Annotated in this window: 98 protein-coding genes (1 of these 98 running past the window's edge); 53 read left to right on the forward strand and 45 right to left on the reverse strand. The window is 60.0% G+C overall.

Annotated elements, in window-relative coordinates; genetic code table 11:
- Positions 1 to 80 precede the first annotated feature (80 nt).
- Genes AC1ROI_RS05450 through AC1ROI_RS05485 form a run of 8 tightly spaced genes read right to left on the reverse strand, consistent with a single transcriptional unit; the run spans position 81 to position 9,066 of the window.
- Complete coding sequence (locus tag AC1ROI_RS05450; RefSeq protein ID WP_102594452.1) at positions 81 to 1,211, reverse strand: glycosyltransferase family 4 protein; 1,131 nt, start codon at positions 1,209 to 1,211, stop codon at positions 81 to 83.
- Positions 1,212 to 2,342, reverse strand: coding sequence for a glycosyltransferase family 4 protein (locus tag AC1ROI_RS05455; RefSeq protein ID WP_102594451.1), 1,131 nt, complete (start codon positions 2,340 to 2,342; stop codon positions 1,212 to 1,214).
- Positions 2,326 to 3,693, reverse strand: coding sequence for a glycosyltransferase family 4 protein (locus AC1ROI_RS05460; protein WP_102594450.1), 1,368 nt, complete (start codon positions 3,691 to 3,693; stop codon positions 2,326 to 2,328). Before AC1ROI_RS05460 ends, AC1ROI_RS05455 begins: the two co-directional genes overlap by 17 nt.
- Positions 3,690 to 4,940, reverse strand: a complete 1,251-nt coding sequence (locus AC1ROI_RS05465) for an ABC transporter ATP-binding protein (RefSeq protein ID WP_010465439.1) — start codon at positions 4,938 to 4,940, stop codon at positions 3,690 to 3,692. The genes AC1ROI_RS05460 and AC1ROI_RS05465 overlap by 4 nt, the downstream gene beginning before the upstream one ends.
- Positions 4,940 to 5,737, reverse strand: a complete 798-nt coding sequence (locus tag AC1ROI_RS05470) for an ABC transporter permease (protein WP_083375406.1) — start codon at positions 5,735 to 5,737, stop codon at positions 4,940 to 4,942. Before AC1ROI_RS05470 ends, AC1ROI_RS05465 begins: the two co-directional genes overlap by 1 nt.
- Complete coding sequence (locus AC1ROI_RS05475; RefSeq protein WP_102594449.1) at positions 5,738 to 7,180, reverse strand: mannose-1-phosphate guanylyltransferase/mannose-6-phosphate isomerase; 1,443 nt, start codon at positions 7,178 to 7,180, stop codon at positions 5,738 to 5,740.
- A 3-nt stretch (positions 7,181 to 7,183) separates the two neighbouring features.
- A complete protein-coding gene (gene gmd, locus AC1ROI_RS05480) occupies positions 7,184 to 8,155 on the reverse strand; it encodes a GDP-mannose 4,6-dehydratase (protein ID WP_010465433.1) in 972 nt (323 codons plus the stop codon).
- Positions 8,152 to 9,066 carry a GDP-mannose 4,6-dehydratase gene (locus AC1ROI_RS05485; RefSeq protein ID WP_102594447.1) on the reverse strand — a complete coding sequence of 305 codons (915 nt, stop codon included), beginning with the start codon at positions 9,064 to 9,066 and terminating at the stop codon, positions 8,152 to 8,154. The genes gmd and AC1ROI_RS05485 overlap by 4 nt, the downstream gene beginning before the upstream one ends.
- A gap of 428 nt (positions 9,067 to 9,494) precedes the next feature.
- On the opposite strand from AC1ROI_RS05485, the gene AC1ROI_RS05490 reads away from it, so the two are divergent.
- The 6 genes from AC1ROI_RS05490 to AC1ROI_RS05515 all read left to right on the forward strand — a co-directional run bounded on the left by AC1ROI_RS05490 (position 9,495) and on the right by AC1ROI_RS05515 (position 17,795).
- On the forward strand, positions 9,495 to 11,060 hold the full coding sequence (locus tag AC1ROI_RS05490; RefSeq protein WP_256580169.1) for a glycosyltransferase: 1,566 nt from the start codon (positions 9,495 to 9,497) through the stop codon (positions 11,058 to 11,060).
- Positions 11,054 to 12,352 (forward strand): glycosyltransferase, encoded by a 1,299-nt coding sequence (locus AC1ROI_RS05495; RefSeq protein WP_102594445.1) that lies wholly within the window; start codon positions 11,054 to 11,056, stop codon positions 12,350 to 12,352. Before AC1ROI_RS05490 ends, AC1ROI_RS05495 begins: the two co-directional genes overlap by 7 nt.
- Positions 12,353 to 12,404: 52 nt before the next feature.
- Positions 12,405 to 13,562 (forward strand): acyltransferase family protein, encoded by a 1,158-nt coding sequence (locus tag AC1ROI_RS05500; protein ID WP_102594444.1) that lies wholly within the window; start codon positions 12,405 to 12,407, stop codon positions 13,560 to 13,562.
- Positions 13,556 to 14,383, forward strand: a complete 828-nt coding sequence (locus AC1ROI_RS05505) for a class I SAM-dependent methyltransferase (RefSeq protein ID WP_010465420.1) — start codon at positions 13,556 to 13,558, stop codon at positions 14,381 to 14,383. Before AC1ROI_RS05500 ends, AC1ROI_RS05505 begins: the two co-directional genes overlap by 7 nt.
- Positions 14,384 to 14,497: 114 nt before the next feature.
- Positions 14,498 to 15,691 carry a DUF3142 domain-containing protein gene (locus AC1ROI_RS05510; protein WP_102594443.1) on the forward strand — a complete coding sequence of 398 codons (1,194 nt, stop codon included), beginning with the start codon at positions 14,498 to 14,500 and terminating at the stop codon, positions 15,689 to 15,691.
- Complete coding sequence (locus AC1ROI_RS05515; RefSeq protein ID WP_102594442.1) at positions 15,678 to 17,795, forward strand: hypothetical protein; 2,118 nt, start codon at positions 15,678 to 15,680, stop codon at positions 17,793 to 17,795. The genes AC1ROI_RS05510 and AC1ROI_RS05515 overlap by 14 nt, the downstream gene beginning before the upstream one ends.
- Positions 17,796 to 17,798: 3 nt before the next feature.
- On the opposite strand, the gene AC1ROI_RS05520 is transcribed toward AC1ROI_RS05515, so the two are convergent.
- Positions 17,799 to 18,428 (reverse strand): LysE family translocator, encoded by a 630-nt coding sequence (locus AC1ROI_RS05520; RefSeq protein ID WP_102594454.1) that lies wholly within the window; start codon positions 18,426 to 18,428, stop codon positions 17,799 to 17,801.
- Positions 18,429 to 18,573: 145 nt separating this feature from the next.
- Between AC1ROI_RS05520 and AC1ROI_RS05525 the strand changes: the two genes are divergently transcribed.
- Complete coding sequence (locus tag AC1ROI_RS05525; protein WP_010465412.1) at positions 18,574 to 19,047, forward strand: Lrp/AsnC family transcriptional regulator; 474 nt, start codon at positions 18,574 to 18,576, stop codon at positions 19,045 to 19,047.
- 70 nt (positions 19,048 to 19,117) lie between these two features.
- Here the strand turns inward: AC1ROI_RS05525 and lpdA are convergent, their stop codons facing one another.
- Positions 19,118 to 20,518, reverse strand: a complete 1,401-nt coding sequence (gene lpdA / locus AC1ROI_RS05530) for a dihydrolipoyl dehydrogenase (RefSeq protein WP_102594441.1) — start codon at positions 20,516 to 20,518, stop codon at positions 19,118 to 19,120.
- A gap of 217 nt (positions 20,519 to 20,735) precedes the next feature.
- Here lpdA and hflK (AC1ROI_RS05535) point away from each other — a divergent pair, with 217 nt between their 5' ends.
- The 5 genes from hflK (AC1ROI_RS05535) to cfaB all read left to right on the forward strand — a co-directional run bounded on the left by hflK (AC1ROI_RS05535) (position 20,736) and on the right by cfaB (position 28,091).
- Entirely contained in the window at positions 20,736 to 22,694 is a 1,959-nt protein-coding gene (gene hflK, locus AC1ROI_RS05535) for a protease modulator HflK (protein ID WP_102594453.1), read from the forward strand.
- On the forward strand, positions 22,691 to 23,728 hold the full coding sequence (gene hflC / locus AC1ROI_RS05540) for a protease modulator HflC (protein WP_102594440.1): 1,038 nt from the start codon (positions 22,691 to 22,693) through the stop codon (positions 23,726 to 23,728). The genes hflK (AC1ROI_RS05535) and hflC overlap by 4 nt, the downstream gene beginning before the upstream one ends.
- Positions 23,725 to 24,783, forward strand: coding sequence for a protease modulator HflK (hflK, locus tag AC1ROI_RS05545; protein WP_102594439.1), 1,059 nt, complete (start codon positions 23,725 to 23,727; stop codon positions 24,781 to 24,783). Before hflC ends, hflK (AC1ROI_RS05545) begins: the two co-directional genes overlap by 4 nt.
- Positions 24,780 to 26,690, forward strand: a complete 1,911-nt coding sequence (locus AC1ROI_RS05550; protein ID WP_102594438.1) for a heavy metal translocating P-type ATPase — start codon at positions 24,780 to 24,782, stop codon at positions 26,688 to 26,690. The genes hflK (AC1ROI_RS05545) and AC1ROI_RS05550 overlap by 4 nt, the downstream gene beginning before the upstream one ends.
- A 216-nt stretch (positions 26,691 to 26,906) precedes the next feature.
- Complete coding sequence (gene cfaB, locus AC1ROI_RS05555; RefSeq protein ID WP_077748522.1) at positions 26,907 to 28,091, forward strand: C17 cyclopropane fatty acid synthase CfaB; 1,185 nt, start codon at positions 26,907 to 26,909, stop codon at positions 28,089 to 28,091.
- On the opposite strand, the gene cls is transcribed toward cfaB, so the two are convergent.
- Positions 28,088 to 29,527, reverse strand: coding sequence for a cardiolipin synthase (gene cls / locus AC1ROI_RS05560; RefSeq protein ID WP_102594437.1), 1,440 nt, complete (start codon positions 29,525 to 29,527; stop codon positions 28,088 to 28,090). The genes cfaB and cls overlap by 4 nt on opposite strands.
- 131 nt (positions 29,528 to 29,658) lie before the next feature.
- Between cls and AC1ROI_RS05565 the strand changes: the two genes are divergently transcribed.
- The gene (locus tag AC1ROI_RS05565) at positions 29,659 to 30,180 is read left to right on the forward strand and encodes a DUF3617 domain-containing protein (RefSeq protein WP_010465397.1); all 522 of its coding nucleotides are present in this window, start codon (positions 29,659 to 29,661) and stop codon (positions 30,178 to 30,180) included.
- Positions 30,181 to 30,259: 79 nt separating this feature from the next.
- On the opposite strand, the gene AC1ROI_RS05570 is transcribed toward AC1ROI_RS05565, so the two are convergent.
- Genes AC1ROI_RS05570 through folE2 form a run of 7 tightly spaced genes read right to left on the reverse strand, consistent with a single transcriptional unit; the run spans position 30,260 to position 36,407 of the window.
- On the reverse strand, positions 30,260 to 31,165 hold the full coding sequence (locus AC1ROI_RS05570) for a His/Gly/Thr/Pro-type tRNA ligase C-terminal domain-containing protein (RefSeq protein WP_102594436.1): 906 nt from the start codon (positions 31,163 to 31,165) through the stop codon (positions 30,260 to 30,262).
- Between the two features lie 30 nt (positions 31,166 to 31,195).
- A complete protein-coding gene (locus AC1ROI_RS05575) occupies positions 31,196 to 32,533 on the reverse strand; it encodes a dihydroorotase (RefSeq protein WP_102594435.1) in 1,338 nt (445 codons plus the stop codon).
- A 2-nt stretch (positions 32,534 to 32,535) separates the two neighbouring features.
- Complete coding sequence (locus AC1ROI_RS05580) at positions 32,536 to 33,096, reverse strand: gamma carbonic anhydrase family protein (RefSeq protein ID WP_102594434.1); 561 nt, start codon at positions 33,094 to 33,096, stop codon at positions 32,536 to 32,538.
- Positions 33,093 to 33,968 (reverse strand): metal ABC transporter substrate-binding protein, encoded by an 876-nt coding sequence (locus AC1ROI_RS05585; RefSeq protein ID WP_010465393.1) that lies wholly within the window; start codon positions 33,966 to 33,968, stop codon positions 33,093 to 33,095. The genes AC1ROI_RS05580 and AC1ROI_RS05585 overlap by 4 nt, the downstream gene beginning before the upstream one ends.
- Positions 33,969 to 33,979: 11 nt before the next feature.
- Positions 33,980 to 34,846, reverse strand: coding sequence for a metal ABC transporter permease (locus AC1ROI_RS05590; RefSeq protein WP_102594433.1), 867 nt, complete (start codon positions 34,844 to 34,846; stop codon positions 33,980 to 33,982).
- Entirely contained in the window at positions 34,846 to 35,514 is a 669-nt protein-coding gene (locus AC1ROI_RS05595) for a metal ABC transporter ATP-binding protein (protein WP_102594432.1), read from the reverse strand. Before AC1ROI_RS05595 ends, AC1ROI_RS05590 begins: the two co-directional genes overlap by 1 nt.
- Positions 35,511 to 36,407, reverse strand: a complete 897-nt coding sequence (gene folE2, locus AC1ROI_RS05600) for a GTP cyclohydrolase FolE2 (protein ID WP_010465390.1) — start codon at positions 36,405 to 36,407, stop codon at positions 35,511 to 35,513. The genes AC1ROI_RS05595 and folE2 overlap by 4 nt, the downstream gene beginning before the upstream one ends.
- An 86-nt stretch (positions 36,408 to 36,493) precedes the next feature.
- Here folE2 and AC1ROI_RS05605 point away from each other — a divergent pair, with 86 nt between their 5' ends.
- Positions 36,494 to 37,690 carry an N-acetylmuramoyl-L-alanine amidase gene (locus AC1ROI_RS05605; protein WP_083375423.1) on the forward strand — a complete coding sequence of 399 codons (1,197 nt, stop codon included), beginning with the start codon at positions 36,494 to 36,496 and terminating at the stop codon, positions 37,688 to 37,690.
- On the opposite strand, the gene AC1ROI_RS05610 is transcribed toward AC1ROI_RS05605, so the two are convergent.
- The gene (locus AC1ROI_RS05610; protein WP_083375424.1) at positions 37,687 to 38,064 is read right to left on the reverse strand and encodes a glutamine synthetase; all 378 of its coding nucleotides are present in this window, start codon (positions 38,062 to 38,064) and stop codon (positions 37,687 to 37,689) included. The two genes, AC1ROI_RS05605 and AC1ROI_RS05610, sit on opposite strands and share 4 nt — an antisense overlap.
- A gap of 143 nt (positions 38,065 to 38,207) precedes the next feature.
- On the opposite strand from AC1ROI_RS05610, the gene zigA reads away from it, so the two are divergent.
- Positions 38,208 to 39,416 carry a zinc metallochaperone GTPase ZigA gene (zigA, locus tag AC1ROI_RS05615; protein ID WP_102594431.1) on the forward strand — a complete coding sequence of 403 codons (1,209 nt, stop codon included), beginning with the start codon at positions 38,208 to 38,210 and terminating at the stop codon, positions 39,414 to 39,416.
- A complete protein-coding gene (locus AC1ROI_RS05620; protein ID WP_102594430.1) occupies positions 39,416 to 40,066 on the forward strand; it encodes a DUF1826 domain-containing protein in 651 nt (216 codons plus the stop codon). Before zigA ends, AC1ROI_RS05620 begins: the two co-directional genes overlap by 1 nt.
- Here the strand turns inward: AC1ROI_RS05620 and AC1ROI_RS05625 are convergent.
- A complete protein-coding gene (locus AC1ROI_RS05625) occupies positions 40,063 to 40,419 on the reverse strand; it encodes a hypothetical protein (protein WP_010465385.1) in 357 nt (118 codons plus the stop codon). The genes AC1ROI_RS05620 and AC1ROI_RS05625 overlap by 4 nt on opposite strands.
- 27 nt (positions 40,420 to 40,446) lie before the next feature.
- On the opposite strand from AC1ROI_RS05625, the gene AC1ROI_RS05630 reads away from it, so the two are divergent.
- Positions 40,447 to 41,412, forward strand: a complete 966-nt coding sequence (locus AC1ROI_RS05630; protein ID WP_102594429.1) for a CobW family GTP-binding protein — start codon at positions 40,447 to 40,449, stop codon at positions 41,410 to 41,412.
- On the opposite strand, the gene AC1ROI_RS05635 is transcribed toward AC1ROI_RS05630, so the two are convergent.
- The gene (locus tag AC1ROI_RS05635; protein ID WP_010465383.1) at positions 41,409 to 41,822 is read right to left on the reverse strand and encodes a DUF3301 domain-containing protein; all 414 of its coding nucleotides are present in this window, start codon (positions 41,820 to 41,822) and stop codon (positions 41,409 to 41,411) included. The two genes, AC1ROI_RS05630 and AC1ROI_RS05635, sit on opposite strands and share 4 nt — an antisense overlap.
- A 118-nt stretch (positions 41,823 to 41,940) precedes the next feature.
- On the opposite strand from AC1ROI_RS05635, the gene pdxY reads away from it, so the two are divergent.
- A complete protein-coding gene (pdxY, locus tag AC1ROI_RS05640; protein ID WP_010465382.1) occupies positions 41,941 to 42,813 on the forward strand; it encodes a pyridoxal kinase PdxY in 873 nt (290 codons plus the stop codon).
- 51 nt (positions 42,814 to 42,864) lie between these two features.
- Here the strand turns inward: pdxY and AC1ROI_RS05645 are convergent, their stop codons facing one another.
- On the reverse strand, positions 42,865 to 43,347 hold the full coding sequence (locus AC1ROI_RS05645; RefSeq protein ID WP_010465381.1) for an acyl-CoA thioesterase: 483 nt from the start codon (positions 43,345 to 43,347) through the stop codon (positions 42,865 to 42,867).
- A 204-nt stretch (positions 43,348 to 43,551) separates the two neighbouring features.
- Here AC1ROI_RS05645 and AC1ROI_RS05650 point away from each other — a divergent pair, with 204 nt between their 5' ends.
- Positions 43,552 to 45,315 carry a cation:proton antiporter gene (locus AC1ROI_RS05650; RefSeq protein WP_010465380.1) on the forward strand — a complete coding sequence of 588 codons (1,764 nt, stop codon included), beginning with the start codon at positions 43,552 to 43,554 and terminating at the stop codon, positions 45,313 to 45,315.
- 21 nt (positions 45,316 to 45,336) lie between these two features.
- Here the strand turns inward: AC1ROI_RS05650 and AC1ROI_RS05655 are convergent, their stop codons facing one another.
- The 3 genes from AC1ROI_RS05655 to uvrD all read right to left on the reverse strand — a co-directional run bounded on the left by AC1ROI_RS05655 (position 45,337) and on the right by uvrD (position 49,248).
- Positions 45,337 to 45,744, reverse strand: a complete 408-nt coding sequence (locus AC1ROI_RS05655; protein WP_010465379.1) for an SMI1/KNR4 family protein — start codon at positions 45,742 to 45,744, stop codon at positions 45,337 to 45,339.
- A gap of 136 nt (positions 45,745 to 45,880) precedes the next feature.
- The gene (locus AC1ROI_RS05660; protein ID WP_010465378.1) at positions 45,881 to 46,753 is read right to left on the reverse strand and encodes a Tim44 domain-containing protein; all 873 of its coding nucleotides are present in this window, start codon (positions 46,751 to 46,753) and stop codon (positions 45,881 to 45,883) included.
- Between the two features lie 311 nt (positions 46,754 to 47,064).
- Positions 47,065 to 49,248: a DNA helicase II gene (gene uvrD / locus AC1ROI_RS05665; protein ID WP_010465377.1), complete on the reverse strand. Its 2,184-nt coding sequence runs from the start codon at positions 49,246 to 49,248 to the stop codon at positions 47,065 to 47,067.
- Positions 49,249 to 49,506: 258 nt separating this feature from the next.
- Here uvrD and AC1ROI_RS05670 point away from each other — a divergent pair, with 258 nt between their 5' ends.
- The 3 genes from AC1ROI_RS05670 (at position 49,507) to AC1ROI_RS05680 (ending at position 53,843) form a co-directional block, all read left to right on the forward strand.
- Positions 49,507 to 52,380: an EAL domain-containing protein gene (locus AC1ROI_RS05670; RefSeq protein ID WP_010465376.1), complete on the forward strand. Its 2,874-nt coding sequence runs from the start codon at positions 49,507 to 49,509 to the stop codon at positions 52,378 to 52,380.
- Positions 52,381 to 52,515: 135 nt separating this feature from the next.
- Positions 52,516 to 53,382, forward strand: a complete 867-nt coding sequence (gene hexR / locus AC1ROI_RS05675) for a transcriptional regulator HexR (RefSeq protein ID WP_008027445.1) — start codon at positions 52,516 to 52,518, stop codon at positions 53,380 to 53,382.
- Positions 53,383 to 53,633: 251 nt separating this feature from the next.
- The gene (locus AC1ROI_RS05680) at positions 53,634 to 53,843 is read left to right on the forward strand and encodes a PA3496 family putative envelope integrity protein (protein WP_010465375.1); all 210 of its coding nucleotides are present in this window, start codon (positions 53,634 to 53,636) and stop codon (positions 53,841 to 53,843) included.
- Here AC1ROI_RS05680 and AC1ROI_RS05685 read toward each other — a convergent pair.
- On the reverse strand, positions 53,785 to 54,747 hold the full coding sequence (locus AC1ROI_RS05685) for a LysR family transcriptional regulator (protein WP_010465374.1): 963 nt from the start codon (positions 54,745 to 54,747) through the stop codon (positions 53,785 to 53,787). The two genes, AC1ROI_RS05680 and AC1ROI_RS05685, sit on opposite strands and share 59 nt — an antisense overlap.
- 190 nt (positions 54,748 to 54,937) lie before the next feature.
- Between AC1ROI_RS05685 and AC1ROI_RS05690 the strand changes: the two genes are divergently transcribed.
- Together AC1ROI_RS05690 and oadA are read left to right on the forward strand one after the other, a co-directional pair.
- Positions 54,938 to 56,353 carry an acetyl-CoA carboxylase biotin carboxylase subunit gene (locus AC1ROI_RS05690; RefSeq protein WP_010465373.1) on the forward strand — a complete coding sequence of 472 codons (1,416 nt, stop codon included), beginning with the start codon at positions 54,938 to 54,940 and terminating at the stop codon, positions 56,351 to 56,353.
- An 11-nt stretch (positions 56,354 to 56,364) separates the two neighbouring features.
- Entirely contained in the window at positions 56,365 to 58,173 is a 1,809-nt protein-coding gene (gene oadA / locus AC1ROI_RS05695) for a sodium-extruding oxaloacetate decarboxylase subunit alpha (protein ID WP_010465372.1), read from the forward strand.
- A gap of 134 nt (positions 58,174 to 58,307) precedes the next feature.
- Here the strand turns inward: oadA and AC1ROI_RS05700 are convergent, their stop codons facing one another.
- Both AC1ROI_RS05700 and AC1ROI_RS05705 read right to left on the reverse strand, forming a co-directional pair.
- On the reverse strand, positions 58,308 to 60,167 hold the full coding sequence (locus tag AC1ROI_RS05700) for an autotransporter outer membrane beta-barrel domain-containing protein (protein WP_102594428.1): 1,860 nt from the start codon (positions 60,165 to 60,167) through the stop codon (positions 58,308 to 58,310).
- 707 nt (positions 60,168 to 60,874) lie between these two features.
- A complete protein-coding gene (locus AC1ROI_RS05705; RefSeq protein WP_102594427.1) occupies positions 60,875 to 63,838 on the reverse strand; it encodes an autotransporter outer membrane beta-barrel domain-containing protein in 2,964 nt (987 codons plus the stop codon).
- Between the two features lie 231 nt (positions 63,839 to 64,069).
- Between AC1ROI_RS05705 and AC1ROI_RS05710 the strand changes: the two genes are divergently transcribed.
- Complete coding sequence (locus AC1ROI_RS05710) at positions 64,070 to 65,422, forward strand: HipA domain-containing protein (RefSeq protein WP_102594426.1); 1,353 nt, start codon at positions 64,070 to 64,072, stop codon at positions 65,420 to 65,422.
- A complete protein-coding gene (locus AC1ROI_RS05715; RefSeq protein WP_083375432.1) occupies positions 65,419 to 65,697 on the forward strand; it encodes a helix-turn-helix domain-containing protein in 279 nt (92 codons plus the stop codon). Before AC1ROI_RS05710 ends, AC1ROI_RS05715 begins: the two co-directional genes overlap by 4 nt.
- Before the next feature lie 225 nt (positions 65,698 to 65,922).
- Here the strand turns inward: AC1ROI_RS05715 and AC1ROI_RS05720 are convergent, their stop codons facing one another.
- The 3 genes from AC1ROI_RS05720 to AC1ROI_RS05730 are packed head-to-tail and all read right to left on the reverse strand — an operon-like array spanning position 65,923 to position 67,691.
- Complete coding sequence (locus AC1ROI_RS05720; RefSeq protein WP_077748540.1) at positions 65,923 to 66,594, reverse strand: GNAT family N-acetyltransferase; 672 nt, start codon at positions 66,592 to 66,594, stop codon at positions 65,923 to 65,925.
- Positions 66,595 to 66,611: 17 nt separating this feature from the next.
- Entirely contained in the window at positions 66,612 to 67,058 is a 447-nt protein-coding gene (locus AC1ROI_RS05725) for a GNAT family N-acetyltransferase (RefSeq protein WP_102594425.1), read from the reverse strand.
- A gap of 9 nt (positions 67,059 to 67,067) precedes the next feature.
- Positions 67,068 to 67,691: an FMN-binding negative transcriptional regulator gene (locus tag AC1ROI_RS05730; protein ID WP_102594424.1), complete on the reverse strand. Its 624-nt coding sequence runs from the start codon at positions 67,689 to 67,691 to the stop codon at positions 67,068 to 67,070.
- A gap of 90 nt (positions 67,692 to 67,781) precedes the next feature.
- Between AC1ROI_RS05730 and pdxR the strand changes: the two genes are divergently transcribed.
- Positions 67,782 to 69,332 (forward strand): MocR-like pyridoxine biosynthesis transcription factor PdxR, encoded by a 1,551-nt coding sequence (gene pdxR, locus AC1ROI_RS05735; RefSeq protein ID WP_102643302.1) that lies wholly within the window; start codon positions 67,782 to 67,784, stop codon positions 69,330 to 69,332.
- A 132-nt stretch (positions 69,333 to 69,464) separates the two neighbouring features.
- Here pdxR and AC1ROI_RS05740 read toward each other — a convergent pair whose 3' ends face one another.
- From AC1ROI_RS05740 to aspA, 7 genes are all read right to left on the reverse strand, one after another.
- Entirely contained in the window at positions 69,465 to 74,048 is a 4,584-nt protein-coding gene (locus AC1ROI_RS05740) for a dermonecrotic toxin domain-containing protein (RefSeq protein WP_102595848.1), read from the reverse strand.
- A 151-nt stretch (positions 74,049 to 74,199) separates the two neighbouring features.
- Complete coding sequence (locus AC1ROI_RS05745) at positions 74,200 to 75,300, reverse strand: polyamine ABC transporter substrate-binding protein (RefSeq protein ID WP_010465352.1); 1,101 nt, start codon at positions 75,298 to 75,300, stop codon at positions 74,200 to 74,202.
- A 12-nt stretch (positions 75,301 to 75,312) separates the two neighbouring features.
- On the reverse strand, positions 75,313 to 76,344 hold the full coding sequence (locus AC1ROI_RS05750; protein WP_083375438.1) for a histone deacetylase family protein: 1,032 nt from the start codon (positions 76,342 to 76,344) through the stop codon (positions 75,313 to 75,315).
- Between the two features lie 246 nt (positions 76,345 to 76,590).
- Positions 76,591 to 77,583, reverse strand: a complete 993-nt coding sequence (locus AC1ROI_RS05755) for an AraC family transcriptional regulator (protein ID WP_083375439.1) — start codon at positions 77,581 to 77,583, stop codon at positions 76,591 to 76,593.
- A gap of 147 nt (positions 77,584 to 77,730) precedes the next feature.
- A complete protein-coding gene (locus AC1ROI_RS05760; RefSeq protein WP_010465345.1) occupies positions 77,731 to 78,735 on the reverse strand; it encodes an asparaginase in 1,005 nt (334 codons plus the stop codon).
- Between the two features lie 104 nt (positions 78,736 to 78,839).
- A complete protein-coding gene (locus AC1ROI_RS05765) occupies positions 78,840 to 80,291 on the reverse strand; it encodes an alanine/glycine:cation symporter family protein (RefSeq protein ID WP_010465343.1) in 1,452 nt (483 codons plus the stop codon).
- A 521-nt stretch (positions 80,292 to 80,812) separates the two neighbouring features.
- Positions 80,813 to 82,237, reverse strand: coding sequence for an aspartate ammonia-lyase (aspA, locus tag AC1ROI_RS05770; protein WP_010465341.1), 1,425 nt, complete (start codon positions 82,235 to 82,237; stop codon positions 80,813 to 80,815).
- A gap of 180 nt (positions 82,238 to 82,417) precedes the next feature.
- Here aspA and AC1ROI_RS05775 point away from each other — a divergent pair, with 180 nt between their 5' ends.
- The 5 genes from AC1ROI_RS05775 to AC1ROI_RS05795 all read left to right on the forward strand — a co-directional run bounded on the left by AC1ROI_RS05775 (position 82,418) and on the right by AC1ROI_RS05795 (position 86,235).
- Positions 82,418 to 83,335: a LysR substrate-binding domain-containing protein gene (locus AC1ROI_RS05775; protein ID WP_010465339.1), complete on the forward strand. Its 918-nt coding sequence runs from the start codon at positions 82,418 to 82,420 to the stop codon at positions 83,333 to 83,335.
- Between the two features lie 332 nt (positions 83,336 to 83,667).
- On the forward strand, positions 83,668 to 84,159 hold the full coding sequence (purE, locus tag AC1ROI_RS05780; protein ID WP_008150032.1) for a 5-(carboxyamino)imidazole ribonucleotide mutase: 492 nt from the start codon (positions 83,668 to 83,670) through the stop codon (positions 84,157 to 84,159).
- 11 nt (positions 84,160 to 84,170) lie between these two features.
- Positions 84,171 to 85,253 carry a 5-(carboxyamino)imidazole ribonucleotide synthase gene (locus tag AC1ROI_RS05785; protein WP_077748549.1) on the forward strand — a complete coding sequence of 361 codons (1,083 nt, stop codon included), beginning with the start codon at positions 84,171 to 84,173 and terminating at the stop codon, positions 85,251 to 85,253.
- Positions 85,254 to 85,363: 110 nt separating this feature from the next.
- Positions 85,364 to 85,609 (forward strand): GlsB/YeaQ/YmgE family stress response membrane protein, encoded by a 246-nt coding sequence (locus AC1ROI_RS05790; protein ID WP_010465333.1) that lies wholly within the window; start codon positions 85,364 to 85,366, stop codon positions 85,607 to 85,609.
- An 89-nt stretch (positions 85,610 to 85,698) separates the two neighbouring features.
- Positions 85,699 to 86,235 (forward strand): DUF3299 domain-containing protein, encoded by a 537-nt coding sequence (locus tag AC1ROI_RS05795; protein WP_102594569.1) that lies wholly within the window; start codon positions 85,699 to 85,701, stop codon positions 86,233 to 86,235.
- Between the two features lie 135 nt (positions 86,236 to 86,370).
- Here AC1ROI_RS05795 and AC1ROI_RS05800 read toward each other — a convergent pair whose 3' ends face one another.
- The gene (locus tag AC1ROI_RS05800) at positions 86,371 to 87,270 is read right to left on the reverse strand and encodes a D-hexose-6-phosphate mutarotase (RefSeq protein WP_102594565.1); all 900 of its coding nucleotides are present in this window, start codon (positions 87,268 to 87,270) and stop codon (positions 86,371 to 86,373) included.
- A 57-nt stretch (positions 87,271 to 87,327) separates the two neighbouring features.
- Complete coding sequence (locus tag AC1ROI_RS05805; RefSeq protein ID WP_007896491.1) at positions 87,328 to 87,732, reverse strand: acyl-CoA thioesterase; 405 nt, start codon at positions 87,730 to 87,732, stop codon at positions 87,328 to 87,330.
- Positions 87,733 to 88,115: 383 nt separating this feature from the next.
- On the opposite strand from AC1ROI_RS05805, the gene AC1ROI_RS05810 reads away from it, so the two are divergent.
- The 8 genes from AC1ROI_RS05810 (at position 88,116) to AC1ROI_RS05845 (ending at position 98,881) form a co-directional block, all read left to right on the forward strand.
- Complete coding sequence (locus tag AC1ROI_RS05810; protein ID WP_010465323.1) at positions 88,116 to 89,414, forward strand: MFS transporter; 1,299 nt, start codon at positions 88,116 to 88,118, stop codon at positions 89,412 to 89,414.
- Between the two features lie 232 nt (positions 89,415 to 89,646).
- Complete coding sequence (locus AC1ROI_RS05815) at positions 89,647 to 90,645, forward strand: phosphate ABC transporter substrate-binding protein PstS family protein (RefSeq protein WP_010465320.1); 999 nt, start codon at positions 89,647 to 89,649, stop codon at positions 90,643 to 90,645.
- 485 nt (positions 90,646 to 91,130) lie between these two features.
- Positions 91,131 to 93,164 (forward strand): ABC transporter permease subunit, encoded by a 2,034-nt coding sequence (locus tag AC1ROI_RS05820; RefSeq protein ID WP_169857242.1) that lies wholly within the window; start codon positions 91,131 to 91,133, stop codon positions 93,162 to 93,164.
- 15 nt (positions 93,165 to 93,179) lie between these two features.
- A complete protein-coding gene (gene pstA, locus AC1ROI_RS05825) occupies positions 93,180 to 94,850 on the forward strand; it encodes a phosphate ABC transporter permease PstA (protein WP_010465316.1) in 1,671 nt (556 codons plus the stop codon).
- Positions 94,851 to 94,945: 95 nt separating this feature from the next.
- Positions 94,946 to 95,779 (forward strand): phosphate ABC transporter ATP-binding protein PstB, encoded by an 834-nt coding sequence (gene pstB / locus AC1ROI_RS05830; RefSeq protein ID WP_010465315.1) that lies wholly within the window; start codon positions 94,946 to 94,948, stop codon positions 95,777 to 95,779.
- A gap of 120 nt (positions 95,780 to 95,899) precedes the next feature.
- Positions 95,900 to 96,661, forward strand: a complete 762-nt coding sequence (gene phoU / locus AC1ROI_RS05835; protein WP_008150055.1) for a phosphate signaling complex protein PhoU — start codon at positions 95,900 to 95,902, stop codon at positions 96,659 to 96,661.
- A gap of 167 nt (positions 96,662 to 96,828) precedes the next feature.
- Positions 96,829 to 97,779, forward strand: coding sequence for a response regulator (locus tag AC1ROI_RS05840; RefSeq protein ID WP_083375443.1), 951 nt, complete (start codon positions 96,829 to 96,831; stop codon positions 97,777 to 97,779).
- Positions 97,780 to 97,984: 205 nt separating this feature from the next.
- A complete protein-coding gene (locus tag AC1ROI_RS05845) occupies positions 97,985 to 98,881 on the forward strand; it encodes a peptidoglycan DD-metalloendopeptidase family protein (RefSeq protein ID WP_077748554.1) in 897 nt (298 codons plus the stop codon).
- A gap of 177 nt (positions 98,882 to 99,058) precedes the next feature.
- Here AC1ROI_RS05845 and AC1ROI_RS05850 read toward each other — a convergent pair whose 3' ends face one another.
- The 3 genes from AC1ROI_RS05850 to phoB all read right to left on the reverse strand — a co-directional run bounded on the left by AC1ROI_RS05850 (position 99,059) and on the right by phoB (position 102,580).
- Positions 99,059 to 100,399, reverse strand: coding sequence for a hemolysin family protein (locus tag AC1ROI_RS05850; protein ID WP_010465310.1), 1,341 nt, complete (start codon positions 100,397 to 100,399; stop codon positions 99,059 to 99,061).
- 123 nt (positions 100,400 to 100,522) lie between these two features.
- Positions 100,523 to 101,809 (reverse strand): phosphate regulon sensor histidine kinase PhoR, encoded by a 1,287-nt coding sequence (phoR, locus tag AC1ROI_RS05855; protein ID WP_229801814.1) that lies wholly within the window; start codon positions 101,807 to 101,809, stop codon positions 100,523 to 100,525.
- Between the two features lie 81 nt (positions 101,810 to 101,890).
- Entirely contained in the window at positions 101,891 to 102,580 is a 690-nt protein-coding gene (gene phoB / locus AC1ROI_RS05860) for a phosphate regulon transcriptional regulator PhoB (RefSeq protein ID WP_008150066.1), read from the reverse strand.
- A gap of 152 nt (positions 102,581 to 102,732) precedes the next feature.
- On the opposite strand from phoB, the gene AC1ROI_RS05865 reads away from it, so the two are divergent.
- On the forward strand, positions 102,733 to 103,119 hold the full coding sequence (locus tag AC1ROI_RS05865) for a COG4315 family predicted lipoprotein (protein ID WP_010465305.1): 387 nt from the start codon (positions 102,733 to 102,735) through the stop codon (positions 103,117 to 103,119).
- 56 nt (positions 103,120 to 103,175) lie between these two features.
- On the opposite strand, the gene ubiA is transcribed toward AC1ROI_RS05865, so the two are convergent.
- Both ubiA and AC1ROI_RS05875 read right to left on the reverse strand, forming a co-directional pair.
- A complete protein-coding gene (gene ubiA / locus AC1ROI_RS05870; RefSeq protein ID WP_010465303.1) occupies positions 103,176 to 104,066 on the reverse strand; it encodes a 4-hydroxybenzoate octaprenyltransferase in 891 nt (296 codons plus the stop codon).
- Positions 104,066 to 104,629, reverse strand: a complete 564-nt coding sequence (locus tag AC1ROI_RS05875) for a chorismate--pyruvate lyase family protein (RefSeq protein WP_083375446.1) — start codon at positions 104,627 to 104,629, stop codon at positions 104,066 to 104,068. The genes ubiA and AC1ROI_RS05875 overlap by 1 nt, the downstream gene beginning before the upstream one ends.
- A gap of 202 nt (positions 104,630 to 104,831) precedes the next feature.
- Between AC1ROI_RS05875 and AC1ROI_RS05880 the strand changes: the two genes are divergently transcribed.
- The 12 genes from AC1ROI_RS05880 to tssF all read left to right on the forward strand — a co-directional run.
- Positions 104,832 to 104,999: a rubredoxin gene (locus AC1ROI_RS05880; protein WP_010465298.1), complete on the forward strand. Its 168-nt coding sequence runs from the start codon at positions 104,832 to 104,834 to the stop codon at positions 104,997 to 104,999.
- A gap of 22 nt (positions 105,000 to 105,021) precedes the next feature.
- Positions 105,022 to 106,170 (forward strand): NAD(P)/FAD-dependent oxidoreductase, encoded by a 1,149-nt coding sequence (locus AC1ROI_RS05885; RefSeq protein WP_102594562.1) that lies wholly within the window; start codon positions 105,022 to 105,024, stop codon positions 106,168 to 106,170.
- 192 nt (positions 106,171 to 106,362) lie between these two features.
- Positions 106,363 to 106,638, forward strand: coding sequence for an HU family DNA-binding protein (locus AC1ROI_RS05890; RefSeq protein WP_003213368.1), 276 nt, complete (start codon positions 106,363 to 106,365; stop codon positions 106,636 to 106,638).
- Positions 106,639 to 107,287: 649 nt separating this feature from the next.
- Positions 107,288 to 108,844 (forward strand): type VI secretion system protein TssA, encoded by a 1,557-nt coding sequence (tssA, locus tag AC1ROI_RS05895; RefSeq protein WP_102594561.1) that lies wholly within the window; start codon positions 107,288 to 107,290, stop codon positions 108,842 to 108,844.
- Between the two features lie 32 nt (positions 108,845 to 108,876).
- Complete coding sequence (gene tssB, locus AC1ROI_RS05900) at positions 108,877 to 109,380, forward strand: type VI secretion system contractile sheath small subunit (RefSeq protein WP_010465292.1); 504 nt, start codon at positions 108,877 to 108,879, stop codon at positions 109,378 to 109,380.
- A 29-nt stretch (positions 109,381 to 109,409) separates the two neighbouring features.
- Positions 109,410 to 110,885 carry a type VI secretion system contractile sheath large subunit gene (tssC, locus tag AC1ROI_RS05905; protein WP_102594560.1) on the forward strand — a complete coding sequence of 492 codons (1,476 nt, stop codon included), beginning with the start codon at positions 109,410 to 109,412 and terminating at the stop codon, positions 110,883 to 110,885.
- Between the two features lie 14 nt (positions 110,886 to 110,899).
- Positions 110,900 to 111,307 carry a type VI secretion system baseplate subunit TssE gene (tssE, locus tag AC1ROI_RS05910; protein ID WP_008150080.1) on the forward strand — a complete coding sequence of 136 codons (408 nt, stop codon included), beginning with the start codon at positions 110,900 to 110,902 and terminating at the stop codon, positions 111,305 to 111,307.
- A 10-nt stretch (positions 111,308 to 111,317) separates the two neighbouring features.
- A complete protein-coding gene (locus AC1ROI_RS05915; RefSeq protein WP_077748559.1) occupies positions 111,318 to 111,824 on the forward strand; it encodes a PAAR domain-containing protein in 507 nt (168 codons plus the stop codon).
- A gap of 5 nt (positions 111,825 to 111,829) precedes the next feature.
- Entirely contained in the window at positions 111,830 to 112,582 is a 753-nt protein-coding gene (locus AC1ROI_RS05920; protein WP_102642675.1) for a hypothetical protein, read from the forward strand.
- A gap of 26 nt (positions 112,583 to 112,608) precedes the next feature.
- Positions 112,609 to 112,887 (forward strand): hypothetical protein, encoded by a 279-nt coding sequence (locus AC1ROI_RS05925; protein WP_224795533.1) that lies wholly within the window; start codon positions 112,609 to 112,611, stop codon positions 112,885 to 112,887.
- Positions 112,888 to 113,250: 363 nt separating this feature from the next.
- A complete protein-coding gene (locus AC1ROI_RS05930; RefSeq protein ID WP_042932470.1) occupies positions 113,251 to 113,718 on the forward strand; it encodes a hypothetical protein in 468 nt (155 codons plus the stop codon).
- A gap of 24 nt (positions 113,719 to 113,742) precedes the next feature.
- Positions 113,743 to 113,912 carry the 5' end (the start) of a type VI secretion system baseplate subunit TssF gene (gene tssF / locus AC1ROI_RS05935; protein ID WP_010465276.1) on the forward strand. Its footprint extends 1,618 nt past the window's final position, so only the first 170 of its 1,788 coding nucleotides appear in the window; it begins with the start codon at positions 113,743 to 113,745; its stop codon lies off the right edge, out of view.

A 113,912-nucleotide genomic window follows, 5' to 3' on the forward strand; every position in this document is an offset into this window, starting at 1 on the left:
CCCCCCCCCCCCCCCCCCCCCCCCCCCCCCCCCCCCCCCCCCCCCCCCCCCCCCCCCCCCCCCCCCCGCTCCTACAGATTTCAGGCGTAGGACAGGGATTTCTCTTCCAGCAGTTCTTCGTACAACGCCGTCCACTTGCGGCCCATTTCATCGGCGGTGAATAACTGCCGATAACGCGCCTCAGCCTTCACGCCCATTGCTGCCGCCCGCACCGGGTCTTCCCACAACGTGCGCATTGCTTCTCGGAACGCCTGTGGATTACTCGGTGGCACCACCAGCCCGGTTTCGTTGTGGATGTTGATGTAGCTTGTGCCGGTACCGATTTCGCTGGAGATCATCGGCTTGCCGTACATCGCGCCTTCGAGCAGCGAGATGCCGAACGCTTCCGAGCGTAGGTGCGACGGAAAGACGATGGCGTAGCTCAGTTGCAGTAACGCTGCTTTGTCTTCTTCCCCCAAACGCCCGAGGAAGTGAATGTTGCGCAAGCCCAAAGCCGCAGCCTGGGCGTGAAGCTCGGTTTCCAGAGGGCCGGCGCCGACAATCACCATCGGATAATCCAGGTCTTTCAAGGCGTCGAGCAGGATGTGCAAACCCTTGTAATAGCGCATCACGCCAACGAACAGGAAAAACTTATCCCCAAGTGTTTGCCGCCACTGGGCCATGCGATCGCTGTCGGGCTGTGGATAACCTGCCTTGTTCAAACCATACGGGATCACTCGGGTCTTGTGCTGAAACTGTTGCAGGACCTCGCTGGTGTGGAAGTAGTTGGGCGACGCGGCGACGATCCGGTCGGCATTGGCCAGGAAGCGGTTCATCAATGGCCGGTAAAACTTGAGCAGGTGCTTCTGGCGAATGATGTCCGAGTGGTACGTCACCACGCTCGGCTTGTTCAGGCTGCTGGTGAAGTGCACCAGGTCCATGAATGGCCATGGGAAGTGGTAATTGACCACGTCAGCCTCGGCCGCCAACTCGCGAAACTGTTTGAAGACGCTCCAGGAAAACCCCGTGGAAGCAAACTGAATGTCGAGTTTGGCCCGGTGGACTTCGTGTTGTCCGAGTTGCATCACGGGTGGGGTCGGATCGGCACTGAGTGTCAGCACCTGGCTTTCAACGCCGTGCTGGGCACCGCTTTCGCACAATTGAAAGATGACTTGCTCGATACCGCCGACCGAGTCAGGCAGGTACGTCTTGAAAAAGTGGAGTACTCGCATTCAACCTCCCATTGCCTGGCGGTAGGCGCTGGCCGTAATGCTGGCGCAGCGCTCCCAGGTAAACAGCCGTGCCTGTTGCAATCCGGCTTCCCGACAAGCCTGCCAATACGCTTGATCGTCGATCAGACGGGTCATTGCATCACGCAGGCCTTCCGGTTCGTCAGGTTCAATGTAATTGCCCGCAGCCCCCGCAACCTCTGGCATGGCCGAACGTCGAGCGAGGATCACCGGCGTGCCGCTGGCCATGGCTTCAAGAACCGGTAGACCAAAACCTTCGTAGAGCGACGGAAAAACAAGTGCCCGGGCACCGGCCAACAATTGCGCGATCTGTTCGTCAGGCAGATACCCGAGCAGGCACACATCCCCGGTGGCCAGGGCTGCGCGCAATTCATCACTGAATTGTTCGCCTTGCCAACCGGCCATGCCGGCGATCAGCAGTGGAAAACCCTGGCGCACGGCTTCCGGTAACAGGGCATGGGCGCGCAGGGCCAGCGTCAGGTTCTTGCGCGGCTCGAGGGTGCCAACACACAGGAAGTATTCCCGCGCCTCGACGCCGTGAGTCTTGAGCACCGCGTTAATGGCTTCAGGCTCCCGTGGGTGGAAACGTGCGGCCACGCCCAGCGGTGCGATGACAAAACGCTCGGCCGGCAGTGCGAAATACGCCTGGGCTTCGTCGGCAATGTACTGCGAGTCGGTAAGAATCAGACTCGCTCGCTGCACGCCGTCGGCCAGGCGCCGCTCGATTTCCCGCAGGCGCGAGGGGGGTTGCGTGTCGGGGTAGTGCAGGTGCGTCAGGTCATGCAGGGTGATGACCGTCGGGCCGTCGAACGACAGCGGCCACAGGCTCGGTTCGTGATAGAGGTCGATGGTTTTCGAGCGCCCTTGATCGAAGCGTTTCTGCTCCAGCCAGCGCCGGGCTTGATAAGCCCCCGGAATTTGTCGCAGCAACGGCGTCAGTCGCGAATAGCCGGGCATGGCGGCTTCTGGCAAGTCCGAGCTCCAGCCCCAACCGTGGAACAGTGCGAGTTCGACATCGGGCTCATCAGCAAGCGCGTTCGCCAGTTCGGCGACGTAATGGCCGATGCCGGTGCGCGGGGCTTGAAGGATCCGGGCGTTAAGGGCAATTCGCATGTTGCCTCTCTTGCACGACCGGCGCGTCTACCAGATTGCGCAGGGTGCGTTCAGCCAGTTGCGCACTGGCTTCACGCCAGCCGATCCACTGCCAGTCCGCCACGCTGCGAGCGGCCGGGAATTTCCCGGAGCGTTCGAAACCGGTGACCAGGTCCGCCAGGCTTTGCGGTTCGGCGAGGTCAAAGTACGCCATGAACTCGCCACCGATTTCGCGAAAGATCGGAATGTCGCTGCCCATGGCCGGCAAACCGCGCTGCATGGCTTCCACCAGTGGCAAGCCGAAGCCTTCAACCCACGACGGAAACACCAGCGCGCTAGCATGGGAATAGGCGTGTTCGAGGCTGGTGTCGCTCAGGTCGTTGAACATGAACAGGCGTTGGTTCAACTGTGGGTGGTTGCGCACGCGGGCGAGCAGGGCGTCGCACTTCCAGCCGATGCGCCCGGCGATGCACAGCCGGGCTTGCGAACCTGAGGCCCAGGCACGTTCGAACGCGTCGAGCAGGTAATCGTGGTTTTTACGCGGCTCGATGGTGCTGACCATCAAAAACACCGGCTCCGGTGTTTTGAACACGTGCGTCAGTCTCGGCTCGACGGCGGCGCAGGCTTCGCTCAGGTCCAGTTCGGAGCCGAGGTGAAAATAATCGAACCACAACGTATCGGCTTTGGCCGGACCCAGCCGACGCTGCAATTCCTCGCGCACCTGATCGCGCACCGTGGCGGAGATCGCCAGGTAGCCGTCGGCGGTCTGGGTGATCCAGTTGAACCACTCGTTGAAAATCTGCACCAGCCGCGTGTCGTAGAACTGCGGGTGAGTCAGCGGGATGAGGTCGTAGATCACCGAAACGATGCCCACGCCTTCACGCTTGAGCTGTTCGGCAAACGGGAAGAAATCGCTGTGCCAGGAAGAATCCAGCAACACCAGTTGATCACCCGGCTGATGCTGCAATGGCGAGCACCGTTTGGGCAGTTGATATTGGTTGATGGCGTCGATCAGGCGCAAAGGAATGCTGAAGCAGGTGATCGCCGTGAGGCGGTAGGCCACGTGCAGCAGGCGCTTGACCACTCGCGAGTGACTGCGATTGTGCAAGCGTTGATGCAGCTGCCAGAAACGATGAGCCAGCCGCTCCAGTCGCCCACCGAATGTCATCAGCCCATCAAAAAACGGGATGTTCAACGCACCGAGTTTGAGCACCCGATAGAGTTTGCCCTTGAGCATCACCACTGGAATGCACTCAACACCGTCGACGCTAGCCGGCAATTGATTGATGACGTTACGCACCACCCGCTGAATGCCCGAATTGACTTTGGGGTGCAGGAACACGTGGGTGCATTCCACCAGAAGGCGCGTCATGGCGTGCGTTCCGAAACAATCGAGTCGGAGCGGGTAATGGTGGTTTGCGCCGCCAGCCACGAGCAGCCGACGAAGTCTTCATGCCGGTTGTTGATCACATGGAACACCAGCCCGTAATCGCGCCATTCGTAGTTGCGATCCAGATGCGAGTCCAGCCGCGACAAGCTCAGGGACACGGAATAGTTGCCCTTGCCCAGGCCCATGACAAAGGAAAAACGGTACGTGTAACGCTCCCCGGCGTGCAGATCGGTCAGGGCCTTGTCCTGGCGATGGGTGTTGATGCCATACATCATCTGACCCAGGCGGTCCTTGAGTATGAAGCCGAGCACCAATCGCTCGATGTCCTGGCGGACTTCGACCTGGACTTCCAGCACCACGCTCTGACCGACCTCGGCGGCGTCGATGGAACGTTCATTCTCGTCCAGCATCCGCACACTGAGGATGGCCGCTTCACCGGTGCCGGACACGGTCTGGACTTCGCCGCCGGCGAGCATTTCCTGACGGACCACCTGGCCTTCACGCTCGGCCATCAGGGCGTTGTAGTAATCCAGGACCGCTTCGGGTTTGCCGTACATGGCCATGCGGCCGTCTTTGAGCAGGATCGCCGAATCGCAAATCGACTGGATGGCCGAGCGATCATGGGAAACGATCAGCAGGGTGGTGCCGGCCTTGCGGAAGCTGCGGATGCGTTCGAAGCTCTTGTGCTGGAAGTAGGCGTCGCCCACGGAGAGGGCTTCGTCGACGATCAGGATGTCCGGACGCTGTGCGGTGGCCACGCTGAACGCCAGGCGCATCTGCATGCCGCTGGAATAGGTTCGCACCGGATGGTCAATGGCTTCGCCGATTTCCGCGAAACTTTCGATCTGTGGCATCAGCGCTTCGATGTCATCGACCTGCATGCCCAGCAATTGCCCGGCCATGATTGCATTCTGTCGGCCGGTAAAGTCCGGGTGGAAGCCCATGCCCAGTTCCAGCAGGGCCGCCACCCGGCCTTCGAGCTCGATCTTGCCGCACGTCGGTTGGGTGGTGCCGGTGATCATCTTCAGCAAGGTGCTTTTGCCTGCGCCGTTGACCCCGACGATGCCCACCGCTTCACCGGGGGCAATCTCGAATTCGACGTCTTGCAGCACCCAGTGCTGGTGGTGGCGCAGGGGCGAAAACGGAATCAGCCACTCGGCCAGTCGGCTCCAGCGGGTCGGGTATTGCTTGTAGGCCTTGCCCAGGCCGGTGACGCGAATATGCCCCATCAGAGTTCATCCACCATTTCACCGACGCGCTGGCGAAACAGACGCAGCCCGATCAGACAGAACACTAAGCCCGTGACAAAAATCGGCAGCAGCGAACTCCAGACCGGCCATTGCCCATAAAGAAACATGTTTTGATAGCTGACGATCAGGTTGGTCAGGGGGTTGAGTTGCAGCAGGCGCTGCACCCAGTCCGGCAGGATGCTCATCGGGTAGACAATGGGCGTCAGCCAGAACCAGAATTGCAGGCAGATGCCGAAGAGTTGCCCGACATCCCGGAAGAAGACATTCAACACGCCGAGTATCATTCCCAGCCCGGCACAGAACATCATTTGCAACGCCATCAGCGGTATCAAGGCGAACAACGCCATTCCCGGCCAACGTCCGGTGATCAGCAGAAAGCCCAGGAACAGGGCCATGATGATTGCGAAGTTGATGCCCGCGTTAAACAGCACAATCACCGGCAGGCAGATCCGTGGGAAGCTGATTTTCTTCAGCAGGTTGGCGTTTTCCAGAAACATGTTCTGGCTGCGCAGGGTGATTTCCGCAAAGAGTCCCCAGGCGAGCAGGCCGGCACAGAGGTAAACGCTGTAGGCCATGCTGTCATCCACGCCCGGCAGACGCGCGCGCATGATGTGGGAAAAAATCACGGTGTAGACGATGATCATCGACAGGGGGTTAAGCACCGGCCATAGAGCACCAAACAGCGAATTGCGATAACGCGCCTGAAACTCACGCTGGACGCTACCGAAGATAAACCCTCGATAACTACGCAGCGTGCGGTATAGGGAAAGCAGCATTCAAACCGTCCTGCCGTATTGGTCTTCGAAGCGAACGATATCGTCCTCTCCCAGGTATTCGCCGCTTTGCACTTCGATGATCACCAGGTCGATCACGCCCGGGTTTTCCAGGCGATGCTTGTGACCGGCGGCAATGAAGGTTGATTCGTTCTTGGCCACCAGATGGGTGCCGGCGCCGTTGTTGGTGACCTTGGCCATGCCTTCGACGACCACCCAGTGTTCGTTGCGGTGGTGGTGCATTTGCAGCGACAGCTTGGCGCCTGGTTTGACCACGATGCGCTTGATCTTGAAGCGCGGGCCTTCCTCGAGCACGGTGTAGGTGCCCCAGGGCCGGCTGACCGTGCGGTGCAGGCGATAGGCCTCGTGCTTTTTGTCCTTGAGCTGCTTGGCCACCCGGCGCACATCCTGTGCGCGATCGGCGTGGGCCACCAGCACCGCGTCGGCGGTGTCGATGATGATCAAGTTATCCACACCCACCGCGGCTACCAGCCGGTCTTCGCTCTGGACGAAGTTGTTGTGGCTGTCGACGAACACCGCGTCACCGCTGGCGCGGTTGTTTTGCGCATCCGCCGGCACCAGCGCGGCCACCGCGCCCCAGGAGCCGATGTCGCTCCAGTCAAAACCGGCGGGCACCACCACCACTTTGTCGGAGCGTTCCATCAAGGCGTAGTCGATGGAAATGTCAGTGATCTCGGCAAACAACGCCGGGGATAATTCCTGCTGCAGGCACCCGGCCGTTTCCACGGGGGCGCTTTGCGCCATGCAGGTTTGCGTCTGCTCCAGCAGCTCGGGGGCATGGATCTGCAATTCGGCCAGCACGGTCGTCACGGAGAAACAGAACATCCCCGAGTTCCACAGGAACTTGCCGCTTTCCAGGTAATGGGTGGCGGTTTGCAGATCCGGTTTCTCGACGAAACGCTGCACTTTGGCGGCGCCTTTTTCGTCCAGTGCCGCGCCGGTCTCGATGTAGCCGAAACCGGTCTCCGGGGCCGTCGGCACCACGCCGAACGTCACCAGGAAACCATCCTTGGCCAATGCCACGGCGTGTTTGACCGCAGACTTCAAGGCGTCTTCGTTGAGGATCAAATGGTCGGCGGGCATCACCACCATGATCGCGTCATCGCCGTGCAGGGCTTGCAGTGACAGGGCGGCGGCGGCGATGGCCGGGGCCGTGTTGCGGCCTGTCGGCTCCAGCAGAAAGTGCCCGCGATGGCGACTGAGCTGCGCCTCCTGATAGTGATCCTTGCTCTGGAAGTAGTAGTCGCGGTTGGTCACCGTGACGATATCGCCCCAGCCATCAAGCAGACCGGCCGCTCGCCGATAGGTTTTGCCCAGCAGCGACTGACCGTCGGGCAGGGTCATGAACGGCTTGGGATGGCCCTCGCGGGACACCGGCCACAAGCGAGTACCGGCACCGCCGGAGAGAATCACAGGAATCAGCATGGCCTACTCCTTGGCGACGCGTTTCATGTCCGCATCCATCATCATGCGGATCAAGGTATCCAGGTCTGTTTTTGGCTTCCAGCCCAATACGCGCTGAGCTTTGGCCGGGTTGCCGAGCAGCACTTCGACCTCGGCCGGGCGGAAGAACGCCGGGTCGATCTTCACGAAGTCGCGGTAGTTCAGGCCCACGTGATCGAAGGCGATGCGGCACATCTCGCGCACGGTGGTGGTCACGCCGGTAGCGACCACAAAATCGTCAGGCTTGTCCTGTTGCAGCATCAGCCACATGGCTTCGACGTAATCACCGGCAAACCCCCAGTCGCGTTTGGCGTCGATGTTGCCCAGCAGCAATTCCTGCTGTTTGCCCTGTTTGATGCGGGCGGCGGCGTCGGTCACTTTGCGGGTCACGAACTCGATGCCGCGCAGGGGCGATTCATGGTTGAACAGGATCCCGCTGCTGGCGTGCAGGTTGAAACTTTCGCGATAGTTCACGGTGATCCAGTGACCATACAGCTTGGCCACGCCGTAAGGGCTGCGCGGGTAGAACGGCGTGTTCTCGTCCTGCTGCTCGGCCTGGATCAGGCCAAACATTTCGCTGGTAGACGCCTGGTAAAAACGCGTGTGCGGACTGAACTGGCGGATCGCTTCGAGCAGGTGAGTCACGCCCAGCCCGTCAACGATGCCGGTGGTGACCGGTTGATCCCAGGAGGCCGCGACAAAGCTTTGCGCCGCCAGGTTGTAGATTTCGTCCGGAGCGGATTTGATCACCGCGCGCTGCACCGAGCAGGCATCGGCCATGTCACCGTCCAGGTAAACGATGTCCCCCTCGACTCCCATTTCACGCAAACGCCAGCGTGCATCGCTGCTGCGACGCGCCACCAGGCCGTGGACCTTGTAGCCCTTGTCGAGCAGCAATTTGGCCAGATACGCGCCGTCCTGACCGGTGATCCCCGTGATCAATGCACTTTTTGTCATTCTTCTTTTACTCGTTTCTCCCAGTCGGACAGGATCGCCCGCAGGGATTGTTGTGTTGTGATTTCAGGCGTCCATCCTGTGGTCTGGGCAAGCTTGGCAGAGCTGCCACAAACGCGACGCTGATCCGCGCGGCGAAAACGCGCAGGATCCTGAATCAATTGCAGGTCGACCTGGGCGAGGTCCCCCAGTTGTTCGATCAGGCTGCGGATGCTCTGCTCGCGCCCCGAGCAAATGTTGTAGACCTGTCCCGGCGTACCCTTTTCCAGCAGCGCCAGATAGGCGGACACCACATCGCCCACGTCCAGGAAGTCGCGTGTGACGTCAATGTCCCCGACTTCCAGTTGCGGGGCTTGCAGGCCTTGTTTGATACGGTTGATCTGGCGGGCGGCGCTGGCGATGACGAAGCTGTCTTTCTGGCCGGTGCCGATGTGGTTGAACGGGCGTGCGACCACGACCGGCCAGCCTTCGCTCAGGCCCCATTGCAGGCTGAGGAACTCGGCCGACAGTTTGCTGACGGCATAGGGATTGCGCGGGCAGGGTGGCTGGTGTTCGGTAATGGGCAGGTCTGACTCGGTCACTTGCCCGTAGACGTCGCCGGAGCTGACGTACAGGAAGGTCCCGTTGAAGCCACGGGCCTTGAGTGCCTGAAGCAGGTTCAAGGTGCCGAGCAGGTTGATCGTCAGCGTGCGTGCCGGATCGCGGAAGGCTTCGGGAACGAAGGTCTGGCCGGCCAGGTGAATGACCGCGTCGGGCATGTCCGGCCAGAGGCCGTCGAGGGAGCCTGGCTCGCCGAGATCGTAGCGGGCGGCGACAGGCAGAAGCTCCCATTCCGAGGCATCAGCCTTCAGGCGGGTTTGGATGTGTTGTCCTACGAATCCACTGAGACCCGTAACGAACAGACGCTTTTTCAAACAGCGGCCCCTTGGTCGTGCATTTCGTCCATTCCCCACAGGCTTTATGGAGATGTCTGACAGACCGGGTGGATTCCTTGGTCGAAAGACAGGCGAAACGTTTGTTGTAGTTGTTTGGTAGCCAATCTGTGCCAATTGCGCGGCAATTTCAACAGGTCCCACCGTGACTGGTCAGTTCTCGTCAGCGTAGCCCGATTTATTCTCGCCGGGCGGTTCACGAATCCTCAGCGGATGTGTTTAGAATGCCCCTCGTCACGATTACCCAGGGTTCGGCCGGGTGGTATTCACACCCCGCGAAGCTGACCATTAAAACAAGAACGTAGACGGGCAAGAAGGCGCTGGACGACGACTGGCAAACGCCGGGTCGATCCGTGGCTTTGCCGTCATAGAGTGGGGCTGCCGGGATGGCGGTTTCATCGTGGGATGCCATGAACTTCATTCTTTACTCGGACGTCAACGACAGCTCCATCAGTCAGAGCCTCGGTCGTCCCGAATACAGTTATTACTTCGTGCTCAAGGCTTATCGCCCGGTGCTCGAAAGCCTCGGGCGGGTGCATGTGGTGTCCTCCACCGCCGAGGTCGATCCTCTCTATCGACAATTGCTGGCCACCGGCGAAGACAGCCTGTTCCTGTCGTTCACCCCGCCGCAGAAAACCCCGAACGATCTTGAATGCCCGACGATCTGCGTAGTGGCCTGGGAGTTCGACTCCATTCCCGATGAGCAATGGGATAACGACCCACGTCAGGACTGGACGCAGATGCTGGCACGCCAGGGCCGGGTCATCACGCTTTCCAGCCACACGGCCCGGGCGATTCGGCGGGCCATGGGCGAAGATTTCCCCGTGCTGGTGTTGCCCACGCCCTTGTGGGAGAACTTCGCGGCCATTCGCAGCCACCACGCCAGCGCGCCGGTGAATGCCGGTTCGACGCTGGAGATCAAAGGCTGCATCTTCGATACGCGCACGCTTGGGCTGTCTGCCGACGCGCTGATTCCCGTACCGCCGAGCGCCGAGGAACTGGCGGCGCTGGAGGCATTGAAGCCGCCGCCGTTGACGCTAAAACGTCGCTTCGTCATCGCTCGCCATTACCTGCACATGTGGCGTCGGGACATGGGTAAAACGCTGCCCGTCCCGGTGCATCGCACGCACTTTCTGAGCCAGTGGTATTGGGAAGGCATCCGCGATCTTCTTTCCGATACCGTTCATGCACGGCTTGCCGAGTATCTACCGGCTATCGCTGGCCCGCAGACGATGGCCGTGCCCGAGCCTGCACCGCGGGATTGGCCGGACACCACTTCCCGGGTTGAAACCCAGGTGGACGGCGTGGTGTATGTCACGGTGTTCAACCCTAGGGATGGTCGCAAGAACTGGCATCAATTGATCACCGCATTCTGCTGGGCCTTTCGCGAAACGGATGATGCCACGCTGGTGCTGAAGATTACCCAGAGCGACCTGTCGTCCTACTACGACGAGCTGATGACCTTGCTCGCGCAACTCTCGCCGTTCGCCTGTCGGGTGGTGGTGATGCACGGTTACCTGGATGATCCGCAATACGCCCGGTTGTACGAAGCCGCCAGTTATTACGTCAACGCGTCGCGCTGCGAGGGGTTGTGCCTGCCGCTGATGGAATTCATGGCCAGCGGTAAGCCGGTGATCGCCCCGGACCACACCGCCATGGAGGATTACATCGATGAGCGTGTGGCGTTTGTGGTCAAGTCCAGCGAAGAGCTGACCATCTGGCCACAAGACACCCGGATCATTTACCGGACCCTGCGTTATCGCCCGGACTGGGGCTCGCTGAAAACCGCCTACGAAAACAGCTACCGGACGGCCAAGGAGCAACCGCTGGAGTACCGGCGCATGTCGGGCGATGCGGTCGAGCGCATGCACGACTACTGCGCCTTCGCCCCGGTGCAGAAGCGCCTGGCGGATTTTTTCGGGCTGACGCCGCAGGCTTTGCCGGCAGCGGCCGTGACGGATAACGCCTCATGCTGATCATCATTCATTCGGAAACCAACCAGCACACCATCGCCCAGAACCTTGGCCGTTCGGAGTACAGCTATTACTTCGTGCTCAAGGAATACCGGCCGGTGCTGGAGCGTCTGGGGCGTGTGGTGGAAGTCAGAGACCCGCAGACCGAAGTCGATGCCTTGTACCGCGACGCGCTGTCCCGAGGTGAAGACTGCGTGTTCCTGTCGTTCTCGCCGCCGCATTGCACGCCGGTGCACTTCGCCTGTCCGACCTTACCGGTGTTTGCGTGGGAATTCAGCACCATTCCCAACGAACCCTTCGCGGGTGAACCGCGCAATGATTGGCGCACGGTATTGCGCGCTTCAGGCGCGGCGATTACCCATTCCAGCTACACGGTAAACGCCGTGCGCGAGGCGATGGGCGCCGACTATTCGATCGTCGCGGTGCCGGCGCCGGTGTGGGATCGATTCTCGGCACGCGGCGCCCAGTTGCAACGTCAGCCACTGGCGAGTCAGGTGCGCCTGAAGATCAAAGGCCTGGTGGCCGACAGCCGCACCCTGGACTTGCGAGCCTTTGGGCCGGCGTCGTTACGCGAAGGCGAAGGTATCGATTTCGAAGCACCGCCCCGTGAACACGAACTGGTGCTCGACGGCGTGATTTACACCTCGGTGTTCAACCCGGGTGATGGGCGCAAGAATTGGGAAGACATGCTCAGTGCCTTCTGCGTGACGTTCCGCGAGGTGGATGACGCGACGCTGGTGCTCAAACTGACCCACCACGATGCCGAAGAAGCGCTGACCGACATCCTTCACCATTTGTACAAAAACCAGTCCTATCGCTGCCGCATCGTGCTGATCTACGGCTACCTCGCGGATTCGGACTACGAGCACCTGGTGCAGGCAACCCGCTTTGTGGTCAACACCTCCTACGGCGAAGGCCAGTGCCTGCCGCTGATGGAGTTCATGTCCTGCGGCAAACCGGCGGTCGCGCCACGCACCACGGCGATGATCGATTACCTGGATGCCGATAATGCGTTTCTGATCGACTCCACCGACGAGTTGACGGCCTGGCCCCACGACCCGCGCAGGGCGTTCCGAACCCTGCGTTACGTGACGAACTGGGAATCGTTGTGCCGCGCTTATCGGGCCAGCTATGACGTCGCCAAAAACGACGCCGAGCGTTACGCGCAGATGTCCGCGCATTCGGTGGCCAGCCTCGAAAAATTCTGCAGCCAGGCCACCGCCGAGCAACGACTGAAAGCCTTCTTCGCGCAGCTCCTTGAAACCCGCATCGCTCTGGATACCCGCGAAGCATGATCCGCGCAGTGTTGAATGGGGTGGAAAACAGGGCAACGTCCAGGAGGACGGCATGAATAACGACAGACGGATCATGGACATCGAGTTGTTGCGCGGCATTGCGGTGCTCGGTGTGTTGTTTCATCACCTGCAAGACAGCCTGTTTGCGGCCCCGGTGCCGCTGTTGCAAGCCATCACCGCGTGGGGTCAGCCGTGGTGGGGCGTGGATCTGTTTTTCGCCATCTCCGGGTTTGTCATTGCGCGCAGCCTGATCCCGGCGTTGCAGGGTTGCAGCACCCGTCAGGAGTACTGGCAGCAGACGCGTAACTTCTGGCTGCGCCGGGCCTTTCGATTGCTGCCGTCAGCGTGGTTGTGGCTGGCGCTGATGTTGCTGGGCTGCATTTTTCTCAATCGCTCCGGAGCGTTCGGCACGCTGCACGCCAACCTTCAGGCGACCCTGGCCGGGGTCGGGCAGTACGCGAACTTCCGCTTCGCCGACAGCTTCTATAACTATGAGTACGGCACCAGTTTCGTGTACTGGAGCCTGTCGCTGGAGGAGCAGTTCTACCTGTTGTTTCCGCTGCTGATTCTGATCTGTCGCAAGCACCTGGTCTGGGCCTTGCTGGCGCTGGTCGCGGTGCAGTTGTTCACGTTGCGCACACCGATCTTGATGGTGGTTCGCACCGATGCGCTGGCACTCGGCATCCTGTTGGCGATGTGGAGCGCGCAACCCTCGTATCTGCGCTGGGAGCCGACGTTCCTGCGCCGTCCATGGGCCGGGGTGACAGCATTGGTCGCGCTGTCGCTGGTGCTCAGTTTCATGGCGACGGATCGCTTCACGTTCACTCATTACCGCATCGGCACGATCGCGTTGTTGTGCGCGGTGCTGGTCTGGATCGCTTCCTACAATCGCGACTACCTGCTGCCACGGGGCGTGTTGAAGAACCTGATGACGTGGGTCGGCAGTCGCTCCTACGGGATCTATCTGATCCACATACCGGCTTATTTGCTGGTGCGCGAATTCACGTTCCGCTTGCAGGGCGCCGGTCTGCCCAATCCCGGCGGCCATCCGATCCTGACACTGATGATTGCTGGCGGTTTGATCGCTTTGTTGAGCGAACTCAACTACCGCTTCATCGAAATGCCCATGCGTAACCGCGGTGCCTCGCTGGTCAAACGCCTGGGCACGTCCCGAACAGCCGCCCAAACCTCTGGAGCTACCTCATGCTGAGCCTTTTGAAGAAACTCACGGCGGGTACGCCCGTTCCCGTGGCGCCTGTGGCGGACACGGTCGAGAAGGTCGATCCGTACATGCTCGGCCTGCACGACGCGATGCTCAGCGGCTGGTTCAATCAGCAAACCGGCGAGCTGTTCACCGGGTTCCCGGTGACCGCCGAGGACACGCTACTGGACGTCGGCTGCGGTGACGGCGGTAACGTGCATTTCTGCGGCATGCGCGGGGCGAAGATCATCATCGCCGACATCGACGCGGCCAAGGTCGAAGCCACCCGACAGCGCCTGAGCGACACACCGGCGCGTGACGTCGAATGCCACGTCACCGACTGCAACCCGCTGCCGATTGCCGATGCGACGGCCACTCGCGTGGTGTCCACCGAAGTCATCGAACACGTGGACGATCCGGCGCAGTTCCTCGCAGAACTGGTGCGTGTCGGCAAACCGGGCGCGTTGTATTTGCTCAGCGTCCCGCACCCAAGCTCCGAAGACCTGCAAAAAGACATCGCCGCGCCCGAGTATTTTCAGAAGCCCAACCACATTCGCATCATCAGCGAAGAGCAGTTCAAGGCGATGGTCAGCGACGCTGGCCTGGAAGTGCTCAGCCACAGCCAGTACGGGTTTTACTGGTCGATGTGGATGCTGTTGTTCTGGGAAGCCAAGGTCGATTTCAGCAATCCTGACCACCCGTTGCTCAACCACTGGGCCGACACCTGGCAGGCCATTCTGGCGTCGCCCCGTGGCGCGCAGATCAAACAGGCGCTGGACGCGGTCGTGGCGAAAAGTCAGGTGATCATTGCCCGCAAGCCCTTGGTGTAGCCACTCTCTGTAGCCGCTGCCTTGTGGTGAGAGGATAAATCCCCTCATCACAAAGGCTCGCTCCCACAGGTTTTGTGTACCCTGTAGCCCTGTGTTTCCAGGATCAGGGATTTCATGTTGTTAGTTCGTCTTTCTGTCCTGCTTGTTGCTCTGGCACTGCTCAACGGTTGCGAGCAAACAGACGCGCCGCCGCTCGATCAGCAACTCTACGTCTGGCAACGGCAATGGACGTCAGCCCATGACGCCGCCCTGCAAGACAGTCGCGCGGACTTTTCGACCTTGCGGGTGCTGGCCTTGCAGGCGTTTCCTCAGGCGGGCTGGAGCCGGGCGCGAGTCGATCCGGCGCTGCTCAAGCGCGATGGCCGACCGCTGATTGCGGTGATTCGCCTCGACGGCCAGCTCAAGTCGCTGGATCAGGACGACGTCACGACGCACATCCAGCAAGTGCTCAGCGAGTGGCAAGGGCAGGGGCTGACGCTCTCTGGCGTGGAAATCGACCACGACGCCGGTAGCGCCCGGCTACCGGCTTACCGCGAATTTCTTACTCACCTGCGCACGGCTTTACCCACCGCTTTGCCGTTAAGCATCACCGCATTGCCTGCCTGGCTCGACAGCCCTGAATTGCCGGCACTCTTGGCGACCGTCGACAGCAGCGTGTTGCAGGTGCATGCGGTGAGTGATCCGCGTCGTGGTCTGTTTGATCCGGAACAAGCCAGGAAATGGGTAAACGCCTGGAGCCTCATCACCTCAAAACCCTTTTACCTGGCGCTGCCCGCCTATGGCGTGGCCCTGTTGCCGGGCGCCAGCGGTGCGCCGGTCGTGGAAAGCGAAGTGCCTGTCGGGCGAGCCGGCCAACGCCGGGAATTGCTGGCGGATCCCTTGCAACTGAGCGCACTCGCCGCCGAGTTGCGCGCCGATCCACCGGCGCATCTGACCGGTCTGATCTGGTTTCGTCTGCCGCTGGCGGGTGATCGTCGGGCCTGGAGCCTGAACACGCTGAGGGCCGTTGCTCGCGGAGATTCGCTCAATAGTCGGTTAAGTTTGAAACTCATCGCGCAAGACGACCTCTATGACATCAGCGTCAGCAATCAAGGCAACCTCGACAACGCCTGGCCCGAACGCGTCACGCTGGCGGTTCGCGGCTGCGACGGTGCCGATGCGCTGGCCGGTTACGCATTGCAACAAAGCCCGGATCTGCTTACCTTCACCCGCCTGCGCGACGGCCGGATACCGGCCGGCGAGCAGCGCGCCATCGGTTGGGCTCGCTGCGCACACATTGATCAAGGAGGTTCGAATGTTCACCCGTAACTGGCCCCGCCATGTGCTTTGCCTGAGCCTCAGCCTGCCGCTGGGTTCGGCGTTGGCCTGCGGGCCGGACTTCCCGATGCGCTTGCTGGACAACCGCGCCCAGTCGCTGGCGGAGCTGCCGGAAGGCAACTTCCAGTTCGAGATCAATCGCCTTGGGCATGTGATCGCAGGGCTCAAGAACGTCGAGTCGTCCCCTTACGGCCTGGAGGCAACCGACTACGCCGAGCAGCGGGACAAGGCCGAACAGGCCGGGTTGACGGCGGAGCAGCAAGCCCTGGTCAAACAGTTGCGCGCGCTGACCGAGGCCCGTCAAGTCGAGACCCAGGGCGCGAGCCTGCCGGCCGAGCTTCGTTTCTATCTGGCGGGTGCGGTGGCGTTCAACGCTGGTGATCATGCGCTGGCCGCCGAGTACTTCCAGAAAGTGCTGGCGCTGCCGGCGGATCAACGCGCCTTGCGCAGCACCTGGGCCGCTTATTCATTGGGCCGGACGCTGTTTGCCCAGAGCGCCGAAGCAGACGCAGCGCCTGACCTGTTGGCACAGTCGCGCAAAGCCTTCGGGCAGGCCCGTCAGCTGAGCATCGACGGCTTCAGCGACCCGCTGGAACTCGGTGTCGCCAGCCTCGGCGAGGAGGCCCGCGTGGCACGCACCGCTGGCGACTGGAACAGCGCCATCAATCTGTACGCCACGCAAAATCGCCACGGTTCGGCGGTGGGTTACACCTCGCTGAAGCTGTTGATGGCGGATCTGCTGGCGATGCCTGAAGATCAGTTGACCGAGTTGCTCAAGGGCAAACCGGTGCAACAACTGGTGACGGCGTCGCTGATCAGTCGCCTGGGCTGGTCATTCGGTGATCAACCGCCGAATGAACTGAAGCTGATCAAACTCCTGCAAAGCAGCACCCGGGGCAGTCTGGACAACGCGGACCGACTGGCGGCGATGAATTATCAACAGGGCGATTACACCAGCGCCAAAGCGTTCCTTGAGCATGCCGGGGACGGCGGTCTGGCGTGGTGGTTGCGGGCGAAACTGGCGTTGCGTGAGGGTGACAAAAGCGCAGCGGCTGCGGCGTATGCCAAGGCGGCCCAGGCCTTCCCGCAGAACGAGTCGTGGGGCGAGCGACGCACGCCTGACTATGATTTCGAAAGCCTGCAACCCAAGTGCCGGGTCGAGGGTGAAAGCGCGATCCTGGCGCTGCAACGCGGGGATTACCTGCAAGCGTTCGATCAGCTTTATCGCAGCCAAAGTATCTATTGGTTCGATGCCGCGACCGTTGCCGAGCGCGTGCTGACCGTCGATGAGCTCAAGCATTACGTTGACACCCAGGTGCCGGCGCCGCCAGCGCTCAGCCAGCAGGATCGCGACAACTACGTGCCGTTGCCGGTGGCGGCGCAACTGCGCAATCTGCTCGGGCGTCGATTACTGCGTGAAGAGCGCTACGACGAGGCGCTGGTGTATTTCGACAACCCCGATCTACAGAAAAAGGCCCGGTTGTATGCGCAACAGCGTCAGCTCGCTGATTCAGCGTGGTGGCCGACCAAGCGTGCGTCTGCTCTGTTCAACGCAGCCTGGACGGCACGCGAGTGGGGCATGGACATTCTGGGTTATGAAATGGCCCCGGACTACGCCACGTTTGGCGGCAATTACAGCCTGGAGACGACTGAGCTGAAGGTCGGCCCCTTGGTGGCCGAAAGTGAAGTCCAGCGCCAGCAAGCCAGTGCCGCGAAGCCCGACGAGCGCTACCACTATCGATTCGTCGCCACGGCCTTGGCCAACCGCGCCGCCGATAACCTGCCTCACACCAGCCAGGCTTTTGCTGCCGTGTTGTGTTCGGCGGCAGGGTGGAACAGCAGCCTTCAAGACCAAAGTGCGCTGTACCAGCGCTATGTCAAAGAAGGGCCCTACGTGGATTGGGCGGTGGATTTCGGCCACCAGTGCCCGTATCCCGACTTCGAGAATGCCAGCAAACGGTATGTGACCCAAGCGACTGACGCCGCCCGTTCGGCGCTGCGGCCGTACAAGTGGCCATTGCAGATCGGTGGTGTTATCGCGGTGACGGCCGCGGCGCTGGTATTGATCAACCGGCGCCGCCGTAAAGCGCAGTAAGGCTCATGCCTGTTGAACAAAGGTCAGCCGCACCGCGAAGCCGATCAACAGGCTGCCGAACACCCATTGTTGCAGGCGCTGGGCCGAGGGGCTGCGTTGCAGCCAGCGGCCCAGCGCGGCGCCGGTCAAGGCATAGGCGCTGTCGAACAGCAAACCGACGCCGACCAGCAGCATGCCCAATACCGCAAATTGCGCGAGCACCGGCCCGGCGTGAGGGTTGATGAATTGGGGCAATAACACTGAGCAGAACAGCAACGCCTTGGGGTTGAGCAGGTTGGTCAGTAAGCCGCGCTGGATGGAGGCCCGCCAGCATGGTTTTTCGCCGGTTGCGTCTGCGCCATCCAGGTTCGGCAACATCGTGGTTCGCAGGCACTGAATGCCGATCCACAACAGGTAGGCGGCTCCCACCAGGCGCACCACGTCGAAGGTCCACGGCGCAGCCTTGAACAGCGCCGCCAGCCCCAGCGCGGCCAGCGCCACATGACATCCACGAGCAATGCCCAGACCCACCGCCGTTGCCAACGCCGCGCCTTTGCCCTGACGGGCGCCGGTTTGCAGGAGCAGAATCATGTCCGGGCCGGGCAACAGATACACCACTGCCAGCGCCATGAAAAACAGCCAGAGTCCTTCCACGTTGCACCCCATTCGTTGTTGATTCGGTAGCGCCAGTCTAGGGTTGAAGGGTAGGGCAGGTGCTTGCGAAGTCAGCTTCTAAACGCTGGGTAATTGGCATAACCTGCCACTTTGTGACGATCAAACCATCAGGATCTGCCAAGCCATGAAGCTGGACGCCTACGACCGCAAGATTCTCGCCGCCCTGCAACGGGACGGGCGCCTGAGCAATGTGCAATTGGCCGACGAGATCGGTTTGTCCGCTTCCCCCTGTTTGCGTCGGGTGCGGATGCTGGAGGAGGCCGGCGTGATTCGCGGCTATCAGGCCAACCTTGATCGTGACGAAGTGGGACTTGGGCTGACGGTGTTTGTCGGGGTCAAGGTTGAGCGCCACAACGATGAACAGGCCGAAGCCTTTCGCCTGGCCGTCACCGCACTGCCGGAGGTGATTTCGGCATTCCTGGTGTCAGGGGAATCGGATTTTCTGCTGCAAGTGGTGGTGCCGGATCTACGCGGGTATGACCGCTTTCTCACCGAGCGCCTGCTGAAATTGCCGGGTGTAAGTGATATCCGCAGCAACTTTGCGATTCACACGGTGAAGACGCCGGGGGCGTTGCCGTTGGGGCATTTGCCGCTTTAGACCGAGCAGGATCGATCCCACGCGGACGGTTCGACGCCTCGACGTGGGAACGATCATCTCGCAGGCGGGCTCACATCTGCGTCGCCATCCCCTCCACATTCATCGCCGCCTGACGCAACGCCTCGGACCGCGTCGGATGCGGATGGCACGTCAACGCGATGTCCTCCGCCGAAGCGCTGAACTCCATCGCCACGCAATACTCACCAATCATTTCGCTGACGCTCGGTCCGACCAGGTGCACGCCGAGAATTTCGTCGGTGCGCTCATCGGCCAGCACTTTGGCGAAGCCTTCGGTTTCGTGGTTGATCTTCGCCCGGCTGTTGGCGGTGAAGGGGAATTTGCCGACTTTGTACGCGCGACCTTCTGCCTTGAGCTGCTCTTCAGTCTTGCCGACGCTGGCCAGTTCAGGCTTGGTGTAAATGACATTGGGGATCAAGTCATAGTTAACCTCGCCCGCCTTGCCGACGATTTGCTCGATGCACACCATGCCTTCATCTTCGGCCTTGTGGGCGAGCATCGGCCCGGACGTGACATCGCCGATCACCCACACGCCCGCAGCGTCGGTGCGATGGCCCTTGTTCGCGAGCATGCCGCGCTTGTCGGTGGTGAGGCCGACGTTTTCCAGGCCCAAACCCTCGGTGTAAGGCCGACGGCCGATGGACACCAGCACGTAATCGGCCTCAATCGTCTCGGCAGTGCCGCCCGCCGCCGGCTCCACGCTGAGCTGAACGCCGTTTGCGGACGGGGTGGCGCTGGTCACTTTCGAGCTCAACTTGAAGCTGATGCCCTGTTTGCTCAGCGAGCGCTGCAGGGTTTTGCCCGCCTCAGCATCCACACCGGGGCAGATCCGGTCGAGAAATTCGATCACGGTCACCTGGGCGCCCAGGCGGCGCCACACTGAACCCAGTTCCAGGCCGATCACGCCGGCGCCGATCACTACCAAGTGCTTCGGCACTTCGGCCAGCGACAGCGCGCCAGTGGAATCGAGGATGCGTTCGTTATCGATCTGGACGCCGGGCAGGGGAGTGGGCTCGGAGCCGGTGGCGATGACGATGTCCTTGGCACTCAGTTCGGTCTTGCCACCTTGGTTGTCGGTCACCGTCACTTTGCCCGGCCCGTCGATGTGGCCCCAACCTTTGATCCAATCGACTTTGTTTTTGCGAAACAGAAATTCGATGCCCTTGGTCAACCCGGCCACGCTTTCATCTTTCTGCTTCATCATCTGGGCGAGGTTGAGAGTGGGTTTGACCTCGATTCCCAGGTTGGCAAATTCCGTTCCCATGGCGGCGTCGTAGAGTTCCGAGGCATGCAGGAGTGCCTTGGAGGGCATGCAGCCGACATTCAGGCAGGTGCCGCCGAGGGTCGCCCGACCTTCCACGCACGCTACTTTCAGGCCCAGTTGGCCCGCGCGGATCGCTGCGTTGTAACCGCCGGGGCCACCGCCCAGTATCACGACGTCATAAGTGCTCATGGATGTACTCCTGGACTGAAAGGGAAATGGGCTGGGTAAACGTAGTCTTTGATTAAAATTATGAGCGTAATATGTGCGTTTACGGCTATTTCGGTCAAGGCTTCAGCGTAGCGACAGGTTGGGCATCTTTAGATAGAGCGATTTAGTACAAAAATTTCACCACTTTCGTTATATCGTAACGAATTGCGATGTGGCCAATGATAAGCACTGGGGTGGTATGCGAGTCGATCTCGAAGTCGATGGAACGCAGGTAGCCGGGCTGCCGCGCTTTCAGCAGGCGGTTTTTCAAGGGCGGCGATTGCGTCAGTTCGCCATCGGCCTGAGTGCCTTGGCGGCGGTTGGGTTGGTGTTGGCGTTTTTTGTCGGGCTGTTTGCGCCGTTGTCGCTGTGGGCCCCGTTGCTGGTGAATCAGAGCGCCGGTTTGCTGGTGCTGATTGCCGGCCTGCAATCGGCATGGTGGGTGACTCAGTGGCGCGGGCAAGCGATGAATCCGCCGCTGCCAGAAGTTGTTTCGGATGAAACCGTTGCCCCCGATGGCTGGTATGAGCGACTGCTGGAGCGGCTCGGTCAGCGCTGGGTGCGCTTGCTCGGGCAGATCGGCGCACCGACCCTATGGCTCGCCGGTTGGGCACTGTTGGCGATCTACAGCATCAGCCAGTTCTGGAGCCTCGCGTTGGCGCCCGCAGCGTTGGGATTATCGGCAAGCGTCGGTGCCGTGCTGTCGTTGTTGCTGGCCTTCGGTTTGCTGGTGCTTGAGCGTCAGCTCGCCCAGGAAAACATCGCCCAATGGCCAGAAGCGGGGCAGTTGGCGCAACTGAGCCGGGTGGCGATCATTTGCCTGGTGCTCAGCGCGTTGTGTTTGTTGTTTGGCAGCGAAACTTCGGTCTGGCCAGTACGCCTTGCCGTGTTGATCGGGTTGCTGCCGGGACTGGTCGCGGCCGAGTTGCTGCTACGCGCCATGTTGTCGTTGTTCAGTCCTCGCCGTGAACACTTTGAACCGACGTTGCTGGCACGAAGTGTTGTCGCCGACATGCTGCGCTGGCCGCCACAACCGTTGCTGGCGTTGCAGCACGAACTGCATAACCGCTTCGGTATCGACTTGCGGCAGATCTGGGCCTTCACCTATATGCGTCGGGCATTTTTGCCGGTGATGGCGGTGGTGGCGATCGTCGGCTGGTCGCTCACCGGCGTCCACGAAATACCCCTGCAAGGGCGGGGCATCTACGAACGTTTCGGCAAACCGGTGGAAGTGTTCGGTCCGGGTTTGCACGCCGGTTTACCGTGGCCGCTGGGCCGGGTGTTGAGCGTTGAAAACGGCGTGGTTCACGAGTTGGCAACAAGCGTTGGCGAAACATCGGTGTCGGTCGTCCTGGAGCCTGCAGAAGGCCCGGCGCCGGCGATTGCCAATCGCTTGTGGGACGCCAGCCATGTGAACGATAAATCCCAGGTGATCGCCAGCAGCCGTGCCGACAAGCAGAGCTTTCAGATCGTTAACATGGACGTGCGTTTTGTGTACCGCATCGGTCTGACCGATCAAGCGGCGTTGGCTGCGACGTACAACAGCGCCGATGTACCGACGCTGATTCGCAGCACTGCCAGCCGGATTCTGGTGCACGACTTTGCCTCGCGGACCCTCGACGGTTTGCTTGGCGAGGACAGGGTAGGGCTGGCCGAGGAGATCGGCCGCGCCGTGCAATCTGATCTGCAGAAGCTCGACAGCGGTGTGGAAATTCTCGCCACCGTGGTGGAGGCGATCCATCCGCCGGCCGGTGCAGCCAACGCTTATCACGGCGTTCAGGCGGCGCAGATTGGTGCCCACGCATTGATCTCGCGTGAGCGCGGGGCAGCAGCGCAAGCGACCAATCAAGCGCAGTTGCAGGCCAGCATCGCTCGCGATCAGGCGAGCGCCAGCGCGCATGAAATCAACTCCGCCGCGCAGGCGGCTGATCTGAAATTCACCGCCGAACAAAAAGCCTATGCCAGTGCCGGCCAAGCGTTCTTGCTGGAGCAGTATTTCAGCCAACTGACCCAGGGTCTGGCCAACGCCAAATTGCTGGTGCTCGATCATCGTCTGGGCGGCACCAGCAATGCACCGACCATCGACCTACGTACCTTCACGCTGCCGGCCGATCCTGCGTCGCCGCGCAAAAGCGCTCAGCCAGGAGCTGCCCATTGAGCCAGTCGCACTCTCACGATCATGACGACCACGCCGGCCACGATCACGGACATGGCGGACATCACCACGGTCACCACCATCATCACGGTGATTCACAGGAAGCCGGTCCATTCCCGTGGCGGCGCATGGGTTGGGCGGCGTTGCTCGTGGCATTCGCCATCGCGGCAGCGAGTCTGGTGCAGGTTCGCTCGGGGGAGGCCACGGTGATTACTCGCTTCGGTAATCCGTCGCGGGTGTTGCTGGAGCCGGGTCTCGGATGGCGCTGGCCGGCACCGTTTGAAGCGGCCATTCCGGTCGACTTACGGCTGCGCACCACCTCCAGCGGTTTGCAGGATGTGGGCACGCGCGACGGATTGCGCATCATTGTTCAGGCCTACGTGGCGTGGCAGGTTCAGGGCGACCCGGACAATGTGCAGCGCTTTATGCGCGCCGTGCAGAATCAGCCGGACGAAGCGGCGCGGCAGATTCGCACGTTTGTGGGGTCGGCCCTGGAAACCACCGCGAGCAGTTTCGACCTGGCCAATCTGGTCAACACCGACGCCAATCAGGTGCACATTGCCGACTTCGAAGCGCAGTTGCGTAAACAGATCGATCAGCAGTTGCTGACCACGTATGGCGTTCGCGTGCTGCAAGTGGGCATCGAGCGTTTGACCCTGCCGTCGGTGACGCTCACCGCCACCGTCGATCGCATGCGCGCCGAGCGTGAAACAATTGCCACCGAACGCACCGCCATCGGCAAGCGTGAAGCCGCGCAAATCCGGTCCGCGGCTGAACGAGATGCGCGCATCGTGCAAGCTGATGCGACGGTGAAAGCTGCCGATATCGAAGCCCAATCCCGCGTCGAAGCCGCGCAGATTTACGGCCGTGCCTACGCCGGTTCGCCACAGCTTTACAACTTGCTGCGCTCCCTCGATACATTGGGCACGATCGTCACCCCAGGCACCAAACTGATATTGCGCACTGATGCCGCACCTTTCCGGGTGCTGGTTGACGGTCCACCGACCCTCGATAACAAGTCCGGGTCCCAGCCATGAATTTAGTTCCACGTGGAACACATGAGTTAAGCAGCCCCTGGATTCAGGCTGGGCGATTGGCTTTTTTGGCGCTTTACGGCGTGACCGTTCTGGCTGCGTTAGCGTGGGCATTCTCCAATGTGCGGCAGATTGATCCTCAGAATCGGGCGGTGGTCCTGCACTTCGGCGCGCTGGATCGCATCCAGAATGCCGGTTTGCTATTGGCCTGGCCGCGCCCCTTTGAGCAAGTGATTTTGCTGCCGGCAGCTGATCGGGTGATCGAGCGTCGGGTGGAGAATCTGCTTCGTAGCGATGCTGCGTTGCAGGCCGATCGGGTGGCGTCTTTCGCGACACCGCTGAGCGATACGCTCGCTGGATCGGGCTATTTGCTGACCGGTGACGCGGGCGTGGTGCAGCTGGATGTGCGGGTTTTCTACAAGGTCACCGAACCTTATGCCTTCGTGCTTCAAGGTGAACATGTTTTGCCGGCACTCGATCGGCTGGTCACCCGCAGCGCCGTTGCCCTGACGGCCGCGCGAGACCTGGACACCATTTTGGTGGCGCGACCGGAACTGATCGGTAGCGACAATCAGGCGGCAGAACGTCGCGAACGTCTGCGCGGTGATTTGGTGCAGGGCATCAATCAGCGTCTGGCCGAGCTGACCGCGACGGGACAGGGCCTGGGTATCGAAGTGGCGCGAGTCGACGTGCAATCGAGTCTGCCCGGCCCAGCGGTGAACGCTTTCAATGCGGTGCTGACCGCCAGCCAGCAAGCGGACAAAACCGTCGCCAATGCGCGCACCGAGGCCGAGAAACTGACCCAGGCCGCCAATGAACAAGGCGACCGGACACTGCAAGTCGCCCACGCCCAGGCGAGCGAACGGCTGGCCAAAGCTTCGGCTGATACGGCCACGGTGTTGAGCCTGGCCCAAGCGCAACAACAGGGCACTGACCCGCAAATGTTGCTGCGTATCTACCGCGAGCGGATGCCGAAGATTCTCGGCCAGGCCGGCTCAGTAACGACGGTCAATCCGAAAGATGATTCCCGCCTGATCATTCAGGGAGCAGCGCAATGACCACCCCAACCGCCGCCGCACCCAGCCTGTTGTCCTCGGCTGAACAACGCAGCGCTGCACGCCAATTGACCTTGGCCATGCTTGCCCTTGGCTTGCTCAGCCTCGGGTTGATCTGGCGCTGGCTGTCACCGGAGCAGACGGGCGTCAGTCAATTGCTGTTGGGTTTTGCATCGTTGCTGGTGGCCGTGCCAGTGATGCGTTCGGCGTGGTACAGCCTGCGATATCCAAGCTTGCACGGGATCACCGATCAGCTGATTGCCCTCGCCATGCTCGGTGCCTGGGCGACGGGTGATCTGCTGACTGCTGCGTTGCTGCCGATCATCATGATCTTCGGCCACGTGCTGGAAGAGCGCAGCGTGATCGGTTCCCAGGAAGCGATTCGTGCGCTCGGCAAACTGACCCGCAGTCACGCTCGCAAGGTTCAGGCTGACGGAGCCATCGTCGAAGTCGACAACGGCACCCTTAAAACCGGCGACATTGTCGAGGTACGTGCGGGCGACCGAGTGCCGGCCGATGGTCGGGTGTTGTCCGGTCAGGCCAGTCTGGACACGGCATCAATCACCGGTGAGTCGGTGCCGATCGAGACGGGTGTCGGCATGCAGGTCTTTGGCGGCGCGATCAATCTCGACGGTTTACTGCGCCTCGAAGTGACGCGCACCGGCAACGAATCGACCCTCGGTAAAGTCATCGCCCTGATGCAAAGCGCCGAGCGTTCGAAGCCGCCGATCACCCGTTTGCTTGAACGTTACGCCGGCAGTTACATGGTGCTGGTATTGCTGTTGGCCGCAGTGACCTGGTTTGTCACCAATGATGCCCAGGCGATGCTCGCGGTGCTGGTGGCGGCGTGTCCTTGCGCGTTGGTGTTATCGGCGCCGGCCACGGCGATTGCCGGCGTGGCGGTGGCGGCGCGGCACGGGATTCTGATTCGCAGCTCGGCGTTCCTGGAAGAGTTGGCGGACCTCACGTCGCTGGTGGTCGACAAGACCGGAACCCTGACGTTTGGCACCTTGCGCTTGCAGTCCATCGACAGCCCGCTGGAGGACCGCAGTCACGTGCTTAAACTCGCTGCGAGCCTCGGCTCGGCCAGCAGTCATCCGGTGAGCCGTGCGCTCGCCGGGTTGGTCACTCAGGAACATTTTCTGCTGCTGTCGGACATCCACGAGAGCCAGGGCCTGGGCGTAGTTGCGATGACGGAGCAGGGCGAAGCAGCGCTCGGCCGTCCAGAGCTATTCGCGCAACTGGGCATCGCCACTTCGGCGGTTCCCGAACACGATGGCCCGATTGCCGGGCTGGCACTCAACGGTGAATTCCTGGCCTGGCTGTTGCTGGCAGACAGCGTCAAACCTGAGGCGCGTTTTGCCTTGAGTGAATTACGTGAACTGGGTTTGGGTCGCCAGTTGTTACTTACGGGCGATCGGCAAAGCGTCGCACATACACTGGCACGGGATGTCGGCATCAGTGACGTTGAAGCGCAGGCACTGCCTGAGGACAAACTCAACCGGGTGCTGACGGAAATCGGCAACGGCTTCCGGCCGATGGTGGTGGGGGATGGCATCAACGATTCGCTGGCACTCAAGGCCGGCGTCGTGGGGGTGGCCATGGGCGCGGGTGGCGCGGACATCGCGCTGGCGTCGGCGGACATTGTGTTGATCGGCAGCGACCTGCGCCGTCTCGGCACCTGTGTCCGGTTGAGTCGCCAATGTCGGCAGACCTTGCAGGTCAACGTGATCATCGGTCTGGGCTGGACCCTGGCGATTGTCGCGTTTGCGGCATTCGGCTGGCTCGGTGCTGCGGGGGCGATGATTGCAGCGTTGCTGCATAACCTCAGTACGTTGTTGGTGCTCGGTAATGCGGGGCGTCTGCTGCGCTTTCAGGAGCCTTTGCTGAAAATCAAAGACGAGGCTTGAACGCCTCTAACCCAGGGCTATGAGGGCAAAACCGAGTTTTTAGAACTGTGCATCAAATTTGTAGTCATCTAGGGTAAGGACCATCTGCTTTTGTGGACGCACGACGGCTGGTTTAAGCGCCGCGAGTTATAGAAAAACGCTATTAAATCGATAGCCAGCTATTTTTCTAGGATGGTCTACCCTCACATCAGACGTCTGAAACAAGGGGGACTTTCCATGCTCGCGCAACTTCCACCGGCCTTACAGAATCTGCAGTTACCGCTACGCCTGCGACTCTGGGACGGCCATGAATTCAACCTGGGGCCGACGCCCAGCGTCACTATTGTGGTCAAGGACCCACAAATGGTTACCCAGTTCACTCACCCCAGCCTGGACGCGCTCGGAGCGGCGTTTGTCGAAGGCAAGCTGGAACTCGAAGGCTCCATCAGCGACGTGATCCGCGTTTGTGATGAATGGAGTCAGGCGTTGTTGAGCGAGGACGACGACAGTCAGCCTGTGCGCACGGTCCACGACAAGGAAACCGACGCGAAGGCGATTTCCTACCACTATGACCTTTCCAATGCGTTTTATCAGCTGTGGCTCGACAGCGACATGGCGTATTCCTGCGCCTATTTCGAGACCGGCAGCGAAACGCTGGAGCAAGCCCAGCAAGCCAAGTTCCGCCACCTGTGCCGCAAGCTGCGGCTGCAACCGGGTGAATACCTGCTGGATGTCGGTTGCGGTTGGGGAGGGCTGGCCCGTTTTGCAGCCCGCGAGTTTGGCGCGAAAGTGTTCGGGATTACCCTGAGTAAAGAGCAACTGGCCCTGGCCCGTGAAAGAGTGACCGCCGAAGGCCTGGACGATCTGGTTGAACTGCAACTGCTCGACTACCGCGATCTGCCTCAGGACGGGCGCTTCGATAAGGTGGTCAGCGTCGGCATGTTCGAACACGTCGGCCACGCCAACCTGGCCGAGTACTGCAAGACCTTGTTCGGCGCAGTGAAAGAGGGCGGCCTGGTAATGAACCACGGGATCACCGCCAAGCACACGGATGGCCGACCTGTAGGGCGCGGTGCCGGGGATTTCATCGAGAAATATGTGTTCCCCAACGGCGAGTTGCCGCACCTGTCGATGATCTCCGCCGAGATCAGCGAAGCCGGGCTGGAGATCGTCGATGTCGAGAGCCTGCGCCTTCACTACGCGCGCACCCTGGACCATTGGAGCGAACGCCTGGAGGACAATCTGGAAGCGGCTTCAAAACTGGTTCCGGAACAGGCGCTGCGGATCTGGCGGTTGTACCTGGCGGGATGCGCTTACGCGTTCGCCAGAGGCTGGATCAACCTGCACCAGATCCTCGCGGTGAAAGCCCACGCCGATGGCAGCCATGAACTGCCTTGGACGCGAGACGACATCTACCTTTAGAGAATCGGTGAAATAAGCCGGGCGATCCGCATGCCGACCTGTTGCAGGCGGCGGGTCTCCCGGCTTTCTTCTTTGGCGATCTCGTGGGCCTGGGCGAAGTCATCATTGAGCATCCGTTCCACCTCGGCGGCAAACGCGCTGTCGACGGTCAGTAACATCACTTCGAAATTGAGCCGGAATGAGCGGTTATCCAGGTTGGCGCTGCCAATGGCGCTGATTTCACTGTCGATCAACACCACCTTCTGATGCAGGAAACCCGGCGCGTACCGGAACACGCGCACGCCTGCGCGCACGGCTTCGAAAGCATAAAGGCTTGAGGCCGCGTAAACGATTCGGTGGTCCGGTCGTGAGGGCAGAAGCAGCCGCACATCCACGCCTCGAAGAGCGGCCAGTCTCAACGCAGCGAACACGGCTTCGTCGGGGATGAAGTAGGGGCTGGTGATCCACACCCTTTCTGTTGCCGCATGGATGGCTTCGACGAAGAACAATGAACAGGTTTCGTAGGAATCGGCCGGGCCGCTGGCGAGTAATTGGCAGAGCACACCGTCGTCCGGATACACGTCCGGCAGGATCAGTGGTGGCAATGATCGCGCCGCCCAGAACCAGTCTTCGGCAAACGATTCCTGCATGCAGGCCACCACCGGCCCGCATACGCGCACGTGCGTATCGCGCCAGGGTGCCAGCGGCGGTTTCTCGCCCATGTATTCGTCGCCAACGTTATGCCCGCCGACGAAGCCCAGAATCCCGTCGACCACGACGATCTTGCGGTGATTGCGGAAGTTGACCTGGAAGCGGTTAAGCCAGCCGCTGCGGGTGGCGAAGGCTTTGACCTCTACGCCGGCATCGCGCAACGGCTGCACGTAACTGTGGGGCAGGGAATGGCTGCCGATGCGGTCGTACAGCAAGTGTATGGCCACGCCTTCTGCGGCTTTCTTGAGCAGCAGGGTTTGCAGGCGCTGGCCGAGGCGGTCGTCGTGGATGATGAAGAATTGAATCAGCACCGCTTCCTTCGCGTTGTCGATGGCTTCGAAAATTGCGTCGAAGGTGACTTGGCCGTTGATCAGCAAGCGCACTTCGTTGTTCGCCAGGCACGGCATGCGCCCCAGTTTCGGCATCGCCCGCAGGGACGCGTAGGCGTTGGAGGCGCGTGCGGTCAGCGCCTCTTCTACCCAGGGGCGCCAGTTGAGCTCTGAGATCGCCTTGCGCATTTCCTCGTTGGCCTGGCGCCGCGCCTTGATGTAGCCATCGAAGGTGCTGCGGCCAAAGACCAAGTACGGAATAAGCGTGAGGTAAGGCATGAAGATCAACGACAGGGCCCAGGCGATAGCGCCCTGGGCGGTCCGGACGGTGAGTACGGCGTGGATGGCTGCGATCAGGCCCAGCGTATGAAGCAGTGCAATCATGTAGCCGAAAATGTGCGGTCCAAAGTAATCCATGGGGCAGCCTTGCTCCTGAAGATTCAATGCTTAACAGACCATGTTCCGTGCAGAATGTCGCTATTTAATTGGCCCATGAACTGAAGCCTGTGGCTGACGTCTAACGGCCACTACTGATCAGGAGTTACTCGATGAACGTTCGTCTGCTGGGTTTGGCCGTGGCTTTAGGTTTAGCAGTTCCCCTGGCCGCTCAGGCGCAGATGCTGCAGCCAGGTTTGTGGGAGTTGACCACGAGCAACATGAAGGTCGATGACCAGAACCTGCCGGACTTGCAGCTGATCCTCGGCCAGTTGCAGGGCCAGATGACCCCGCAACAGCGTGCGCAGCTGGAGAAGCAGGGCATCACCATGGGCGGAAAGGGGATTCGGGCGTGCCTGACGCCGGAGCAAGTGAAGTCAGACAATATCCCGCTGACGGACCCGCAATCGGGCTGCAAACAGGAAATCACTGACCGCAGCGGTAATCAGTGGAAATTCCGTTTCAGCTGTCCGAAAGCGCAGGGCGCGGGGGTCGCCACTTTCCTCAGTGATCGTGAGTTCACCACCAAGGTCAACGGCACGTTCAATGCGACCGGCCTTCAGCAGAAGGGTAGCCTCGATACCCGTGCGGTTTGGCTGGGTCAGGATTGCGGGACGGTCAAGCCGAGGGCTTAAAAGCTTCGCGGGCAAGCCTCGCTCCTACAGGGTCGGTGCAGATCCTGTGGGAGCGAGGCTTGCCCGCGAAGGGGCCGGCTCAGACTCTCGCAATGCCAATTGACCTCAACCACTCACACACCGCATCAACCGCCATCCTGCCGAAATCCTCTCCGGTGCGGCTGCGCACACTGACAAACCCGCCGGCTTTTTCTTTCTCACCGATCACCACCAGATACGGCACTTGCTGACTGTGCTCGCGGATCTTGTGGCGGACTTTCTCGTTGCGCAGATCAGCACGAGCGCGCACGCCACCCCGGCGCAACGCCTCGGTCACCGACTGTGCGTAATCCGCCTGACGCTCGTCCATGCTGACAATGATCACGTGCAGCGGCGCCCGCCAGTCATCCAGTTCCTGTTGGCTGGGCCAGCACGTTCCATAAATCCGTTGTGGCGCGGTGCCGCTGATGTGATCGAGCGCGAATGCCTGCAACACCCGGGTTGCGGGAACATGCGGCCCCACTGACAGACACTCGAAGTCCCCAAGGAGATAGGGCAATGACTTTTCCGGGGGCGTCGATCCGGTTGGCGGCTTTCTGCGCCGGATCGAATGGTTGGTTGCAGCCAGTGTCCTCATGCGCGCTTCGATACCGGCAAGGTCGACCAGGTGTAACAGACGCTCAAACGCAAACTCGTAGAAGAAGCCATCACCCATCGCCGATCCGATCTGTAATTGCGCTTTTGGATAGAGTTGCTTGATGGCCACTGCCAGCATCAATGCGCAGGAGCGTCGCAAGATCTCCAACCCATCGGGCTCCTGAGGCGTGACGATGCCGACCCGGGCATCGGCCTCGATCATGAACTCACAGTCCACCAGAACACCGTCCACCCGACCAGCCACGGCCGCTCTGGCCAGCGCGGCACCGATGCTCGCGGCGAATTCATACACCGACAACGGCTGGTCGTATTCACGCAATGAACCATCGCTCAGGGTGATGTGAATCATGTCGGTGCTCTCGAGTGCAATTAACGCGCGTTAGCGCATAAACCGTAGGGGTAAACCCTGGCAGTTGTCATTAAGACGTTTGTCGTGCCAGGCGATTTGCCCCGATACGATCGTGGTGCTGACGCTGTGGCGAAAACGCTGGCGAGCGAAGGGTGTCCAGCCGCATTGCGACAAGATCGGCTGCCTGGAAACGGCCACGCCCTCTGGCTCGGCTTTGATCAGAACGAGGTCGGCCCAGTAGCCTTCGCGCAGATAGCCACGGTCGGGAATGGCAAACAGATCAGCCACGCGATGACTGGTCTTGGCCACGAGGGCAGTTATCGGCAGTACTTCGTCGATCACCAGTTCCATTAACGCGGGCAGGGCGTGTTGCACCAGTGGCAATCCGGACGGGGCCTGGTGATAGGGCCGTTGTTTTTCCGCCCAGGTGTGCGGCGCGTGATCGCTGCCGATGACGTCCAGCCGATTGCTCATCAGGGCTTGGCGCAGGGCATCACGATCGGCCTGAGTCTTGATCGCCGGATTGCATTTGATCAGGTTGCCGAGACTCGGGTAGTCGCGATCATCGAACAGCAAATGATGCAGGCAGACTTCGGCGGTAATGCGCTTATGTGTCAGCGGTTTGTCTTCGAACAATGCCAGTTCACGCGCGGTGGTCAAATGCAAAACGTGCAGGCGGGTGCCGTGTCGCCTGGCCAGGTCCACGGCCATTGAGGACGAACGAAAGCACGCTTCGGCATCGCGAATCTGCGGGTGCACCGAGGCGGGAATGTGCTCCCCTAAACGCTCGAGGACTTTTGCAGCATTGGCTTCGATGCTGGGTGTGTGTTCGCAATGGGCCAGCAGAAGGGTCGGCACCTCGGCGAACAATCGTTCGAGCGTCTGCGGATCGTCCACCAGCATGTTGCCGGTAGAGGCGCCCATGAACACTTTCACACCGGCTACTTCACAGGGATTGAGCGCCGCCACGGTGTCGAGGTTGTCGTTGCTCACGCCGAAGTGAAAGCCGTAGTTGGCGACGGAGTTGATCGCTGCTCGACGCTTCTTGTCATCGAGTGCCGCGAGGGTCAGGGTTGCCGGATTTGTATTGGGCATGTCCATGAAACTGGTGATGCCGCCCGCCACGGCCGCCCGCGATTCGGTGTAAAAGCTACCCTTGTCCGGTGCCCCGGGATCTCGGAAATGCACCTGGTCATCGATCATTCCAGGCACTAGCCACTGTCCTTGTGCATCGATTTCGACGTGGGCATTTTCTCCGTGGATACTGTCCGCGATCTTCACGATCCTGCCGTTGCTCACCAGCAGGTCGCCATCGAATTCACGACCTTCGTTCACCAATCTGGCATTGCGAATCAGCACGCTGCTCATGGTTAAAACTCGTTCTGCAGGGCTTTGTAGCCGCGCACCAGGTCGACGTTGGTGCGCGCCACGTCCTCGGAAAATTCCGAGGCACTGACGCTCACCGGTGGGAACTGCGACAGGTCGGTGTTGGGGCCGATACGGGTGGTGGAGGGCACGTAGAAGTCTTCGGGCAAGTCACGACCGTCGACCACCGAGTTGTGCCGCACCACGCAGCCATCGCCGACCGCGCAGTTGAACAGTACGCTGTTGAAACCGATGAACACTCGATCGCCAACCGTGCAAGGGCCATGAACGATGGAGCGGTGAGCGATTGAACTGAACTCGCCAATGGTCACCGCCGCGCCGGACTTGGAGTGGATCACCACACCATCCTGAATGTTCGAGTTGGCGCCGATAGTGATGGGCTCCATCTCGCCTGACGCGTTCACTTCGTCAGCCCGAATGACGGCGTAGGGGCCGACGAAGACGTTCTCGCCAATCACCACCTTGCCGCAGATGATCGCAGTTTTATCCACATAGGCGGATTCCGCAATCAGTGGCAAATCGCCTGAGGGGTTCTTGCGGATCATGGCTTGCTCAATGCGTCGTAGAGGGTGTTGAGGTTGTATTCGAACAGGCCGGCAAAGGTACTCGCCGGACCGCTTGCGGCGAGCGCATCGGAGTACAACGTGCCACCGATGTGCGCGCCGCTTTCATCGGCAATCTGCTTGAGCAGACGGGCATCCTTGATGTTTTCCATGAACACCGCTTTGACCTTGGCCTGACGAATCTGGGTGATCAGTGCCGCGACTTCCGCGGCTGAAGGTTCGCGTTCCGTAGACAGGCCTTGCGGCGCCATGAAGTCGATGCCGTAGGCCTGGCCCAGATAACCGAACGCATCGTGAGAAGTGACGATCTTGCGATTGCCCGGCGGTAGCGAACCGAGCTTGGCCTTGGCTTGGGCGAGCAGTGCGTAGATCTGTTTCAGGTAGGCCTGGCTGTTGCGTTGGTAGTCGGCTGTGTTCGCCGGGTCGGCGGCGATCAGCGCCTTGGTGATGTTGCTGATGTACAGCTCGGTGTTGGCCAGGTTGTGCCAGGCGTGAGGGTCGGGCACGGTCTCGCCGTCTTCATCCAGGGAGCGCGGGATGACGCCGTGGCTCGCACTGATGACGGGGGCCTTGGTCTCGGTGCTGGTCACCAGGCGGTCCAGCCATGGCTCGAAACCCAAACCGTTTTTGATGATGAGTCTGGCCTTGAGCAAGGCTTTGGCATCGTCCGGAGTCGGCTCGTAGGTGTGGGCATCGGCGTCAGGACCGACCATGTTGGTGATCTGGATATGGTCGCCGCCGACCTGATGGGTCATGTCGGCAAGGATGCTGAAACTGGTGACCACCTGAAGTTTTTCCGCCGCAGACAACGACATCGACAGCATCAAACTGAACAGCACGAGTAAAGCGCGCATCGGAAAGAACCTCATTGGGATGTGAGCAAAGGTGGGCGGCGCAGCAAACCGTGCACCGGACCGAACACCACGGACAGCGCATACATACCGCCCGCTACCAGCACGATCGCCGGGCCGCTGGGCAGCGAGTAATAGAACGACAGCAATAAGCCGAGCCATACCGAGAGGCAGCCGAGCAGGGCGGCAATCGCTATCAACATGGGTAAACGGCGACTCCAGAACCGCGACGCGGCGGCCGGCAACATCATTAAACCGACCACCATCAAGGCACCGATGGCCTGGAAGCCGATCACCAGATTCAGTACCACCAGGGTCAGGAATACGCCGTGAGCCAGCGGGCCAAGACGGCTGACGGTTTGCAGGAAAAGCGGGTCGAGGGTGTCCAGCAGCAAGGGTCGGTAGATCAGCGCCATGGCGATCAGGCTGAACCCGGAGACCCACAGCATGCCGGTCAGCGTCGGCCCATCGACCGCCAGCGCGGAGCCGAACAGCAGGTGAAGCAGGTCCAGGCGTTTGCCGGCAATGCCGAGGATCAGCACGCCGCTGGCAAGGGAAATCGGATAGATCGCAGCGAGGCTCGCGTCTTCGCGCAACCCCGTTCGGCGGGTGATCCATGCGGCGAGTCCGGCCATGCTCAGGCCTGCACCAAGTCCGCCAATGGTCAGTGCCGGGAGGCTCAAGCCGGCGAACCAGAAACCGAGCGCTGCACCCGGCAGGATGCCGTGAGCCACCGCGTCGCCGATCAGGCTCATCCGGCGAAGGATCAGAAACACGCCCAACGGCGCAGTGCTGCAAGCCAAGACCAATCCGCCCAAGAGTGCCCGGCGCATGAATACAAACTCGTGGAACGGTTGCCAAAGCTGAGCGGCAGCGAGCATCAGGCCACCTGCGCTTGCGGTGGTTGGCGGATCAGTTCGGTACTGGGTCCGAGGATGCAGCCGCTGCTTTTGATCAGCAGGCTTTGAGGAATGTGTTGGCGAACGGCGGCCAAGTCATGACACACGACCACCAGGGTTCGACCTTCGGCGTGCCAGTTATGAAGGTGTTTCCAGAGCAGCGACTGGCCCAGCTCATCGAGCGCGGCGTGGGGTTCATCGAGTAACAGCAAAGGCGCTTCGGCAAGACTCAAGCGAGCGAGCAGGGCGCGCTGCAATTCGCCGCCGGAAAGGGCCATCAACGGGCGCTGTTCCAATCCCGTCAGGCACCAGTCTTCCAGCACGGCTTTGATACGTTGGTGGCGTATCTCTGGCGATTGCTTGCTGCCCCAGAAACCAGCGGCTACCAACTCCTGAAGGCTGATGGGGAATTGCCTGTCCAGGTGCTGCTGTTGAGGGAGGAAGGAAAGCGATCCCTTGCGTGGAATAGCGAGGCTGACTTTTCCGGCCAAGGGTTTTTGCAGCCCCGCGATGACTTTCAGCAGACTGCTTTTACCCGAGCCATTGGCGCCGATCACGGCAGTCAGACTGCCTTCGGGCAATTCAAAATCCACAGGGGGCGTAAGCGGTTGACCGGGCGCCCCCCAGCGCAATGCCTGACAACGGATCATGCGGTTACCCAGTTCCATCGGCTTTCGGCAACGGCATCGTGGGCATGAAGGCTTTCGGCGTGGACGACGCGTATGTGGAAAGCGTTGATACCGGGAGAGCGTTTCAAGGCCAGATTCAATCGGCGAGCGGCGTCCTCGCAGAACATCAGGTTTTGCCCATTGGCCAGGGCGAAGGCTTGTTCATCGGCACGCTTCACCGCGGTTTGTACGGCGGTGCCGAGTGCCGCTTCGGCGTCATTGATGAGTGCAATCAGCGGCAGGTCATCCAGGTAGTCGTCCAGCCGCAGCTGTAAACGTGCGTTGCTGCGTTGGCTGTGCGGTGTCGCAACGATGCCTTTGGTAGAACCAAGCCACGCTAATACATCAGCGTGTTGCAGCGACTTGTTGGCGAAGTCGTCGACGAATTGTTGCTGAATCAACTGCCGGGCAAGTGCGGCTGAACACGGACAGGTCGAGGAGTATGGAACATCGATTTTTAGTTCCACGTGGAACATCGCGTTTTTCAAACGCGCTTCGATGCTCACTGGATAGGTTTTCCAGCCGGCCAGCGGACTGATCAACGCCGGCCTTTTGAGCAGTAAATCCGCATCAATTTTTAAGTAAGCGCCGTGGGACAGCCCTTCATGACTGTCGAGAAAACGTTGAAGAGCTCGCCGCAATAGGGCGGGCGTCAGGTTTTCCTGCTCAAGTGCTTCCAGCGCTAAATACAGCCGGGACATGTGAATACCGCGCGCTTCTCCATCATCGAGGCTCACGCCGGCGTCCACCTTTGCGCTAAGCCGTTGGCCATCGAACAACACAGGAAGAGCGATGCCGCACATGCCCACCCAGTCGAGTGGCAGGGCTTGGCGTGAAGCCTGCGCGGCGATATCCGGCAGAGTCAGCGCATTCATGAGCAGGTCCGTCGTAGGAGTGGGGTTCCATATGTTATGTTATTACATTGAAATCGGCCATGCCTTTTTCACGAGCGGCTTCCAACATGCACCGACGTCACTTGCTCAACTGGATGCTGGCCTGCGCGGCCTTCGCGTTGCCCTTTGGTGTTTCGGCTACGCAGATTCGCAACGCGCGGCTCTGGCGATCGGATGACAAGCTGCGTCTGGTGTTCGATTTGAGCGGGCCGGTGCAGTACAAAACCTTCTCGCTAAGCACTCCCGAGCGGCTGATTGTTGACCTGCGTGGTGCCAGCCTCAGCGGTGACTTCAGCCAACTGGCGCTTGGCAATACGGTCATTCGTTCGATCCGGTCCGGGCGTTTTGGTCAGGGCGATACGCGGATCGTCCTCGACCTCAGCGGCCCGGTTCAGCTCAACAGCTTTCTGCTGCCGCCGCAGGATGGCCAAGGCGACCGGCTGGTCCTCGATCTGAAGCCATCAGCGCCGCTCAACATCGTCGAGGCGACCCAGGCGAGGGTCGACAAGGCTCACCCCAGGCGCGACGTCATCGTGGTGGTCGACCCCGGTCACGGCGGCAAAGACCCCGGTGCAGTGGGCGCCAAAGGGGAGCGAGAGAAAGACGTCGTCCTGTCCATCGCCCAGCTATTGGCCAAGCGGTTGAAACGCGAGAAGGGCTTCGACGTGAAGCTGGTGCGAAACGACGACTTCTTCGTTCCGCTGCGTAAACGTGTCGAGATTGCCCGCAAGCACAACGCCGATATCTTCATCTCGGTGCATGCGGACGCGGCGCCGCGTCTCACCGCTTCAGGCGCGTCGGTGTATTGCTTGTCGGAGGGCGGCGCCACCTCGGCCACGGCGCGTTTCATGGCGCAGAGGGAGAACGGCGCGGACTTGTTGGGCGCCACCAGTCTGCTCAATCTCAAGGACAAGGACCCAATGCTCGCCGGGGTGATTCTCGACATGTCGATGAATGCCACTATCGCCGCGAGCTTGCAGCTGGGCAGCACCGTGCTCGGCAGTCTGGCGGCCATCACCTCGCTGCATCAGAAGCGTGTGGAACAAGCGGGATTCGCGGTGCTGAAGTCGCCGGACGTGCCATCGATCCTGGTGGAAACCGGCTTCATATCCAACGCCCGCGACAGTCAGCGACTGGTAACCGCCCGCCATCAGCAGGCTGTGGCTGATGGATTATTCGAAGGATTGCAGCGCTATTTTCAGAAGAACCCGCCGCTCGACAGCTACATCGCCTGGCAACAGCAACAGAAAAAAGCGCAGGCCTAGCAGCCGCTGATCCTGCTACAGGTGAACCTGGCGCTACTGCCGCCTGAGCTGGAGAAGCGGTTGATCGTAGTCCAGCCGACTCGCCGGTTGTAACCGACCCAGGCTTCGCCGTCGGAGGCGATGCCGGTGAAAAACGTGAGCTGACCGTAACGGCTGTTGGTCTGCGCCCAATAGCGTTTGCCTACCCTTTCGAAACCGCGCAAGTAGATCGTGCTGCCAACGGTGTTGACGCTATAGGCATTGCCATTGGCATCCACGCAGGCGAGCAGATTGGCGCTTCGGGTGCATGTGGCCAGGTTCGGGATCTGAGCCCGGGCGTCTATGGCGAGCAACAGCGAAAAGGTAACCAGCGCTGATTTCAGGGCAATGCGCATGGGAATTCTCACGGCGTGGGCGGGTTTCAGCATCGTACCCTTTATCGTGAAGGACAAGAGCAGACTGGCTTGATTGCATTGTTATACTATAACATTGAAATCAGCCCGACACTGCGATCGGGCATCTCTGTGAGGAAATCCTGATGCCCAATCGTCTCCCCGTGACCGTCCTGTCCGGCTTTCTCGGCGCCGGTAAAAGCACGCTGCTCAATTACGTGTTGCGTAATCGCGAGAACCTGCGAGTCGCGGTAATCGTCAACGATATGAGCGAGATCAACATCGATGGCAGCGAAGTCCAGCGCGATGTCAGCCTGAATCGTGCCGAAGAAAAACTCGTGGAGATGAGCAATGGCTGCATTTGCTGCACCTTGCGCGAAGACCTGCTCGAAGAAGTCAGCAAGCTCGCCAGGGAGGGGCGTTTCGATTACCTGTTGATCGAATCCACCGGTATCTCCGAGCCATTGCCCGTGGCCGAAACGTTCACTTTTCGGGATGAAGAGGGGCAGAGCCTGGCCGACATCGCGCGGCTCGACACCATGGTCACGGTGGTCGATGGCATGAACTTCCTGCTCGACTATCAGGCGGCCGAAAGCCTCGCTTCCCGTGGTGAAACATTGGGCGAGGAGGACGAGCGCTCGATCACCGACCTGCTGATCGAGCAGATCGAATTCGCCGACGTGATCCTCATCAGCAAGATCGATTTGATCAGTCGCCACGAACGTGAGGAGCTGATCGCGATTCTTGAACGCCTCAACGCTCAGGCGCACATCATCCCGATGGTCATGGGTGAAGTCCCCCTGAAGGAAATCCTCAACACCGGGCGTTTCGACTTTGAAAAGGCGGCTCAAGCGCCAGGCTGGCTGCAGGAGTTACGCGGCGAACACGTGCCGGAAACCGAGGAGTACGGCATCGCCTCGACGGCTTACCGAGCTCGCCGACCGTTTCATCCGCAACGTTTTTTCAGCTTCATCGATCGACCGTGGGTGAACGGCAAACTGTTGCGCTCCAAAGGCTTTTTCTGGCTGGCCAGCAAGCATATGGACGCGGGTAGCTGGTCCCAGGCCGGCGGCTTGATGCGCCATGGTTTCGCCGGGCGCTGGTGGCGCTTCGTGCCGAAAACCCAGTGGCCGCAGGACGAAGAGAGCATGGCCGGGATCATGGAAAACTGGACGGCAGCCACCGGCGATTGCCGTCAGGAGTTGGTGTTTATCGGCCAGAACATCGACTTTGCGCAACTCACCGCCGAACTCGATAATTGCCTGCTGAGCGATGATGAAATGGCCTTGGGTATCGAAGGCTGGCGTTTGCTGTCAGATCCGTTCGGCCCTTGGGACGAAGAGGTTGCCGCCTGATGCTGGCGCCCAGTCTGAAGCTGCGGCCGGTCGTTCATCAGGTTCAAGGTGAAACGCCGCAAACCCTGACCCGAATTCTTGAAGACGGGGTAAATCTGGCGATCTGGCAGCGCCAGCTCCCGGCGCACATCAGTGATTTCGGGTGCTTGTTGCTGTCCCTGAACGAGCCACTGGCCGAGTCGCTGGTCCTGGAACTACCCAACGAAGACACCGAACCCGATCTGCATGAATTGGCATCCGGTTTCCGCGATCTCGAAGGCTATGCCGGTTTCATTGCCGACGTGTCCTGGCTGGTCAGCGCATTCGCTTGTCTGTTGGACGCCAAGCGCATCGGCCTGCGCGTGCGTGTTCTGGAGAAGGCCATGTGCCCGCGTTTTCACGTCGATCATGTGCCGGTGCGGTTAATCACGACGTATTCCGGAGCTGGCAGTCAGTGGCTGAAAGAAGGGGTGATGGATCGCCGGCAACTGGGCCAGCCTGGTGCCGAGCCCACGAAGCATTCGCTGATCGAGCAGATCGTCAGCGGTGAAGTGGCACTGCTGAAAGGCGAGAAATGGCACGGCAACGAAGGATTCGGCCTGATCCACCGTTCGCCGCAACCCGCGTCGGGCGAACGCCGTTTGATCCTGACCCTGGATTGGCTGGCCTAAGGCTTGAGCCAGTTGCCCTGGCTCTGGCCTTCGCAAAACGGCTTCAGATACGCCGCATCGGTGGCTACGCCGTAATAGTGAATATCCTGTCGGTAAGGCATATTGGCGACTTGGGCGTTGCTGCACACGCCGAACGCGCCCGTGGGACATTGGTCGACGTATTGCACGTCGACTTTCTGCCCGGGAAGGTTCGGCTGGCAGAATCCGTCGGCGAAGAGCTTTTGCGGGATGTTGCGGTTCTGCTGGCAGACTTTCACGTCAAGTCGCTCGGCTGTGCTATGTACCACGCAAGCCTGGGCCAGCGCCTCACCGGAACAGAGCGCCAACAGCAACGACAATTCCATCAACCGCATCCATTACCTCCTCAGAAAACATCGACCATGTTGCAGAACATTCCCACTCACGTCATTGCCGGCCCATTGGGCGCGGGCAAGACCAGTTTGATCAAGCACCTGCTGGCGCAGCGGCCAGCGAGCGAGCGCTGGGCGGTGCTGATCAATGAGTTCGGCCAGATCGGCCTCGATGCCGCGCTGCTGACCCGGGACGCCGATGGTATCGCACTGGGGGAAGTGGCCGGGGGCTGTTTGTGTTGCGTGAATGGTGCACCGTTTCAGATCGGCCTCGGGCGGTTGCTGCGCAAGGCGCGGCCGGATCGGCTGTTCATCGAGCCATCAGGGTTGGGCCACCCGGCGCAGTTGCTCAAGCAATTGAGTGAAGCGCCGTGGCAAGGCGTACTGGCGGTACAACCTTGTGTACTGGTTTTGGATGCCCAGGCGCTCGCCGCTGGCAAACCATTGCCCGAGGCTCAACAGGAGGCGTTGAGCAGTGCCGGTTTGTTGGTGCTGAACAAGGCGGAAGGTCTCGACGTCAATGATCGCCAGCGAATCGCCGCGCAGCTGCCTGCTCGTCCTTTGTACTGGACGCAGCAAGCGCGCCTGCCGTTGAACGAATTACCGGGCCTTGGCGTTCAGGCGGAGGCGGGTGTGGATAACTTTATCGTGCCCAAGGGATTGGCGCAGATGCCGGCCATCTGGACCGATCCTGCGCTGCCGATTTGCTTGAGTCAGGCGCAGGACGGCGGCTGGAGCGTCGGTTGGCGGTGGCATCCGACTCAGACCTTCGATGCGGCTCGCGTTGGCCAGTGGCTTGAAAGCTTTGCCTGGCGGCGGGCGAAGCTGGTTATCCACAGCGTCGACGGTTGGGTATCAGCGAATGCGCTGGATAACTCGCCGTTGGAATGGCAGCCGAGCGAATGGCGCCAGGATTCGAGGATCGAATTGATTTTCGGTGAGCCGCAGGAAGTGGCTTCACTGCAAAAAGCGTTGGCCGACTGTCGGACCGGTTAAGGACGCCACTTGGTGTGCTCTTGCCGCCACTGGCTCAGCTCGATCACTTCCGCGCGAGGCTTCTCCACGTCGACCACAGCAGGCGTGTCGTCGAACGGCATTGGGTAAGGCGCCAGTTCGATCTGCGCGCTGTGGGCGCCGAACTGGGTGATGGTGCCGTTGTGGCGGGTTTCGCCGGTCACGGTGAACTCGAAGTTATACACACGAGCCAGGCGCCGCCGGTCGTTGGCGTCTTTGATGAACGCGATCTTTTTCAGCGCCACGTTACCGTCCAGCAACTCGATCCCGAGCTTGGTGCAATGCAGCTTGACCCTTTCCAGCGCGCGCTCGCGCAAGCCGTGGTTGTGCCACAGCCATGCGCCGCCAGTGGCGAGCAGCATCAGCACGAAGATATTTCCGAGGGTCAGCATCAGCAAATTGCTCCAACAAGATAGTGCCAGCTTAACTGCGTCGCCGGTCTGTCGTACAGGCCGTGTTTCGTCGCATACTGCGCGGCTCGAATTTCAATCGTTTTACGGAACTCACCGCATGAAACGTACGCCCCATCTGCTCGCCATCCAGTCCCACGTGGTGTTCGGCCACGCTGGCAACAGCGCCGCGGTTTTCCCGATGCAGCGGGTCGGGGTGAATGTCTGGCCGCTCAACACCGTGCAGTTCTCCAATCACACGCAATACGGCCAGTGGACCGGTGAGGTGCTGGCACCGCACCAGATCCCCGATCTGGTTGAAGGGATCGCGGCGATTGGCGAGCTGGGCAATTGCGATGCGGTGCTGTCCGGTTACCTCGGCAGTGCGGCTCAGGGCCGGGCGATCCTGACGGGTGTGGCGCGGATCAAGTCGATGAACCCCAAGGCGCTGTATTTGTGCGACCCGGTAATGGGCCATCCGGAGAAGGGCTGCAGCGTGCCGGCCGAAGTCAGCGATTTCCTGCTGGAAGAGGCGGCTTCGGTGGCGGACTTCATGTGCCCGAACCAATTGGAACTGGACAGCTTCTCGGGGCGCAAGCCGCAGTCGCTGTTCGATTGCCTGGCGATGGCACGCGCCCTGTTGGCGCGCGGTCCTAAAGCGGTGTTGGTCAAGCATCTGGACTATCCCGGCAAGCCGGCGGATGGCTTCGAGATGTTGTTGGTAACGGCGGAAGGCAGCTGGCACCTGCGTCGTCCGCTGCTGGCGTTTCCGCGTCAGCCGGTGGGTGTTGGTGACTTGACGTCGGGGCTGTTCCTGGCGCGTGTGCTGTTAGGCGATAGCCTGTTGGCGGCCTTCGAGTTCACGGCGGCGGCGGTGCATGAAGTGCTGCTGGAAACCCAGGCGTGTGCCAGCTATGAGCTGGAACTGGTGCGGGCGCAGGACCGGATTGCGCATCCGCGGGTGAAGTTCGAAGCAACCGCGATCAGCCTTTAAAAGCTTCGCGGGCAAGACTTGCCCGCGAAAGCGATCTAAAGCCTGAACACGTCAGGCATCGCCCTTGATTTCCTGATACCGCTTTTCCAGTTCCTGACGAATCTGCCGACGTTGCTGAGCCTGCATGAAGCGGCGCTTGTCTTCGCTGTTCTGCGGTTGCAGCGGCGGTACGGCAGCCGGTTTGCGGTCGTCATCCACTGCCACCATGGTGAAGAAGCAGCTGTTGGTGTGGCGCACCGAGCGCTCACGGATGTTTTCGGTCACCACCTTTATGCCCACTTCCATGGAAGTGTTGCCCGTGTAATTGACCGAGGCCAGGAAGGTCACCAGTTCGCCGACATGAATCGGCTCGCGGAAAATCACCTGGTCCACCGACAAGGTCACCACGTAGCGGCCGGCGTAACGGCTGGCGCAGGCGTAGGCCACTTCGTCGAGGTATTTGAGCAGGGTACCGCCGTGAACATTGCCAGAGAAGTTGGCCATGTCAGGGGTCATCAATACCGTCATCGACAGCTGGGCGTTTCCGGGTTCCATAGCGTTCTCACGGGTCAAGGCAGAATGGCGGAAGGGCGGCACCTCTGCGGGTGCCTGGTCGGTTTTTTTCAAACCACAGTTATCGGGACGCCGGGCGGCTGCTCGCCGTCACGCCGGATCGATCTGTTTCCATATATTGCACCGCCTTTCTGGCGGAAGTCGCGGTGTTAACCTCCGGACGTCCACCTCAAGGAGCCCGACACCATGCATGCCATCAGTTTTATTCAGGATCTGGCAGTGATCATGTTGGTCGCAGGGGTGGTGACGGTGCTGTTCCACCGCTTCAAACAGCCGGTGGTGCTGGGTTATATCGTCGCCGGGTTCATCATCGGTCCGCACACGCCGCCGTTCGGCCTGATCCACGACGAAGAAACCATCAAGACCCTCGCGGAACTCGGGGTGATTTTCCTGATGTTCTGCCTGGGCCTGGAGTTCAGCCTGCGCAAGCTGTTCAAGGTCGGTGCCACGGCATTCATCGCGGCGTTCCTCGAAATCGTGCTGATGATCTGGATCGGCTACGAAATCGGCCAATGGTTTGACTGGAACACCATGGATTCGCTGTTCCTCGGCGCGATCCTGGCGATTTCCTCAACCACCATCATCGTCAAGGCGCTCAACGACCTGAAGATGAAGAACGAGCGCTTTGCCCAGCTGATCTTCGGTGTGCTGATTGTCGAGGACATCCTCGGTATCGGCATCATTGCCTTGCTGTCGAGCATCGCGGTCAGCGGTACGGTCAGTTCCGGCGAAGTGTTTTCCACAGTGGGCAAGCTCTCGCTGTTCATGATCGTGGCACTGGTCATTGGCATCTTGCTGGTGCCGCGTTTACTGGCCTATGTGGCGAAGTTCGAAAGCAATGAAATGCTGCTGATCACTGTGCTGGGCCTGTGTTTCGGCTTCTGCCTGCTGGTGGTCAAGCTTGAATACAGCATGGTCCTGGGCGCGTTCCTGATTGGGGCGATCATGGCCGAGTCACGGCAATTGCTGAAGATCGAGCGCTTGATCGAGCCGGTTCGCGACCTGTTCAGTGCAATCTTCTTTGTGGCGATCGGGTTGATGCTCGATCCGATGATCCTGCTGCAATACGCCTGGCCAATCGCAGTGATTACCGTGGCCGTTGTGCTCGGCAAAATGCTTTCCTGCGGCCTCGGGGCCTTTATCGCCGGCAATGACGGACGCACCTCACTGCGCGTGGGGATGGGGCTTTCGCAGATTGGCGAATTCTCCTTCATCATCGCTGCGCTGGGCATGACGCTGCAGGTCACCAGCAACTTCCTCTACCCGGTCGCCGTGGCAGTCTCGGTGATTACCACGTTGCTGACGCCGTATCTGATCCGCGCGGCTGATCCGCTGTCGATCAAGCTTGCTGCGGTGATGCCGCAGCGGCTGGCGCGAGTGTTGGGGATGTACGGCGAGTGGCTGCGCAGCATTCAGCCTCAGGGCGAGGGCGCGCTGCTGGCGTCGATGATCCGGCGGATTCTGTTGCAGGTCGGGGTCAATCTGGCGCTGGTGATTGCGATCTTTTTTTCCGGCGCGTATTTCGCCGAACGCATGTCCGTGTACCTGCAAGCGTGGATCAGCGATCCGAGCTGGCAGAAAGCGTTGATCTGGGGCGGGGCGTTGCTGTTGTCGCTGCCGTTTCTGATCGCCGCTTATCGTAAGCTCAAGGCGCTGTCGATGCTGTTGGCGGAGATGGGCGTGAAGCCGGAGATGGCTGGGCGCCACACGCAGCGAGTGCGCCGGGTAATCGCCGAAGTGATCCCGATCCTCTCGCTGCTGGTGATCTTCCTGCTGCTGGCAGCCTTGTCGGCCAGTATTTTGCCGACCAACAAGTTGCTGGTACTGATCGTCGTGGTGGCCGCCGGGGTGGCAGCACTGCTCTGGCGCTGGTTCATCCGCGTGCACACGCGGATGCAGGTGGCGTTGCTCGAAACACTGGACAACCACAAGGAGTCGTCCGGGCATTGACCACGCGGTGCGTCAGACGACTCAGCTTTCCAGCCAGACGTCCCGCGCCCAGTGCCACACCGATTCCCAGGTTTCTTCGGCGACCAGCTCTTCTTCGGCCAACCACAGCACCACGGTGCCGTCTTCTTCGACCAAGTAGTAATTGTCGCCGTCCTGGCAGATCGGGATCATGCTGCGATCAACACCCGCATCCCAGGCGTTGGCAGCAACGTCTGGCAGGTAGGTGTGGGATTGCGGGTCGGTGACGGTCACCGGCTCCAGGCTGCCGTAGACAACGTCGCTGACAGTCAGCAAAAACTCTCTGAAGACGAAGGGAATGTCGATGAACAGTTGTTCCTCGATTTCCACGATCTGGTCTTCGTCAGGCAACTCCAAGGGGACCGGTACCGGTTCGTTGGCTTCACGCAGTTGTTCGATGATTTCTTCCACGTCCGGGATCCTCTTGCTTGATGGCGCGGTTTAGTTGGGGCGGTTTATACAGTAGCTCGCTACAGATGCAACTGCGAAATAGAAAACCCCGGCCGAGGCCGGGGTTTCTATTACAGCATGCGTAACGCGGAGGGGATCAGCCGTTCTGGCGGATACCGGCCACCAGCCAAGGCTGGTTTTCGCCCTGCGGACGTTCCATGTTCCAGCTTTCGCTGAACACTTCGCCCTGGTCGAAACGCGAAGTCTTCGACACACCGGTAAAGGTCAGGGTGGCGATGGTCTTGTCGGCACGATCATCCACGCCGTCCAGTTGAACATTGAGGTTATCAATGTAGGTGGACTGGAAACCTTCGCCGAGGTCGGCACGTTCACGCTTGAGGAACTCCAGCAATTGCGGGGTCACGAACTCGGCGATCTTGTCCATTTCGTTGGAGTCCCAGTGTTGCTGCAGGGACTGGAAGTGGTTGCGGGCCGCTTCAATGAAGTTCTGTTCATTGAACCAGGCTGGCGCGTTGATTACCGGACGAGCGGCAGCAGGTGCCGCCGAGCCGCCGAAGATCGAACCCATGCCGGCTGGCTTCTGCTCGAACACTTCACGTTGCATCGGCGCGCCAGCTGGAGCCAGATGCTCCTGTTGCTTGCGACGACGAGCGGCGATGAAGCGGAAGATCAGGAACGCAATGACAGCCATGATCAGGATGTCGAAGATCTGCATGCCCTGGAAGCCGTCGCCCATGAACATGGAGGCCAGCAGGCCACCGGCAGCGATGCCGGCCAGAGGGCCGAGCCAGCGCGAAGCTCCGCCAGCCTTGGCGGCAGCGCCTGCGGCACCGGCCGCGCCCGCAGTGGCGGCAGCACCACCGGCGGCAGAAGAAGGAGCCATTTGGCTGGTCTGGTGAGTCGGCGCAGCGCCGGAGCTCTTGCCGCCACCAAAGCGCTTGGCGTTGGCGTCGAGGCTCATCGTCAGGCCGATGCACAACGCCATGGCGATGCTAAGAAAACGTTTCATAAAGGGAATTCCCATTTGTGGATGGCACGCGCGCCATGTTGCACAGCTGAAGTGTTACTGGCTAGCGGCAGAGTGTTTCGGGCTTTTGCCTGACAGGTTGCGTTCAGCTTCGGTCAGCGCAATCGGGCCTGTTAACTTTGGTCTGTAGGACGAGGAGATAAGTTCTGTAGGAATGCCCGTAGCGGGCGCGGCGCAGATAGATCGTTCCCACGCTCTGCGCGGTAACGCCGCCATGGACGCTCTGCGTCCACTGTGACGCGGAGCGTCACGGGATGCATTCCCACGCCGAGCGTGGGAACGATCATGGGCGCCTAAATAGCTTCCAGCTTGGCGTAACCGAGCATCAGCCACTTGCTGCCTTCGCTGAAGTTCACCTGCACCCGGGCCTGGGCTCCGGCGCCCTCAAAGTTGAGGATCACGCCGTCGCCAAACACCGAATGCCGCACGGCCTGACCGAGGCTGAACCCGGTGTCCGGAATCTCGCTGCCGCCAAACAGGCTGCTGGAGCTCTGTTGCTGACCACCGCCGAACGGACGGCTGACGCTGTTGGACAGCCGCACCTCCTGGATCAGGCCTTTCGGCACTTCACGCACGAAACGCGACACCTTGTTGTAGGTCTCGCTGCCGTACAGGCGTCGGGTTTCCGCGTAGGTCATCACCAGGTTCTGCATCGCCCGTGTAATGCCGACGTAAGCCAGACGGCGCTCCTCTTCAAGACGCCCCGGCTCTTCCAGGCTCATCTTGTGCGGGAACAGGCCTTCTTCCATGCCCACGAGGAACACGTAAGGGAATTCCAGGCCCTTGGCGCTGTGCAAGGTCATCAGCTGAATGCTGTCTTCGTGCTCGTCGGCCTGGGTATCACCGGCCTCCAGCGACGCGTGGCCGAGGAACGCCGCCAATGGCGTCAGGTCTTCATCTTCTTCAGCGTTTTCGAAGTTGCGCGCGGCGCTGACCAGTTCCTCAAGGTTCTCTACCCGGGCCTGGCCTTTCTCGCCTTTTTCCGCTTCGTGGTAGGCAATCAGCCCCGACTGTTCGATAACCGTCTGGGTCATCAGGTGCAGCGGCATTTCCATGCACTTGGCGGCAAGGTTCTCGATCAGCTCGATAAATGCGCCGAGCGCGCCAGCGGCACGCCCGGTCAGGCCTTTATTGGCGACCAGCAAGCGCATGGCTTCCCACATCGATACGTCACTGTGGCGCGCATGGTCGCGAATCGCTTCAACGGTTTTCTCGCCGATGCCACGGGCCGGAACGTTGATGACCCGCTCCAGCGCCGCATCGTTGCCGCGACCTTCCAGCAAACGCAGGTAGGCCATGGCGTTCTTGATTTCGGCGCGCTCGAAGAAGCGCTGCCCACCATAGATGCGGTACGGAATGCGCTCGCGCAGTAACGCTTCTTCCAAAACGCGCGATTGGGCGTTGGATCGGTACAAAATCGCGATATCGCTACGGGCCAAGCCGGTTTTCAGCGCACTTTCGATGGTTTCCACCACGTAGCGTGCTTCATCGTGCTCGTTGAACGCGGCGTACAGATTGATCGCTTCGCCTTCGCCGCCATCGGTCCACAGTTCTTTACCCATGCGCCCGGTGTTGTTGGCGATCAGGGCGTTGGCAGCCTTGAGAATCCCGGCAGTGGAGCGGTAGTTTTGCTCCAGACGAATGGTCTCGGCATCCGGGAAATCGTCGGAATACTGATAAATGTTCTCGATTTTCGCGCCACGCCAGCCGTAGATCGACTGATCGTCGTCGCCCACCACCATCAAACTGTCGCCGCCCTTGGCCAGCAGACGCAACCAGGCGTACTGAACGGCGTTGGTGTCCTGGAACTCGTCCACCAGAATGTGCCGGAAGCGCTTCTGGTAATGAGCCAGCAGGCCCGGGTGATCGCGCCACAGGTCGAGGGCACGCAGCAGCAATTCGGAGAAGTCGATAACACCGGCGCGCAAGCAAGCGGCCTCGTAGGCCTCATAAATGCTGCGCATGGTGGCCAGGAACAGGTCGCCGCTGGCTTGAATGTGTTGTGGGCGCAGACCTTCGTCTTTCTGCCCGTTGATAAACCACTGAGCCTGGCGGGCCGGCCAGCGTTGCTCGTCCAGCCCCAGCTCGCGGATCACCCGCTTGACCAGCCGTTGCTGGTCGTCGCTGTCGAGAATCTGGAAGGTCTGGCTCAGGCCGGCTTCCTGCCAGTGCGCCCGCAGCAAGCGGTGCGCCAGGCCGTGGAAGGTGCCGACCCACATGCCGGCCGGGTTGATACCCATCAGCTGCTCGATGCGATGACGCATCTCGGCAGCGGCCTTATTGGTGAAGGTCACCGACAGGATCGAGTGGGGCGAGGCGTTCTCGACCTGGATCAACCAGGCGATACGGTGCACTAGCACTCGGGTTTTACCGGAACCAGCACCGGCCAGGACCAACTGACGACCCACGGAGGCAGCTACGGCCTGGCGTTGGGCATCGTTGAGGGAGTTCAGCAGAAGGGAGAGATCATCGCGCATCGGGGCATTCTAGGGTGCGCCGTCACACCGGGCAAACCGAGCTTTGCATTAGCCGATGAAAGAAGCACGAATGACGACCGGTCAGTCACTGGCTGCAAGCGTTGGCGGGGCTCGCTCCAAGGGTTTTGAGGCGGCGGCGGGGGGCTGAAATTTTGTCGATTTTATGATCCGGGGCAGTTTGGTAAGGGCATCGGCTTGTGTATGCTCCGTCCACGTTTCGGGCTCATGCTCACCATTATAAGAACAAGAACATTGCCTATGACCCTCAGCTCCGACCTGTCGGGCCCTTCTGTGGAGCCCCGGGTTATCCGCAAACAGTACGCCATGGAAATGGCGGTCGAGCGCACGCGCCTGCTCTACCAAGGCTCGCTGCTGCCTACGCTGTTCATGCTGATCAACGGGCTGGTCTGTGCCGCACTGCTCTGGAGTCCGCAGCGCTACTTCATCGTCAGCGTCTGGCTGATCTGGCTTCTATCGCTGGTGGCCCTGCGGGTGATTCAAGTCGCGGCCTTCGATTCGGCCATTCCCAATCGCCAGGCCCATCCGGTCTGGCGTCGCATGTTCCTGCTGGGCTCCGCCATGACAGGCCTGACCCTGGCCGGTGCCGGCATCGCTCTGGTTCCCGCTGATAATTTCATGCAGCAAGCCTGGGTATTCGGCCTGATCGGCGCCGCCGCCCTGTCGGCCAGCGTTGCGTATGCGGTCAGCCTGCCGGCATTCCTGTCATTTACCTTGCCCTGCCTGTTGCCGGCCATCGCCTATCTCTTCTGGGGTGGAGATGAACAAGGCCAGGGTTGGGGCTGGTTCGGGCTGATTTTATTGGGCGCGTTGAGCGTGGTGGCCTGGCAGGTCAACAGGTTGATCGACAGCGGCTTGCTACGGCGCTTTCAGAATCAGGCCCTGATCGAGCATCTGCAGCAGGCGCAGAGCTGCGGCGACCAGCTCAATCACGAGTTGGCCAAAGAGATTGATCATCGCCGGTGCGCCGAAGACAAGTTGCGCGAAGCCCAGGTCGAGCTGGAAAACCGGGTCGCCCAGCGCAGCCTCGAACTGGACGCGGCCAACCAGGCCCTGAGCAAGAGCGAAGCGCGACTGGCGCTGGCGTTGAAGGCCAGTGAACTCGGGCTGTGGGACTGGAACCTGCAAACTGACGAAGTCCATCACACCCAACTTCAAGAGTTGTTCGGCCTGGAACCGGAATTCGTCACCGCGATGCTCAGCCACCTCAAGCCTCGCCTTCATCCCGAAGACTTGCCGTCGCTGCGTCGTGCCCTGGTCGAGCATTTGAAAGGCCGCAGCGAGGATTACCAGATCGAATACCGGGTGCGGCACGGCGACGGTCACTGGGTCTGGATCGAGGACCGTGGACGAGCGGTCGAGCGCAGCGAAAATGGTCGGGTGATCCGCATGGTCGGCACCCGCCGCGACATCAGCGCGAGCAAGGGCCAGGAAGAACAGCGCCAACTGGCGGCGACGGTGTTTGAGGCGGCCAGCGAAGGCATCGTGATTTTCGACCCCAATTACGCGCTGATCGCGGTCAATCAGGCTTTCAGCCGGGTCACCGGCTACGACATCGACGACATGATCGGGCGCAACGTCGTCGAGTTGCCGTGCAGCCGCGATGCGCGCAGGCACTACGGCGCGATCCATCATGCGCTGGAACAGCACGGCACGTGGCAGGGCGAGCTGGTGGAAACCCGCAAAAACGGCGAGCTCTATCCACAGTGGCTGCAACTCAACGCTGTTCGGGATGCTCGGGGAAAGGTGAGCCATATTGTCGGCTTCTTCGCCGATCTGTCCGCTCGACGGGAATCCGAAGAGCGCATGCGCTATCTGACCCATTACGATGAACTCACGGGCCTGGCCAACCGTTCGCTGTTCCGTGAACGGCTGCGCGAAGCGCATCAGCGAGTGCGTCAGGGCGGGCGTCGCAGCCTGGCGCTGCTGCATATCAACCTGGATCGTTTCAAGCTGCTCAATGACAGCCTTGGCCATGAAGTCGCTGACCAGTTGCTGCAGAAAATGGCCCGGCGGCTGGTCAACGCATTGCCCGAGGCGGACACCATCGCGCGGCTTTCCGGTGACGAATTTGCGGTGATATTCGATGCCTACGGCAACCTGTCGAGCCTGGCGCGCGTGGCGACCCGGTTGTCGACCAAACTGCGTTTGCCGATCACCGTCGATGGCCATGAACTGGTGGTCAGCGCCTCGATGGGCATCAGCATGTTGCCGGACACCGCCAGGGAAATTTCCGCGCTGGTCAGCCAGTCGAACATTGCCATGCAGCACGCCAAACACTTGGGCGGCAACAACTTCCAGTTCTACACCGAGAGCTTGCAAGCCAGCACCCTTGAGCGATTGCAGCTTGAAAATCAGCTGCGCAAAGCGATCGAAGAGAAGCAGCTGCAAGTCTATTACCAGCCGAAACTTTGCCTCGCCACCGGGCGCCTGAACGCTGCCGAAGCGTTGGTGCGCTGGGATCATCCGACCATGGGGCGTGTGCCGCCCGCTGAATTTATCGGTCTGGCGGAGGAAACCGGGCTGATCGGTCCGATCGGCGAGTTCGTGTTGCGCCAAGCCTGTTGGCAGGCCTGCGAATGGCAACGGCAGGGGCTTGAGCCGATTCGCGTGTCGGTCAATTTGTCGGTGCATCAATTGCGCCAGGGCAAGTTGGTCAGCCTGGTGCGGCAGGTACTGGAAGAAACCGGCCTGGCGCCGCACTACCTGGAGCTCGAACTCACCGAAAGCCAGTTGCTGGACAGCGTCGAGCACATCATCGCGACGTTCCAGCAGCTGCGGGATCTGGGCGTGAAACTGGCGATCGACGATTTCGGCACGGGCTATTCGTCCCTGAGTTATCTCAAGCGCATTCCCGTGGATTACGTGAAGATCGATCAGGCGTTTATCCGCGGTCTGGGGCAGGGCAGCGAGGACGCAGCGATCACCCGGGCGATCATCGCCATGGCGCATGGCTTGTCGCTGAAAGTGGTGGCTGAAGGTGTGGAGCGCGCAGAGCAGCTGGAATTCTTGAAAGCCGAGCGCTGCGATGAAGTGCAGGGTTACCTGATCAGCCGTCCAGTCGAGGCCGATGACCTGGCGGCGCTTTTAGGTGAGGACGCAAAACCCTTGTAAGTGCTACATCAAGCGTATGTGGCGTGGAATGGGGACATCGAGTTACGCATTGAGCAGGCAAAAAGCCGATTCATGTAGTATAACTACAAGCTTGCTACATCTCCGGCCCCTGCCAATAACAAAGAGTCCAGACCTTTGAATCTGCTGCAACACATCGCCCAGTCACGCCACCTCTTACGCAAGTCGGAGCTCAAGGTCGCCGACCACGTGCTGCTTGATCCGGCGGCGGTGATGCACAGCTCCATGGCCGACCTGGCCCATAGCGTGGGCATCAGTGAGCCGACCATCGTGCGCTTCTGCCGCGCCATCGGTTGTTCCGGTTTCCAGGACTTGAAACTCAAGCTCGCGCAGAGCCTTGCGGCAGGTGCGAGTTTTGGTCAGTTTGCGATCCATGAAGACGATTCGGTCGCGGACTACAGCCTGAAAATCTTCGACACCACCCTGCACACCTTGATGGAGGTTCGCGAGAAGCTCGATCCGGTGGAATTGCAGAGGGCTGTGTCGCTGATGTCCCAGGCCCAACGCGTCGAGTTCTACGGCTTTGGCGCGTCGGGCGCGGTGGCGGCGGATGCCCAGCACAAATTCTTCCGTTTGCTGCTGACTGCGGCGGCGTATTCCGATCCGCACATGCAGGCGATGTCTGCGGTCACCTTGAAACCGACCGATGTGGCGATCTGTATTTCCCAGTCCGGGCGCTCCAAGGATTTGTTGATCACCGCTAACCTGGTGCGCGAGAGCGGCGCCTCGTTGATCACGTTGTGCCCGAGCCAGACGCCGTTGGCCGAGCTGTCGACCGTCAACCTTGCGATTGATGTGCATGAAGACACTGAAATCTACACGCCGCTGACCTCGCGTATCGCTCACCTGGTGGTGATCGACGTATTGGCGATGGGCGTGGCCATGGCGCGCGGGCCGAGCCTGGTCAACCACCTCAAGAGCGTCAAACGCAGTCTGCGCAGCTTGCGGCTGTCGCCCAAATCAGTGAAAGCCCTCGACGACTGATAATGGCTGGAATTGTGGCGAGGGAGCTTGCTCCCGCTGGGCTGCGGAGCGGCCCCAAACCATTCACAGCGATGTTCTGACCAATCGCATCAGGCTCATTACGACGGCTGTGCAGCCGGGCGGGAGCAAGCTCCCTCGCCACAGGTTCGCGGTCAGTCTGCGAGTTTCATCGTTCTGTAACCCACCCGCCGCCAAACCGTCATCCCTCGCGCCTATCTTGAAACTCCCGTAATCGCCTTGGGAGACTCGAAATGGCCCAGCCCTACGAAGAACGCAACAGCGCCGTCAAAACCCGTCGCCAGCAAGAAGACCAGCGCCGCATGGAATTTCGCCGCGCCATCGAAGATCGCTGCGAGCGCCGCCAGTTGCTGGCCGAGATCGGCGATTTTTCTGATCTGGAACTCAACTACTGGCAGGCAGCTCCCGCAACTTCCCGTCGAAACGCTCAACCAGGGCGCTAATCTGCACCCGTTCGCTGCGGATAAACGCAAGGAATGCGTGGGCCACCGGCGACAGCCGTTTGGCCTTGGCCTGCACCAGGCACCAGCTGCGGTACAGCGGCAGTTCTTCGACCGGTAACTCGATCAATCCGCCGGTCGCCAACTCAAGGTTCAGGGCGTGGCGCGTCAACAGCGCGACGCCCAGACCCGCCAGCACACATTCACGCTGGGCTTCGGCCGATGAGACCTCCTGCGTCTGGTTGAAGTGCACGCGCTTCTCTTTGAAATACTCTTCGCACGCCATACGCGTTCCAGAGCCGGGCTCGCGCAGCAGCAGGGTGTAAGGCTCGAGGTCTTGCAGGCGCAGCGGCCCCATGTGACACAGCGGATGGTCCGGTGGCGCCACGGCCACGATCGGGTTGTTGAGGAACGGCAGGAATTCCAGCCCCATGTCCTGCGGCACCATGGACATGATCACCAGGTCGTCGCGGTTATCAGACAACCGACGGATCACCTGCCCTCGGTTGACCACCGTCAGTTGCAGATTCACTTCCGGATGCTGACGCTTGAACGCAGCAAACAAGTGCGGGACGAAATACTTGGCGCTGGATTCCACCGCCAGTTTCAGCTGTCCCTGCAACGATCCCTGCATGTCCGACAGCTGCATATCGAGGTTTTCCAGGCGCCCGAAAATGTCTCGACTGGCACGCTGTAGTGCTTCGGCGGCTTCCGTCATGTAGAGTTTTTTGCCGACGTAATCGAACAAAGGCTGACCAATCAGCTCCTCAAGCTGACGAATCTGCAAGCTGACGGCCGGTTGGGTGAGGGACATTTCATCGGCTGCCCGGCTGTACGACCTCAAATCACAGACCTCATTGAAGATCTGCAATTGACGCAATGTCATACGCATCAATGACTTACGCATTTTATAAGCACTCTCGCCACAAGCTGATGGATCAACTATAAGTCTTTACTTATGGCTAACCCAATTATTAATCATTTTTGTTAATCCCTTGTGGGGGCTAGTGTGGGGCTGCGACTAAGTCGAAACATTTAGTCACGCGTCGACCTGGTCTAGCAGGTCGTGGGTACCACCGGCTCAAGGGAACCTCCAAGTGATAAAAAAGATCCTGATCGCCAACCGTGGTGAGATTGCCGTACGAATCGTGCGTGCCTGCGCCGAGATGGGCATTCGCTCGGTCGCGATCTATTCCGACGCCGACCGCCATGCCTTGCATGTGAAGCGCGCGGATGAGGCCCACAGCATCGGTGCCGAGCCATTGGCGGGTTACCTGAATGCGCGCAAGCTGGTGAATCTGGCGGTCGAGACCGGTTGTGATGCCTTGCATCCCGGCTATGGTTTCCTGTCGGAAAACGCTGAACTGGCAGACATCTGCGCCGAGCGCGGCATCAAGTTCATCGGTCCATCGGCTGAAGTGATTCGCCGCATGGGCGACAAGACTGAAGCCCGTCGCAGCATGATCAAGGCAGGCGTACCCGTCACCCCGGGGACCGAAGGCAACGTCGCGGACATCGCCGAAGCCTTGGTCGAAGGTGACCGCATCGGTTATCCGGTCATGCTCAAGGCCACGTCCGGTGGTGGTGGCCGGGGTATTCGTCGTTGCGACAGCCGTGAAGAACTCGAACAAGCCTTCCCGCGCGTCATTTCCGAAGCCACCAAGGCCTTCGGTTCGGCGGAAGTGTTCCTGGAAAAATGCATCGTCAACCCGAAACACATCGAAGCGCAGATCCTCGGCGACAGCTTTGGCAACGTGGTGCACCTGTTCGAGCGTGATTGCTCGATCCAGCGCCGTAACCAGAAGCTCATCGAAATCGCGCCAAGCCCGCAACTGACCCCGGAACAGCGCGCCTACATCGGCGACCTGTCTGTGCGCGCAGCCAAGGCCGTGGGCTACGAGAACGCTGGCACCGTGGAGTTCCTGCTCGCCGAGGGCGAGGTGTACTTCATGGAGATGAACACCCGGGTGCAGGTGGAACACACCATCACCGAAGAAATCACCGGGATCGACATCGTCCGTGAGCAGATCCGCATTGCGTCCGGCCTGCCGCTGTCGGTGAAACAGGAAGACATCCAGCACCGCGGTTTCGCGCTGCAATTCCGGATCAACGCCGAAGACCCGAAAAACAACTTCCTGCCGAGCTTCGGCAAGATCACCCGTTACTACGCGCCCGGCGGCCCCGGCGTGCGCACCGACACGGCCATCTACACCGGCTACACCATTCCGCCGTTCTACGACTCCATGTGCCTGAAACTGGTGGTGTGGGCGCTGACTTGGGAAGAAGCAATGGACCGTGGCTTGCGCGCCCTGGACGACATGCGTCTGCAAGGGGTCAAGACCACTGCCGCGTACTACCAGGAAATCCTGCGTAACCCTGAATTCCGTAGCGGCCAGTTCAATACCAGCTTCGTTGATAGCCACCCTGAACTGACCAACTACTCGATCAAGCGCAAACCCGAAGAGCTGGCCCTGGCCATCGCCGCCGCCATCGCCGCCCACGCAGGCCTGTGAGGAATATAAGAATGAGCAAGAAGATCTTTGTAACCGACACCATCCTGCGCGACGCCCACCAATCGCTGCTCGCCACCCGCATGCGCACCGAAGACATGCTGCCGATCTGCGACAAGCTCGACAAAGTCGGCTACTGGTCGCTGGAATGCTGGGGCGGCGCGACTTTCGACGCTTGCGTACGCTTCCTCAAAGAAGACCCGTGGGAGCGTCTGCGCCAACTGCGCGCCGCGCTGCCTAACACGCGCCTGCAAATGCTCCTGCGTGGCCAGAACCTGCTGGGCTACCGCCATTACAGCGACGATGTGGTCAGGGCTTTCGTCGCCAAGGCAGCGGTCAACGGCATCGACGTATTCCGCATCTTCGATGCCATGAATGATGTGCGTAACCTGCGCGTCGCCATCGAAGCCGTAAAAGCGGCCGGCAAACATGCCCAAGGCACCATCGCGTACACCACCAGCCCGGTGCACACCATTGACGCGTTCGTGGCTCAAGCCAAGCAAATGGAAGCCATGGGTTGCGACTCGGTGGCGATCAAGGACATGGCCGGTCTGCTGACGCCATACGCCACCGGCGAACTGGTCAAGGCGTTGAAATCCGAGCAATCGCTGCCGGTGTTCATCCACTCCCACGACACCGCTGGCCTGGCCACGATGTGCCAACTCAAGGCCATCGAAAACGGTGCCGACCACATCGACACCGCGATCTCCAGCTTCGCTTCGGGCACCAGCCACCCAGGCACCGAGTCGATGGTCGCCGCCCTTAAAGGCAGCGAGTTCGACACCGGTTTGAACCTGGAGCTGCTGCAAGAGATCGGTCTGTATTTCTACGCCGTGCGCAAGAAATACCACCAGTTCGAAAGCGAGTTCACCGCAGTCGATACCCGTGTGCAAGTCAACCAGGTACCGGGCGGGATGATCTCCAACCTGGCCAACCAGCTGAAAGAGCAGGGGGCCCTGAACCGCATGGCCGAGGTGCTGGCCGAAATCCCGCGAGTTCGTGAAGACCTTGGTTTCCCGCCGCTGGTGACCCCGACTTCGCAAATCGTTGGCACCCAGGCGTTCTTCAACGTGCTGGCCGGCGAGCGCTACAAGACCATCACCAACGAAGTGAAGCTCTACCTGCAAGGCGGCTACGGCAAGGCGCCGGGCACTGTGAACGAGAAACTGCGTCGTCAGGCGATTGGTAGCGAAGACGTGATCGACGTGCGTCCGGCCGATTTGCTGAAGCCGGAAATGACCAAGCTGCGTGCCGAGATCGGTGCCGTGGCCAAGTCTGAAGAAGACGTGCTGACTTACGCCATGTTCCCGGACATCGGCCGCAAATTCCTCGAAGAACGCGCGGCCGGCACCCTGACGCCAGAAGTGCTGCTGCCGATTCCTGAAGCCGGCGGTGTGACCTCGGCCGGTGGTGAAGGTGTGCCGACCGAGTTCGTCATCGACGTCCACGGCGAAACCTACCGCGTCGACATTACCGGTGTTGGCGTCAAGGCTGAAGGCAAGCGTCACTTCTATCTGTCGATCGACGGCATGCCGGAAGAAGTGGTGTTCGAACCGCTCAACGAATTCGTCAGCGGCGGCAACAGCAAGCGCAAGCAAGCCACAGCTCCGGGCCACGTCAGCACCACCATGCCGGGCAACATCGTCGACGTGCTGGTCAAGGAAGGCGATACCGTGAAGGCCGGCCAGGCCGTGCTGATCACCGAAGCGATGAAGATGGAAACCGAAGTCCAGGCGGCCATCGCCGGTAAAGTCACCGCCATCCATGTGGCGAAGGGCGACCGGGTGAACCCGGGCGAAATCCTGATCGAGATCGAAGGCTGAGATAACAGCCTCGATACACCGTTTTAAACCTCGGGGGGGCATGTGCTCCCCTTTTTTTTGCCCGCAGTTTCGCGTTTGAAAATGTGGGAGCGAGCCTGCTCGCTCCCACTGGGACTGGGTGAATCAATGGTTGATCAGAACGCCATCCGCCACTGGCCCATTACGCCGTGATTGCGGCTGTCAGTGCCGATCTCGCCGTTAAGGCCGACCCCCAACGTATGTTTCGCTGACAAGCCAAGGTCCAGACCTGTATCAACCAGCAAGCTGTCACGGTCCAGCGGCGCACCGGAAACGGTGAAGTTCTTTCCGCCCGTTGCCAGTCGCTGACGGGTGTCGATGTCGATATCCCCGTAGGTGTGTTTCCAGCCGGCACTGAACCTCGGGGTCAGTTGCATGCCGTTATCCAGGGTGTTGATCTTCGCCAGTCGCAGGCCGAACGTGCTGTTGAGGTTGTTCTGGGTCTGGCCGTGGACTTTCAACGCTGCCGCGCCACCTTTTTCCGTGTAACCGTCGCGCTGATAGCGTTGGTAGCCAAGGCTGGCAAAGGGTTCGATGCTGACATTGGCTCGACCCAGGTTGTAACCCACTTCCGCGAAGGCCTGCTGGGTGCTGGCAGCATAACGGCCTTCGGGGCGGTCGCTGAAACCGTTGAAGGCAACCCGACGTTTAGTGCTGGCGTCGTGATTGCTGTAGGTCGCGCCCAAGCGTAGCGACATGGGGCCGTTCTGGCGCAGGGCATAGGCGCCCAAGTGCCAACTGTCAAAATCGCCGTCGAGTTCACGACTGTCCAGGCGAGTCTCAGACTTGCCGCCCATCACACCGACACGCCATTCCTCATCGACACCCCAATCTGCGCCCAGAACGAGGCCTTTGGTCGACGTTTGCAGAGCGTAGTGGTCGCGATCCAGCGTTCCACCGTGTCCCAAGGCTTGCAGCCAGACCCTGCCGTTTTCCGGGCTGCCGGCGGCGAGTCGTGGCGAGTTGGAACGGTTGCCGCGTGGGTTGTACGCGCTGGCGCGGTCCAGTTGGCGCATGGTCGAGAGCAAGGAGGCGCTGACGGGGCTGTCGCTGTTGAGGGTTGCCTTGGCGAGGTTGGCATTGCTGTCACCGGCCAGTTGCTCAAGAGCGTAGGTGGCGGTGGATTTGTCGGTGGTGAGCAGGGCGGTGACGGCCGCATTGGACTCACTTGTTTTAGCCGTCGGCTCGGCCACGCTTTGGCCAAACGCTCGAGCATTGTCGTCTGCGGCGAAATCCTCTATCGATACTTCATTGCGAGCGTAGTTGAGCACCACATCAGTCTTGGAGTAAGACAGCTTCGGCGTCATGTACGCCAGATTGCTCGTGACGCTACCGAATTTTCCTTCCACCAGGCCGGCTTTCAGCACTGTGTAATCACTGCTGTCGGGATAGTTGCCCGGCAGTGCAGCAACCTCCAGTGAGGCATTTTCAAGCGCTGCAATACCTTCGACGATGATGGTGGGAGGCTTGCCGGTAGCCGTTACGCCGTAGGAGAGCGTGGCACCCTCTGTGAATATCAGGTCTCCTTTGATGCGTGGAGCGCCAAGCCGCTCGCTGACCTGCAATGTACCGTCTACATAAAGATTGCGTACTTCACCTTGGCCACCGTAGCGACCCCCTTCGCGAACAATGGCATCACCCGCGATGCTGCCCATGTTGAACAGCGTTGCGCCGTCCAATACCTCGGCTCCGCGGTCGAAGTCGTCTTTACCCGTCAAAGACCAAGCGCCTTGCGCGACTCGCAACCCGGAAAAGTGACTGGTTTTGTCGAGTACGCCGCCCTCGGGGGAGTCGAGCAGTATTGCGTTTTTCCCGCCACCGCCCTGAATTTCTCCTGCAAAGCTGACTCCGCTACCGATGATAAGAAGGTCATCTCCCATCCCCAGTGTCAGTGAGACGCCGTCGATGTTTTCGTACCGCCCTGCTGCAGTGGTGCGCTTGACGCCATCGGCATTTGAGAATTCGTCGAACGTCATCGGTAAATCGTTATCTACCGTTTCGAGCGGGACATCATTGTTCCCGGGTAACTCGTAAAGAGGCTCCGCTGGATCGATGGGTTCCGTGGTAGCGGCTACAGGTGGAGCAGGATTCGCTGGCACCTCAGCCGAAACCGGGCCGGGTTCGCCTTCCGGTGTTGCGGGCGATGGTGGTGGGAGCGAATCGTCGGCAGTTTCGGGAAAGTCGTAAAGGTGCGCTGCGAGATCTACAGGTTCCGGGGCAGCCGAATCAGTTGGCGGCTGAATTACCGGTTCTGGTGGCTTTAGTGAAGCGGGTTTGACGGCATGCTGCATCGGACCAATGAAGTTCCTGATCGCCAAAAGATCATCACTTTTTCGCCAAGCGGTTGTTCGAGCTTTTTTGTCGGGCGCTTCGACAGCCGCATCAATCTCTGGTTGCTGAGCCATCGATACATCGATGCAGCCAAGGGAGAGGGCGATCGCCAGGGCGAGTCGATGCGGGCGATAAGTGGACGGCGTGGGCATTGAATTTGACCTTGTTTTTGAGAAGGTCAAACTCTAGGAGGGAGCGCTGGTCCTTGAATGCCGGGCGTTTCCGGCATTTTTGAAGGGCCATGGAAATTCGGTTGTAGCAAAAATCCTACTCCGCAGATTACGTGTGCATTGGCCTTCACACGGCGGAGTATTTGCCTACAACCTTTCCGGACTGGTCTGTTTTTTACGGATCAGAAACTCATCTGCCACTGCCCAATCACCCCATGATTGCGGCTGTTGCTCCCCATCTCTCCGCTGTACCCAATCCCCACCGAATGCCGCGCCGAAATGCCCAGGTCCAGCCCGGCTTCCAGCACCAGACTGTCACGGTCCAGTGAACTGCCATCAACGCTGAACGCCGTTCCCCCGACCACAAAAGCCTGACGCGTCGAGTTACTGACATCGCCATAGGTGTGCTTCCAGCCTGCGGTCATACGGGGCGTCAGGCTCATACCGTTCTCCAGCGAACTCAGATGCGCCAAGCGCAGGCCGAAGGTGCTGCTGAAGTTGTCCTGGGTTTGTTTGTCGACTTGAAGGGCGGCGGCGCCACCTTTTTCCTGGTAGCGGTCGCGGTGATAACGCTGGTAGCCGAGGTTGGCAAACGGCTCGGCACTGAGTCGACCGCTGCCCATTGCGTAGCCCAGTTCGGCGAAGGCCTGTTGGCTGTCGGCGTTGTAATCGCCTTTTGGGCGGTCGCTGAAGCCGTTGAAGGCCACCGTGCGTTTGCTTTCACCTTGATGACCGCTGTACGCGGCACCAAGGCGCAAAGCGAAGGGACCGCTTTGGCGCAAGGCATAGACGCCGGCGTGCCAGCTCTCGACATTGCCATCGACTCCCGTGGCATCCAGATCTGTTTTCGAATAACCGCCCAGAACACCCAATCGCCATTGCGGATTGAGCGCCCAGTCGGCCCCGAGCACGCTGCCTTTGGTGCGCTGCTCCAGGCCGCTGCTGCCATGCTCGCCATCGAGCTTGCCGTAGCCACCGATGGCTTGCAGCCAGAGTCGGCCTTGGGCGTTCGGGTCATTGAGGTTGCGGGCTTCAGAGGGAACGCCAGCGGCGGCGAGTACTGGGGTGTCGCGCTGATCCAGGCCGACCAGCAATCCTGGGCCACCGCCCATTTGCTGCATCGCCGACAGCATGCTGCTGCCGATCTGGCTGCTGGCGCTGAGGGTGGCGCTGGTCAGGTTGGCGTTGCTGGCGCCGGCGAGTTGCTCGATCGCCGCGCCGGCCGTGGCGCTGGTGGTGTTCAGCAGTGCGTTGTAGAGCGCGTTATTTTTGCCCATCGAGGCCAGGCTGTTGGCGGCGTTGCTGCCGTTACCCGTGACCGCGAATTGGTTGAAGGCAACATCGTTGCGCGTGTAGGTCAGGTCGACTTGTGTCGGGGTGTAAGCGAGGGTCGGCGTGATGAACGCGTAGTCGCTGGTGACCTTGCCGAAGATACCGTTGATGCTCGCGGCTTGCAGGACGGTGTAGTGGCTCTGCCACGGATAAGTGCCGCTGCCAGGGTTCACCGCCAGGGTTGAGCCGTTCAGGTTGGCTAAGCCGCCGACCTGGAGCGGCGCGCTGCTGCCATCGGCATTGACGCCGTAGGCCAGGGTCGCGCCGCTGCCCATGGTCAAGTCGTGGCTGATGGTTGCTGTGCCGAGTTGAGTGTTGGTCCGTAACGTCCCGTTGACCAGCAAGTTGCCGACCGAACCACCACCGGCATATACACCGCCCGCATCGACGGTCAAAGTACCAGCGATGCCGCCCTGGTTGATCAGCGTTGCACCATTGCGCACCGCGCCGCCGTCGCTGAAATCACCGCTGCCGGTCAGCGTCCAGGCCCCGTGCTTGACCTCCAGCCATTCGAAGTTGCGACTCGCACCGAAATGGCCGCCCGCCGCGTCGTCCATCACCACGCGGTCGTCACCGCTGCCGCCGTCGACCATGCCGACGAAGCGGCTGCCATTGCGCACTGTCAGGTTGTCGTTGCCGCCACCCAAGTCCAGCGCCAGGCCATTGCTGCCGCTGATCGTGCCGCCGTTGATCACGCTGTCATCGAACCCGCCGACGAACTTCACGCCGAATCCGTCGAGGCCCTGAATGGTGCCGAAGTTTTCCAGCGTGGTCGCGGCCACGCCCGAACCGCCGCTGCCGTCGTCCACCAAAATGGCGCTGTTGGCGCCGCTGATCAGCGCCCCGTTGGCGTTCAATACATAGCCGCCACCCAACGCGATGCCTTCGCTGCCGTTGGCGAACCCCCCTTTATCGACACCGCCGGCACCGACACCTTGAATGGTGCCGTAGTTTTCGATGTGGGCGAGCTTGTCGATGTCCACGCCATCACCGTCGCCATTGGGTTGCAGGCCCGAATAAGCACCGGTAATCGTGCCGTGGTTGATGACGGTGCCGTCGCCATCGGAGCCGAAGCCCGAGCCATTGCGGCCGGTGATTTGACCGTAGTTGGTGAGTGTCGCGCCCAGGTCAGTGGTGATGCCATGGCGGCCACCGGAAATGCTGCCGTAGTTGGTCACCGTCACGCCGGTCGCGGTGTCGATGTCGATACCGTCGAATTTGTTGTCAGCGATTCGAGCGTCGCCGGTAGAGATCTCGCCATAGTTGGTGATTATCGCGTTGGCGCCGGTCTTCATGCCATCGCTGGCGTCCCCGCGAATCAACCCGCCTGCGCGGTTGATGATCGTCGTTTTGACCCCGGCACTGCGCAGCGCATCCAGGTCCAGCCCTTGGCCGGAGGTCGAGCGGATAATGCCGCTGTTGTCGATCAGCAAGCTGCCGCTGGCGAAGTTGCTGTCGATGCGCAACGCGTCGTTGAAACCGAGAATCTGCCCACCCGCGCGGTTATAAATGCTGTAGTTGCGTGCCTGGGTCAGGTCACCGCTGCTGTCGATCGCCCGGCCGCCGGTCGAGATGATCCTGCCCGAGTTATCGATCACCACACCCACGCCGCTGGTGCTGTCTTTCAGGCTCACTGCCTTGCCAGCGTTGGTGATGCTGCCCGGCGCTAAAATCGTCAGCGTGTCTGCGCCGCCCAGGGTTTGTGCCGCGGTGGTCGGCGTGTCGATCTGCACATTCTTGAAGGGTGCGGCGTGGGCGCCGGTGCTGATCAACAACGCGATGCTGAGTGCCAGGCGCTGGGGTGAGAAGGGCATGTGAGACGGCCTTTTTGTTATAAGCGGGCCGTCTTGTATAGCGGAGGGTGTTTACAGAATGATGTCTGCGCGCCCCCTGTATCTGCATTATTTTGCATTCTAAAACGGCTAATCGTGATCTATCTGCATTTTAATGCGTTTAAGCGTAGGCCTGGAGCTTCACAAACGCACTATAGTGCACTCAAGGCTTAAGAAATCCTCAAGAAATGCATTTATGCAGGTGCTGATGGCATGTACGACCTGACTTTACAGATTTTCATTACAGGGAAATGGCACGACGCCATGGTCTTGAGCTTCGACAGCCCTGAAAAAGGATTCGAAAGTCGATGTAACTTCGGCTACGCAACACCTTATCTCATCGAAAATATTGAGGACATCGGAGCTCCATTTGCCAAGGCGGTGAGTGCCAGGTTTCCCCTTGAATGGGAGGGCAAGCGATCCAATGCACCAGCATTTCTGCACGATATTGCTCCTTCCGGTGCAGCCAAGAGATTTCTTCTGGCGCGCATAGGTCGCGACAAGCCTGCTGATATCAGTACTGATCTTTATTTAGTGGCCAGAAGCACTCCGGCACCGATTGGCAATATGCGCATAAAGGAGTCCGTCGAGGCGGTAGATCAGCGTGAGGCTATAGGGTTTAAACGCCAAGAGGTCATTAGTCGTGATAACCGGTTTCTCGAATATGCCTATGAGCAAGGCGCCGCTATTGGTGGAGCAACGGGGGCGGGTGGCGAGGCGCCCAAACTTTTGTTAGTTCAGGGTAAGGATGGAAATTTATACCCGGACGCAGTATTGGACGACGCAGACGTTACCCAGCACTGGTTCGTGAAGTTCTCTCGCAACAAAGGAAACAGGAACGATCAAGATATCCTCAGAAGCGAATACCACTACTACAAAGCACTACAGAAACTAGACATCGAGACGGTGGCAGAACAGGGCTTGGCGTTGGAAGAGGCGACCAAACCTAGTTTGTGGATGCAGCGTTTTGACCGACAAGTAACCCCTCAGGGGGTCGAGCGTTTTGCCGTAGAGTCGATCTATTCTTTGGCGCAAATAACCACGCCCGGTAGCGCAATGGACCACATGGAGGTTATCCGGCTACTTGCGAGACTCTGGCGTGAAGCGGGGCAGACGGACCAAATCCCGAATCTTGTTGCTGACTACCTGCGTCGGGATCTGATCAATAAAATCCTCGGCAACTCAGATAACCATGGCCGCAACACCGCAATCCTTCGGGACACAGCTTCGTTTCGTTTAGCACCGATCTATGATCTGGCGCCTATGGTGATGGACGACGAAGGTGTGACACGCACTACCAAATGGCCAAAAGAGCTGGAGAGAGCGGGTGACGTTGATTGGCGTGGCGTATGTCGAGCATTGGCTGACATTGCCGATCCAAATGATCCATTAGCTGCGGTGAGTGACGCGTCGAATTCTTTCGAACGATTGCGCGAGGATGCCAAACATCTGGCAGCACTCCCCGACATTTTGACCGCCAGTGGCTTGCCCGACGCAACAATGAATCACCCGCGAATTGCCTTGAAAAATCTGGAGCAGCGTTTGAAAGAGTGGGACCTGAAATGAGCATGACCGTGGCCGAGCGTACTGTACTCATTGAAAGTATCCAGGAAGGGCTGGCTCAAGGCACTCTTGAGATAGGCGAGGCAGTTCGTCGATTACGAGTAGAGGCCACAGGGCTGCACCAGACCCAATTCGCAAAAATGTGCAAAATTTCGGTGCGCACGCTGGTACATATCGAGCATGGGGAAGGGAATCAAACGTTGAAATCGCTGAATGCCGTGTTCAAGCCGTTTGGACTGAAGATGGGTGTAGTGCGGATTCGGCGAGACTTGAACTAAGAAAACTCAAGCTCCGCTTTTGCTTAATGGGTGTAGCAACGGACTGAAGTTGCGGGTATGGGCTTCATTCATAAATGCGCCTGCATTTCGCCAATGTTGATTGAGGACGGTTGTGATACTTCAGATTCGCTGGGCTGGAGGCGGGATTTAGCGAGGCGTTAATGAACATCCAAAACTTCGCGGGCGATCCGGCTCGCTCGCGAAGACGCCAGTACAGTCGACGAATTAACCGCGGCATTCAGCCAGTGTTTTCACCTGCCCGGACTCCGTCTGGTTTTCATCGGATAGCCACTGCTCAAACCCCGCGCCAATCGCCGGCCATTCTGAATCCAGAATCGAATACCACGCCGTATCCCGGTTCTGTCCCTTGACCACCATGTGCTGACGGAACACGCCTTCAAAGCTGAACCCCAGCCGCTCGGCCGCGTACTTGGAGCGGGCGTTGCCGTTATTGCATTTCCACTCCAGGCGCCGGTAGCCCAGTGCAAAGGATTCCTTGGCCAGCAAGTAAACGGCCTCGGTGCTTTTCGGCGAACGCTGCATCGGCGCGCCGAAGGTGACGTGGCCGATTTCGATGCGACCTTGGGCCGGGACGATCGACATCAGACTCAGGAGGCCCTGTACATCACCGCTGGCACGGTCGATCACGCTGAAGAAATACGGGTCGCTGTTGGCCGCATGGTTGTTCAGCCAATCATTGAAAGCGCTGCGCTCCGGGAAAGGACCGTAAGGCAGATAGTCCCAGAGTTTCGGGTCTGATCCCGGGCCTTGCAGGGCTTTCCATAAACCCTCGGCGTGACGCGACGGGTCGAGTTTTTCCAGGCGGATGAAACGCCCTTCGATGGCTTGAACCGACGGCGCCGGGGCGCCTTTCCAGTCTGCGAGTGAAGTCGACATAGTGTTCTCCTTGAACCTTAAAGGGCTTTGCGAAACTGGATGAAACCGGGGCGTTCGGCGATGCGCTCGTAGAGCTGGATCGCGGTGGCGTTGGTTTCGTGGGTCAGCCAGTGGACCTTGCAGCAACCATCCGCTTTGGCGGTGGCGTACACAAATTCGATGAGCTTGCGGCCGATGCCGGTGCCCCGGGTTTGCGGGGTTACCAACAAGTCTTGAAGGTAGCAGGAGTTTTCGATACTCCAGTTCGAGCGATGGTAGATGAAGTTCACCATGCCGACCGCCTTGCCATCGACCCAGGCTAACGCCGAGTGAGTCGGTTCATTCGGGTCGAGCATGCGCTGCCAGGTGCTGTCCGTGACCGCATCGGCCAATTCGGTGTTGTAGAAGCGCAGGTAGGCTTGCCACAGCGGCAGCCAGGCGGCGTGATCGTCTGCGCTGACCGGGCGAATTTCAATCTGACTCATGATCATTCCTTAACGCATCAAGTGGGCGAGGGCCTGGTCATGCACATCAGGGCTGGCGGCGAGCCCCTCGCGCACACCGGCGATGTCTGCAGCGCTGCGGTTCTGACTGAGCTTGCGCTTGCCTTCCAGGCGCTGGATCGGCAGGGCAAACCCGACGATGGCTTTGAGCATGCCGTCGATGTAGTCGGCGGGCGCGTCGGTGACTTTCCACGACTGCTGGCGACTTGCTTCGTGACGATCGGTCAGCGCACTCACCAGGTTGAGCAGGCGATCGGCCTCGGTGAACACGTCCGCGGTTCCGTAAGCGTGCACGGCGACGTAGTTCCAGGTCGGCACGACTTTGCCGTGCTCGGCTTTGCTCGGGTAAAACCCCGGGCTGACATAAGCGTCGGCACCGGCAAAAATCACCAGGGCTTCGGCGCCGTTCTGCAGTTCCTTCCACTGAGGATTGCCCCGGGCGAAGTGGCCGTAGAGGGTGCCATTCGGGCCCTGCTCAGGATTGAATAACAGCGGCAGATGACTGGCTTGCAAACCTTGCTCGCCGTGGGTGACCACCATGGCGAGACGCGTGTCGATTATCTGCTGCTGCAGTTCATGCAAATCTTTGATGGCAAAGCCGCTGGGGTTGTACATGGAAATATTCCTTGGCGAATGCATCCATCCTAGGCAGGCTATTGGTCTGTTGTAAGAGCCATTAATGACCAATTTCGTAGGTCCATTGTCATGAGCGAGACGTCGCTTTCATTGTCCTTCAACCCCGCGGGTATCGAACTCGATCGTCGCCAAGGTCTGAGTCGCGAGCTCTATCAGGCCTTGCGCCTGCGGGTGCTCGACGGACGACTGGCCAGTGGCACGCGATTGCCGGCCACCCGGGATCTGGCGGCGGCGTTGGCAATTTCCCGCAACAGTGTGGTGCGGGCCTACGATCAGCTCTATGCCGAGGGGTTTATCGAAGGGCGGGTGGGTGACGGGACTTACGTCGCGCAATTGCCTCAAGCCGCGGCACCCGGGAAAAAATTATCCACAAAAGTATCCACAGGGTTGTCAACAGGGTTACCCACAGCCTTATCCACAAATTGGCTGGATTTACCTGTGATTTCATCCAGTAAAGTTATCCACAGTGGCGCGTTGGGGCGCGTAGAAAAGAACCATTTGGCCCTGCCGCCGAGCGGTCCGCCGCGGGCTTTTCGGGTGGGTGTTCCGGCGTTCGATCTATTTCCTTTCGAGGTCTGGGCCAAGCTGAATGCCGCTTTCTGGCGTAAACCGGATTTACAGCAACTGTGTTATGGCGATCCGGCAGGGGACGAGCGTTTGCGCGGCATGATCGCCGCGTATTTGCGCAGTTCACGAGGAATGCAATGTTCGGCTGAACAAATAGTGATCACCAGCGGCGCGCAGCAGGGGATTAGCCTTTGTGCACAGCTGCTGGTGGAACCGGGCGATGGGGTGGCGATCGAGAATCCGGGGTATCGGGCGGCAGGTCATGCCTTCGCCGTGGCCGGTGCGCGATTGCATGGCGTGGCGGTGGACAGTGAGGGCATCGACTGCCACGAATTGAATGGCCTCAGCGATTGTCGACTGGCGTATGTCACGCCGTCGCATCAATACCCGACCGGGGTGGTGATGAGCCTGGCGCGACGTCTTGAGTTACTGGCCTGGGCCGAACGTACCCAAGGCTGGATCGTCGAGGACGACTACGATGGCGAATACCGCTACAGCGGCGCGCCACTGGCCCCGTTGGCCGCACTCGACCGGCAGGGCCGGGTTTTGTACGTCGGGACGTTTGGCAAAGTTGCCTTCCCGGCGCTGCGCCTGGGTTACCTGGTATTGCCGCCAACGCTGGTGCAGGCGTTCTCGCAACGTCGAGCGGTGGACGTCCGGCACTCCGAGGTCAGCACCCAAGCGGTCATGGCCGAGTTCATGGCTGCCGGGCATTTCCAGCGGCATATCCGCCGCATGCGTCGCGCGGCCCTGAGCCGGCGCAATACCTTGCTGGCCGGTTGGCCGCGGAATATTCCCGGCATCGGCAGCCTGCCGAGTGTCGCGGCAGGGCTGCATCTGACCGTGGCGGTCGACTCACAGGCCCGCGAGCGCGAGCTGGTGGAGCAGGCGGCGAGTGTCGACGTCGAGATCAATGCCCTGAGCGGTTATTGGTTGCCGGATTCGACAACACCTATGGACCAGCGCGCGGGGCTGGTCCTGGGTTTCGCGGCGGTGCCCGAGGTGGCCATCAGCGCCGCGCTCGGGCGACTGGAAAAGGTCTGGCGTCCTTAGGTGGCTGCAATGACGAGGCCGGGAAAGCCTCTTGGTGCATCGACGGTAATCAGGCGTCGGCCACTGGAGGTGGTAGATAGATATCGCGGGTAAAAAAAGACCCGCGAATGCAGGTCTCGGGTTCAGCACGGTTTATGACCCTGAGGCCGAGGCCGGTACTTTTGCGAAGAACAGGGACGTCGCCAGTTGCGGGCTGATCTCGCTGCGGTAGATCGAGATCGCCTGGAGGTCGTCGTTGGCGTGGCGGGACTCGGATGCGCCACCCAGCAGTCGTTGTTGCACGGTTTTCAGGTGTGCCGCGGTGAAGGCTTGTGCAGGTGAAGCGGGCTCCGCATAGTGAAAGTGGGCATACCACAGAACACTTTGGCTGCTGTGATCGCGGACCTCATATTCCTCGAGATAGTCTCGTTTACGGCTTTTGAGCAAGCGTCGGCCTGGATTCTTGACGATGTCGACCTGACCTTCGCTTTGCAGCCAGCGGACGCGCTCCGCTGTCGGCGGCTGTAGTTTGGTCATGCTGATTCGCGTGACGCGTCCCTGGTTATACAGCTTGGTCGCCGCGTCGTTTAGCTGCTTGACCAAAACGACGACGGATCCCGGACCGCCCTCGGTGGCATTGGTCGCGACCAACGCTGCGTCGATTGCGCTGGCGGCGTCCTGCAGCCGGTGAGCCTGCTGATGAAACATCTCCTCGATTTCCACGGGGATTCGACGCATCCCTTTTGAATGGGCTTGCGTTCGACGAATGAACGCTTCCAATCCCTCCAGCAACGCCTGCCCTTGAGCGGTGCTTGCACTCAAGTCGGGTTGGAGAACGACGGCGGAAACCGGTGGCGGGGCCACTCTTTCAACCCAGACCCCCGGGGTTTTCTCATGAAAAGTCGAGATGACTTTACCGGTCAACGCCGAGGTCACGTCGATCAGTTCTGAACCGTGTGTCATGGAGTCGGCACGAGGCTGGCCCACCACAGTACCTTTGTAGCGGGTCTTGATGATTCGCTTGGCGGGCGCGGTCGGTGGACGGGAAGGGCCGGGTAGCGGCTCGAGTGCCTTGCGCTCCCGCAGCAAGCTCGCCAGGTGTTTCACGGTGCGCTGTTGAAAACCGTCGAGACGTTGGCGCATCACGTCGAGGGCTGGTTGCAGGAATTGACCGGGAAACTCCGTGGGCAGATCGACGATGCGCTGGTCGGTGATCGTCAGTTGCTCCACCAGATCGCTGAGCCCGTCGATCCGATCCGGCAAGTGCAGCACTTCTTCGTCAGCGATCAGGTCCAGTGAGGCCTGAATCGCAAGGCCTGCATTTTCGACAACGCTCTCCAGTGCCTGGCGCGCTTCAGGTGCGGGCTCAACGCTGTTGTCGAGGCACAACTCTTGGCCGAGTGTGATCTGAAACAGTTTGAGGTCCTTTAAATCGAACGACGGCATGTTGGCTTTAACGTCGCGGATAACTTCGATGGCTTCTTTGCCGAGCAGGTTCAGTTGCTCGAAGCACGCCTGTGCCGACTCGATTTTATTGATGTAGCTGGCGGTCAACTCGCCGGTGAGTTGATGGGTTTGCCGGGTGGTCTGTGTATTTTCCGTTGACGGGTTGTCGAGAAGATCGAGGGAAAAGCGCATTTGATTGCCGAAAACCGACTGCTGTTGAACGAACCATCTTTGCAGCAGCGACAGCTGGAAATCCAGGCGACTGATCATTGCTTTTCGGTAATTGGGAATCGCCTCGCGAGCATTGAAGGCTTTCATCTGTTCCATGTTGGTGCTGAGGAGTGACATCTGCGCGTCGAGCATTTCAAGGTACACGCGGCGATGGGTGTCGGTGGCGGTCGTCGCCTGGGCGTTTTTTTGAGCTTCCTTGAGCTCTGTTTCGCGGCTTTGGGTCTGGCTTTCGAACGCGATCATTTGCTGTTTCAGTTCAGCCTGGCGTTGCCGGTTTTGTTGCTCCAGCCGTTGTTTCTCCTTGCCTCCGGCCTTGAGCCTCAGCCGCGTATCGATAAACCATTCACCCCTGGCGTTCTTGATCAGCAACGGCCCCGTGCGTGCGGGAGACCGGCGTGAATCAATGATCTGCACATCGTCATTGTCGTTGAGGGTGACCTCGAACCATCGCTGGCCAACCTTCGCATACCATTTTCCCTTGAGCGAACCGAGGTGTTGGTGAAGGCCGGGCTCGCTGGAGGCGGCGGCCATCCCTTTGGGTTCGGCGACGGCCAGTTCATCAAGCAAGACGCCCAGGGATGAAGGCGGCAGCGTGGCGATGGCGTGCATCGCTACCTCATGGGAGGGTGGAGGCTGATTGAGGTCGGGCAGATGACTCACCGTGATGGTGTGCGCAGGCTTGCTTTCGGGTATGACGCGTGGCGGCTCGACCTTCTCGGGCAACCGCGAGACGGGTTTGTTGCGAGTGGCGGCGCGATGAGCCAGCACCATGCCAAGGGTCAACAGCAGATCGGTCAGGGCGGACCAGGCGAGTGAGCTGTCATCGTTCTCAGCGGCCTCGGTAATGTCCTGCAAGTCGTCCATGATCTGCCAGATCCACGCAGCCACCCCGGCGGTGCGACCAAGAAAGGGCAGCGCGACATTGAACAGCATCCATGTGCCTTGCTTGAGTGTTGCCCAGCGGGCTTGCGCATTGGACACCGATTGTTGGTCCGCCAAGGTAATCATGGCGTTGGCGTTGGCCTTGAACAGGGCGGCCAGCGGCGTGTCATCAAGGGCTGCTGCACTGAGCGTCACCGTGCCCATCTTGCCCAGGGCTGACGTGGGATCGACCAGCAATTGGGTCAACGTCCAGACCGAAGGCAAATCACCCGAGAACACATACTGGGAATAGTTGAACCGAACATCGTCGGACAGCCAGGCCAGGATCGATTGGCGAAGTGATTTTTCGTGTTTGATGGCATACAGCAGATTGGCCTCGCTCGGGTATTGCATCAACGAGGGGGTGAGCAATGGTCGGTAGAGCAGGCACGGTCCTTGATCGGTGAGCCTGGGGCCGATGACGAACATGTTGGCGACTTCATCGCCTTGGCTGCCGGCGCGATCACCGGTCATAAAGGCCAGCGGTCGAATGACAATCTCCTGCCCGTTTACCCTGCGGTCGGCAGCGTTTTCCAGCATGACGGCATTAACGTACTGGTAACCACGTTCATCAATACCCGCCTCGCCGCGCATCTTCTGTTGCAGCGCCTGCAAGGGCAGCTGGATACGCAGATGGCGGGTGTAGAGCGTCTGTCGTCGCAACGTTTCTGCCGGGTCGTCAAGCAACTTGCGCTTGATCAGCGCCGGGTAAACCTCACCGATATTGACCTGTGTGACGAGCTTTTCAAGATAGGCAGGGGTCATCCAGATGGGCACTGCGTCGCCGTTTTTGCAGTTCACCGTCTTGTTTCCCAGCGGAACGGCAATCAGGTTTTGCAGCGCCAGCTCGATCAGCGACAGCGTGGTGGTCTGCGTCTTGCCGGGTATCACGACAGCGCCGAGCACCACGACGCTGGTGATGCTGATTTCAATGTCTTGCAGGTCCAGGTCGGCTGCCGCGGGATGATCCTTGATCATCTGCTCTCGCAGGGTCTGCAGCGCAAACGCCGGCAGTGACGCGATGTCCTCGTCGAAGGTTTTTCCAGCGTCCTGTTCCCGCAGCTGTGCCAGGTCCATCAAGTGTCGGCTATAGCGGGAGAGGTCCGCCGACGAAGCGTTTTTCAGCCAGTCGGTCAGCAACCCCTGAACCCTGTTGAAGCGTGACGACGGCAGGGCTTCAAATTCAGTGAAGCTTTTTGCCGCCGCACTGATTTGTGGCGAAAGAGGTGTGGCAGACGCGCGCTGGACCGCACCGAATGCACCGATGGCTTCGACCTCGAGCGCAATCAGCGCGCAGGCCTGGTGGTGAAAGAAGTTGCCCTCGGGCTCATACAGACGCCATTGCAGGGTCTGCTCGACGCTTGACGTTCCAGGGTGTTTGAACACGGCTTCACCCAGCGCGGCAACCGAGTCGTAACGCTTGAACCCTTCGGCTATCGAGTGCGTCAGCACCAAGGTGCGCGTGCCCGATGTGCCCACGAACACGGCGATATCCAGAACGCGCAGGTGTTCGCTGACGGCGTTCTCAAGCCGATTGGTGTCGATCAGGCAGGCCTTGGTCAGGTACTTGTCCTGTGTCCGAGTTGCGCGATCCGGGTGATCGAAGATGGCCTGGGCCATGGCTTTTTCATCCGCATCCCAGTCCAAGGCGGGATCGGGGCTCCAGATGTCCTGCAGCGATTTCGCGAGCGAATGCCAGCGCGGCGTCGAAGGGCTTGTCTCCTGGTTCCAGTAATCAAGCTGCTGTTGCTGATAGGCGATAAACAACTGCGGTGCGAGCGCATTGAGCAGGCAGCCGATGGCATCGATTTTCACCGGCAGTTGAGCCTGCGGTTCCGCGCCCGGTTGCAGGGTCAGGAAGTGTTCTCCATCGATGAGCGTCACCGTCGGTCCTGACAAACCGAGTCGTACCAACACATCGGTGAGCGATTCAAACACGTTGGGGCCGGGCACTACCTCGGTGCCGGTATCGACCCAGGTCGGGGTGACGACCGTGGCGAGTGTCGGGTCAATCCTCAACAGCGGATACAGCGCGTTGAGCGCAGGACTCAGCGCGGCCGCTGCGACTTCTCTGATCGAGGGGCCGGTGACCAGTTGGGTCAGTAGCTCTTCTGCACTCGGGGCAACGGTTTCGGACATGGTCGTCTCCTGACTGAGAGCGCGCCGCTGCTGATTGCGCAGCGCGGAATCGGGAGAAGGTATCGGGCGGCCCCCTGTGTCGGGTGGTACATAAATATCGCAGGCAAAAAAAGACCCGCGTCGCCGCGAGTCTTCGGTTTGCAGTCGGGTATCAGGTCCCGGACTTGATCTTGGTCCAGGCCCGGGTCCGCGCGCGTTCGGCATCGCGCGGCAACGGTTGCAGGGTGTACAGCGTACCCATCGCCGTTTCGGTCGGGTACAGGTTCGGGTTGTTGCGGATCGCCGGGTCGACCAGTTCCGTGGCGTCCTTGTTCGGGTTCGGGTAGCCGACGAAATCGCTGACGGGTGCAATCACCTGGGGTTGCAGCAGATAGTTGATGAAGGTGTAGGCGTCTTCCGGGTTCTTCGCGCCTTTGGGGATTGCGAGCATGTCGAACCAGATCGGCGCGCCTTCCTTGGGCAGGCGCATGTCGACGACCACACCATTCTTGGCTTCCTTGGCGCGGTTGGCAGCCTGGGAGAAGCTGCCGGAATAACCGACCGCGACGCAGATGTCGCCGTTGGCAATGTCCGCCATGTATTTGGAGGAGTGGAAGTAGGTGATGTACGGACGGATTTTCATCAACAGCGCTTCAGCCTTTTCGTAGTCCGCCGGCTTCTTGCTGTTAGGGTCCAGGCCGAGGTGTTGCAGGGCCAGGGGCAGGATTTCCGACGGCGAGTCGAGCAGGGCGACGCCGCACTGCTTGAGCTTGCTGATGTTCTCTTCCTTGAAGATCAGGTCCCAGCTGTCCACCGGCGCCTTGTCGCCCAGCGCGGCTTTGACTTTGTCCGGGTTGAAGCCGATCAGGATGGTCCCGTACATGTACGGCACGGCGAATTTGTTGCCCGGGTCGTTGCCTTCGAGCAGCTTCATCAGCTTCGGATCGAGGTGGTTCCAGTTCGGCAACTTGCTACGGTCCAGGGGCTGGAACACGCCGGCTTCGATCTGCTTGGCGAGGAACACGTTGGAGGGCACCACCACGTCGTAGCCGGAGTTACCAGTCAGCAGCTTGGCCTCAAGTGCTTCGTTGGTGTCGAAGATGTCGTAGACCAGTTTGGTCTGGGTGTTCTGCGCCTTGAAGTCTTCCAGCGCCTTGGGAGTGATGTAGTCGAACCAGTTGTAGACGCGCAACGTTCGCTCTTCAGCGTGGGCGGCGCCACCGAGTACTGTGGCGCACAGTACCGGTGCGATAAAACGCGTGAGTCTGTTCATTGTTCTAATTCCTCATTGGGCGCTTTCAAAACCTTCGAGAACGTTCACGGCATTGATGCCGATTTCTTCTACCGCGTAGCCGCCTTCCATCACGAACAGCGTCGGCTTGCCGAGCTTCGCGATGCGCGCGCCCATGGCCAGGTAATCGGGGCTGTCGAGCTTGAACTGGGAGATGGGATCGTCCTTGAACGTATCGACGCCCAAGGACACGACGACGATGTCGGCGCCGTATGTTTCGATCTCGTTGCAGGCTTGCTCCAGCGCTGCACTCCAACGGTCCCAGCCGCTGCCAGCCGGCAAAGGGTAGTTGAAGTTGAAGCCTTCACCGGCCCCTTCGCCGAGCTCGTCTTCATAGCCGAGGAAGAACGGGAATTCGGCTTCCGGGTGGCCGTGAATCGAAGTGAACAGCACATCGCTGCGTTCGTAGAAAATCGATTGGGTGCCATTGCCGTGGTGGTAGTCGACGTCGAGGATCGCGATCTTTTTGTGGCCTTGATCGAGGAACGCTTGAGCGGCGATGGCGGCGTTGTTGAGGTAGCAATAACCGCCCATCAAGTCGCTGGCGGCGTGGTGTCCCGGTGGACGGCACAGGGCAAAGGCACTGCGAGCGCCGCGCTGGATGGCGGCTTGCGCGGTGAGGGCCACTTGCGCTGCGCTGTATGCCGCTTGCCAAGTGCCGGCGGTGATCGGCGCGCCGCCGTCGAAGCTGTAATAGCCGAGCTGGCCGTGCAGGCTGGTGGGGATGATTCGGCGCAAGGTGCGGGCTGGCCAGGTGTAGGGCAGCAAATCGCCGTCGGTTTTGAATTCGGTCCAGCGTGCCCAGGCACCTTTGAAGAAGTCGAGGTAGTCGCGGCTGTGGATGCGCGCGATCGGGTCGAGGCCGAAATCCTTCGGCGCTTCGACAGGGCCGAGGTTCTGCGTTTGCACGCGTTGCAGCACATGGTCGGCACGCGAGGGCATTTCGAAGCAGGGCATCAGTTGCCCGTCCATCAATTCACAACGGCCGTGGTGCAGGTGGTGATCGTCCGAGTAGATCGTCAGCATTTCTTGTTCTCCGCAGGCTGATTCGGTTGAACACAGTCTTGCGGCGCAGCGCGATTCGGAGAACGGCAGGAAAGGCCAAAAGGGGATCGATATGGCCAAAAGATCTGACCGGAATTCGCCCTTTATTGGCGCGCAAGTGCCCCGGTGTTGGGCAACCACCTGTAGGCGCGAGGCTTGCCCGCGAAGCGTTTGGCGTGCTTGAAGACGCTTTCGCGGGCAAGCCTCGCTCCTACAGAGAGTTGGGGGTCAAGGCCGGAACTGACTCGGTGCCACACCACTCCAGCGCACGAACGCATGGCGGAAACTCGCGGTTTCGCTGAAGCCCAGCGCCTCGGCGATCCGGTAGATCGGCAGCTGATCCTCACAGAGCATCTGCTTGGCCTGCTCGAAGCGCAGTTCATCGAGCAATTCCTGATAGCTGCACCCCAAGTCCTTGAGATGGCGACGCAAGGTGCGCGCCGAGCAATTCATCTGCAACGCCAAACCTTCCAGCCCCGGGGCTGCATTCAGTTGCGCACGAAGCAACTGCCGAATCCGCCCCAACCACGCCTGACGCCCGGTGAATTCGGTGTTCTGCTTGCGGCAGCGGTCGACCATGGCCTGATGGGTGATGACATCGGCCAGCGGCAAGGGCTGGTCGAGCCAGCGCTTGTCGAATGCGAAGGCGTTATCTCGCGCGTCGAAGTGCAGCGGGCAGTCGAAGTGTTCGGCGTAGCTCGCCCGATAATCCGGCGCCGTATGTTCCAGGCGAGCGGCGAGCAATGGCAGCGGGTGCCCGAGCAGGTCATCGCAAATGACTTTCAACGACACCAGGCAGAACTCGGCGTTGAACACGGCCAGCGCCGGGTTCTCTCGATAATCGGCAGCCACGAACCACACCCGCTCGCCGTCGACTTCCAGGCTCAACTCGAAAAGTGTTCCCAACAGCGCCGGATAACGCATCGCCAGGCGCAAAGCGTCACCGAAGGTGGCAGAGGTGAGTAGCGCATAACCGAGTATGCCGTAGGACGAAACGTGCATCCGCCGGCCCAGTTCCAGGCCGATATCACGCTTGAGCGCGACGGCGTTGGCACACACCTGCATCTCCTGGTTGGTGGTGATGCGCGTGTCCGCCCGGCTCAGATCCGCCGCGCTGATGCCACTTCCCGCCAGCAGTGCTTCGCTGGACAAGCCTTCGGCCTTGAAGGTGTTGAGCACCAGGGAGACGGCGTTGAGGGTGGTGAGGTGGGAGTGGAGCATGGGAAGTTCCAGCGATTGGATGCTGGAATCGAGCAAGTTGTATGCCGCGAATGAATACTTGCAGGAGCGAGGCTTGCCCGCGAAGCTTTTGGCGCCTTCAAGGACGTCTTCGCGGGCTAGCCTCGCTCCTACAGGTCCTGCGGTGTATCAGACCAGTTCACCGCAAAGGTCGAGCTCGACCAGACGCCGGACTTCAGAGGTGTCCAGCCCGGCACCCAGCAACCCATGCAACTTGCCCAACGCCGCCTCACGGGTCATGCCGCCGCCCGAAAGCACACCCACGCCTCGCAACCGGCTACCGGCCTCGTAGACATCCAGCTCAACGCCACCTTCATGGCATTGGGTGACGGCGACGATAACCACACCATTGTCCCGTGCCCGCTCCAGAGCGGCGAGAAACTCAGGGTTATCGCTCGGCCCGGTGCCACTGCCGTAGCATTCCAGCACCAAGCCTTGGATGCCGCTGTTCAGCACGCCATCAAGCTGCTCGGCGCCGATTCCTGGGAACAACGGCAGCACCGCGACTTTCGCCAGTTGCTTGCTCTGGTTGTAATTCAATTGAGCCGGCAGCGACGTGGCCTTCACACCACCGCCCTGACGCTCCAGGCGCTTGAACGGATGGCGACCGAAACTACGAACCTTCGCGCAATGAGTCGGGTCCAGCAGTTCGCCGTGGAAATACAGATGAACGCCCGGCGCCAGGCCATGGCCCAGGGCAACCAGCGCACCGCTGAGGTTTTCCCAGGCATCGCTGTCGGTCACGCCGGCCGGCAGCATCGAGCCGGTGAACACCACGGGGGCATTCAGGCCGAGCAACTGAAAACTCATCGCGGCGGCGCTGTAGGCGAGGGTGTCGGTGCCGTGCAGGATCAGCACGCTGTCGCAGCCTTGGACATCAACGGCGTCGACCACCGCTTCACGCAGTTGCTGCCAGTACGTCGGGCTCATGTTGGCGCTGTCGATCAGCGGCGACATTTCGCGAAAGCGCCACTGCGGCACGACCACGTCGGGCTGGCTGTGCAGATATTCACGCATCCGCGCTTCGAAACCGGACGCCGGGGCCAGGCCATTGGCGCTGGCTTGCATGCCGATGGTGCCACCGGTGTAGAGCACCATGACGTGCTGGGCGGCTGGGTAGGAGTTGGGAACCATGGGAAAGTCTCCGCAAGAGATGACATGTGGGAGCGAGCCTGCCCGCTCCCACAAGTTGTGCACTTTAACTGACGGGCGCAGAGGATGCGCCCGTCGTTTACCCATCAGCGTTGCGCTGCGGGTACGCCTTGCAGTTCGGCTTCAGCCTTTGGAGCCGCGGCCGGCGGATTGGCTGGCCAGGCGTTCAAGTCCAGGTCCAGATCCGGGAATTTGCTCGAATCGAATACCGGCGTCTTGATCCCGGCGGCACGCTGGTCATCGTAGTCACGCAGGATGCGCATGCCGACCTTGAACAGCAGGAACAGCGCGATCAGGTTCACGAACGCGAGCATGGTCATGGTGATGTCGGCGAAGGCGAACACCGTGCCGAGGTTTTCGATGGCGCCCCAGAAAATCAACACCAGCACCAGCGCGCGGTAGCCAATCAGCGCCTTGCGGTTTTCACCGATCAGGAAGCGCAGGTTGCTCTCGCCCAGGTAGTAGTTGTAGAGGATCGAGGTGAACACGAACAACGACAACGCCACGGAAATGAAGCTACGGCCCCAGTCACCGACCACGGCGGCCAGCGAGTTCTGGGTCAGGGCAATGCCGTCGCCTTCGAAGCCTGGGGTGTAGAAACCCGAGAGCAGGATCAGCAATGCGGTGCAGGTGCAGATCACGAAAGTATCGAGGAACACGCTGAACGCCTGAACCACGCCTTGTGCCACCGGGTGCTCGACGGAAGCCACGGCCGCCACGTTCGGCGCACTGCCCAGGCCCGCTTCGTTGGCGAACACGCCACGTTTCACGCCCATGACGATTGCGCTGCCGATCAGGCCGCCGAAGGCCTGGTCCAGACCGAAAGCACTTTTGACGATGGTCATCAGCATGCCCGGAACCTGGTCGAACTGCAGCACGATCACATAGATGGTCACGCCGATGTACACCAGGGTTTTCACCGGCACCAGCAGGTCAGCGACCTTGGCGATGCGCTTGATCCCACCGATGAACACCAGGCCGAGCAGCACCGCCAGGGCCAGGCCTGTGTAGGTGGTGTCGAGGCCGAACGCGTTGTTCAGCGAGTGAGTCACGGCGTGGGATTGCAGGCCGTTGAAGGCAAACCCGAAGGTCACCAGCAACAGGAACGCCATGATCATGCCCAGCCAGCGTTTCTGCAGACCGTGCTGGATGTAATAGGACGGGCCGCCACGGTAGGTGCCGTCGGCATCGCAGCGCTTGTAGAGCTGGCCGAGGGAACATTCGAAGAAGCTGCTGGACATGCCGACCAGTGCGGTCACCCACATCCAGAACACCGCCCCCGGGCCACCCAGGGTAACGGCGATGCCGACACCGGCGATGTTACCCGCGCCGACACGGCCGGCGAGGCTGAGCATCAAGGCCTGGAACGAACTGAGTTGGCCGGCGCTGCTTTTCAGGCTGTCGCGGAACACCGCGAACATGTGGAAGAAATGGCGCAATTGAACGAAACGCGAGCGGATCGTGAAGTAGCTACCGAGCCCGACAATGAGCACGATCAGTACTTTCCCTGAGAGGAAGTCGTTAATGACTTCGAGCATGGATTATTCCTCGCTGTTTTTTGTGTAGGCAAATGTTGGGCAGGCAGAAACATCGCGTTACACCGGTGTGCACGTGGCACAACAGTGAGGCGAGTGTTCGTCCCGGGCCCATATCGCAGGTTTGTTATTAGTTCGGGTTTCGCATGGGTTTGGGCCTCGTTACCGACGACCGCTCACGCGAAGAGGGGCGGCACTATACCTAGGAGAGTGCCGTCCGTCTGCACGGTTGTGGTGCAAGCGACGAAACGAAGCCTTTGAAACACCTGACTTTTTGAGCCAGGCCTTTGTAGGCGTGAGCCTGCTCGCGATGCAGGCACCGCGGTATTTCAGTTACACCGCGTTATCGTTCATCGCGAGCAGGATCACTCCTACAGAAGACGGTTTTCCTTACAAAAGTTAAAAAAAAGGGCTTGGGGAATAAATCCCCAAGCCCTCAAAAGGTGAGAGGTGTCTAGTCCCTCGACCTGGTGAGCGTGTGGCTCCTGGTGCTCTTCGTTAAAAGAGCAAGAGTCTGCGTTCGGTCAAGCCTTCAAAGGCACCAGACGCGGAGCAATCATGTTTTCCGGGCGCAGGATGTCGGCGAGCATTTCGTCGTCGAGCAAGCCTTCTTCGCGCACCAGTTCCAGCACGCCGCGGCCGCTTTCGAGGGCGATACGGGCGATGCGGGTGGCGTTTTCATAGCCGATGTACGGGTTCAGCGCGGTGACCAGGCCGATCGAGTGCTCGACCAGCTCACGGCAACGCTCTTCGTTGGCGGTGATGCCGACGATGCAGTGCTCGCGCAGCATGTCCATGGCGCGTTGCAGCAGGCGGATCGAGTCGAAGATCTTGAAGGCGATCAGCGGCTCCATCACGTTCAGTTGCAACTGGCCGCCTTCGGCAGCGATGGTCAGGGCCAGGTCGTTGCCGATGATCTGGAACGCTACCTGGTTAACCGCTTCCGGGATTACCGGGTTGACCTTGCCGGGCATGATCGAGCTGCCTGGCTGACGCGCCGGCAGGTTGATTTCGTTGATGCCGGTGCGCGGGCCGCTGGACAGCAGGCGCAGGTCGTTGCAGATCTTCGACAGCTTGACCGCGGTGCGCTTGAGCATGCCGGAGAACAGCACGAAGGCGCCCATGTCGGAGGTGGCTTCGATCAGGTCGGCCGCCGGAACCAGCGGTTGACCGCTGATCAGGGCCAGGCGCTGAACGGCCAGGTGCTGGTAACGCGGGTCGGCGTTGATGCCGGTACCGATCGCGGTGCCGCCCAGGTTCACTTCGGTCAGCAGTTCAGGGGCCAGTGTTTTCAGGCGTGCCAGGTCTTCGCTCAACGTGGTGGCGAAGGCGCGGAATTCTTGACCCAGGGTCATCGGCACGGCGTCTTGCAGCTGGGTACGGCCCATCTTCAAGACGTGGCTGAACTCAACACCCTTGGCAGCGAACGCCTGGATCAGGCTGTCGAGGCTGGCCAGCAGCGCGTCGTGACCCAGCAGCAGACCCAGGCGGATCGCGGTCGGGTAGGCGTCGTTGGTCGACTGCGCCATGTTCACGTCGTTGTTCGGGTGCAGGTATTGGTATTCGCCCTTCTGGTGACCCATGGCCTCCAGCGCGATGTTGGCGATGACTTCGTTGGCATTCATGTTGGTCGAAGTGCCAGCGCCGCCTTGAATCATGTCCACCACGAACTCTTCGTGGAAATCGCCGCGGATCAGACGGGCACAGGCTTCGCTGATGGCCGCGTGCTTGGCTTCGCTCAGGTGACCCAGCTCGCGGTTGGCGTCAGCGGCGGCCTGTTTGACCATCGCCAGGCCGACAACCAGCTTCGGGTAATGCGAAATCGGAACGCCGGAGAGACGGAAGTTGTTCACCGCTCGCAGGGTCTGGATGCCGTAATACGCTTGAGCAGGTACTTCGAGTACGCCAAGCAGGTCTTTTTCTGTGCGGAAAGATGCAGCGGAGGACATGATAGAAATCATCTCGATAAGGACCCGGTCTGTGCCGGAACGCTGCAAATGCTAGGCTTGTAGAGAATTTTCGGCCAATGCTGTTAAACACTGGCCTATGCACATTCGGCATAATGCCGATGTGACGCCGTGTGTGCGGCGAGCGTGTGACCTAAATTGGTGCGTGTCCGGGAGGACGTGATGAATCTGGAAAGTAAATGGCTCGAGGACTTCAGCGCCTTGGCCGCCACCCGCAGCTTCTCCCAGGCTGCGGAACGCCGCTTCGTGACGCAGCCCGCGTTCAGCCGCCGAATCCGCAGCCTGGAAGCCGCGCTGGGGCTGACGTTGGTCAACCGCTCGCGCACGCCGGTCGAACTGACGGCGGCGGGGCAGTTGTTTTTGGTGACCGCGCGGACCGTGGTTGAACAGCTCGGCGAAGTGCTGCGCCACCTTCATCACCTGGAAGGCGGGCAGGGCGAAGTGATGCAAGTGGCTGCCGCTCACTCATTGGCCTTGGGTTTCTTTCCGCGCTGGATCGCGCAGTTGCGCAATGAAGGCCTGAACATTGCCACGCGGTTGGTGGCGACCAACGTCGGCGACGCGGTGCATGCGCTGCGCGAGGGCGGTTGCGACTTGATGCTGGCGTTCTATGACCCGGACGCGGCCTTGCAGATGGACCCGGAAATCTTCCCGTCGCTGCACCTTGGTCACACGGAGATGTTGCCGGTGTGCGCGGCGGATGCCGACGGCAAACCCTTGTTCGATCTGGAAGGCGATGCCAGTGTGCCGCTGCTCGCTTACAGCGCCGGTGCGTTTCTCGGGCGTTCGGTCAATATGCTGCTGCGCCAGCGTGCGCTGCGCTTCACCACCATCTATGAGACCGCCATGGCCGACAGCCTGAAAAGCATGGCGCTCGAGGGGTTGGGGATTGCCTGGGTGCCGCAATTGAGCGTGCGTGCCGAACTGGCGCGCGGTGAACTGGTGGTCTGCGGCGGCCCGCAATGGCATGTGCCGCTGGAGATCCGACTGTATCGCTGCGCGCTGGTGCGCAAGGCGAACGTTCGTTTGCTGTGGCGCAAACTGGAAGGCGGCGCCGCCCAAGGCACGACGGGTTCCTGAAACCATTGAAGATCAAAAGTGGGAGCGAGCCTGCTCGCGAATGCGGTGGTTCAGTCAACAGTGTCGGCGACTGACACATTGCATTCGCGAGCAGGCTCGCTCCCACAGGGGATTTGTGGTGTTCTTTCGCTGACCTTCAAGTCAATAAAACCGGCACTTTGCGCCGTATGACAGATGGTCGTTTCAGGGGCTGTTTATCTGCTTCATTGAGGTATACTGCGCGGCCTTCGGCCGGCTTGACTGGCCATAATTCGTACAATCAAGCCACGCATTTTGCGTGGCTTGTTGTTTTTTGACGCGCCTGCGGGCGCCCAGAGAGAAGAGGCACGACGATGAGTGCACTGGTTGGCGTGATCATGGGCTCCAAGTCCGATTGGTCCACCCTTAGCCACACCGCCGATATGCTGGAAAAGCTCGGCATCCCTTACGAGGTGAAAGTGGTCTCTGCCCACCGCACCCCGGACCTGCTGTTCCAGTACGCCGAAGAGGCGGAGGCGCGTGGCATCGAGGTGATCATCGCCGGTGCCGGCGGCGCGGCCCACTTGCCTGGCATGTGTGCGGCCAAGACCCACCTGCCGGTGCTGGGCGTGCCGGTGCAGTCGTCGATGCTCTCGGGCGTCGATTCGCTGCTCTCGATCGTGCAGATGCCAGCGGGCATTCCGGTTGCCACCCTGGCCATCGGCAAGGCCGGCGCGATCAACGCAGCCCTGCTGTCGGCGAGTATCCTCGGCGCCAAGCACCCGCAGTTCCACGCGGTGCTGAAAAAATTCCGCGCTGAGCAGACAGACAGCGTCCTGGAAAATCCAGACCCACGCATCGCCTGAGGTTGTTGACGATGAAGATCGGTGTAATCGGTGGCGGCCAGTTGGGCCGCATGTTGGCGTTGGCGGGCACCCCGCTGGGCATGAACTTCGCTTTCCTGGACCCGGCACCGGATGCTTGCGCAGCCGCGTTGGGCGAACACCTGCGGGCCGATTATGGCGATCAGGACCACCTGCGTCAGCTGGCTGATGAAGTCGATCTGGTGACCTTCGAGTTCGAAAGTGTCCCGGCTGAAACCGTGGCTTTCCTGTCGCAATTCGTCCCGGTCTACCCGAGCGCCGAAGCCCTGCGTATCGCCCGCGATCGCTGGTTCGAGAAGAGCATGTTCAAGGACCTGGGGATTCCCACCCCTGCGTTCGCCGACATTCAATCGCAAGCCGATCTGGACGCTGCCGTGGCGTCGATCGGTCTGCCGGCCGTGCTGAAAACCCGCACCCTGGGTTACGACGGCAAGGGCCAGAAAGTCCTGCGCAAACCGGAAGACGTGGTCGGCACCTTCGCCGAACTGGGCAGCGTGGCCTGCCTGCTGGAAGGCTTCGTGCCGTTCACCGGCGAGGTCTCGCTGATCGCTGTGCGTGCTCGCGATGGTGAAACCAGGTTCTATCCGCTGGTTCACAACACCCACGACAGCGGCATCCTCAAACTGTCCGTGGCCAGCACCGACCATCCGCTGCAAGCCTTGGCGGAAGACTATTCCAGCCGCGTGCTCAAGCAGCTGAATTACGTCGGCGTGATGGCGTTCGAGTTCTTTGAAGTCGACGGTGGCCTCAAGGCCAACGAAATCGCCCCGCGCGTGCATAACTCGGGTCACTGGACCACTGAAGGTGCCGAGTGCAGCCAGTTCGAAAACCACCTGCGGGCTGTTGCTGGCCTGCCGCTGGGTTCGACGGCGAAGGTCGGCGAGAGCGCGATGCTCAACTTCATCGGCAAAGTCCCGGAGACTGAAAAGGTCCTGGCCATCGCCGATTGCCATCTGCATCACTATGGCAAAGCGTTCAAGGCTGGCCGCAAGGTCGGTCATGCCAACCTGCGTTGTGCAAACCGCGAAACACTGGCCGCGCAGATCCTCAAGGTCGAAGCGCTCATCGCCGAATAAACAGTTTCATGTGGCAGCGGCGGAACCATTCTAGGTCCGCCGTTCTCTCATGGCAGGATGCGAAAGTCTGACTAGGCTTCTGCATTGCCATTCAATCAGAGGGAAGTGCCATGGGAATTATCGGAACCATCTTTATCGGCTTGATCGTCGGCCTGCTGGCTCGGTTCCTGAAACCGGGTGATGACAGCATGGGCTGGATCATGACCATCCTGCTCGGTATCGGCGGTTCGCTGGCGGCCACTTACGGCGGCCAGGCTCTGGGCATCTATCACGCAGGCGAAGGTGCAGGCTTCATCGGTGCGCTGGTCGGCGCGGTGGTGCTGCTGGTGATCTACGGTTTGATCAGAAAGAACTGATTCAAGCGACGAAGTCCTCTCCGCGCCGCACGCGGGGAGGGCTAGAATGCTCGGCGTTGCACAGACCTCTCCTTATGCCGAGCACCTTCATGCGCCGTTTTCTGCTGACTTTTCTTTTACTGGGTACGGGCCTTGCCCATGCCGGCGAACTGCCGGAAACCGACTGGCTCGAACTGATGCCCAAGTCGGACCAGAAAGCCCTCGAGGCCATGCCCGAAATCGACCACAACTCCCCCGAAGGCGATGGCACCTTTACTGAAAAAGGTGGCATGAAGCAGAGCAAGGGCTTGCCGGCGGTGATGTATTCGACCAAAACCGTGCCGTCGATGAACGACAAGAACATCCGCATCGGCGGTTATCCGGTACCGCTGGAGTCCGACGCCAAGGGCCGCAGCACGCTGTTCTTCCTTGTCCCGTACCCGGGCGCCTGCATCCACGTGCCGCCACCGCCACCTAACCAATTGGTGTTGGTGCGTTATCCGAAGGGTTTGAAGCTGGACGATATCTACACACCACTGTGGGTGACCGGCACGCTGAAGGTCGAGAAGGTCAACAATGATTTGGCTGACGCGGCGTATGCGCTGGATGCGGCGAAGGTGCGGGTGGTGCAGGAGTCGGATTTGTAACAGCGCCAACCAGACTGGCAAAGATCCACTGTGTGCGAGCCTGCTCGCGATAGCGGTGTAACAGCCAATATTGATGTTGGATGTTATGACGTCATCGCGAGCAGGCTCGCTCCCACATTGGTTTTGTGGTGTTGCTTATAAAGGGTTGCTGGCGATGCTCACTTCGAGAGTGTGGGTGGCGCCGGGTTTCAGCGTCACCACATCATCCATCACATTCGCCGTCTCGATGCACAGCATCTTCTGCCAGCCATCGTCGGCCATGTCGCTGAACGCCGTCGCGCGTTCGATCCACGGGTTCCAGATCACCGCCGAGCGCGAACCACTGCTGGTCAGCTCAATGCGCCGTTTCCAGGCCGGGTCGACAATGCTCAGCTTCGCCGGGGTATCGAGGTAGATACGGTCGGTTTCGCCGGTAAAGCGCAGATCGCCGGTCTGGGTCACGGTTTTCCAGTCGTCCAGCGTTTCGATATAGCTCAAGCCATCCAGCCCTTCGACATGCACCGTGCGCACATCACTGACAGCGAAGTAACTGTGCAACGCCTGGCTGATGGTGACGGTATCGGTGCCCTGATTGTGGCTGGTCAAGCTGATGTGCAGTTGCTCATCCAGACGGATGCTCAACTTCAGATCCACCTGATGTGGCCAGCCTGGAAAGCCGCCTTCGGGGTAGGGCAGGACGAATTCCACCTTCAGGCTCTCACCCTCGGTTTCTATGCCGCCCAATTCCCAATCCATCGCCCGGACAAAACCGTGGGCAGTCGGCGGTTCGTTGCTGACGCGCATCGCCTGGACGCTTTGCGGGTTGCGCTTGAAATTGCCGAACCACGGCCAGCACACCGGCACGCCGGCGCGGATGCTCTTGCCAGTCTTGAACACGGCCTCATCGTTAAGCCAGATCAGCGGCGGTTGGCCGGCCAATTGATAACTGAGGATGTGCGCGCCTTGCTGCGCAACCAGCAATTCGGCCTGACCGTGGCGGATGCGCCAGCAGTTCAGTTCATCCAGTTTCACGGCTTCAACGTTGGGCGTGCTCATGGGGCAACTCTCGATCAGGAACAATGACTGCAATGGACCGCAGAAAGGTCGCCGTGTTTAACGCGCGCGTGGAGGAACCGAACGAGTACGGCCGCTGCCATCAATCGCGACAAACACAAACACGGCTTCAGTCACTTTACGCCACTCGCTGGACAGCGGATCGTCGCTCCAGACTTCGACCATCATCTGAATCGAGCTGCGGCCGATTTCCAGCGCCTGGGTATAGAAGGAAAGCTGAGCGCCCACCGCCACCGGGACCAGGAACGCCATGCGATCAATCGCCACGGTTGCTACGCGCCCACCCGCAACTTTGCTGGCCATTGCGGTGCCGGCCAAATCCATCTGTGCCACCAGCCAGCCGCCGAAAATATCGCCAAAGCCGTTGGTTTCACGCGGAAGCGCGGTGATTTGCAGGGCAAGGTCGCCTTGCGGAATTGGATCTTCTTGTTCGAGCTCTATCATGCCGGGGGTGCCTCTGACCCGTGACTCTTCATTGGTACTTCAGGTGAATAGCCGTCTCAAGAAAAAACGATTCAGCCCCGAACATACTACGTTCGTCACGTTTTTCGAAAGGCGCCTAAAGGGAAACTCTGCGAAACCGACTGAGCCACGCAATGACCTTGCCAGTCATCCAGCGCGTTTTCGCACAGCAACCCCTTACAAATGCTGCAACGCAGCGAGTATATCGATCGGTAGACTCCGAGACGACCGTCCGGTTCTCATTTTGACCGTCAAATACGCACCTCTATGTGCTTTTTCGAACAATTTGCTATCGTGCCGGACCTGCCCAAGCCCTCGCCAGCGTTGTTGGGGTTGCAGATCCGACTATAAGAGAAGCCCTTGCCATGACCACAGCGCCCTCTAGCATCGCGCAGCCGACCCAGCCCGCACGCCCGTTAACCCGTAGCGACTACAAGACGTTATCGCTGTCTGCCCTGGGCGGTGCACTGGAGTTTTACGACTTCATCATCTTCGTGTTCTTCGCCACGGTGGTGGGCAAACTGTTCTTCCCGGCGGACATGCCCGAGTGGCTGCGCCTGATGCAGACGTTCGGCATTTTCGCCGCCGGCTACCTCGCTCGTCCGTTGGGCGGCATTGTGATGGCCCATTTCGGCGACCTGCTTGGCCGCAAAAAGATGTTCACCCTGAGCATTTTCATGATGGCGGTGCCGACCCTGATCATGGGTCTGCTGCCGACCTATGCGCAGATCGGCATGTGGGCGCCGATCCTGTTGCTGTTGATGCGGGTGATTCAAGGCGCGGCGATTGGCGGTGAAGTGCCGGGCGCGTGGGTATTCGTTTCCGAACACGTGCCGCAGCGACATATCGGTTATGCCTGCGGCACCCTGACGAGCGGTCTGACGGCTGGCATCCTCCTGGGTTCATTGGTCGCCACGGCGATCAACAGCATTTACACCCCGCTGGAAGTGTCCGATTACGCCTGGCGGATCCCGTTCCTGCTGGGTGGCGTGTTCGGTCTGTTCTCGGTCTACCTGCGCCGCTGGTTGCACGAGACCCCGGTGTTTGCCGAACTGCAACTGCGCAAGGCCCTGGCCGAAGAAGTGCCTCTGCGCGCGGTGCTGCGTGACCATCGCGGTGCGATCCTGATTTCCATGTTGCTGACTTGGCTGCTGTCCGCCGGCATCATCGTGGTCATTCTGATGACGCCGACCGTGCTGCAGACCGTTTACCACTTCTCGCCAACTACCGCGTTGCAGGCCAACAGCCTGGCGATCGTGTTCCTGAGTGTAGGTTGCGTGGCTTCCGGTGCCCTGGCTGACCGTTTCGGCGCTGGCCGAGTGTTTGTGTTTGGCAGCGCCGCGCTGTTGATCAGCTCGTGGACGTTCTATCACAGCCTGTTCAACCACCCGGACTGGCTGTTCCCGATGTACGCCTTGACCGGTTTCCTGGTCGGGACCATCGGTGCAGTGCCCTACGTGATGGTCAAAGCCTTTCCAGCGGTGGTGCGCTTCAGCGGGTTGTCGTTCTCCTACAACCTGGCCTATGCGATTTTCGGTGGTTTGACGCCGATGGTGGTGACGCTGCTGCTCAAGGAAAGCCCGATGGGGCCTGCCTACTACGTGGCGATCATTTGCGGGGTCGGGATTCTGGTGGGTGCGTATCTTTGGAAGAAGGGTCGCTGATCCCCGAAACTGTCTGTAGCTGTACCGGCCCTATCGATAGCAGGCTAGCGCCCACATTGAATTGCATTGCAATGTGGGGCTAGCCTGCTAGCGATTTGGGGCGCATGAATTATCCGGCAAAAAACTCGAATGCTGGCCTTTCATCCAATTGTCATATTTCAGCCATAGAGTGTTCACACGGCCTGCTGATACTTGGCCCCGACTAACACACCCTATCTGCTAGGAGTAAGGCATGAAACTGAAGCGTTTGATGGCGGCAATGACTTTTGTCGCTGCTGGCGTTGCGACTGCCAACGCGGTTGCCGCTGTTGACCCTGCTATCCCGAGCTACACCAAGACCACTGGTGTGTCGGGCAACCTGTCCAGCGTCGGCTCCGATACCCTGGCCAACCTCATGACCCTGTGGGCTGAGAACTACAAAAAAGAATACCCGAACGTCAACATCCAGATTCAGGCTGCTGGTTCCTCTACCGCGCCACCTGCGCTGACTGAAGGCACCGCTAACCTGGGCCCGATGAGCCGCAAGATGAAGGACAACGAGCTGCAAGCCTTCGAAACCAAATACGGCTACAAGCCAACCGCTATCCCGGTTGCCGTGGACGCCCTGGCTGTCTTCGTACACAAAGACAACCCGATCCAGCACATGACCATGGAGCAAGTCGACGCGATCTTCTCCTCGACTCGTCTGTGCGGTGCTAAAACCGACGTGAAAACCTGGGGTGATCTGGGCGTGACGGGCGACCTGGCCAACAAGCCGGTTCAGCTGTTCGGTCGTAACTCGGTATCCGGCACCTACGGCTACTTCAAAGAAGAAGCCCTGTGCAAAGGCGACTACAAGCCAAACGTCAACGAACAACCAGGTTCGGCTTCGGTTGTGCAGTCGATCAGCTCCTCGCTGAACGGCGTGGGTTACTCGGGCATCGGCTACAAAACCGCGAGCGTGAAGACGGTGGCCCTGGCCAAGAAAGGCAGCACTGAGTTCATCGAAGACAGCGAAGAAAACGCCCTGAACGGCAAGTACCCACTGTCGCGTTTCCTCTACGTTTACGTCAACAAAGCCCCGAACAAGCCTCTGGCCCCGCTGGAAGCTGAGTTCGTGAAACTGATTCTGTCCAAACAGGGTCAGGAAGTTGTAGTGAAAGACGGTTACATCCCACTGCCGGCCAAGGTTGCTGCAAAAGCACTGGCTGACCTGGGTCTGCAAGAAGGCGGCAACGTAGCAAAAAAGTAAAACCCTGAGCCCGGGGTAATCCCGGGCTCTGCAGGAGCGAGGCTTGCCCGCGAAAGCGGTGGTTCAGTCAACGTGACGTTGAATGTAATGACGCCTTCGCGAGCAAGCTTCGATCCTGCAAATGCCGGTACGCCGGCCCCCAAATTTCCGGTCCACTGCCAGTTCCCGCTGGCGGCGGATTTGTTGCGTCACTGCATTGTCATCTTTCTGTCATACAGGATCGCTAGGGTGTGCGCATGAATGATCTGGCCAATTCCACCATGACTACTAATCCCCCCAAGCGAATTGATTTCAATACGCCTGAGCTGCAACGCAAGCGCCGCATCCGCGCGCTCAAAGATCGCCTGACCCGCTGGTACGTCCTCGTGGGCGGCCTTGCCGTTCTCGGCGCGATCACGCTGATCTTTTTCTTCCTCGCCTATGTCGTCGCGCCGCTGTTCCAGGGGGCCGACCTGACCGCCAAGGACGCCATCACGCCTGCCTGGATGCAAGACGCCGGCAAGCCGCTGATGATCTCCCTGGAAGAGCAGAACCAGGTCGCCATGCGGGTTTCCGACAAAGGGCAGGCACTGTTCTTCGATATCGACAGTGGCGCCGAACTCAAGCGCGTCGATCTGCCGATCCCGGCCGGCACTACCGTGACTTCCATCGGCGAAGACCAACCGGGCCATCCCTTGGTGGCTGTAGGTTTGTCCAATGGCCAGGCGCTGGTGTTCCGCCACACGTATAAGGTCAGCTACCCGGACGGCAAGAAAACCATCTCGCCAGCCGTCGAATACCCGTACGGCGAAACTCCGATTGCGCTGAACGAGGCGGGCGGTGCGCTTGAGCACGTCAGCCTCAACGCCACCGACACCACTCTGATGCTGGTTGGCTCCACCGGTTCGCAACTCAATGTGCTCTCGCTGACCAGCGAAGAAAACATGATGACCGGCGAAGTCACCAACGAGCAGAAGCGTATCGAGCTGCCGCAGATGACCGAGCCGGTGAAGAACATCTTTGTCGACCCGCGTCAGCAATGGCTGTACGTGATCAACGGTCGCGCCCAGGCCGACGTGTTCAGCCTGCGCGACAAGAGCCTCAACGGTCGCTACAAATTGCTGGAAAACGGTGACGCCGAAATCACTGCCAGTACTCAACTGGTGGGCGGTATCTCGCTGATCCTCGGCGACTCCAAAGGCGGCCTGGCCCAGTGGTTCATGGCCCGTGACCCGGATGGCGAGTTGCGCCTGAAGCAGATCCGCACTTTCCAGATGGGCACTACGCCGATCGTTGAAATCACCGCTGAAGAACGTCGCAAAGGCTTCGTGGCCCTCGACGCCTCCGGCAAGCTTGGCGTGTTCCACAGCACCGCCCACCGCACCTTGCTGGTGGACCAGGTGGTCGACGGCCAAGGTGTCTTCGGCCTGTCGCCACGGGCCAACCGTGTGATCGTCGAAGCGGGCGGCAAGATTCAGCCGCTGCTGCTCGACAACCCGCACCCGGAAGTGTCGTGGAGCGCGTTGTGGAGCAAGGTCTGGTACGAGAACTACGACGAGCCTAAATACGTCTGGCAATCGACCGCCGCCAACACCGACTTCGAACCCAAGCTCAGCCTGTCGCCGCTGACCTTCGGCACCCTGAAAGCCGCGTTCTACGCCATGCTGCTGGCCGCTCCTCTGGCCGTCGCTGCCGCGATCTACACCGCGTATTTCATGGCCCCGGGCATGCGTCGCAAGGTCAAGCCGGTGATCGAGCTGATGGAAGCGATGCCGACGGTGATCCTCGGCTTCTTCGCCGGCCTGTTCCTCGCGCCTTATGTGGAAGGGCATTTGCCGGGCATCTTCAGCCTGCTGATGCTCCTGCCAATCGGCATCCTGGTCGCCGGTTTCGTCTTCAGCCGCCTGCCTGAGTCCATCCGCCTGAAAGTGCCGGACGGCTGGGAAAGCGCGATCCTGATCCCGGTGATTCTGTTTGTGGGCTGGTTGTCGCTGTACATGAGCCCGTACATGGAAACCTGGTTCTTCGGCGGCGACATGCGCATGTGGATCTCCCACGACCTGGGCATTACCTACGACCAGCGCAACGCTCTGGTAGTCGGTCTGGCCATGGGCTTCGCGGTGATCCCGAACATTTACTCCATCGCCGAAGACGCCGTGTTCAGCGTGCCCCGCGGCCTGACCCTCGGTTCCCTGGCCCTCGGTGCCACGCCATGGCAGACCATGACCCGTGTGGTGATCCTCACCGCCAGCCCGGGCATCTTCTCGGCACTGATGATCGGCATGGGCCGTGCGGTCGGTGAAACCATGATCGTGCTGATGGCCACCGGTAACACCCCGGTCATGGAAATGAACCTGTTCGAAGGTCTGCGAACGCTGGCCGCCAACGTCGCGGTGGAAATGCCCGAGTCGGAAGTCGGCGGTAGCCACTATCGCGTGCTGTTCCTCTCGGCACTGGTGCTGCTGTTGTTCACCTTCGTCATGAACACCCTCGCGGAACTGATTCGTCAGCGTCTGCGCAAGAAATACTCGTCGCTTTAAGAAAGGTAGAAGTCTGTGAAACAGAACTCCCTGAAAGGATGGTTCAAGAGCGGCGCCCCAGGCGTCTGGATCAGCGGTGGCGCGGTGTCCATCGCGGTCATCATGACCATTGGCTTGCTGGCGGTGATTGCCGTGCGCGGTCTGGGCCACTTCTGGCCGGCAGACCTGGTGCACGCCAGTTATGACGTGCCGGGCCAGGCCAACCACCTCGTCATCGGCGAAGTGGTGCAGAAAGAAGAAGTGCCGCGCGAGCGCCTGAAAAGCGCTGGTCTGCCGGTGCCCGATCAGGGCCCGGAGTTCATGACCCGTGAGCTGATCAAGGTCGGCAACCGCGACCTGAACGGCAACGACTTCACCTGGATCGTCGGCGAGTGGCTGACCAACCAGAAGACGCCGCCGGAGCTGATGGCCGTCGAGCGTCGCGAGTGGGGCAACTTCTACGGCTACCTGGTCAACGTCAAGCAGGACGGCAAAGTCATTGCTGAGGGCGAAGCCGCATGGCCCGAGTTGCAGGCCCGTGTCGATCGCGTGAACAAGCTTGCAGCACAGCTCAAGACCCTGGAGAAAGTCGACATTGGCGCGATCAACGCCGGTCTGGAACGTGTGCGTCTGCACGGTCGCAAACTGGAACTGGCCGGCCAGCTCGACGCCGCCGCGCAAGCGGACATGGAATCCGAGCGCGCTGAGCTCAATGCTCGTTATCAGGACATCGAAGCCCGCCTGAATGACCTGCACGCCCAGTTCAACCGCGACAGCCTGACCGCCCGCGATGCCAACGGCAAAGAGATCGAGATCGGCATCGGCAAAGTGGTCCGCGCCTATCAGCCGAACGCCATGGGCACCTTCACCAAGATCGGCTTCTACGTTAGCAAGGTCTGGGAATTCCTCAGCGATGACCCGCGTGAAGCGAACACCGAGGGCGGGATCTTCCCGGCCATTTTCGGCACCGTCATGATGACCTTGATCATGGCGATGATCGTGACGCCGTTCGGCGTGTTGGCGGCGGTTTACCTGCGTGAATACGCCAAGCAGAACGCGTTGACCCGGATTATCCGCATCGCGGTGAACAACCTGGCGGGCGTTCCGGCGATTGTCTACGGCGTGTTCGGCCTGGGCTTCTTCGTCTACGTACTTGGCGGTTCGGTTGACCGGTTGTTCTTCCCGGAAGCGTTGCCGGCGCCGACCTTCGGTACACCGGGTTTGCTTTGGGCGTCCCTGACCCTGGCGCTGCTGGCGGTGCCGGTGGTGATCGTGGCCACGGAAGAAGGCCTGGCGCGGATTCCTCGCACCGTGCGTGAAGGCTCGTTGGCCCTCGGCGCGACCAAGGCTGAAACCTTGTGGAAGATCGTGCTGCCAATGGCCAGCCCGGCAATGATGACCGGCATGATCCTCGCCGTGGCGCGCGCCGCCGGTGAAGTGGCGCCGCTGATGCTGGTGGGTGTGGTGAAACTGGCGCCGTCGCTGCCACTGGACGGCAACTACCCGTACCTCCACCTGGACCAGAAGATCATGCACTTGGGCTTCCATATCTATGACGTCGGCTTCCAAAGCCCGAACGTCGAGGCCGCGCGGCCGCTGGTGTACGCCACGGCGCTGCTGCTGGTGCTCGTGATCGCCACATTGAACCTGTCGGCCGTTTATATCCGTAACCATCTGCGCGAAAAATACAAAGCTCTAGACAGCTAAAGCCATTAGCCACAAGCGGCAAGCTATAAGCCGCTTTTGCTCAAAACTTGCAGCTTGCAGCTAGAAGCTTGCAGCTACGAACGGAGTGAGACCCCATGCAGCACGAAGCACATACCCACGGCATCAACATGTCTGCCCTGGGCCGCGACAAACAGAGCTTGAGCCTTGAACAGGAAACCGTGGCCATCGAAGTGCCGGGCCTGAACCTGTTCTACGGCGACAAACAAGCGCTGTACGACGTCAGCCTGAACATTCCGAAACAGCGTGTGACCGCCTTCATCGGCCCGTCCGGCTGCGGCAAGTCCACGCTACTGCGTACCTTCAACCGCATGAACGACCTGGTCGACGGTTGCCGCGTAGAAGGTGAAATCAACCTGTACGGCCACAACATCTACCGTAAGGGCGAAGACGTGGCCGAACTGCGTCGTCGCGTCGGCATGGTGTTCCAGAAGCCGAACCCGTTCCCGAAAACCATCTACGAAAACGTGGTGTACGGCCTGCGCATCCAAGGCATCAACAAAAAGCGCGTTCTCGACGAAGCGGTCGAGTGGGCGTTGAAAGGCGCGGCGCTGTGGGACGAAGTCAAAGACCGTCTGCATGAATCGGCACTCGGCCTGTCCGGTGGTCAGCAGCAACGTCTGGTCATCGCGCGCACCATCGCTGTAGAGCCGGAAGTGCTGCTGCTCGACGAACCATGCTCGGCACTCGACCCGATCTCCACGCTGAAAGTCGAAGAACTGATCTACGAATTGAAATCGAAATTCACCATTGTCATCGTGACCCACAACATGCAGCAGGCCGCGCGGGTTTCCGACTACACGGCGTTCATGTACATGGGCAAACTGGTGGAATTCGGCGACACCGATACGTTGTTCACCAATCCGGCGAAGAAGCAGACCGAAGACTACATCACGGGGCGGTACGGCTAGCCGTACAGCTGAAAGCCGCAAGTTTCAAGCGGCAAGTAGGAAGCGGTGCGATATCAGGACTTATACATAACTGCTTGAAGCTTGCAGCTTGAAGCTGGCAACTTTCGCGGAGCGAACCGAATGATTAGTAAAGAAGGCCTTACCCATCACATCTCCGCGCAGTTCAACGCTGAGCTGGAGGAAGTTCGCAGCCACCTCCTGGCCATGGGCGGTCTGGTGGAAAAGCAGGTCAATGACGCGGTGACCGCGCTGATCGAGGCCGACTCCGGCCTGGCCCAGCAGGTTCGCGAGATCGACGACCAGATCAACCAGATGGAACGCAACATCGACGAAGAATGCCTGCGCATTCTGGCCCGTCGTCAGCCGGCCGCATCCGACTTGCGTCTGATCATCAGCATCTCCAAATCGGTGATCGACCTGGAGCGCATCGGTGACGAAGCGACCAAGATCGCCCGCCGCGCCATTCAGTTGTGCGAAGAAGGCGAGGCCCCGCGCGGCTACGTCGAGGTTCGCCACATCGGCGACCAGGTGCGCAACATGGTGCGTGACGCGCTGGACGCCTTTGCCCGCTTCGACGCCGACCTGGCGTTGTCGGTGGCCCAGTACGACAAGATCATCGACCGCGAATACAAGACCGCACTGCGTGAGCTGGCGACCTACATGATGGAAGACCCGCGCTCTATCTCGCGGGTCTTGAGCATTATCTGGGTGCTGCGTTCGCTGGAGCGGATCGGCGACCACGCGCGCAATATCTCGGAACTGGTGATTTACCTGGTGCGCGGCACGGACGTGCGTCACCTGGGCCTCAAGCGCATGAAAGAAGAAGTTGAAGGCACAAGTGGCGAAACCGCTAATGTTCCGGGCAAAGCTGACGATAAGTAAGACTGCCCAAGAAAAACGCCCGGTCCTTTGGCCGGGCGTTTTTGTGTGTGGCTTTCGACTTCAAAAGCAGCACCCGCGAACGAAAAGTCCCGGCGTGACTGAAGGTTTTTGGCAATGTGCCATCAGCAAAACGGTATGCTTGCCGGGATTTTTTCGAGGGGTGATGGATGAGCAAGATCAGTGTGTTGGTGGTGGACGATGCAGCGTTCATTCGTGACCTGGTAAAGAAGTGCCTGCGTAACTACTTCCCGGGTATCCGGACCGAAGATGCCATCAACGGCAAAAAAGCTCAGGCCATGCTGGCCAAGGAAGCGTTCGACCTGGTGCTGTGCGACTGGGAAATGCCGGAAATGTCTGGCCTGGAACTGCTGACCTGGTGCCGCGAGCAGGACAATCTCAAGACCATGCCCTTCGTGATGGTGACCAGCCGTGGCGATAAAGAGAACGTGGTCCAGGCGATTCAGGCCGGCGTTTCCGGCTACGTCAGCAAGCCCTTCACCAACGAACAACTGCTGACCAAGGTCAAGCAAGCGCTGAACAAGGTCGGCAAGCTCGACGCCTTGATGAACGGTGCGCCGACCAAAATGAACTCGGCTTTCGGCAACGATTCCCTGAGCGCATTGACCGGAGGCAAGGCGGCCGTGGTCGCACCTGCAGCGACGCCGGTCAACCCGTTCGCCAAACCTGCTGCCGCCGCGCCGACCCCTGCCCCGGCTGCGTCTCGCGGTTTGCTCAATAGCCCGCCGGTCAAGGCACCGGGCGCTGCTTCCGCTCCCGCCAGCGGTCGGGGTCAAGGCCAGCTGCGTTTGCCAAGCGGCATTCAGCAGTGCGTGATCAAAGCCTTGAGCATCAAGGAAGCGCTGCTGGTGGTAAAGCGCACCGACACGCTGCCGCAAGTCCTCGACAGCGCCGTGCTGGACCTGGAGCAGGGCGACAACGCTGAAGTCGCCCGCCTCAATGGCTACTTGCACGCCATTGTCGCGTTTGAGCCGAAACCTGACAGCGACTGGCTGCAACTGACCTTCCGCTTTGTGGATCAGGATGCGCAGAAGCTCGACTACATCTCCCGATTGATCGCACGTGGCACGGCGCAGAAGCATTTCGTCCCAGGCGCGTAATCTTCATCGCCTGAGAGTCCGTCTTCGCGGGCAAGCCTCGCTCCTACAGATCACACCGACCTGTAGGAGCGAGGCTTGCCCGCGAAGGGGCCATCAAACTCACCGCACATCCCCTTTGCTGCCCATTTTGAAACATCTGCCGACTACCCGGGTCCATTGCAGCTGCTAGGCTCCTTCCCAGGCCTTACTCGACAGACTCTTGCCCATGCTCGCGCGCCTGCTGTTTTTCTGTGGTCTTTTCATGGCCTCCACCTCGGCTGTGGCCATGACGATCTACAAGTCCAAAGACGCCAATGGCGTGGTCTCCTACAGCGACCGCCCCACGAAAGGCTCCCAGGTGTTCGTTTTTCGTGATCGCATGGTCGAGCACCTTGAGCGCCAGGTGTACCTGGAGATCAAGAAGCAGAAGGGCGTGGACAACGTGTACGTGCGCAACGACCTGTATGCGCCGGTCGAGATCGAGCTGAGTTTTGCCGGGCTGAGCAATGTCAGCGGCGCGCCGAGCCGACCGATCCGCCGGGTGATGCCGGCCCGCAGCAACATCCGTCTGGCGCTGCTCACGGCGACTAAGGCCGGAAGGCCGCTGGCGTACACTCCAAGGTTCGAATATTCCCTGGGCGACCCTTCAGGGGCTGCCATGGCCTATAGGTATCCGCTGCCCTGGCGTGGTGGGCCGTTTCGCTTGAGTCAGGGTGCTAACGGCCAATACAGCCATTTCGGCGCCAAAAACCGTTACGCCATGGACATCGCCATGCCCGAAGGCACGCCGATCATTGCGGCGCGGGGCGGGGTGGTGGTGAAAACCGAAAATGCCCAGACCGGACGTGGCACCGATCCTTCAGGCAATTTCGTGCGGGTGCTGCACGATGACGGGACGATGGGCGTGTACCTGCACCTCAAGCAAGGTTCGGTGGGCGTTCGCGAGGGGCAACGGGTAGCGGTGGGGAGTGCGCTGGCCCTGTCGGGCAACACCGGCAACAGCAGCGGGCCGCATTTGCACTTCGTGGTGCAGCGCAATACGGGGCTTGGGTTGGTGTCGATTCCGTATCAGTTCAATCAGCCAGTGGGCGCGTTGCCCAACTTTGCGTTGGGCAAGCAATAGCCGGATCAGCACGATTACTGTGGCGAGGGAGCTTGCTCCCGCTGGGCTGCGAAGCGGCCCCAACGCCTGCAACCGCACACCGCATTCATCGGTTTACGACTGCTACGCCCTGGCGCGGATCGGCCGGCGCGAGCAAGCTCTCTCGCCACAAGAGCTCGCTCGCCGCCGGTGTCGCGCTTAATCGAGCATCAACACCTTGGCCAGAATGATCTTCGGCCCTTTCATCTTCTTGATGATGATTCGCAAGCCTTCGACTTCCAGCACTTCTTCCTCTTCCGGCACCCGTTTCAGGGTTTCGTAGATCAGCCCGGCGAGGGTTTCGGCTTCGATGTGGTCCAGGTCGATGCCCAGCAGGCGTTCGACCTTGAACAACGGCGTATCGCCGCGCACCAGCAGCTTGCCCGGCTGGTACGCGAGAATGCCGCGCTCAGCCTTGCGGTGTTCGTCCTGAATGTCGCCGACCAGCACCTCTAGCACGTCTTCCATGGTCAGGTAGCCGATGATGTTGCCATCGGCTTCTTCGACCAGGGCGAAGTGCGAGCCACCCTTGCGGAACTGCTCCAGCAACTGCGACAGCGGCATGTGCCGCGACACGCGTTCCAGCGGCCGGGTCAGTTCGGCGAGGTTGAATGACTCGGGAATGTGGTCCAGAGCCGCCAGTTCCAGCAGCAGATCCTTGATGTGCAGCAAGCCGACGAACTCTTGGCGATCGCTGTCGTACACCGGATAGCGGCTGAACTTGTGGCGACGGAACATCGCCAGGATTTCCTTGAGCGGCGCGTTGAACTCCAACGTCACCAGGTCTTCACGGGAGTTGGCCCAGTCGACCACCTCCAGCTCGCCCATTTCCACGGCGGAAGCCAACACACGCATGCCTTGGTCGCTCGGGTCCTGGCCACGGCTGGAGTGCAGGATCAGTTTCAGTTCTTCACGGCTGTAATGGTGTTCGTGATGCGGGCCGGGTTCACCCTGGCCGGCGATCCGCAGGATGGTGTTGGCGCTGGCGTTGAGCAGGTAGATCGCCGGGTACATGGCCCAGTAGAACAGGTACAGCGGCACTGCGGTCCAGAGCGACAGCAACTCGGGTTTGCGAATGGCCCAGGATTTCGGGGCCAGCTCACCGACCACAATGTGCAGGTACGAGATGACGAAGAACGCAGCGAAGAACGATACGCCTTTGACCACTTCGGGCGACTGCACGCCGACGGCTTCAAGCAGCGGCTCCAGAATGTGTGCGAACGCCGGTTCACCGACCCAGCCCAGGCCCAGGGAGGCGAGGGTGATACCCAATTGGCACGCTGAGAGGTACGCATCGAGCTGACTGTGAACGGTGCGCAGGATGTGTCCGCGCCAGCCGTTTTTCTCAGCGATGGCCTCGACCCGGGTCGAGCGCAATTTGACCATGGCGAATTCCGCCGCAACGAAAAAGCCGTTGAGCAAAACCAGGATCAGAGCAAAAAGAATCATGCCGAAATCGGCGAAGAGTGTCGCGAGGGTCAAGCCTGGGGAAGGGTCCATGATGGAGTTTTGCGGGTTCCGTGTATTCGAATAGGGGGTCAATGCGGTGCCTGAAGGGCAGGCACAAGTCAGCCAATGTAGCGGCTGACCGGGCGATTGCCTAGTGGCGAGTGCTGGCCGGTATCAGTCGGCGGTGCTGATGACCCGGGTTTTTGTGACCTGAGCGGGCGCGAAATGGCAGGTAAAGGTGCTGCCGTGGCCCGGCACGCTGCTGATTTCCATCCGTGCGCGGTGGCGCAGCAGCACGTGTTTGACGATTGCCAGGCCGAGGCCGGTGCCGCCGGTGTTGGAATTGCGGCTGGAGTCGACGCGGTAGAAACGTTCAGTCAGGCGCGGCAGGTGTTTGCTGTCGATGCCGATCCCGGAATCCTGCACGCTCAGGTGCGCGCCTTGCTCATCGCCCCACCAGCGAATGCGGATATTGCCTTCGGCCGGCGTGTATTTCACTGCGTTGAACACCAGGTTGGAAAACGCGCTGCGCAACTCGGCTTCGCTGCCCTTGAGCAGGATCGTCGGATCAGCTTCCAGGGTGATGCGCTGGTTTTTCTGGCCGGACAACTGCTGGGCGTCGCTCGTGATCGATTGCAGCAAGCCGTCGATGGCCACGGGCTGGTTGTCCGAGGGGTAATCGGTGGCTTCCAGTTTGGCCAGCAACAACAAGTCGTTGAGCAAGGTCTGCATGCGCCCGCCTTGCTGCTGCATTTGCTGCAAGGCACGGGTCCAGCGTGGGTTCACTTCCTCGACGTTGTCCAGCAAGGTTTCCAGGTAACCGCAGATAACCGTCAACGGTGTGCGCAGTTCATGGGAGACGTTGGCGATGAAGTCTTTGCGCATCTGTTCCAGCTGATGGATACGCGTCACGTCGCGCACCAGCATCAAGTGTTCGTTGTTGCCGTAGCGGGTGATGTACAGCTGAATGCGCAGACGATCGTTGATCGGCGAAGGGATTTCCAGCGGTTCGGCGTAGCTGTCCTGCTCGAAATATTCCTTGAAGCGCGGATGGCGCACCAGGTTGGTGACCGGCTGGCCGCTGTCTTGCGGCGTCTTCAGGCCAAGCAGTGTTTCGGCGGCGCGGTTCCACCACTCAAGGTTGCCCTCGCTGTCGAGCATGATGACGGCGTCTTTCAGCGCGGCAGTGGATTCCTGGACCCGATCGATCACCGCTTGCAGGCGTCCGCGCACGCGTTGGTCGCGACGTTGCAAGTGGTAGATGCTGTCGAACACTTCGCCCCACAGGCCATAGCCGTCGGGTGGTGCCTCGTCGGGTTTGTGCAGCCGCAGCCATTCGTGCAGCCGCAGCAATTGCTTGAGGGTCCAGGCCAGGTAAAGGCCCAGGCCCGCGGCGAGACTCCAGCCGTAGTAGCCGGTAATCAGGCCGATCACCAGACACCCGGTCACCAGCAACAGCATGTGGCGGATCAGGGTGCCATGCCAGTTTTGGTTCAATTGAACACGCGTCCTTGTCAGCTTGTCGGGCGGGAAAGCTCTTGGTCAGGCTTTGGTAGAAAAGCGGTAACCGGTGCCACGCACGGTTTGTACCAGATTCTCATAGGCATCACCGAGGGCTTTGCGCAGACGGCGGATGTGCACGTCGACGGTGCGCTCTTCGACATACACGTTGCCGCCCCAGACCTGATCCAGCAACTGGCCACGGGTGTAGGCCCGTTCCTGGTGAGTCATGAAAAACTGCAGCAGACGATATTCGGTCGGGCCCATCTCGGCGGGCTTGCCGTCGATGGTCACACGGTGGCTGATCGGGTCCAGCAGCAGGCCGCCGACTTCGATCGGTGTCTCTCCATCGGTAGGACCGGCACGGCGCAGCACGGCTTTGAGGCGCGCCACCAGTTCACGGGGGGAAAACGGTTTGGTGATGTAATCATCAGCGCCGACTTCCAGCCCCTGGATCTTGTTGTCCTCTTCGCCCTTGGCGGTGAGCATGATGATCGGGATGTCCCCGGTCAGCTCATCGCGCTTGAGACGGCGAGCCAGCTCGATACCGGACGTGCCGGGCAGCATCCAGTCGAGCAGGATCAGGTCCGGTTTGCGGTCGACGATGATGGCATGGGCCTGTTGGGAGTTCTCGGCCTCCAGGCAGTCATAGCCGGCCATTTCCAACGCAACGGCGATCATTTCGCGAATGGGCGCTTCGTCGTCGACGATCAGAATGCTCCTGCCAACCATGCCTTAATCCTCTTGTCATTTAACTGTCTTGCGCCGCATTAGATAACGGAATTATTGCAGTCGTGTGACAGCAATTTAGCAGGTCGGCGGTGGTCATGATCCTGAACTAAGCTCTAAGTCCGAATCCTGACAACCACAAAAGGAAGGTTTCCATGAATCACATTGCTCAATCCTGGAAGGCATTTTTAGTGACTGCAGCTCTAACGCTGCCGACCATGGCCTTCGCCGCCGACCCGGCGATGATGAAGGACGGGATGATGGTCGACCACAAGGGCATGACCTTGTACACGTTTGACAAGGACAGCGGCGGCAAGTCGATGTGTAATGACGATTGCGCCAAAAACTGGCCACCCATGATGGCACCGGCGGGTGCCACGGCCGCTGGCAAGTGGAGCGTCATCAAGCGCGATGACGGCACGAGCCAATATGCCTACGACGGTAAACCTCTTTACACCTTCGTGAAGGACAAAAAACCCGGCGACATGGTGGGCGACAAAATGAAAGACGTCTGGCACGTTGTTCACGAGTCGCAAAAGTAGACGACTCAACGCCTGTAGCCGTTGCCGACACAAAGCGTCGGCAACGGCTTGGGCGGTCAGCGAGTGGCGTAGTCCAGCACAATCCCGACAAAAATCGCCAACCCGGCCCAGTGGTTGTGCAAAAACGCCTTGAAGCAACGCATCCGGTCCTTGCCGCGGGTGTACCAGAATTCCCACGCGAAACAGCCCGCCGCCGCCAGCAATCCCAAGTGGAACCAGCCCCCGAGCTCGAATTTCGATCCTGCCAGCAACAGACACCCCAGCGCCAAGCCTTGCAACGTCAGAATGATCACCCGATCCGCATCGCCGAACAGAATGGCGGTGGATTTCACGCCAATCTTCAAGTCGTCGTCGCGGTCGGTCATCGCGTAGTAAGTGTCGTAGCCCACGGTCCACAGCAGGTTGGCGATCCACAGCAACCATGCCGCTGCCGGCAGCTCGCCGGTTTCGGCGGTGAACGCCATCGGCATGCCCCAAGAGAACGCCGCGCCCAGTACCACTTGCGGGTAATAGGTGTAGCGCTTCATGAACGGGTAGCTGAAGGCCAGCGCCAAACCGCCGAACGACAACCAGACCGTGGCCGCATTGGTGCACAGCACCAGCAGGAAACTCACGCCCATCAGCACCGCGAAGAACACCAGGGCTTCTTTGGAGCTGATCTTGCCGCTGACCAAAGGGCGCTGCTCGGTGCGCTTCACGTGGCCGTCGACCTTGCGATCCGCCCAGTCGTTGATCACGCAACCGCCCGCACGGGTCAGGACCACGCCGAGGACGAAAATCACAATGTTGGCCAGGGATGGCGAGCCTTTGCCGGCAATCCACAGCGCCCACAGGGTCGGCCACAGCAGCAGATAGATGCCGATCGGCTTGTCCATGCGCGTCAGCTGAATGAAGTCCCAGGCCCGAGGGTTCAAGCGGTTCAGGGACTTGAGCAGGCTCTGGTACATCAGCAGTTCTCCGGGTGGGCGCGGGCGGCGAGCCACAAGGTCGGCAGGAAAATTTCAGCCACCAGCACGCTCAAGGCGCCACGGTCGAACCGCGAGCGACGGCCCCACAGTTCGGGGGCCCGGGACGCCAGCGGCAGCCATTCCTGAGGATAGTGACAAACCTCGATGGCGCGACGCTGGAACGCCTGATCGCAAAACAGCAACTCACCCAACGAGCGGCTACCCAGTTCATCCATGTGCAAGCCGTCGCCCTGCAAGGCGCTGCGCGCCGCCACGCTACGGGCAAACACCCAGGCTTCGCCGTGCCCCCGCAAATACACCTCGCGCACCCAGCCTTCACTGCCTTCCTCCAACTCCAGCGCTGCACATTCGTCGGCGCGCAGCGTTTGCCAGCCTTCAAACAACGGCGTGACGCTGAAGCCGTCATTCGACAAGCGGATCAGGCGTCGGGTCAGGGAGCCTTCGTCGAACAGCCAGTCGAGGGTAGACGTGTCGGGGAGGGGCGTCAGTTGGCTTTGAGGGAGCCACAGCGGGGTAGCGGAGGGGAGTTTTGAGTGCGGCACAGTGAGTCATTATTGGCAGCAAATGAGGCGGCGAGCTTACCATGTCAGCCAGCGATTTTGATTGATCGGGGCCGCCGTTGCGCGGAACGCGCTTGCATCTGCCGGGCCCGATCAGTACAAAACGCCCCTGAGCCGGACGGCAGCGCTCCAACCATCGACCGTTCGCGCCGGCAATAAGCCTGAATCCTGAGGAAGTACCTGAATGAAAAAGTGGCAATGTGTGGTCTGCGGCCTGATCTATAACGAGGCCGAGGGCTGGCCGGACGACGGCATTGCGGCGGGCACGCTGTGGCAGGACGTGCCGGAAGACTGGCTGTGCCCGGACTGCGGCGTCGGCAAGATGGATTTCGAAATGATCGAAATCAACTAACAAAACACCAGAGGAGTAAGGAATGAACGCACCTGTCGTGATCGTCGGCACCGGGCTGGCTGGTTACAACCTGGCCCGGGAGTTTCGCAAACTCGATAGCGAAACCCCGTTGCTGCTGATTACCGCCGATGACGGACGCTCCTACTCCAAACCGATGCTCTCCACCGGTTTTGGCAAAAACAAAGACGCTGACGGCCTGAGCATGGCCGAGCCGGGTGCCATGGCCGAGCAATTGAGGGCCGAAGTGCGCACCCACACGCGCATCAGCGGCATCGATCCGGGCCACAAGCGCCTGTGGATCGGTGAGGAAGCGGTGATTTATCGCGACTTGATCCTGGCCTGGGGCGCGGAAACCGTGCGGGTGCCCATCGAAGGCGATGCGGCGGATGTGGTGTTCCCGATCAACGACCTGGAAGATTACGCCCGCTTTCGCGCCGCAGCGGCAGGCAAAAACCGGGTGTTGCTGCTAGGCGTCGGCCTGATCGGTTGCGAGTTTGCCAATGACCTGATCCTCGGCGGCTACGAGGTGCAACTGGTTGCACCGTGCGAGCAAGTCATGCCGACCCTGCTGCACCCGGCGGCGGCTGCTGCGGTGCAGGCCGGGCTGGAAAGCCTGGGGGCGCGTTTCCACCTGGGTCCGGTGCTCAACCGCTTGCAGCACGTCGCAGACGGCGTGGAAGCGCATCTGTCCGATGGTCAGGTGATTGCTTGCGACGTGGTGGTCTCGGCCATCGGCCTGCGTCCGCGTATCGATCTGGCGGCTGCGGCTGGTGTGCAGGTCAACCGAGGCGTGATGGTCGATCGCCACCTGAAAACCTCCCACGCCAATATCTACGCGCTGGGCGACTGCGCCGAGGTCGATGGGCTGAATCTGTTGTACGTCATGCCCCTGATGAGCTGTGCGAGAGCGCTGGCGCAAACCCTCGCCGGCAACCCCACCGCCGTGAGTTATGGCCCGATGCCAATCACCGTGAAAACCCCGGTCTGTCCGTTGGTGGTTTCGCCACCACCACGGGGCGCCGAGGGTGTCTGGACCGTTGAAGGGCAGGGCGCGGACATCAAAGCTTTATGCCGCGATGCCAGCGGAAAACTGCTCGGTTATGCCCTGACAGGCGCGGCGGTGATTGAAAAACTGGCCCTGAACAAAGAGCTTCCGGCACTGCTGGCGTAAATACCGGTCGTTCTGTCGGAATCACCCCTCTTTTGCCCCTACAAAGGTCGCGCCGAGACTGGCGCGGCTCTTCCGTGCGTGCCATTCTCACTCCCGTCTGCCGCAGAGTAGAGCACCTGCGGCGCTTTGGGCGCTGTTCCAACGAGAACAGCACGGACATAACAACAAAAAACCGTCAAAGGGGCTTCACTAATGCGTAAACCAGAACTCGCCGCTGCAATCGCTGAAAAAGCAGATCTCACCAAAGAGCAGGCCAACCGCGTTCTCAACGCCGTTCTCGAAGAAATCACCGGCGCTCTGCACCGCAAAGACAGCGTCACGCTGGTGGGCTTCGGTACCTTCCTGCAACGCCACCGCGGTGCCCGCACCGGCAAAAACCCGCAAACCGGTGAACCTGTCAAAATCAAGGCCAGCAATACTGTCGCGTTCAAGCCAGGCAAATCGTTGAAAGACAGCGTTAATCCGTAATTGCGGCGAACTCCCTGAATAATGGGGAGAACCGTATTGAAAAATGGGCATACCGATTAATTCGGATGCCCATTTTTTATAGGCGCTGTTCCAATGTGTATATATGCCGGGATGGACTGATTAATACACTCTGGAAAACTAATGCTCACTTGTTCGCTGTTTCAAGTCCTTCACTAATATCCCCCGATATATTAAGTGCCATCATGGCGATGGCACTTTTCTGCGTCTCCGTTGTCGCGCCTCATTCTTTTCCATGATGACCACAACCTTTCGGACGATTCCTACATTCATTGTCTTTTATTGTTGGCATGCTCTACGTCTACGAGGGGAAAATGTTGCCAACAAATCGGCGCATCCCTCTCGGGGCGCTCTGGCTCAGTGCTTTCAGGGGTTGCCGTAAGAGCGTGAATATTAAATCGGCATCGGGGAATCCCCTGTCTCATATAGGGAAACCTCTTACACGCAATAAAGCGCACTTCGTCTTGTTGTTTAATCGGATGCTTGCTAGTGGCCATCATCGTGAGTACGATGCGCGCACTTGAAAGAGCACGAACTCAATTGGATGAGACTCATCGCAGCTCTTTGATACTGTCCCGCGCCGCTGCAACTGCAATTGGCGTTCGACCGTAATCCTAATTAAAGGCCATGGATGTCCTACTCAAGCAAACTTTCCGCTCATTACCTCGAACTCGCAAAAGCCTCTGTTTCCAAAGAGAATTTCGCGGGCGAGGACGTTCGCTTTTCGAGCGAATATGAGGCACTGGAAAGCGAGCTGGCGAAAGCCTCGTCCATGCACGAAAGCGGTCAGATCGACTGGCTGAAAATCCGCGAAAACAGCGAAAACCTGCTGCGCACCCAGTCCAAGGATTTGCGGGTCGGCGCCTGGCTGACGTGGGCCTTGTACCAGCGCGAATCGTTCCAGGGCTTGCTGGCTGGCCTCGGGTTGCTGCACCACCTGTGCGAGAACCACTGGGCTGACCTTCACCCGAACAAGGCCCGCACTCGCTCCGCCGCAATCAGTTGGCTGGTGCCGCGCCTTGAGCAGGTGCTGACCGAAAACGTCGCGATAAAAGAGCAGTTGCCGATGTTCCGGCGGCTGGTCGAACACCTTGAAGGCCTCGATGCCGCTTGCACCGAGCATTTGGGTGACGATGCGCCGCTGCTGCTGCCGATCTCCCGCCGTCTGAAAAACATGGTGCAACGCGCCGCCGACAACCAGCCGGAACCCGGCGTGGTTGGCGCCGCAGTGGCCCAGGTCAAACAGGCCGCGACGCAGCTGTTCACCCCCGGCGCACCGATCGACAACGAAAAAGAAGCCCACAAGGCCCTGCGCGCCCAGCAGGAAAGTGCCCGTCCGTTGTGTGCCTGGTGGCTCAAGCAGAAAGCCACTGATCTGCGCGCCCTGCGCCTCAATCGCACGCTGCTGTGGCTGCCCATCGACGCGGTGCCCGAGCGTAACGCCGAGCAAATCACCGTGTTGCGCGGCTTGCCCGCCGACAAGCTCAAGGCCTATCAGGACCGCTACGATCAAGCCAAATACGCCGACTTGCTGGTGGAACTGGAGGCGAGCCTGGCGAAGGCGCCGTTCTGGTTCGATGGCCAGCGAATGGTCTGGGAGTGCCTCCAGGGCCTGAACGCCGAGATGGCAATGCGCGAAGTGGAAATCCACTTCGCGCTTTTGATTCAGCGCCTGCCCGGCATCATCGAATTGCGTTTCCACGACGGCGCGCCGTTCGCCGATCCGGCCACCCGCGCCTGGATCAGCGCCAACGTCATGCCGCACCTGCAAAGCGCCAGTGCGCCGCGCAAGGTTGAAGTCGCCGACAGCCAGCCAGCCTGGGAAGTGGCCCTCGAAGAAGTCCTGCCGATCCTGCGCAAGGACGGCCTCAAGGCCGCCGTGCAGATCCTCAAGCAGGGGCTGCAAAGCGCCCAGGGCGGACGCGTCCGGTTTTTCTGGCAGTTCGCCCTCGCGCGGCTGTGCTTCATGGCCAAGAAATACGAACTGGCCAAGACCCAACTCGAAACACTCGACCAAACATTACAGGACTCAGGCCTGAACGCCTGGGAGCCCGATCTTGCGCTGGAAGTGCTGCATTTACTGCATAGCTGCTGCGAGTTGTTGCCGCAGAACCATGCCGTACGTGAACGCAAGGAAGAGATTTATCGCAGGCTGTGCCACCTCGATCTCGAAGTGGTACTCGAATAGGCCCCAGGGCCACAACCGCAAGGAGAAAAGCCATGGCCAAAGAAGGCTCGGTAGCCCCCAAGGAACGCATCAACGTCACCTTCAAACCTGCCACCGGTGGTGCACAGGAAGAGATCGAACTGCCGTTGAAACTACTGGCAATCGGTGACTACACCCACCGCAAGGACGAACGCAAAGTCGAAGATCGCAAGCCGATCAGCATCGACAAAATGACGTTTGACGAAGTGCTGGCCAAGCAAGAGCTGAGCCTGACACTGAGCGTACCGAACCGTCTTCAGGAAGAAGGTGACACTGAAGAACTGGCCGTGAAACTGCGCGTCAATTCGATGAAGGACTTCAACCCGGCCTCGCTGGTCGAGCAAGTGCCCGAGCTGAAAAAACTGATGGAACTGCGCGACGCGCTGGTGGCCCTCAAAGGCCCACTGGGTAACGCGCCTGCGTTCCGCAAAGCCATCGAAGGCGTTCTCGCCGACGACGAATCCCGCGGTCGCGTACTGGGTGAGCTGGGCCTGAACGCCGCAGCCCAGGACGCCTGAGTCTCCATCAGCCTAAGGAAGCCAACACCATGAGCACTAGCGCAGCACAGCAAAAGAACAAAGAGAGTGGCGAATACAGCATTCTCGACAGCATCATCGCCGAAACCCGCCTGACGCCGGACGACGAAGCCTACGACATCGCCAAGCGCGGTGTGTCGGCCTTCATCGAAGAGCTGCTCAAGCCGCAGAACAACGGTGAGCCGGTCAAGAAAGCCATGGTTGACCGCATGATCGCCGAGATCGATGCCAAGCTCAGCCGTCAGATGGACGAAATCCTGCACCACCCTGACTTCCAGTCCCTGGAATCGTCGTGGCGTGGCCTGCAGTTGCTGGTCGACCGCACCAACTTCCGCGAAAACATCAAGATTGAAATCCTCAACGTCTCCAAAGAAGACCTGCTGGACGATTTCGGCGATTCGCCGGAAGTGATGCAATCGGGCCTGTACAAGCACATCTACACCGCTGAATACGGTCAGTTCGGTGGTCAGCCTGTGGGCGCGATCATCGCCAACTACTTCATGTCCCCAAGCTCGCCGGACGTGAAACTGATGCAGTACGTGTCCAGCGTTGCCTGCATGTCGCACGCGCCGTTCATTGCGGCTGCCGGCCCGAAATTCTTCGGCCTGGAAAGCTTCACCGGCCTGCCGGACCTCAAGGATCTGAAAGATCACTTCGAAGGCCCGCAATTCGCCAAATGGCAGAGTTTCCGCCAGTCGGAAGACTCCCGTTACGTTGGCCTGACCGTGCCGCGTTTCCTGTTGCGTAACCCGTACGACCCGGAAGAAAACCCGGTTAAATCGTTCGTGTACAAAGAAACCGTCGCCAACAGCCACGAGCACTACCTGTGGGGCAACACTGCCTACGCGTTCGGCACCAAGCTGACCGACAGCTTCGCCAAATTCCGCTGGTGCCCGAATATCATCGGCCCGCAGAGCGGTGGCGCGGTTGAAGACCTGCCGTTGCACCATTTCGAAAGCATGGGCGAAATCGAAACTAAGATTCCTACGGAAGTTCTGGTTAGCGACCGTCGTGAATACGAACTGGCCGAGGAAGGCTTCATTTCCCTGACCATGCGCAAAGGCTCCGACAACGCGGCGTTCTTCTCCGCGAGCTCGGTGCAGAAGCCGAAGTTCTTCGGCATCAGCGCAGAAGGCAAGGCCGCAGAGCTGAACTACAAGCTCGGCACCCAACTGCCGTACATGATGATCGTCAACCGCCTGGCTCACTACTTGAAAGTGCTGCAGCGCGAGCAACTCGGTTCGTGGAAAGAACGTACCGACCTCGAGCTGGAACTCAACAAGTGGATCCGCCAGTACGTGGCCGACCAGGAAAACCCAAGCGCCGAAGTCCGTGGCCGTCGTCCACTGCGCGCTGCCCAGATCATCGTCAGCGATGTCGAAGGCGAGCCTGGCTGGTACCGCGTCAGCCTGAACGTGCGTCCGCACTTCAAGTACATGGGTGCCGATTTCACCCTGTCGCTGGTTGGCAAGCTGGACAAAGAGTAAGAGGAGCCTGAGTCATGACTGGATACGGCAGCCTTTTCGAACGCCTGGGGGGCGACGCGGACAAACGCGTCGGCTGGAGCCGCGAGGTCTCCGCCATGGCGTCCGTGGCTGCCCATCTGGCCAAGATGCTCAGCACCCGTGCGGGCAGCGTGCAAACGCTGTCCGATTACGGGCTACCCGATCTCAATGACATGCGTCTGAGCCTGCACGACTCCCTGAGTCAGGCCCGTCTGGCCATCGAAAATTTCATCGAAGCCTACGAGCCACGCTTGAGCAATGTGCGTGTCATCTCCCTGCCGCGTGATCACGATCAGCTTCGCCTGTCCTTCAGCATCGAAGGCCTGCTGGAAGTTGATGGTTTCAAGCGTCAGGTCAGTTTCGCCGCGCGCCTGGATGGCAGCGGTCAAGTCAAGGTCAACTAAGGAGATTCGTATGTCCGGCAAACCCGCAGCACGTGTCACCGACCCCACCGCTTGCCCGCTCCCCGGCCACGGCACCAACCCGATCGCCGCCGGTTCCGGCGACGTCTTCTTCGACGGCCTCGCGGCCGCCCGCCAAGGCGATGCCTCGGCGTGTGGTGGTGCGATGTCGGGCGGATTGGCGACGACGGTTTTGATCAACGGCAAACCGGCTGCGACGGTGGATTCCGTCGGGACCCATGGCAACAAGGTTACAGCTGGGTCCGGGACGGTGATTATCGGGAATTCGCATTCGCCGGTGCCGTTTGTGGCGCCGTTGCCTTTGATTCTGCCTGGTTTTGATGAGCAATTTGTCCTGACTGACAAAAGCGGAGCGCCTATGGCAAACCGTCGATATCTCTTGGTCCGAGAAAATGGTCTTCAAGAAGAAGGCGTTACTAGTGATACAGGTTTGACTCATCGAGTGACGCGGCACGCGAGTGCGGAAAAAGTCGATATTTACGTTGCATCAGAGGATTGATGCAAATGACGACAGACGTGTTGGAAACATCAACAGGGATATTTAAAAAGGTTGCTTCGACCAGCAGTACTGCTACTGCGGACAGGACACCGAAACATATCGTTCTGGAAGAAGGTCTGACTGTTTATCTCGGTGGTGCTGGGATGACCGGTGGGTATATTGATGACCAGATTAAGTCACTGCGTATGGTGGGTATTAGTGGCGCAGTAGTAGGGCGTAATACTGAGGGTCAATATGCTGATGCTGTTGCTGGCGTCAATAAGCACCGTTACAGGCTTAAGAAAATTAACGGCATGTCGGACACTGGACCGTATAGCGTTGAGGCGGACTGGAGTCTGAAGTCGTTAGGCGTTAGCCGATCTTTTCCAACCGGAGGGCAATTTAATCTTATTGGTTATTCCTTTGGATCGCTGGTAGCCGCCCAATCTGCTCTTTATTACGCAGATAAAGGGCAGGCCATTGATTATCTTGTACTGATAGGTTCTCCAATTTCTGAAGAAATGCTTGGGGAAGTTAGGCAGCAATCCCTGATCGAGCATGTAGTCATTCTTGACTTGAAGGAGCATGGCGACCCTATTCATGCAGGCATGTCATTTTTTGACTTGGCTGAGCATGCTCCTTTGCTCGGCTCGCAGATGACCGAGTCCAGCGAGCGTAAAGAAGGTGTGGGACATTTTTACTACGGTATTGACGGTCCTTCAGGTGAGCAGCGCCGACTAGAGCTGGCAAAGTTCCTCTATGCACAGGGCTTGCGTTGATGGGTAGCGCAAAAACAGTCAGAGCAATGATCATCATCGCCAACGCTTTGATCGCACCGTTTGCATTGTTCGAAATTTATGCGGTTATCCGGTTCGGGTTTGCGGAGCCTTATAGTTATTTGCTTTCCGTTCCGCTGGGAATTATCTCGTTCTTGCTATTACAGTTCGCTATTGGTTATGGAGTGGTTAAAGGGTGGATGGCCTGCAGAATGCCCAGTAACTATTATTTGCTCGTGCTTTGGATAATCGGTTTGCTGGTGTTGTTCGTGCTTCCGAAGTTTTTTTCAGATGGGCCGATGTCGTGATTAGTTATGAAACTAACCCCATTCCAAAGATTGCGCTTGAGCTGCTGCATTCGAAAGATTTGGTCGTGTCGAAAATTCTTAAAATGATCAACTATTTTTATTTTTTGACCTCCGCGGTTTTTCTGTTGATGTCGTGCACTGATCCGAAAACTAAGTGGTCAATAGCTGGGGTTGATGTCTACGGAGGCTTATTTGTTTTTTGTATGTTTTTTTATATTCCGATGATGGCGTTTTCTTTTTACTATTTTGTAAGAGCGCTAATGAATTTCTTCAAATATAAACGCTCGCACGATGGCTTTTCGTTCTTGGTTTCCTCCGTTGTAGGTGTTGTTGCTCTTTACAGTTTCAATCACTGGGTGTTCAGTGAAATTTACTAACGATTCGGCGCAGAACATTCGAAAAAGCGAATGCTGCGCTAATCCAAATTTTTTCAGAGTAGCGCTCTGGTCTCCGCTCCTGGTGATGTTGGCTTTGACACTGGTCGAGCAGGGCGACGAATACGCGGCGGTTCTGGACTGGCAACAAATGCTGTTGATCTACGTTCTCTCATTCGGAATCCCGGCCTACATCGCATTTGCCCTGTGGGCAATGCGAGCACTGAACGGAAAAACCGAACAGCAGATTTTGAAAAGCGTGTGGCGCGCACCACTGACCTTCATCCCTTTTTACGCTGTCCCGTGGGTGATTTATGGGTTGGCCCATGTGCTTTTGGGGAGCCTTGCCGGGTTCCCGATGATGTTTGGCTGGCTGGCTTTTTTACCGTACCTCCTCATAGCGGGCTACGTGGTTTCCGGTCTGACAGTCGCGCTCTACAGGACAGTTTTTTCATGAGATCCACCACCAGGAAGGTACCCCGTGTCCTTTAACCACTACTACCAAAGCGAACTCACCGCACTTCGCCAGTTAGGTCGTCGATTCGCCGAGCGTAGCCCGGCATTGGCGCCTTTCCTTGGCCAGGCCGGGCGAGATCCGGACGTGGAGCGGTTGCTTGAGGGCTTCGCGTTCCTGACCGGGCGCCTGCGCCA

The sequence above is a fragment of the Pseudomonas sp. GW823-FHT02C02 genome, assembly GCF_058797635.1.

What these genes read in the sequence shown, in the direction of transcription:
- AC1ROI_RS05605 (WP_083375423.1), top strand. Translation starts at nt 36,494, where the DNA reads ATGCACCGACGTCACTTGCTCAACTGGATGCTGGCCTGCGCGGCCTTC.
- AC1ROI_RS05565 (WP_010465397.1), top strand. Translation starts at nt 29,659, where the DNA reads ATGAACGTTCGTCTGCTGGGTTTGGCCGTGGCTTTAGGTTTAGCAGTT.
- AC1ROI_RS05755 (WP_083375439.1), bottom strand. Translation starts at nt 77,583, where the DNA reads ATGCTCCACTCCCACCTCACCACCCTCAACGCCGTCTCCCTGGTGCTC.
- AC1ROI_RS05455 (WP_102594451.1), bottom strand. Translation starts at nt 2,342, where the DNA reads ATGCGAATTGCCCTTAACGCCCGGATCCTTCAAGCCCCGCGCACCGGC.
- AC1ROI_RS05810 (WP_010465323.1), top strand. Translation starts at nt 88,116, where the DNA reads ATGACCACAGCGCCCTCTAGCATCGCGCAGCCGACCCAGCCCGCACGC.
- AC1ROI_RS05500 (WP_102594444.1), top strand. Translation starts at nt 12,405, where the DNA reads ATGAATAACGACAGACGGATCATGGACATCGAGTTGTTGCGCGGCATT.
- AC1ROI_RS05775 (WP_010465339.1), top strand. Translation starts at nt 82,418, where the DNA reads ATGAATCTGGAAAGTAAATGGCTCGAGGACTTCAGCGCCTTGGCCGCC.
- AC1ROI_RS05715 (WP_083375432.1), top strand. Translation starts at nt 65,419, where the DNA reads ATGAGCATGACCGTGGCCGAGCGTACTGTACTCATTGAAAGTATCCAG.
- hflK (WP_102594453.1), top strand. Translation starts at nt 20,736, where the DNA reads ATGCGAGTCGATCTCGAAGTCGATGGAACGCAGGTAGCCGGGCTGCCG.
- AC1ROI_RS05630 (WP_102594429.1), top strand. Translation starts at nt 40,447, where the DNA reads ATGTTGCAGAACATTCCCACTCACGTCATTGCCGGCCCATTGGGCGCG.
- AC1ROI_RS05840 (WP_083375443.1), top strand. Translation starts at nt 96,829, where the DNA reads ATGAGCAAGATCAGTGTGTTGGTGGTGGACGATGCAGCGTTCATTCGT.
- AC1ROI_RS05470 (WP_083375406.1), bottom strand. Translation starts at nt 5,737, where the DNA reads ATGCTGCTTTCCCTATACCGCACGCTGCGTAGTTATCGAGGGTTTATC.
- uvrD (WP_010465377.1), bottom strand. Translation starts at nt 49,248, where the DNA reads ATGCGCGATGATCTCTCCCTTCTGCTGAACTCCCTCAACGATGCCCAA.
- AC1ROI_RS05590 (WP_102594433.1), bottom strand. Translation starts at nt 34,846, where the DNA reads ATGCTCGCTGCCGCTCAGCTTTGGCAACCGTTCCACGAGTTTGTATTC.
- tssB (WP_010465292.1), top strand. Translation starts at nt 108,877, where the DNA reads ATGGCCAAAGAAGGCTCGGTAGCCCCCAAGGAACGCATCAACGTCACC.
- lpdA (WP_102594441.1), bottom strand. Translation starts at nt 20,518, where the DNA reads ATGAGCACTTATGACGTCGTGATACTGGGCGGTGGCCCCGGCGGTTAC.
- AC1ROI_RS05510 (WP_102594443.1), top strand. Translation starts at nt 14,498, where the DNA reads ATGTTGTTAGTTCGTCTTTCTGTCCTGCTTGTTGCTCTGGCACTGCTC.
- AC1ROI_RS05720 (WP_077748540.1), bottom strand. Translation starts at nt 66,594, where the DNA reads ATGTCGACTTCACTCGCAGACTGGAAAGGCGCCCCGGCGCCGTCGGTT.
- hflK (WP_102594439.1), top strand. Translation starts at nt 23,725, where the DNA reads ATGAATTTAGTTCCACGTGGAACACATGAGTTAAGCAGCCCCTGGATT.
- AC1ROI_RS05465 (WP_010465439.1), bottom strand. Translation starts at nt 4,940, where the DNA reads ATGGGGCATATTCGCGTCACCGGCCTGGGCAAGGCCTACAAGCAATAC.
- AC1ROI_RS05820 (WP_169857242.1), top strand. Translation starts at nt 91,131, where the DNA reads ATGCAAGACGCCGGCAAGCCGCTGATGATCTCCCTGGAAGAGCAGAAC.
- AC1ROI_RS05495 (WP_102594445.1), top strand. Translation starts at nt 11,054, where the DNA reads ATGCTGATCATCATTCATTCGGAAACCAACCAGCACACCATCGCCCAG.
- AC1ROI_RS05795 (WP_102594569.1), top strand. Translation starts at nt 85,699, where the DNA reads ATGCGCCGTTTTCTGCTGACTTTTCTTTTACTGGGTACGGGCCTTGCC.
- AC1ROI_RS05745 (WP_010465352.1), bottom strand. Translation starts at nt 75,300, where the DNA reads ATGAACAGACTCACGCGTTTTATCGCACCGGTACTGTGCGCCACAGTA.
- purE (WP_008150032.1), top strand. Translation starts at nt 83,668, where the DNA reads ATGAGTGCACTGGTTGGCGTGATCATGGGCTCCAAGTCCGATTGGTCC.
- AC1ROI_RS05580 (WP_102594434.1), bottom strand. Translation starts at nt 33,096, where the DNA reads ATGATCCGCAAGAACCCCTCAGGCGATTTGCCACTGATTGCGGAATCC.
- AC1ROI_RS05620 (WP_102594430.1), top strand. Translation starts at nt 39,416, where the DNA reads ATGCTGGCGCCCAGTCTGAAGCTGCGGCCGGTCGTTCATCAGGTTCAA.
- AC1ROI_RS05920 (WP_102642675.1), top strand. Translation starts at nt 111,830, where the DNA reads ATGACGACAGACGTGTTGGAAACATCAACAGGGATATTTAAAAAGGTT.
- AC1ROI_RS05505 (WP_010465420.1), top strand. Translation starts at nt 13,556, where the DNA reads ATGCTGAGCCTTTTGAAGAAACTCACGGCGGGTACGCCCGTTCCCGTG.
- AC1ROI_RS05575 (WP_102594435.1), bottom strand. Translation starts at nt 32,533, where the DNA reads ATGAGCAGCGTGCTGATTCGCAATGCCAGATTGGTGAACGAAGGTCGT.
- AC1ROI_RS05450 (WP_102594452.1), bottom strand. Translation starts at nt 1,211, where the DNA reads ATGCGAGTACTCCACTTTTTCAAGACGTACCTGCCTGACTCGGTCGGC.
- AC1ROI_RS05915 (WP_077748559.1), top strand. Translation starts at nt 111,318, where the DNA reads ATGTCCGGCAAACCCGCAGCACGTGTCACCGACCCCACCGCTTGCCCG.
- zigA (WP_102594431.1), top strand. Translation starts at nt 38,208, where the DNA reads ATGCCCAATCGTCTCCCCGTGACCGTCCTGTCCGGCTTTCTCGGCGCC.
- AC1ROI_RS05650 (WP_010465380.1), top strand. Translation starts at nt 43,552, where the DNA reads ATGCATGCCATCAGTTTTATTCAGGATCTGGCAGTGATCATGTTGGTC.
- AC1ROI_RS05890 (WP_003213368.1), top strand. Translation starts at nt 106,363, where the DNA reads ATGCGTAAACCAGAACTCGCCGCTGCAATCGCTGAAAAAGCAGATCTC.
- AC1ROI_RS05760 (WP_010465345.1), bottom strand. Translation starts at nt 78,735, where the DNA reads ATGGTTCCCAACTCCTACCCAGCCGCCCAGCACGTCATGGTGCTCTAC.
- gmd (WP_010465433.1), bottom strand. Translation starts at nt 8,155, where the DNA reads ATGACAAAAAGTGCATTGATCACGGGGATCACCGGTCAGGACGGCGCG.
- ubiA (WP_010465303.1), bottom strand. Translation starts at nt 104,066, where the DNA reads ATGTACCAGAGCCTGCTCAAGTCCCTGAACCGCTTGAACCCTCGGGCC.
- AC1ROI_RS05845 (WP_077748554.1), top strand. Translation starts at nt 97,985, where the DNA reads ATGCTCGCGCGCCTGCTGTTTTTCTGTGGTCTTTTCATGGCCTCCACC.
- cls (WP_102594437.1), bottom strand. Translation starts at nt 29,527, where the DNA reads ATGGATTACTTTGGACCGCACATTTTCGGCTACATGATTGCACTGCTT.
- AC1ROI_RS05490 (WP_256580169.1), top strand. Translation starts at nt 9,495, where the DNA reads ATGAACTTCATTCTTTACTCGGACGTCAACGACAGCTCCATCAGTCAG.
- AC1ROI_RS05765 (WP_010465343.1), bottom strand. Translation starts at nt 80,291, where the DNA reads ATGCTCGAAGTCATTAACGACTTCCTCTCAGGGAAAGTACTGATCGTG.
- pdxR (WP_102643302.1), top strand. Translation starts at nt 67,782, where the DNA reads ATGAGCGAGACGTCGCTTTCATTGTCCTTCAACCCCGCGGGTATCGAA.
- AC1ROI_RS05740 (WP_102595848.1), bottom strand. Translation starts at nt 74,048, where the DNA reads ATGTCCGAAACCGTTGCCCCGAGTGCAGAAGAGCTACTGACCCAACTG.
- AC1ROI_RS05785 (WP_077748549.1), top strand. Translation starts at nt 84,171, where the DNA reads ATGAAGATCGGTGTAATCGGTGGCGGCCAGTTGGGCCGCATGTTGGCG.
- tssE (WP_008150080.1), top strand. Translation starts at nt 110,900, where the DNA reads ATGACTGGATACGGCAGCCTTTTCGAACGCCTGGGGGGCGACGCGGAC.
- phoB (WP_008150066.1), bottom strand. Translation starts at nt 102,580, where the DNA reads ATGGTTGGCAGGAGCATTCTGATCGTCGACGACGAAGCGCCCATTCGC.
- AC1ROI_RS05515 (WP_102594442.1), top strand. Translation starts at nt 15,678, where the DNA reads ATGTTCACCCGTAACTGGCCCCGCCATGTGCTTTGCCTGAGCCTCAGC.
- aspA (WP_010465341.1), bottom strand. Translation starts at nt 82,237, where the DNA reads ATGTCCTCCGCTGCATCTTTCCGCACAGAAAAAGACCTGCTTGGCGTA.
- oadA (WP_010465372.1), top strand. Translation starts at nt 56,365, where the DNA reads ATGAGCAAGAAGATCTTTGTAACCGACACCATCCTGCGCGACGCCCAC.
- AC1ROI_RS05815 (WP_010465320.1), top strand. Translation starts at nt 89,647, where the DNA reads ATGAAACTGAAGCGTTTGATGGCGGCAATGACTTTTGTCGCTGCTGGC.
- AC1ROI_RS05460 (WP_102594450.1), bottom strand. Translation starts at nt 3,693, where the DNA reads ATGACGCGCCTTCTGGTGGAATGCACCCACGTGTTCCTGCACCCCAAA.
- AC1ROI_RS05595 (WP_102594432.1), bottom strand. Translation starts at nt 35,514, where the DNA reads ATGATCCGTTGTCAGGCATTGCGCTGGGGGGCGCCCGGTCAACCGCTT.
- AC1ROI_RS05750 (WP_083375438.1), bottom strand. Translation starts at nt 76,344, where the DNA reads ATGCTGACGATCTACTCGGACGATCACCACCTGCACCACGGCCGTTGT.
- AC1ROI_RS05790 (WP_010465333.1), top strand. Translation starts at nt 85,364, where the DNA reads ATGGGAATTATCGGAACCATCTTTATCGGCTTGATCGTCGGCCTGCTG.
- pstB (WP_010465315.1), top strand. Translation starts at nt 94,946, where the DNA reads ATGCAGCACGAAGCACATACCCACGGCATCAACATGTCTGCCCTGGGC.
- AC1ROI_RS05865 (WP_010465305.1), top strand. Translation starts at nt 102,733, where the DNA reads ATGAATCACATTGCTCAATCCTGGAAGGCATTTTTAGTGACTGCAGCT.
- AC1ROI_RS05800 (WP_102594565.1), bottom strand. Translation starts at nt 87,270, where the DNA reads ATGAGCACGCCCAACGTTGAAGCCGTGAAACTGGATGAACTGAACTGC.
- AC1ROI_RS05610 (WP_083375424.1), bottom strand. Translation starts at nt 38,064, where the DNA reads ATGCGCATTGCCCTGAAATCAGCGCTGGTTACCTTTTCGCTGTTGCTC.
- AC1ROI_RS05880 (WP_010465298.1), top strand. Translation starts at nt 104,832, where the DNA reads ATGAAAAAGTGGCAATGTGTGGTCTGCGGCCTGATCTATAACGAGGCC.
- AC1ROI_RS05680 (WP_010465375.1), top strand. Translation starts at nt 53,634, where the DNA reads ATGGCCCAGCCCTACGAAGAACGCAACAGCGCCGTCAAAACCCGTCGC.
- AC1ROI_RS05685 (WP_010465374.1), bottom strand. Translation starts at nt 54,747, where the DNA reads ATGCGTAAGTCATTGATGCGTATGACATTGCGTCAATTGCAGATCTTC.
- AC1ROI_RS05925 (WP_224795533.1), top strand. Translation starts at nt 112,609, where the DNA reads ATGATCATCATCGCCAACGCTTTGATCGCACCGTTTGCATTGTTCGAA.
- tssC (WP_102594560.1), top strand. Translation starts at nt 109,410, where the DNA reads ATGAGCACTAGCGCAGCACAGCAAAAGAACAAAGAGAGTGGCGAATAC.
- AC1ROI_RS05710 (WP_102594426.1), top strand. Translation starts at nt 64,070, where the DNA reads ATGTACGACCTGACTTTACAGATTTTCATTACAGGGAAATGGCACGAC.
- AC1ROI_RS05805 (WP_007896491.1), bottom strand. Translation starts at nt 87,732, where the DNA reads ATGATAGAGCTCGAACAAGAAGATCCAATTCCGCAAGGCGACCTTGCC.
- AC1ROI_RS05645 (WP_010465381.1), bottom strand. Translation starts at nt 43,347, where the DNA reads ATGGAACCCGGAAACGCCCAGCTGTCGATGACGGTATTGATGACCCCT.
- AC1ROI_RS05625 (WP_010465385.1), bottom strand. Translation starts at nt 40,419, where the DNA reads ATGCGGTTGATGGAATTGTCGTTGCTGTTGGCGCTCTGTTCCGGTGAG.
- AC1ROI_RS05585 (WP_010465393.1), bottom strand. Translation starts at nt 33,968, where the DNA reads ATGCGCGCTTTACTCGTGCTGTTCAGTTTGATGCTGTCGATGTCGTTG.
- AC1ROI_RS05550 (WP_102594438.1), top strand. Translation starts at nt 24,780, where the DNA reads ATGACCACCCCAACCGCCGCCGCACCCAGCCTGTTGTCCTCGGCTGAA.
- AC1ROI_RS05700 (WP_102594428.1), bottom strand. Translation starts at nt 60,167, where the DNA reads ATGACGTTCGACGAATTCTCAAATGCCGATGGCGTCAAGCGCACCACT.
- phoU (WP_008150055.1), top strand. Translation starts at nt 95,900, where the DNA reads ATGATTAGTAAAGAAGGCCTTACCCATCACATCTCCGCGCAGTTCAAC.
- AC1ROI_RS05635 (WP_010465383.1), bottom strand. Translation starts at nt 41,822, where the DNA reads ATGCTGACCCTCGGAAATATCTTCGTGCTGATGCTGCTCGCCACTGGC.
- tssA (WP_102594561.1), top strand. Translation starts at nt 107,288, where the DNA reads ATGTCCTACTCAAGCAAACTTTCCGCTCATTACCTCGAACTCGCAAAA.
- AC1ROI_RS05885 (WP_102594562.1), top strand. Translation starts at nt 105,022, where the DNA reads ATGAACGCACCTGTCGTGATCGTCGGCACCGGGCTGGCTGGTTACAAC.
- AC1ROI_RS05670 (WP_010465376.1), top strand. Translation starts at nt 49,507, where the DNA reads ATGACCCTCAGCTCCGACCTGTCGGGCCCTTCTGTGGAGCCCCGGGTT.
- AC1ROI_RS05525 (WP_010465412.1), top strand. Translation starts at nt 18,574, where the DNA reads ATGAAGCTGGACGCCTACGACCGCAAGATTCTCGCCGCCCTGCAACGG.
- phoR (WP_229801814.1), bottom strand. Translation starts at nt 101,809, where the DNA reads ATGCTGTTGCTGGTGACCGGGTGTCTGGTGATCGGCCTGATTACCGGC.
- folE2 (WP_010465390.1), bottom strand. Translation starts at nt 36,407, where the DNA reads ATGAATGCGCTGACTCTGCCGGATATCGCCGCGCAGGCTTCACGCCAA.
- AC1ROI_RS05570 (WP_102594436.1), bottom strand. Translation starts at nt 31,165, where the DNA reads ATGATTCACATCACCCTGAGCGATGGTTCATTGCGTGAATACGACCAG.
- AC1ROI_RS05660 (WP_010465378.1), bottom strand. Translation starts at nt 46,753, where the DNA reads ATGAAACGTTTTCTTAGCATCGCCATGGCGTTGTGCATCGGCCTGACG.
- cfaB (WP_077748522.1), top strand. Translation starts at nt 26,907, where the DNA reads ATGCTCGCGCAACTTCCACCGGCCTTACAGAATCTGCAGTTACCGCTA.
- AC1ROI_RS05475 (WP_102594449.1), bottom strand. Translation starts at nt 7,180, where the DNA reads ATGCTGATTCCTGTGATTCTCTCCGGCGGTGCCGGTACTCGCTTGTGG.
- AC1ROI_RS05730 (WP_102594424.1), bottom strand. Translation starts at nt 67,691, where the DNA reads ATGTACAACCCCAGCGGCTTTGCCATCAAAGATTTGCATGAACTGCAG.
- pdxY (WP_010465382.1), top strand. Translation starts at nt 41,941, where the DNA reads ATGAAACGTACGCCCCATCTGCTCGCCATCCAGTCCCACGTGGTGTTC.
- AC1ROI_RS05705 (WP_102594427.1), bottom strand. Translation starts at nt 63,838, where the DNA reads ATGCCCTTCTCACCCCAGCGCCTGGCACTCAGCATCGCGTTGTTGATC.
- AC1ROI_RS05725 (WP_102594425.1), bottom strand. Translation starts at nt 67,058, where the DNA reads ATGAGTCAGATTGAAATTCGCCCGGTCAGCGCAGACGATCACGCCGCC.
- AC1ROI_RS05850 (WP_010465310.1), bottom strand. Translation starts at nt 100,399, where the DNA reads ATGGACCCTTCCCCAGGCTTGACCCTCGCGACACTCTTCGCCGATTTC.